The organism is Barnesiella sp. An22, assembly GCF_002159975.1.
Taxonomy (GTDB): Bacteria; Bacteroidota; Bacteroidia; order Bacteroidales; family Barnesiellaceae; genus Barnesiella; species Barnesiella merdigallinarum.
Genome location: NZ_NFJR01000001.1, coordinates 1 through 115,343, shown reverse-complemented (window position 1 = coordinate 115,343; position 115,343 = coordinate 1). Strand labels below are relative to the sequence as shown.

The following is a 115,343-nucleotide window of genomic DNA, read 5'->3' as shown; positions in this document are numbered from 1 at the left end:
ACCGTACCTTTGGCCGTAGCCTTGAAGTTCAAATCGGAGATGGGCGTAGCCGCATAGAGTGTGGCCTGGAAGGGGTTGCCGGCCATATTGAGCCGGAAGTCCGACAGGTCGATAACTGTCTTGTCCAACACACCGCCGGGGTTGCTCACGGTGGCGGCTATCTGTATGCCGTTGATTGAAGCGGGCATCCCCTCGTAGCTGAAGGTAGCGTCGTTTACACCCAGCGTAAGGCCGAACTGCGGCATGGTGTCACCCTCCATACGCCCCTTGGCAAAGGCCGTGAGCGACATGTTGCCCGTGGTGCGCAACTTGTCGAAATTGTTTTGATAGATGGCCGGTATCAGCGACAATATCTCTTTGAAGTTGATTTCGGGCGTGTTTACCTTCAGGTCCATATCCATGGCTCCGTTGTCGAGCATGGCCACCCAACCGTCGAGATTCAGCGTAATGGCGTTGAGACTCAACGAATTTTCCTTCAAGGTAAACTTGTTGTTCTTCAAATCGGCCGATACTGTCAGTTTGGCTTCGGTCCGGGCCTGTTTCAGGTAAGAGGCTCCGCCCATGGCAAAATAGATATTCTCGCACGAGAGCTTGCTGTCTATATCGGTCACGTCGGCACTCATGTCGCCCGAGAGTTTCAGATTCAACTTGTCGGTATAGAACTGCATCTGGGTCGAATCGTCCAGATAGACAAGGGTGGCATCGATAATCTTGAAGTGTTTCAGTTTCAGCCTGAAAGCCGACGAGCTCTCCTCCTCGACCGTATCCTCCTCGGCCACGGTATCGGGTTTCATGATATCCCAGTTTACCCGCCCGTCGGCCAGCTTCACAGCCTTGACGGCCGGCCGGTCGAGCACGATGTAGTTCACATCGAAACCCTCGTCACCGAAAAGGCTCATCACATTGACAGCCACATCGATAGAGCGAGCCGATACCAACGTATCGCCCTCGAAGTCGCCCACGCCCGAGAGGGAGAGCCCATTCAACTCGATCGAGGCACTGGGGAAATGCGAGAAGAGGCTGATGTGAAGCGACTCGAAGTCGAGCCGGGCATTCAACATCTCGTTGGCCTCCTTCTTTACAATGTTCATCACTTTGTCTTGGAAAGCAAAGGGCAAGACAAACATCAATACCAAAATTGCCGCCAGGGTTATGCCGGTAATTTTCAAACCTTTTTTCAGACTTTTGTTCATCATGGTCGCTATTATTGGTTGTTCTGTTGTCGTTTCTCACGCAGCTCCTCGGCTATGGCCCAGTGGCGGGCAGCCATGTCGGGCATATCGAGTTTGATAAAGGTATCGCCCAGGCGGTCGTGTGCCGTGGCATGGCCCGGTTTCTGCTTCACGGCCTTGGCAAAATCGGAGAGTGCCGAGTCGTAATCGCCCTGCTTGTAGCGCAACTTGCCCCGGTTGTAGAGGGCCTTGAAGTTGAGCGGGCTCAACCGCACGGCCTCGTTGTAACAGGCCATGGCCTCGTGCTCGTCGCCGCTATCCTCGAGCGTAATGCCCTTACGCACCCAGGCATCGACCATCGTCGGGTCGAGCGACAACGCCTTGTCGAAGTTGGCCAAAGCCGCCCGCACATCTTTGGCCTTGGTGATGCACTCGTTGCCCAGCAAATAATACTCCCGGGCATATTGGCGCAGCACCGCATCCTTATCGGCCAAAGCCTGTTGCAATTCGCGATTCCGGGCCCTCAACTGATTTATCACATTCAGTTTGCGACGGATATAGCGCTGGATTACCGGCTTCTCAATGTCGTACCGGGTGTGAATGGCTTTGAAAAACGATTGCAGCATGAGGTCGAAATCGCCTTCGTCGAAGGCTTTCACCGTATCGGCATACAGGCGGTCGGCCTGGGCCAGCTTGAGCGACTGCTCGATGAGCGCCGGGTTGTTGAACTCCCGGCTGAACCGCACAATATCGGAGTTGACAAAGATGTCGCGGTGCATGATAGGCTTCTTCAGGACAATCCCCTCCAACGACTTGCAGCGGCTCAACGCCACATAAGTCTGCCCGCCGGCAAAGGCTCCGCCGGTAAAGTCGACAACCACCTTGTTGAAGGTCAACCCCTGGCTCTTGTGCACCGTAATGGCCCAGGCCAGCCGGATGGGAAACTGCACGAAAGTACCCAGCACATTCTCCTCGATACTCTTCTCTTTCTCGTTATAGGTATACTTGATATTCTCCCACACACAACGCTCCAACTCATACAGTTCGCCCGACTCGAGCACGACCTCGATTTTCTCGTCGGGGGTAATGTCCGACACGATGCCTATCGTGCCATTCACCCACCGGCGTTCGGGATCGTTTTTGATAAACATGACCTGAGCCCCCTTCTTGAGGACCAAATCGAGCAGCGTGGGCAAACTTCCTTCCGGGAAATCGCCTTTGATTTCACCGTGAAAAGTATGCTCCTCGCCCGGCAGACGAGCCAGCCGGTTTTCGTTGATATAGTCGACCTGGTCGCGACGGGTTGCCAGGGTAATCGAGAAATCATCCTGATTGCCATCGTATTGCGGTATATAGCGACTGTTCAGGATCGTGAGCTCTTCGCGAGTAGCCGTGTTGTTGCGTATCTTGTCCAGAATCTCGACAAAGCGGCTGTCCTGCTGGCGGTAGACCGTCTGCAACTCGATAGGCACCAGGGCCATCTCGTGGAACACCCGGGCCGAAAAGAAATAGGCATTGGGATAGAAGCGGCCCAGAATATCGCGCATGTCGGCCGTCACCACCGGCTCCAACTGATAGACGTCGCCCACCAGCAGCAACTGCTTGCCACCGAACGGCAGGCGCATGTTGCCCGAATAGACGCGCAATACCCGGTCGATGAAATCGATCATATCGGCCCGCACCATCGAAATTTCATCGATGATAATCAGCTCGACCTCACGCAAGAGCTGGCGTTGCTTTTTGTTGTACTTGAGCAGGTCGTAGATGCGACCGCCGGTCAGACTCAAGTCGGGATCGTCGGGCAGCATGGGCCGGAACGGCATCTTGAAAAACGAATGGATGGTGCTGCCGCCCACATTGATGGCGGCCACTCCCGTAGGAGCCAGCACAACATGCTTCTTCTTCACATGCTCGCACACATACTTCAAAAAGGTAGACTTGCCTGTGCCGGCTTTTCCGGTAAGGAATACCGACTGATGCGTATAGCGAATAAGGCTCAAGGCATCTTGAAACTCTTTATTCGTTGTATCTATGGTGGGCTGCTTGTCCATGAAGGCTTTTCTTATTTTCGACAATTTGCAAAGGTAGCGTACGACAAGCCAGACGGCACTGTAAGCAAAGCTACTTTCCTGCTCGAGCCCAACCGACCGCTACCCTATCCAAAGGTAGCGATTTCTTTTTATATAAAAAAATTATTGCTGTCCGATAAAGCAAAACTGCACAGACCTTCAAAAGCAAAGAGAAAGTAGAGTATATGCTACTTCATTGAAGAGTAAAAGAAAAAGGGAGAACCTTTCGGCATCGAGTCGATAGATTTTTCCTTTTTATATTCTCTCTGTTCTTTTTTATTGTTGTAGTTAGAGAGCAAGGCTGAGAATTGGATATTACAGATTTGCAGATGGTTTAAGCAATGCTCAACGGAATAAATTATATATTCCTTTGCTTATAACTAAATAGGACATAATCCGTATATTTGCGATAAACAAAAGAAAACATAATATGAACATGAATACACACGCATTTGGACTTCTTCTGCTGATCACTTTCTTTGCCACAAGTTGTAGTCATCAAGGCACGGGCCATCATCGTGAAAACGGCTGGTATCGCATTATAGACGGACAAACAGACAGTATCGCTTCCACTCCTATCATTACGGTAAAAGAATTTACCGATTTGAGATTGGACGAAGATTATTTTGGGAAAAGCGTGATAATAGGAAATGTAAGTAAACATAAATTGCAAGCGTGGTCCGATTCGACAGAACAGCTGGTAGACAAGCGAATGGGATTTGTATTCAATGATTCCGTAATTACCGCGCCTCGTATAAATATGAGATTGGAAAGTGGCACATTCCAAATAGCGACAAATAAGAATTATGATATGAAGTCACTATACAGAAGTCTTTTAAACGAGAAGAAAGATTCTTTGGATGCTCTGTTCAAAAACAAAGGCTGGGAAATAGACACCCTTTTTTACAACCGCCTGGGACAGGTTGAACAGGATTCAATCATAAACTCTTTGGATTATAATGATGCTTGTGCCATCATAGTGGGCTTTGAAAGATAATTGGTCAGTAAGTTTCTGGAACTTAACTTATTTGTGCTGACATTTAGCGTATGCAACGCATTGTTCCCGTCTGGACGGGCCGTTGAAGAATATAGACTTCTGTTTAAGAATACAATAAAGGGAGAATCTTTCGGTATCGGACCGGAGGGTTCTCCCTTTAATCAATTTGAAATATTTAGAGGGAATATTTCAGCTCTTCTATTCTTTACAGTCTATATTCATCCATATTGAAATCTCGGGCGCATCATATTCTACATCTTTCTCTTTACCTCCGAAGTTTAATAGCAATTGGTCTCATGTAACGTATAACAACCACACGGATTTCTATTACTCATTAAAGAAAAAGGGATATATTATGATGGTTAATAAATAATATATAGCCTCTTCAGGTCCTGAATTTTAGTTGATTTTCGACTATTGATTCGTATAAACACTTATTACTGGTCCCCCAAAAAGCGAAAGGACGCTTCAAAACGAAACGTCCTTTCAAAAACTGTTTTTCTGCCGGTCAGAACTTCACTCCCATCGTCAAGGCAAACGAATTGTTGTGGTCGGTTAGCGTTGATATTTGAGGCGAAATAGCCAACGCCTGATTGATGACACCGGGATCGAAGAGGTCGTCGGAACCCGAAGGCAGCGGAGAGAAGGGGAAAAGCTCGCTGCGACGATAACGGTGCATATAGGCAACATCGACATAGACATTGGCAAAACGGTACCCAAGCCCTACGGTAAAGTAGTTGGTCTCCCGGTCGAGGGTAAACATGGTCAGGGTCCCGGCAGTAGGAATCTCATGTCCCGACCTGTACTCCGATTTCACAGGAGACGTTTGGTAGGCATAGCCCAACCGAGCACTAAACTGCGGAGTAATGCGATATTCGCCACCCACCTTGAAAGTATGCACGGGAGAGAGCATCTCGGAAATTTCGTTGTTTGTATTGTAAAACATGTCAATTGTATAGGGATCGTCGAACGACATGTTGTTATTGGCCGTATACTCGTAGTCGAAACTCAGAATACCACCCTGCCCAAACACGTAGGCGGCACTGGCAATCATGCGCCAAGGCGACTCAAACTCGTAGCTGTAACTTCCGTTAGGCGTCTCGGCCAAATCGTTATACGAGGTCCCGCTACGGTCGAAATTATATTTTACGGCAGCCGAATAGGTACGGTCATTTTGTAATAGTTGGGGGTATGGAAAGCAAAACCCAACCGGAAGTTATTGGTTGCCCGCATAATCACACCCAAGTTGGCCTTGATACCCGAGCCGTTGGTGTGCAAGGCATTCTGCATGAGATACCAGCCATTGGTATTGGCGCTGCTCACCGAGCCGTTATCGTCGGGCAGATAACCCCCGGTAAAGTTCTCGCCATATCCGCTCTGTATGTCATACGAAAAGTCGGTAACTGCAACGCCGATACCCCAGTAGAAGACATCGTAGATATTACCGCCGATGTTGAAGTTGTACTCGTCAATCGAGCCTTTCTCCCGCACATACAGGTCGCCGGTAGCCGAAGTCCCGCTACCCACGACACTGCTCCAGGTATTTGAGCTCTTTGGGTTAATCAGGTACGACTGATAGCCCAGCACATTGAGCCAGGGGCTGCTGTCGTAAGGGTCGAAACTGGAATTGTTGCTCGACGCCAGATTGTCGACCGAGATTCCATCGGAGAGTTTGGCGATATACCCCGATAGCGAATTGGCACCCGAGATATTGGCATAGCTGGTTTTGTATGAGCGGTCGAACGACTTCTGCTTGTTGTAGGCAAAGCCGAAATTCAGATTCTTCAGGGCCTCCTGATTGAAACGAACGGTCCAGACAAAACCGAAATTGTTGCACGAGAATTTGAACTTACTGTCGGAGTAGTTATTACCGGCAGTATTCACCGTGCTCACCTGATTCGAAAAGTCGATGGTGGCGGCAATGTCGGAGTTTCTATAGACACCTATACCAGCCGGATTCTGGCCCAAGGTCGTTATATCGCCGCCTAATGCGCCGAAGGCTCCGGCCATGCCCATATACCGGGCCGTACCTCGTATATCTTGTTGTGAATATTTCAAGGCATCGACCACGCCTTGACCAAAGAGCATGGAGCTGCTACAAAGAGCAACTCCAGCCAAAGCATATTTTACCGTTTTCATATTGTTCTTACTTGATGATTCACGTCTTGCTTATCTACGACCTCCACGGCCTCCTCCACTGGATCCCCGCGAAGAGGTACCGCTGCTTCTTCCCGACGAAGAGGATGGCGCCGAATAGCTACCCGAAGAGCGACGGCTCGACGATCCGCTCGAGAAGCTCGAGGAACGCCCCGAAGTCGAGGAGTTGCGATTGAACGAAGAGCTTGAGCTCGAGCTGCTGCCCCGTCGACTGGTACCGACAGTACCACTGTTGTAACCCCTGTTATAGCTGTTGCTCGAGGAGCTCGGACGGGTATTGATTGTCGTCTGTCTGCGACTTTGAGTCGTCGACGGAACCGATACCGAGCTCGACGACGAACTGGTGCCTCGGCGAGAAGTATTGGCAGAGCCGAAACTATACCCACGATTCGAATTGGAGCTGGAGCTATTGCTGATGACCGTTCCCCGGTTGGTGCGAACACCATTTACAGAACTGCTGCCATTCGACGATGAAGAAACACTGGTCGTTGCTCGGCGACTGGTCGTAGTCGACGCCGAAGTCGAAGCGGTACCCACCGTTGCCCGACGTCCGGTAGTCGTCACCCCATTGCCCGACGATACGATATTACCGCCATAGCGATTGGGCTGACGCCCGTTGGGAGTATATTGCGGACGTGCCGGAGCATTCCACCCGTAGTAGGGACGATGGTAGTAGTAGGGCGAATAGTAGTGATGGTGATGGAAATAGGGACTGTACCACGAGTTCCATCCCCAATAGCCACCCCAGTAGCCGCCCCAACCGTAGTAGTAGGGATCATATCCCCAACCAAACCGCCACGGGCCCACACTCCAGCGCCACGACCAACTGGTATAGGAATAGGGTGTCCACATGTAATCCCAGTACCAGGGATTCGTCCAGGTGGGAGTTACCCAAGCATAGTTGTCCGAAATGTAGACATTCCAGTCGTTATTGTCGAGGAAATAAATATCGGAATAGAAGGGATCGCTTACCGACACCACAAACTTGGGGTTGTGGAACCGACGAATACGCAGGGCATACTCATAGTCCGAAGCCGATCCGTTGAAACCATTCAGGTAGTAACCGTCATCGCCATTCTCGTCGACAATATTATACTCGACATAATTTTCCTGCTGATTGGCTGCCAACTGATCGAGGGTCACCTCCGGAGCCGAACTGCCTCGACGATTGTACTCGTCGACATCGAAGAACTGTTTGTCGGCAGTCATCACCAACGTCTTCTTCACAACCGTATCCGAAGCTGCCCTGACGGCGGCAGCCTGCGCAGCTTTCTCCTTTGCCTTTTGCTCTACAATCGGATTCTTATCATTCGGATTATAATAAATATCATCTTCGATTACATACGAGCTTGCCCTGGCAAAGCTCACCCCAAGCATCGGCAATATAATCAACAGGGCAAATCTTCTTGTTTTCATAACCACTTCTCCTTAGTTTAATTACTCTATTGATTGATTCTATAATTTATCCATTAGACTTTTCTTTCAAAAAATAGTTTAACGGCCTTTCTACTAAAAGAAACTAAAAAGCCGATATATACTGCATACAGTTCTCTTAATTTTCTACAAATATACTCTTTTCCTGCTTATAAGAAACACCCACAAAAGGATTTAACGCACTTAAACAAAAAGCGCTCACCTCCGATAGAGACGAGCGCTCGATGCAAAACAGCCTGTCGGGAACCGTCATTGAGCCTTAGGCCGTAACGAATAGCCGAAAAGGATAAGTGTGATACCCCAGTAGAGGAAGGCTGCGGCACATAAAAAGACAATCGAGAAGGTGGCCATGAAAGGCATCGACAAAAACAGGAATCCAAGAACGAGCAGCAACAGACCGTTGATGAGATAGACCCACCAGTACCGGTGCGTAGAGGTCATGGCAAATGCCGAAGCCAGATTGGAAATACCCTTGTACAGGAATATGAATGCAAAGAAGAAAGGTAACACCGTTTCGCTGAACGAAAGATTCCCCACCAAAATGAAACCAATGAGTATGTCGATGACACCCCCGGCCAACCACCAGCCCCAGCCGCGCACCTTACGCTTTACATTGTTCGATACAATGAGCTGCACAACACCAAACAAAATCAGCATCCATCCCAACAGCATGGAGAGCACTTCATAGCCCAGTGTCGGCTGCGACCAAAGCCACAAGCCGCAAGGTATCATCAATAACCCGACTACAATCAGGGCCCACCAATACTTGGTTTTGCCCCAGAAATACATGGTTGAAATATCCATCATAGCAAATAGTTGTAATTAAAATTATAGATTCACACAAACTACAACTATAACAGTCGGGATACCGCATTTGTTCCGGGTTTTACATTTTCAGATAAAAATCACGGGTAAGCGACACATAGTCTGTTGTGTAGCCCGCACCCCGCTGTTCGATAGCCATGGCATGGGTCTGCAAAGGCCGGCGTGCCCTGCCCCACTCCGACAGCAACCGTTTGGGTGCTCGCCCCGCGATACCCGACACATAAGTGAACCGGGCCGGATAGAAGCCGTGCAACAAGGCCACAAAGGTGAGATGCTCCTCCAAATCGGCCGGTGAGATAAGCGACACACGTCCGCCCGGCAACAGCAGCGCAGCTGCCCCCTCGAACAGAGTCTCGTAGTCGAGCGTACCAGTGTGCCGGGCCCTCTCCCGACGGCTGTCGGGCGGCAACAACGACTGCACGAAATAGGGCGGATTGGAGAGAATATGGTCGTACCGCGGCCGGGTGTATCGGCCGAACCAATCGCCGAAATCGGCCTTATAGATTGTGACACGGTCGCTCCAGGGCGACAGTCCCGCATTCAGAGCCGCATCGCAGGCAGCCCCGAAATCCAGCTCGACGGCGTCGATACAAGCCGCCGAGCGTTGAGCCGCCATGAGAGCTATCAGCCCGGTGCCGGTCCCCACGTCGAGAATGCGCTTGCCCTCTCCGATGCGACACCAGGCCCCGAGCAACACCCCATCGGTACCTACCCGCATGGCGGCACGCTCCTGATAAATCGTAAACTGCTTGAATTTGAAAAAAGAATTTGCCATATTGCTTTGCTTTGGGCATGCAAAATAAACAAAAAAACATAATAATTTCGACAATGCCCTCTTATTTGCGTAACTTTGGCACGCCTGTTGCAGGATAACATAAAATAAGAGACAGGGGAAGACTATGCTTGCAACAGAAGTATGGCTACCTGCCAAAATGTCAATATGGAACCAAACACCTAAGAATAAGAACAAGTTTATGATCTGCGAAAACGACGAAAATACACCTTCGATTATGCCACTGTTTACCGAAATATCCGGACAAAACGATTCGGAATGCAAGACGTTAGACACCAAAGGATTGCCTATTCTCGCCTTGCGCAACATGGTATTGTTCCCGGGAGTAGCCATCCCGGTGAACGTAGGCCGCCCCAAGTCGCTGCAACTGGTCAAGGATGCTCAGAACAACCATACCCCCATCGGCGTGGTATGTCAGCGCAATGCAGCCGTTGAAGACCCGGGGCGCGACGACCTGTACGAGGTGGGTGTAATCGGCGAAATCATCAAGATACTGGAGATGCCCGACGACAGCACGACCGTGATTCTGCAGGGTAAGATGAAGCGCTTCAAAATCGACGAAGTGACCGAGACCTTCCCCTACATGCGTGCCAATGTGTCGCTACTCGACGAAATCATGCCCGAACCCGACGACAAGGAGTTTGAAGCGTTGGTATCGGCCATGAAAGACCTGACCTTCGACTTGCTGAAAAACATCGGCGAGCAGGCCAAAGAGTTGATTTTTGCCATTCGAAATATCGACAATGCCCACTACCTCATCAACTTCCTGGGAGCCAATATCCCGCTGACAGCTGCTCAAAAACAGGAACTGCTGGGTATCGACAACATGAAGGCCCGCCTCTTCAAGCTCTACGAGATGCTCACCCAAGAGGCGCAACTGCTGCAAATCAAGGCCGACATCCAGTCCAAAACCCGCGAGGACCTGAACCAGCAACAACGGGAACACTTCCTGCAACAGCAGATACGTACTATCCAGGAGGAGCTGGGCGGCAACATGCAGGACCAGGACATACAGGAGTTGCGCGAACGGGCCGAAAAGAAGAAATGGGATGCCAAGACGGCCGAGATTTTCGAGAAAGAGATGCGCAAGCTCGAGCGGCTGCACCCGCAATCGCCCGACTTCTCGGTGCAGTATACCTACCTCGACACGCTGCTCGAGTTGCCGTGGAACGAGTACACGCAAGACAACTTCAACCTGAACCACGTGCAGAAACAGCTCGACAAGGACCACTACGGTCTCGACAAGGTGAAAGAGCGCATCATCGAACATCTGGCCGTGCTGAAGCTGCGGGGCGACATGAAATCGCCCATCATCTGCCTCTACGGACCTCCGGGCGTGGGCAAGACCTCGCTGGGTAAATCCATAGCCGAGGCACTGAACCGCAAGTATATACGCATCTCGTTGGGCGGTCTGCACGACGAGGCCGAGATACGGGGTCACCGGCGCACCTACATCGGGGCCATGCCGGGCCGTATTATCCAGGGACTCATCAAGGCGAAGAGCTCCAACCCGGTATTCGTGCTCGACGAAATCGACAAGATAGGCAACGACTTTAAGGGCGACCCGGCTTCGGCTCTGCTCGAGGTACTCGACCCCGAACAGAACAACGCCTTCCACGACAACTACATCGACATCGACTACGACCTGTCGAAGATTCTGTTCATCGCTACGGCCAACAATCTCAACACCATATCGCAGCCCCTGCTCGACCGTATGGAGCTGATCGACATCAGCGGATACATACTCGAGGAGAAGGTCGAAATCGGCCGCCGGCACCTGGTACCCAAGCAACTCGAGAACCACGGGTTGAAAGAGGGCGACGTAGTCATCCCCAAAAAGGTGATGGCTGCCATCGTCGACCAGTACACCCGCGAGTCGGGCGTGCGCGAGCTCGACAAGAAAATAGCCCGCATCATGCGGAAAATCGCCCGCATGAAGGCCTCGGGCAAGGAGTACAACCACACCCTCTCGCTCGACGACCTGCACGAGTATCTGGGAGCTCAGGAGTACAACCGCGACAAATACGAAAACAACGACTACGCCGGTGTCGTAACCGGGCTGGCCTGGACGGCGGTAGGCGGCGAAATACTCTTCGTCGAATCGAGCCTAAGCAAATCGAAGGGCGAGAAACTCACCCTCACCGGCAACCTGGGCGACGTGATGAAGGAGTCGGCCGTCATTGCCCTGCAATACATCAAGTCGCACGCCTCGCTGCTGGATATCGACGAAGATGTATTCGACAAGTGGGCCGTGCACATCCACGTACCCGAAGGTGCCATTCCCAAAGACGGCCCCTCGGCCGGTATCACCATGGTCACCTCGCTGGCCTCGACCTTCACGCAACGCAAGGTGAAAGACCACTTGGCCATGACGGGCGAGATTACCCTGCGGGGCAAAGTGCTGCCCGTGGGCGGTATCAAGGAGAAGATTCTGGCGGCCAAACGAGCCGGCATACGCGACATTATCCTCTCGGAGGAGAACCGCAAAGACATCGAAGAAATCAAGGATACCTACCTGAAAGGGCTCACCTTCCACTACGTGAAGAATATCGAAGAGGTGTTGAAGATTGCCCTCACCGACGAAAAGGTAAAAAATGCCATAGAGATTAAATAAGAATAGTGCATTATGAAAGAGTGGAAAATAACCGAAGGATATAAAGTAAAAGAGGGAGAAGTCTCCTGGAACGAACTGAAACGTACAACCGAAAAGACCGCCGAAGAGCGTCGCCCGGCACACCGCATCGTGGCGCTCGACGGCTACGGACTGAACCCCGGCGACCTGTCGTGGGAGAAGATCGAAGCGCTGGGCGACTTCACCGTCTACGACCGCACCGCAGTCGACGAGATTGTGGAACGGGCCGCCGAAGCCGACATCGTACTCACCAACAAGACTCCGCTCAGTGCCGCTACGCTGGACAAGTTGCCCCGGCTGCGCTACATCGGGGTATTGGCTACGGGATACAACATCGTCGACATCGAAGCCGCCAAAGAGCGCGGCATCGTAGTCACCAACATACCGTCGTACAGCACCGACTCGGTGGCTCAAATGGTATTTGCCCACATCCTCAACATAGCCAGTGACGTGGCCACCCACTCGCAGAGCGTGAAAGCCGGCGACTGGGCACGCTGCAAAGACTTCTGCTATCTGAAGAGCCCGGTATTCGAGCTGGCCGGCAAGACCATCGGCATCGTCGGGTTCGGACACATTGGCAGTGCCGTGGCCCGCATCGCCCACGCATTCGGCATGAAGGTACTGGCCAAGACCTCCAAGAGCCGCGAAACCCTGCCCGACTACGTCACCCCCGTCGACTGGGAAACCCTGTTGGCCGAGAGCGACGTCATCACGCTGCACTGCCCTCTCACCGACTCGACCCGCAACCTCGTCAATGCCGACGCCATTGCCCGCATGAAACCGACGGCTATCGTCATCAACACGGGACGCGGCCCGCTGGTCAACGAGCACGACCTGGCCGAGGCGCTGAACTGCGGCCGCATCAAGGCCGCCGGAGTCGACGTTCTGTCGCAGGAGCCGCCGCGGCCCGACAACCCGCTCGTCGCTGCCCGCAACTGCTACATCACCCCGCACATTGCCTGGGCCACCCTCGAGGCCCGCGAGCGGTTGATGCAGATTGCTGCCGATAACATACGCCAATACATCGCCGGGAACATCGTCAACCAGGTAAACCGCTAATCGGTCCGAACAAGATAAAAGGCCCGCTACTCACCCCCATGTGAGCCGCGGGCTTTTTGCATACCTGCTTGTCCGTACACACGAGCCAACAGGACCAAACCGCCACACACTCACAAGACTACCGCTGTTCGACTCTTGTACAATTTGAAAGCATCCAAACCGGGGCAACAAGAAAATTCAAGAAAAATTCGAGACAATTTATCGTCCTTTACAAAAGAATATATAAATTTGTAAGGTACAAACGCTGTTGACCTGATACCTATGAGATATATCGCCCTGCCGGACCAAACAGTGCGCCGCCTGTCGTTCTACCTGGCTATGGAAGAATACATAGCCCGTACGCGAAGCGGCGAAGATTGCTTCTTCATGTGGCAGGTAAACCCTACCGTTATTTTTGGACGCAACCAGTTGATGGAGAATGAAATAAACATGGACTACGTTCGCTCGCACGGCATCCAGTACTATCGCCGCAAATCGGGCGGAGGCTGCGTCTATGCCGACTTCAGCAACATCATGTTCTCCTACATCACCGACGACTTCAACGTCAGTTTCACCTTCGACCGCTACCTGCAACTCATCGCCCGCACCCTGAACAAACTGGGCGTGCAGGCCTTGGCTTCGGGACGCAACGACATCACCGTCGACGGCAAGAAGGTGTCGGGAAACGCGTTCTACCGTGTGGGAGGCCGCAGCATCGTACACGGCACCATGCTCTTCGACACCAACCTCGAAGACCTGGTTCTCTCCATTACCCCCAGCAACGAGAAGCTCATCACCAAGGGGGTGGAGTCGGTGCGCAAACGGGTGACCAACCTCAAGGAGTATCTCGACATCGACATCGAGGAGTTCAAGCGCTTCATGCGCACGTCGCTCTGCGACAGCGAGGAGTGCCTTACCCCCGACGACATCACCCGCATCGGCGAAATCGAAAAGGAGTACCTGAAAGAGGAGTGGATTCTGGGTAACAACCCGCGCTATACGCTGGTGCGCCGCGGCTACGGCTCGGCCGGTGAGATAGAGGCCCGTATCGAAATCAAAAACGGCATCGTCAAGGCGCTGAACCTCATGGGCGACTACTTCCCGATAGGCGAAATCGACGAGTTCCTCGACCGCTTCCGCGAGGTGCCCTTCACCCGCGAAGCCTTCGACCGGGTACTCGACGATACCCCCATCGAGCGCTACATACACCGGCTCGACCGGGCGGTCTTTACCCATATTTTATTCAACGAGCAGAAATAGATTTTATCATAAAAAACACCTGTTGACTATGGAAGATATTTTAAAAACGTGCCTGCATCAGAAACACCTCGATCTGGGTGCCAAGATGATGCCTTTCGGCGGATTTGACATGCCTATTGAATACACCTCGATTATCGAGGAGCACAATGCCGTACGCCACGCCGCCGGCATATTCGATGTGTCGCACATGGGCGAGATACTCATTACCGGCCCCGACAGCGAGCGCTACATCAACTACATTTTCACCAACAACATACGGGGTGCCGAGCCCGGGAAAATCTTCTACGGCATGCTGCTCTACCCCGACGGCGGTACCGTCGACGACCTGCTGGTCTACAAGATGGGCGACGAGCGCTTCTTCCTCGTGGTAAACGCCTCGAACATTGCCAAGGATTACCAGTGGATTGTCGAGCACAGCGCCGGCTACAACCTGAATATCGAAAACCTGTCGGACTACTACGGCGAAGTGGCCGTGCAGGGTCCCAAGGCCGAAGCCTGCATCGAAGAGCTGCTGCACCTCGAGGTAAAGGATCTGCAGTTCTACACCTGCAAGGAGATTGAGTGCGACGGCGAAACCATCATCGTTTCGCGCACGGGCTATACCGGCGAAGACGGTTTCGAGATTTACGGCAGCCACGCCTTCATCAACAAGGTATGGGATGTGCTGGTAGGTTCGAAACAGGTACTGCCCTGCGGACTGGGTTGCCGCGACACGCTGCGCTTCGAGGTAGGACTGCCGCTCTACGGTCACGAACTCGAAAAAGACATTACCCCCATCGAGGCCGGCCTGGGCATGTTTGTCAAACTCGACAAGGACGATTTCATCGGCAAAGAGGCTATCGCCCGCCAGAAGGCCGAAGGTGCCAAACGCAAAATCGTGGGCATCGAACTGGCCGACAAGGCTATCCCCCGCAGCGGCTACGAAGTCTATGCCGACGGCAAGGTGATAGGCCACGTCACAACCGGCTACAACTCCATATCTACCGGCAAGAGCGTGTGCATGGCCCTTATCGACAGCGCCTACGCCGCCCTGGGTACCGAGGTAGAGATTCACATCCGCAAGAAATTCTTCAAGGGAACGGTCGTCAAGAAACGCTTCTACGAAAAGAACTATAAAAAATGATTTATTGACAAACCTAAAAATAACAAGATTATGAGTACAGTATTGGACGGACTTTATTATTCCGAATCACACGAGTGGTTAAAAGTTGAAGGCGAATTCGGCTACATCGGTATCACCGACTATGCCCAACACCAACTGGGTAGCGTAGTATACGTAGACCTGCCCGAGGTAGACGATGAGCTGAACCAGGGCGAAGAGTTCGGAGCCGTCGAGAGTGTGAAAGCTGCCAGCGACCTGCTGTCGCCCATCAGCGGAACCGTCGTTGAGATTAACGAAGCGCTGGAAGACAAGCCCGAACTGTTGAACGAAGATGCTTTCAACAACTGGATCTGCAAGGTAACGATAAGCGACCCCGAAGAGTTGAAGAACCTGATGGACGCCGAGGCCTACAAAGCTATTTGCGAATAATCGACGGAGGAGGATAAGTACATGTACAAATATTTCCCGCATACCGAATCGGATATTGCCGAAATGCTGGAGCGGATAGGCGTCGCGTCGCTCGACGATCTCTACGCCGAAATCCCCGAAAGCATTCGCTTCGACAAAGACTACAACCTGAAGAAGTCGATGTCGGAAGACGAGGTACGTAACTATTTCAAGGAGCTGGGCAACCTGAACCACCCGCTCACCGTCTTTGCCGGCGGCGGAGCCTATGACCACTACTCTCCCTCGGTCATCGGACAGCTCATCGCCCGCTCGGAGTACCTCACGGCCTACACCCCCTACCAGCCCGAGATTTCGCAGGGAACCCTGCAATACATCTTCGAGTTCCAAAGCATGATGTGCGAACTCACCGGCATGGAGTGCTGCAACGCCTCGATGTACGACGGCGCCACCGCTACGGCCGAGGCCATGCTCATGGCCATCGCCCATGCCAAGAAACGCAACAAGGTGATTATCTCGCGCACGGTGAGCGAACGGGTGATTGCCGTCGTAGAGACCTACGCCCGTTTCCACGGCGTGACGCTCGACTATATTCCCGAGAATGATGGCGTGACCGACAAGGCCGCCATGGAACAGATGCTCGAGGCCAACGACGTGGCCGGTGTCATCGTGAGCACCCCCAACCGCTACGGCATCATCGAGGACTTCACCGGCTTTGCCGAGAGCACGCACGCCCACAAGACTCTCTTTATCGTCAACGCCGACCCCTCGGCCATGGCCGTGTTGAAGACGCCCGGCGAATGGGGTGCCGATATTGCCTGCGGCGACGGTCAGTCGCTGGGCATGCCGTTGAACTTCGGCGGTCCCTACGTGGGTTATCTGGCCGCCTCGCGCGACCTGGTGCGCAAGTTGCCGGGCCGTATCGTAGGCGCTACGAAGGATGTCGACGGCAAACGGGCCTTTGTGCTCACCCTGCAGGCTCGCGAGCAGCACATCCGCCGGCAGAAGGCCAACAGCAACATCTGCTCCAACCAGTCGCTCATGGCGCTGTATGTCACCATCTACATGGCTCTCATGGGCAAACGCGGTTTGCAGGAGGTCAACGAGAAATCCTATGCCGGGGCACACTACCTGTGCGACAAACTGCTGGCTACGGGCAAATTCTCGCTCTGCTTCGACAAGCCCTTCCTGAAAGAGTTCGCCGTACGCACCACCCTGAACCGGGAGACGCTGATGAAACATCTCGAAGAGAAAGGCTTCCTGGCCGGTATCCCCGTCGAAGGAACCGACGACACGATACTCTTCTGCGTAACCGAAAAACGCACCCGCGAAGAGATTGACAATTTGGTTTCACTAATCGAACAGGAGGGATAAGCCATGAAGTATTACAACAAACTGATATTCGAAATTTCAAAACCGGGACGCGTAGGCTACTCCCTGCCCCAATCCGATTTCGGCAACTATTCGCTGGCCGACCTGCCCCAGACACTGCGGAGAGAGACTCCGGCCGAATTGCCCGAAGTGAGCGAACTCGACGTAGTGCGCCACTATACCAACGTATCGAACAAGAACTTCGGTGTCGAGACCGGCTTCTATCCGCTGGGCTCCTGCACCATGAAGTACAACCCCAAGATAAACGAAGAGATGGCTGCGATGCCGGCCTTCACCACGCTGCACCCGCGGCAGAGCGAAGAGTCGGTACAGGGTGCCCTGCGGCTCTACTACGAGTTGGCCCAGGCATTGGCCGAGATTTCGGGTCTGGCCGAATTCACGCTCAACCCCTTTGCCGGTGCTCACGGCGAGCTGACCGGTCTGATGCTCATGCGTCAGTACCACATCAAACGGGGCGACCTGAAACGTACCAAGGTCATCGTACCCGACAGTGCCCACGGCACCAACCCGGCCAGTGCGGCCGTGTGCGGCCTGGAGATTGTCGAGGTGCCCTCGACCCCCGAAGGAACCATCGACGTGGCCAAGCTCGAACCGCTGCTCGACGACACGATTGCCGGTATCATGATGACCAACCCCAACACGCTGGGTATCTTCGAGAAAGAGATTCCCCAGATTGCCAAGCTGGTACACGGATGCGGCGGTCTGCTCTACTACGACGGAGCCAACCTCAACCCGCTGCTGGGCCGTTGCCGTCCCGGCGACATGGGCTTCGACATCATGCACATCAACCTGCACAAGACCTTCTCTACCCCGCACGGCGGTGGTGGTCCCGGTAGCGGCCCCGTAGGTGTGGCTGCCGCTCTGGTCGACTATCTGCCCCGTCCCCGCGTGGTGAAACACGGCGACCGCTACGCCGTCGAAGGGGGTGCCGACAGCCTGGGCAGCGTATCGGGTTTCTTCGGCAACTTCGGGGTGATGATGCGGGCCTACGCCTATATCCTTTCGCTGGGCAAGGAGCAAATCAAACATGTGGGCGAACTGGCCACACTCAACGCCAACTACGTGAAAGAGTCGTTGAAAGATTGCTACTACCTCCCCATCGAGGGCATCTGCAAGCACGAGTTCGTATTCGACGGCCTGCTCGACAAGTCGACCGGCGTCACTACACTCGACGTGGCCAAACGGCTGCTCGACTATGGATACCATGCGCCTACCATCTACTTCCCGCTGCTGTTCCATCAGTCGATTATGATCGAGCCTACCGAGACGGAGTCGAAAGAGACGCTCGACGAATTTATCGAAGCCATGCGCACCGTGGCCCGCGAAGCCATCGACGACCCCGAAATGGTGAAGAGCGCTCCGCACGTGACACCCGTACGCCGACTCGACGAGACGACCGCAGCCAAGAACCCCATCTTGCGCTTCAAAGATTTGAATTATTAAAACCTCACCTTTACGGAGACCGGGAAGGCGCCCTGCGCTTTCCCCTCTCCGTTTTTTATTTCTTACATGCACATGAACAGCGATATTATCATCATCGGAGCCGGCCCCGGCGGATACGAGACGGCCCTGTATGCTGCCAAGAAGGGACTGAGCGTCACCCTGTTTGAAGAGCGCCGGGTCGGAGGCACCTGTCTGCAAGAGGGGTGTATCCCCACCAAATGCTTCTGCCGCAGCGCCGAGGTGGCCGACACCATTGCCCACTGCGAGGCGATGGGTATCGGGGCGACGGCTCCTACCGTAGATATGGCACGTGTCGTAGCCCGCAAAAACGAGGTGGTGGCCCAACTCACCGCCGGCATCGAGTTCCTGTTGAAAAACAAACTCATCACCTGCATACCCGAACGGGCCGAACTGCTCGACGCCCACACCGTGAAGAGCGCCTCGGGCGAGACCTATACGGCCCGGCACATACTCATAGCCACCGGCTCTACGGCCAAGATTCCGCCCATCGCGGGGAGTGACCTGCCCGGGGTAGTCACCTCGACCCAACTGCTCGACATCGACCACATACCCTCGCGGCTCTGCATCGTGGGGGCCGGTGTCATCGGGCTCGAGTTCGCCTCCATCTTCCGCAGCTTCGGCAGCGAAGTCACCATGCTCGAGTTTGCTAAAGAGATTCTGCCCAACTTCGACACCGACATCAGCAAACGGCTGAAACAGGTTCTCTCCAAGCGGGGCATCGAGTTCTTCAACCAGGCCGGTGTAAACGCCATCGAGTCGACCGGCTCGGGGCTGACCGTCCGCTACACCTGGAAAAACCAGGAGCACACGGTCGAGGCCGACACGGTATTGATTGCTACCGGCCGGGCCCCTCGCGTCGAAGGGCTGGGACTCGACACCGTGGGCATACACTACTCACCCAAAGGCATCGAGACCGACGACAACCTGCAGACCAACGTGCCCGACGTCTATGCCATAGGCGACGTGAACGGCCGCTGTCTGCTGGCCCATGCCGCCTCGTTCCAAGGCCGCAAGGTCATCGACCACCTGCTGGGCCAGGAGAGCGGCATCGACCTCAGTATCATTCCCTCGGCCGTATTTACCCACCCCGAAGCCGGCATGGTGGGACTCACCGAAGAGGAGTGCAAACAGCAGGGCATCGCCTTCACGGCCAAGAAATCGCTCTTCCGGGCCAACGGTAAGGCGGTGAGCATGGGCGAGCCCGACGGGCTGTGCAAACTCATTGCCGACGAAAACGGCCGCATCATCGGCGGCCATATCTTCGGGGCCCACGCTGCCGATCTGATACAGGAGATTTCGGCCCTGATGAACCGCGCTACCACCGTAGCCCAACTGAAAGAGATGGTACATGCACACCCCACCCTCTCGGAGGTGCTGCAAGAGTGTGCCCGGGAATTTTAGGGAATCCCCCTACTCCACAGGATAACGAAAGAGGCTGTATCTATCTTGGATGCAGCCTCTTTCCTTATAAACGTACATAATCGTTCCACCCGAGAAAAGCATGGGTCTAGATTGTTTCTTTCAATAATTTTTTGCTACTTTGTAACTGATATAATATGTAAAGCCTTAATCTGAAAAAGAACACACTTATGGAAGCGACAAATTGTGAAAACATCGGTATAAAAATACAGATAAGAGAGAATCTGACCGATCCGAGAATAACAAAATTTCTCGAAGAAAAAGATTGGAATTTCTCATTAAAAGACTTTCATACATTTCTGGATTCCTTGGAACGACCGTTCTACAATGAACGGGCTCGACAAATTGTAGAATTTTTTGTCAACTATCGCGACGGGCTTATATGTCCCGATCGGTACAACAGTTGTGACCCGATAAAATATCCCTTTGACAAGAACGATATATCAGACCCGATTGCCGAGCTAAGTTTTCCGGCAGGAGACTTGTATATGAAGAAACTGCGTAAATATCTTGTTCTTATATACAATAAGTCATATGCTATTATCGGAGATGGAGGAGTGGAAAAAGTCTTACGTCCCAAACGTGTCTTACCGGAATATATGGGTGTCATCACCTTTGTTTTTCACAAACAATGGAAGATTGACAGGAGTTTTGTGGAACAACTTCTGCGGGACTTTTGCGAATACCTGAAAGCCGACTACGGCATCATGTATGACGATAAAACGGGCGAAGTCCTGCTCGATCTCTTCGGCAATGCCGAGAAAAACATCTACGAAGAGAAATGGAAATCACAAAAAGAGACCGAAGAATACTTCAACAACCTCATGCAAAAGGCCTTGGCCAATCAGCAGAGCCAGGGACAGGAAATCGCCGACCCACAAAACCAGGAGCAGAAACCCGCGATACGGCAACAGGAACCCGGCAAACAGCCACCGATTTTATGCTTATGTATACAGGTCAAGCCCAACCTGACCGACCCGCGATTTGTAGAGTTCATGCAGAACTGGGACTTTGATAGGGCCAAATTAAATACCTTTTTACACGACCTGTGGGAGAAAAGTCATAACGAGTATGCCGAGAAGATAATCCGTTTCTTCTGCACTTATAAAGATGGATTTATTTGCCCCGACAAATATGGCTACTACGCCACCATGGGAAAAGAGTTTGATGCCGACCATATAGAGATACCCGTGGCCTGGTTGAGTTATCCCGGCGTGCGCCTGCACCTGTCGAAGAAGCGCATGTATCATGGCTCTATCATCAGCGATTACTGGTACACCATTACCAATGGCTGCGACATAAAAAATCCCAAGAAGGTAACTCCCCAATATGTAGGGATATTGACCAACGAACTGGTGAAGTCGAGAGCGCAGATTTTTGGCCAGTTTCCCGACCACATGGGCACCATATTGATTTGGACCATGAAGAGGAGCAAGCTGGATATGGAACGATGCAAAGAGCTGCTGGTCGATTTGTGTACCTATATGGATACCGACAGCGGGGCGATAATCGACGAAGAGACCGACCAAATCATCTTCAATGTCGAAGAGGTTCTGGAGAAAAAGCCAGTACCTCGCAAGAACTGGCTGTCGTGGCTTCTGAATCCCTTTAAGAAAAAAGACGACCTGAAGTCATAGACTCATAAGAACAGAAAGAAAAAACAAGAGGGGCTGCATCGGTTGCGATGCAGCCCCTTGTCTTATCAGTCTGTGATAAAATTATTTCATCACTTTGGCAACCGTGTTACCGGCTTTTACAATATAGGCACCGGCAGCGGGCAAGGCGATTTCGTTCTCACCTTCCACACCCTCGACACTCATAACCAGTACACCGGCCATGTTGTAGACGGCAATTGTAGCCGGTTTCTCAAGAACAACGTGCAGATTGTCGTGTACGAAAATCTTGTCGTTGCTAACTTGTACACCTTCTACACCGCTTTGGCCATCTACATCAATCAAATTTGAAATATTGGAAGCATCGGTAACTTGACCGGTGGCCATATTGACATTCAAGGCAAATACACCATAGAAGAAATTATCAGTTACCCCTTCGGACATTACATCTCTCTCCATCGTAAATACCTGAACCGATGTACCCGTGGTCGTGGCATAATCATGGAAAGCCATAAACTCAAGACCGGGAGCAAGAGTTTGTGATACAACGAATTCATTAACCTTTATATCACCTGTATTCTCCGAAGCCATCGTATATAAGAAAAGTCCCGATTCTTCAGTCAACGGAAGATCTGGAACCGAATAACTTCCTTTCAACCCGCCATCTTCCAAAGTCAGGTCACCCAAAGCATAAGCTTTGCTTTCACCATTTTCATCATAATAATACCCTATATAAACCTTATCACCGGTATTACCCTCTAGACTGAGACTGAAATGGATATTCCCGGTTTCACCACCAGCCGTCAAATCCAACGGGGGAGTATCCAACTCGCAACCCTCTGCAGCTGCGGCAGGGAGAATAACAGACTGATCGCCCAACTTACCATCGATCAATACCCACTGAGAACGGTAGGTACTACCATTAAGATAGTTGGTAATCGACTCATCACTTGCCTCTGCGAAATAGAAATCTTCATACAAAGCACAATATTCAACAGAATCGGCAGCCGTAGTAAATATTCTATATGTATCTACTTCGTAATAATTAGCTCCCGACACAGCATTCCAGTTAGCTACAAAATAAGAAGGTGTTACATTTGTAGCAGGGAGAGCTTCAGGTGCCGTCAAAGCAGCAACTTGTGCCGGTTTTTTGGCAATACGTTTTTGATTCTCCTTAATAAAATCAAATTTGGTTTCAGCAGTACCCGGTAAAGTTCTGCTCAACGAGGACTTTTCAATCTTCTCGAGGGCTACTTGTTTAACCGGAGTCAAGCGATTCATCGGTTCAAATGTTTGGGCAAAGCCAACATTTACACACAAGGCCGTAGCGGCCAACACAAAAGTAAATTTTTTCATACCACTTTTTTTAAGTTACTACTTTGGGGTCAAAAAATATGTACACAAATGTAATAATATTTTGATAAATAAAGTCATTTTTCTAATAAAAATCTATTAAAAATTTCATTTTGAAAATGATTACACCCCTGCAAATTTTAATCTCAAAGCAGATGATATTTCCACAACAATCTGTTTAACAGAAAAATACAAATAAAACAAACCTGCTTACAACTGAAACGAACAAACTAAATCGTACCGACCATGCAATCTACCGGCCCGAAAACAGATAGTTGCCACACTTGTATGAAAAGAGAAGGAAAGCCCCGGATGGAAGAATTTGCGAGGGGTTTAAAAAAGGAAAGGTTGTCTCACGACAACCAATCTTCATTAACCTTAAATCTAATACTATGAAAAACACATTGCAAATGTATGAATTTTTCGAGTCGACGGCAAGAAATTCAACTTGAAAATACGACTATACAACATTATTTATTATTTAAACACAACATTTTAGCAAAATAGAATCAAAAACAACCAACTCTAACCTATTTTTGCAGCATTGAAAAAAGTAAGAGCTCGACGAACCATTATCGTCAAGAAATCGCTATCTTCGTGCACCCAAACGAAAAGAGATGATAGACCAGGCAACCATCGATAAAATTATGGCCGCGACCGACATCGTCGATGTCGTATCCGACTTCGTCAGCTTGCGCCGGCGCGGAGCCAACTATTGGGGGTTATGCCCGTTTCACGACGACCGGTCGCCCTCGTTCAGCGTATCGCCGTCGAAGGGGGTTTGCAAATGTTTCAGTTGCGGCAAGGGGGGCAGCGCCATACACTTCATCATGGAGCACGAGCAGCTCTCCTACTACGAAGCGCTGAAATACCTGGCCAAGAAATACAACATCGAGGTTCACGAGAAGGAGCTGACCGACGAAGAGCGTCAGAAACGGAGCGAACGCGAAAACATGTTTGTCATCAACACCTTCGCTCAAGAGTTCTTCAGCAAGTCGCTGCTCGAGACCGACGAAGGCCGTTCGGTGGGTCTGGCCTATTTCAAGGAGCGGGGCTTCAACGAAGACATCATCCGCAAGTTCGGGCTGGGATATTCGCCCGAAAAGCGCGACGCCCTGGCCGTGGAGGCCCAGAAACGGGGCTATAAGATCGACTATCTGCTCAAGACGGGGCTCTGCCGCGAGACACAGGAAGGCCGCATCTACGACCTCTTTTCGGGCAGGGTCATGTTCCCGGTCTACAGCGTATCGGGCAAGGTGGTCGCCTTTGGCGGACGCATCTTGAAGTCGGGGGTGAAGATAAGCAAATACTTCAACTCCCCCGAATCGGATATTTACCACAAGAGCGACGAGCTCTACGGCATCTACCAGGCCAAGCGGGCCATCGAGAAAGAGCGGCGCTGCTATCTGGTCGAGGGGTATACCGACGTGCTGTCGATGCACCAGTCGGGTATCGAAAATGTCGTAGCTTCGTCGGGTACGGCACTTACCCACGGACAGATACGACTCATTCACCGCTTCACCGACAACATCACGGTGCTCTACGACGGCGATGCTCCGGGCATCAAAGCCTCGTTGCGAGGTATCGACCTGCTGCTGCAGGAGGGGCTCAACATCAAAGTAGTGTTGCTGCCCGACGGCGAAGACCCCGACTCTTTCTCCAAGAGTCAGAGTGCCGAGTCGTTCACCCGTTATATCAAGGGACACGAGACCGATTTCATTCGGTTCAAGACCCAACTGCTGCTCGAAGATGCTGGCGAAGACCCTATCAAACGGGCTGACATCATCTCGAATATCGTCGAGAGCATCTCTCTCATTCCCGATGCCATTGTCCGCTCGGTCTACGTGCAAGAGTGCAGCCGCCTGTTGCAAATCGACGAACAGGTACTGCTGTCGGAACTGAATAAACGCCGCCAGAAACGGGCCGAACAGCAGTTCTCGCGCGAGCGCTACAATCAGGAGAGGCAATCGGCCGCCACGACGAACGCCCCGAAATCGGGAAACACAACTACCGCCGCACCGGCCAACGGCAACGAAACTCCCCCACCCCCTTCGCTGGCCGATATGCCGGCACCGGCCGAAACACCCGAAGCCGTCCCCGTCACCGACCACACGCTGTCGCAACGGATGGTACAGCAATCGCCCCTCGAAAAATACGAGCGGGAGATTATCCGCTATATCGTGCGCTATGGCTACCGCAACCTGTTCGAATTGCCCGACGGGTCGTGGCAAAAGGTGTGGGAATACATCGTCGAAGAGCTCTCGATCGACAATATCGAACTGTGCAATCCGCTGTACAAGCATATCGTAGAACTGACAGCCGAACAGCGGGAATACGAAGCTCAACAAGTAGCCGCCTTGCGGACCGAACTGCAGGTGAAGGAACAAAAACTGGTCGACGAAGCCATCGAACAGATACGCCTCGAAAGCGGCGATATTGCCGACAAACAACGGAAAGAGGCCGAAGCTCAAACACGTATCGCCCGCGAGATGGAAGAAGAGTTGCAAACCTTCGAAACCAATTTTCTCGAACGCTATTTCACGACCCATCCCGACTCCTCGATCAGCATGCTTGCCGTCGACCTGGTGAGCGAGAAATACCAGCTCAGCAAAGTACACACCAAATTCCAGAAGGTAGAACTGGAGGCCGATCGTCTGTGGGAGCTTATTCCACGGGCCATCTACGAGCTGAAAAACGCCATTCTCGAGCAGTCGATCAAGCAGATACAGGAGCAAATCAAAGAGGCCTCGCGCAACAAGGACGAGCAACGGATAATCGAGCTCATCGAGCAGAACGTCGAGCTCAACCGGGTGAGAACAGCGTTGGCCAAGCAGATAGGCGACCGTATCGTATCGCCGAGATAAAAAAGATATTCAATATTTATTTATCGAAAAACAATAAAATTTTATCATTTTACTTGTTTAATTCAAAAAATATACGTTCCTTTGTCTCATCAATCATATACCTATTGTCAAAACACTATGTACTATCTCGAAGCCAATCACATTGTCAAACAATATGCTTCACACCGAGCACTCGACGATGTCACCGTGCGCGTACCCCGCAACGGCATCTATGGCCTGCTGGGGCCCAACGGAGCCGGTAAAACGACCCTGATTCGTATCATCAACCAGATTACCGCCCCCGACGAAGGCGAAGTTCTCATCGACGGCCGCCCGCTACACCCCTCGGATGTCGAGCACATAGGCTATCTGCCCGAAGAGCGAGGCCTCTATAAAAAGATGAAGGTGGGCGAACAGATTCTCTACCTGGCCCAATTGAAAGGCATGTCGCGACAAGCTGCCAAAGAGAGCATGAACTATTGGCTGGGCAAATTCGACATCCGCGGTTGGGAAAAGAAGAAAATAGAAGAGCTCTCCAAAGGCATGCAACAAAAGATACAGTTCATCACCACGGTGATGCACAACCCGCAACTGCTCATCTTCGACGAGCCCTTCAGCGGATTCGACCCCGTGAATGCCAATCTGCTCAAACGCGAGATTCTCGAAATGCGCGACAAGGGTGCCACCATCATCTTCTCGACTCACAACATGGGTTCGGTCGAGGAGTTGTGCGACGAGATTACCCTCATCAACCGCTCGCACGCCGTGCTGCAAGGCAAGGTCAACGACATCCGCGAACAGCACAAGAAGCATCTCTTTCAGGTCGAAGTACAACAGGGCGAGTTGCAAAGCAACGACCTCTACGAAATTACCGAGGCACGGACCATCGCCCGCGGCCACGCCTATACCCTGCGCAAGCGCGACCCGCACATGAGCAACAACGAGCTCATCGGGCTGCTCACGCAACAATGCCAGATAGCCGGATTTGAAGAGATACTGCCCACGATGAACGAAATCTTTATCGATACCGTTGGCGAGTCGGCTCTGGAAGAAAAACAAAACGCTTAGCTAAACACACTGCATCATGAGTAAAATATCGCTTATCATAGAACGCGAGTACCTCACCCGAGTTCAAAAGAAATCGTTCATCCTGATGACGATTCTCTCCCCCATCATCATGGTGGCCCTCGTCTTTGCACCCATCTGGCTCTCCAAGCTCTCGAGCGACGAGACCCGCCTCATCGCTATCATCGACCAGACCGGCCTGTACAAGGATATTTATCACGATACCGACGAGTATCACTACACGTATACCCAAGGGACCTTATCGCCCGACCAGATGCGGGTCGACGGCGACGAAAGCGCCATGCCCTATGCCTATGTCATCATCAAGGACAACCTGCTCGACAATCCTCAGGGCATGACCATCTATTCGCAGAAACAGATTACCTCCAGTTGCGAGCTGAACATCATCTCGCAGATGGAAGATTACCTCAAGGACGAGAAACTGCTCTCGTACAATATCCCCGACATCAAGCGCATCATCGACGAGTCGGACATCAATCTCCAGGTCGACACCATCCGGCTCGAAGAGGATGGGGCCGAGACCCAGACCTCGACCGAGTTCGTGACGATTATCGGCATGGCCATGACCCTTATCATCTACATGTTCCTCATGCTCTATGGCGGACAGGTGATGTCGAGCGTCATGCAGGAGAAGACCAACCGCATCGTCGAGGTGATGGTATCGTCGGTCAAACCGTTTGAACTGATGATTGGCAAAATCGTCAGCATCGGGCTGGTAGGGCTCACCCAGTTGGGCATCTGGATTATCTTCCTGGTGGGCATATTCCTCTCGGCCGGTGCCTACTTCTCGTTCAACGGAGGTGTTGATCCCGCCCAAATGAGCGACATGGCCGCCATGACCACTACGATGAACGGTGTCGACGCCACTCAACTGGCCGGCGACATGGGCGCCATGGCCGAAGTACAGCAAATGCTGGGGAGCATCAACATCACCCAGTTGCTCGTCAGCTTCGTGTTCTTCTTCATCGGCGGGTATATCCTCTATGCCTCGCTCTTCGCCGCCATCGGGTCGGCCGTCGACAACGAGTCGGACACTCAACAATTCATGGTACCCATCACCTTCATCATCATCTTTGCCCTCTATGCCGGCATCTTCAGTGCCGAGAATCCCGACGGACCGCTGGCCATGTGGTGCTCGATGATACCCTTTACCTCGCCCATCGTCATGATGGTGCGTATCCCCTTCGGGGTATCGACCTGGGAGCTGGCCCTCTCGATGGTTATCCTCTACGGCTCGGCTATCGGGCTGGCCTGGGTAGCCGGCCGCATCTACCGTGTGGGCATACTCATGTACGGCAAGAAACCCAGCTATAAAGAGATGATTAAATGGATACGTTATAAAGCCTGAGCAGTATGAAAACGGTACGAAATTTCATAACTCTGCTATGCGCCGGTCTGCTGATGCTCTCCTCTTGCGCCGGTAGTAAATATGTAGTGGAGAAGAATCCCGCAAAGCACAACCCCGTCGATGAAATCGAGTGGTTGAAGGAGCGGAAGAAAACTCTTTCGCAGACCGAATGCCGCATCACCCTCTACGAGAAAGAGGGAGCGCTCTACTACGTCGTCTATATGCCTACTCCCGGAGCCTTCGACAAAAATACCACTACGGTCTACGACAGTGAGGGCAAGATGTGCCTCAAATACGGAGGCCTCATGCCCCCGGCCCGTCGGGAAGCAATCCGTCAGTTTTTCGAAGGTGCCGTCGACAAAGGGGTTATCTGGGAATGCCGCCTGCGCGAACAGGCTGCTGCAACCAATCCCCAGCCCTGACAAATACGACTTTTACAGATTACACACAATAACAAGCGTGGCAGAGGCCCGAGAGGGTCGCTGCCACTTTCTTTTTTTTTAATATCCTAAAAAACCACTCCGGTAAAGACTACCGCAATTCAAAATCGTCGGCATCCTTCCACACGGGGAACTTTTCCCGAAACCGGCGCACCTTCGACAAGTCGAGTTCGACCTCGAGCACCTGCTCGGCAAAGGGTTCGGCCTCGGCCAGAATCTCGCCCTTCACCCCTACGGCCATCGTATCGCCCCGATAGACCATTGCGGTAGCATCGTTGCCGGTACGGTTCACCCCGCACACATAGGCGGCATTCTCGATAGCACGAGCCACCAGCAGACTGCGCCAGGCATAGGCCCGCGACTGCGGCCAGTTGGCCACCACCAGCATCAGGTCGTACTCGTTGTTCACATTGCGGCACCACACCGGGAAACGCAAATCGTAGCACACCTGCAAGGCGATATTCCACCCCCGATAATTCACCACGAGTTTGTGGTCGCCAGCTGCAAAATGACGCCCCTCCTCGCCCATGCGGAAGAGGTGACGCTTGTCGTAGTAGTGCGGGGTGCCATCAGGGGTAACCAGGAATCCGCGGTTATAGCACACCTCGCCCTCCCGGGCCATGAAACTGCCCGCCACCGCCAGGTTGTACTGCCGGGCCCACGACGTCAAAGCCTCGACCGTCGGACCCGAAACCGGCTCGGCCAACGCTTCGGCCCGCATCGAAAAGCCCGTGGTAAACATCTCGGGGAGCACCACCAGATCACAATGCCCGGCAAGACGCTCCAGCATCGCAGCACAACGCGCCCGATTCTGTACCTTATCCTCCCACACAATATCGGTCTGCACCAAGGCGACCCTCAACAATTCGTCCATCTCAATCGTGTTTATACAAAAAAGTCGAGCAGACCCAACCAGCCCGCTCGGCTCATACAAAATTTACTTACAATCCGGTTATGAAATTCTCGGGCTTACGAGCATGGAAATCCTTGTAATACGACTTGATGGCCCGCATATCGGCCTCAACATCGCCCGTAGGGGTAAAGGTGCGCTCGATACCCACCCGCTTCTCCTTGTAGTCGATATAGGCCAGCACGATAGGAACACCCGCCCCCTGAGCAATGTAGTAAAAGCCCTTCTTCCAATCGGCATTAGGCTTGCGGGTAGCCTCGGGGGTAATGGCAATCGCAAAGCGTTCGCGCTCGTTGAATATCGCCACCAGTTGCGACACCATATCGGTACGTCTGTCGCGCGACACGGGCACCCCGCCCATCGAGCGGAACAAGGCACCGAGAGGCGGGAAAAACCACTCTTTCTTCATCATGAATCCGGCAAAGCGCCCTATCGACAGATAGGCCAACTTGCCGATGATGAAATCCCAGTTGCTCGTATGAGGCGCCACGCAGATGACACACTTGGGATAATCGGGCAGCGTGACTACCACCCGCCACCCCAGCGCCTTCAGCAAGAAGGAACTCAGGGCCCGCTTCATCTTACCCATTAGCCGTTAAGGGCAGCCAAATCTTCGAATACACCGTCGATGGCCTTATCGAAGTCGGCACGCAGTTTCTTGTAATAGACTTTCACCTTTTTGGGGTCTTTGTCGCCATTGGCACTTACACGGCACAGGAAATCGTCTTGAATACTAACGATTTTACCCATCAGCTCATCGAGCTTGTCGGCATCGACACCGGGCACATAATATTTATTGAACAGACACTCGGCCAGCAATTCACCGGCGATGTAGTTAATCTCTTTTTTCAATGTTCTTTTGTTAGCCATAGCTTTTCTATTTTTTTAGGTTTGGTCAAAGATACGAAAAGGTGAGTGCAGAGGCAAACAGGAAAGTTTGACTATGCCGAACCGCATCCTATTTTCGTGTAACAAAGATAAGGAAAGGAGTGCGGAAAGGCAAACGAAAGGCGCAGTTTTTTCAGGTAAATTGAATTTCGAAGATTACGAAAACCTTTCTTTCCTCCTTTTATAAGACATCATCAACGAATGATATGGAATAACGCATACCCTCGATAAATACAATAGACATAGAATTGAGAATCGGGCTCTTGTTTTTTATATCCTTTATAGAACAGATACAACTTTTGCAATACAAAAGATTTCCTTTCCCGATCAGAGAGCACAACCGATTTTTACTCCACGGGTCATCGTTTTATCGTGATAAGAATTTGCAAAAAATTTTTTTTATCGCTGTGTTACAAAATATTTTCTCTAAATTTGCACTCTCCATTTCCCAAGAAACAACCGGGAATGATTTTTACAGTAATGGAAAAACAACTCGTACCTGATTATATTTTTGAAGTTAGCTGGGAGGTTTGCAACAAGGTAGGCGGTATCTATACGGTACTTTCGACCAAAGCAAAGACTCTGCAAAAACAATATAAGGATAAAGTCATCTTTATAGGCCCCGATGTTTGGGGCGATAAACCCTCACCCTATTTCACACGCTCGAAAACACTATTGAAAGAGTGGCAACGCGAGGCATGTCTGCCGCAGAACATGAAGGTAAAGGTGGGCCGCTGGAATGTACCGGGTCGCCCTATCGTGATTCTGGTAGACTTCAAACCGCTCTATGCCTACAAAAACGACCTCTACGGCGAAATGTGGAACCGCTATGGCGTAAACTCGCTGCCGGCCTATGGCGACTACGACGAGTCGTGTGCCTTTGCCTACGCCTCGGCGCTGGTTATCGAGAGCTACTACAAGTTTATCCATGGCGAGAAATACAACGTCGTGGCCCACTTCGACGAGTGGATGACCGGCATGGGGTTGTTGCATATCAAATACACCTTGCCGCAGGTGGCTACCCTCTTTACCACACACGCCACCTCGATAGGTCGCTCGATTGCCGGCAACGGGAAACCGCTGTACGATTATCTGGCCGGCTACAACGGCGACCAAATGGCCGAACAGTTGAACATCGTATCGAAGCACTCGCTGGAAAAAACAGCGGCTATCGAGGCCGACTGTTTCACAACGGTGAGCGAAATCACGGCCAAGGAGTGTACCCAACTGCTGGACCGCAAGCCCGACATCGTGACGCCTAATGGTTTCGAACGGAACTTCGTACCATCGGACGATGTTTACAAGGAACGCCGTAAGGTTGCCCGCCAACGCCTCTTCGACATCACCGAAGCGCTCACGGGCGAACGTCCCGACAAAAACGCATACCTGATTGCCACCTCGGGACGCTATGAATACAAGAATAAGGGTATCGACCTCTTTGTCGATGCGGTTGAACGCATAGCCAAGAGTCCCGACCTGGAGCGCGAAATCGTAGCCTTCGTACTGGTGCCGGCCTGGATCGATGTTCCCCGGGCCGACCTGCAAGACCGGTTGAATCGACAGGTCCACGAGACTACACCTCTGCCCGAACCCTTTATCACCCACACGCTGCACAACTACGACCAGGACAGCGTGGTGAACCAGATACACTATCTGCATCTCGACAACCATGCCGGCAGCCGGCTGAAGATTGTCTTCATCCCGTCGTACCTGACGGGCGACGACGGCATTGTAAACCTGTCGTACTACGACCTGCTTATCGGCCTCGATGCCACGGCATTCCCCTCGTACTACGAACCGTGGGGCTACACCCCGCTCGAGAGTATCGCCTTCGGGGTGCCCACCATTACGACCGACCTTTCGGGATTCGGCCAATGGATCAACAGCCGTCAGGAACAGGGGTTGAAGAAATCGGGCGTAAAGGTACTGCACAGGAGCGACTTCAACTTCGTGGAGGTTTCGGAAGAACTGGCCGATACCATCCTTGCCCTGAGCCATTGCGGAAAAGTGCAACGCGAAAAAATAGCCCAGGCTGCAACCGCCGTTTCGCTCGAAGCCGAATGGAAAAACTTTATTACCTACTACACGAAGGCCTTCCACATAGCGCTGAAAAAGTCGGCTCTGCGAAAGCCCTCGGACAACTCGGATAACTCGGATAATTTAATGTAGAAAAGACTTAATAATAAATTCAATATTCTATTATGAAAGTACAAGTAAGCAACACAAACACTCCTAACTGGCGTGATATTACTGTTAAATCGCAAGTTCCAGCAGAGTTGAACTGCCTGGCAGTCTTAGCAAAAAATCTATGGTGGTCATGGAATAGTGAGGCCAAAAACTTGTTTAAATCGATAGATAAGGATTTGTGGAAAGCGGTTCACGAGAACCCCGTTCTATTCTTGCAACGCATCGGGTACGAAAGACTCGAAGAAATCACTAAGGACAAACAGCTCATGCACGACATCAAAGAGGTGTATGATCATTTCGAAAAATATCTTCAGGTAGAGAAGCGGAAGGATGTACCGTCGATTTCCTACTTCAGCATGGAATATGGCTTGAGCCACGTGCTGAAAATCTATTCGGGAGGTCTCGGTATTCTGGCCGGCGACTATCTGAAAGAGGCCAGCGACAGCAACGTCGATATGACGGCCGTTGGCTTCCTCTACCGTTATGGCTACTTCACGCAGACCCTCTCGATGGACGGTCAGCAGATTGCCAACTACGAGGCCCAGAACTTCAACCAGCTCCCCATCGAGCAGATGACCGAAAAAGACGGCCGTCCTATGGTACTCGAGGTTCCCTACCCCGGCCGCATTGTCTATGCCCACATCTGGCGCGTGAATGTAGGCCGCATCAAACTCTATCTGCTCGACACCGACCTCGACTCGAACAGCGAATGGGACCGCTCCATCACCTACCAGCTCTACGGCGGTGACTGGGAAAACCGTATGAAACAGGAGTATCTGCTGGGTATCGGCGGTATCTTGATGCTGAACAAGCTGGGTATCAAGACCGATCTCTACCACTGCAACGAGGGCCATGCTGCCCTGCTGAATGTACAACGGTTGGTAGACTATGTACAAAACGAACATCTGAAATTCGGCGAAGCCCTCGAGGTAGTGCGTGCTTCGTCGCTCTATACGGTACACACGCCGGTACCTGCCGGTCACGACTACTTCGACGAGTCGCTCTTCGGCAAGTACATGGGTGAGTTCCCCGCCAAACTGGGCATCGAATGGAAAGACCTGATGAACATGGGTCGCGAAAACCCCGACACCAACGAGAAGTTCTCGATGAGTGTGTTTGCCTGCAACACCTGCCAGGAGGTGAACGGTGTAAGCTGGCTCCACGGCAAGGTATCGCAAAAGATGTTCCAACCCATCTGGAAAGGATACAGCCCCGACGAACTGCACGTAGGCTACGTAACCAACGGTGTACACATGCCTACCTGGGCCGCTTCGGAGTGGAAAGAGTTCTATGTAAAGACCTTCGGTCCCGACTTCATGGATCACCAGTCCGACCCCAAGATGTGGGAGAAGATTTACGACGTAGACGACGAAATCATCTGGAATATCCGTCAGACGTTGAAAAACAAATTCGTGAAATTCGTGAAAGACGACTTCCGCGAAACCTGGCTGAAAAACCAGGGCGACCCCTCACGCATCGTTTCGGTTCTCGAGAAAATCAACCCCAACGCCCTGCTCATCGGCTTCGCCCGTCGTTTTGCCACCTATAAACGTGCACACCTGCTCTTTACCGACCTCGACCGTCTCTCCAAGATTGTCAACAACCCCAACTACCCGGTACAGTTCATCTTCTCGGGTAAGGCTCACCCCGCCGACGGTGCCGGCCAGGGTCTGATTAAACGGATTGTCGAAATCTCGCGCATGCCTGAGTTCCTGGGCAAGATCATCTTCCTCGAGAACTACGACATGAAGGTTGCCAAACGGCTTATCTCGGGTGTGGATATTTGGTTGAACACGCCTACCCGTCCGCTCGAGGCATCGGGTACGTCGGGCGAAAAAGCCGAAATGAACGGCGTGCTCAACTTCTCGGTACTCGATGGCTGGTGGTACGAAGGTTACAAAGAGGGTGCCGGCTGGGCGCTGACCGACAAACGCACCTTCCAGGACCAAGGACAGCAAGACAAACTCGATGCCGCTACCATCTACTCGATGCTCGAGAACCAAATCGTTCCTCTTTACTTCGCCAAGAACAGCAAAGGCTACTCTCCCGAGTGGATTCAATACATCAAGAACTCGATTGCCAAGATTGCTCCCCACTTCACCATGGAGCGCATGTTGCACGACTACATCGACCGCTTCTACCTGAAAGAGGGCAAGCGTACTCACCTGCTCAAGGCCGACAACTATGCCAAAGCCAAAGAGATTGCCGCCTGGAAAGAGGAGTTCGTATCGAAATGGAACGACATCGAAATCTGCTCGGTATCGATTCCCGACGGTCTGCTCTACAACCCCCACGTAGGCGAAGAGTATGAGATGACAGTCGTTCTCGACAACAAGGGCTTGGGCAACTGCTTGGGTGTAGAACTCGTCATCGCCAATGCCGAAGAGGGCAATACCGAACCGTACAAGACTCTCGAAATGAAACCGGTACAGACCGATGGCACCAAGGTGACTTACAAGTTGCGCTACCTGCTCAACGACTCGGGTGTATTCCGCTACTCGTTCCGCATGTTCCCCCAGAACCCCGACCTGCCCCATCGTCAAGATTTGGCATACGTCCGCTGGTTCTAATCGGAGTCGTCGTGGAGAGAGGGACCACACTCTGCTTCGCATGAGGGCGGCTCCCGACCAACATTCTCCCGACCCTATACCATCTATCGCCAGATTCCCGCACGGGAGTCTGGCGATCTGTTTTTGTTAAAGCTCGTTAAGTTTTTCGTCTCGACAAACATTATTTCCACACATGCGTTTTATCCCCAAACTACTACTCTGTATATCAAGATGACCCGGCGTCGAGACGACAGGCAATGCCCCGTCCCTGCACCGAGTCATCTTTTCCCTCTTACCGTTAAAATAAATCGTGCGAATTTCGTATCTTTGCACAAAGCAAATATCGCAAAGCAAACATAAACCTCATGAGCGAACAAAATTCACTACTGGAAAAATTAGAGGGATTGCTTATCCGATTTCAAGAAATAGGGACTCTCATCACCGACCCTGCCGTCATAGGCGATATGAAACGGTATGTAAAACTCACCAAAGAATACCGGGAACTCGAAAAAATATCGGAAGCAGCCAAACGCTATAAACAACTGCTGAACGGAATAAACGAATCGAGACAGATACTCGACAGCGAAAACGACCCCGAAATGCGCGAGATGGCCAAGGACGAGCTCGAATCGTGCACGGCCCAACTGCCGCAACTCGAGGAGGAGATAAAGCTGCTGCTCGTACCGGCCGACCCCGAAGACAGCAAAAACGCCATCGTCGAGATACGTGGCGGAACGGGCGGCGACGAGGCTGCCATCTTTGCCGGCGACCTCTTCCGCATGTATACCAAGTATTGCGAGACCAAGGGGTGGAAGACCGAGGTAAGCAGTTACAGCGAAGGTGCCTCGGGCGGTTTCAAAGAAATTATCTTCACCGTGACAGGCGACAACGTGTACGGCACCCTCAAGTATGAGTCGGGCGTACACCGCGTGCAACGTGTACCGGCCACCGAAACCCAGGGGCGCGTACACACCTCGGCCGCCACGGTAGCCGTGCTGCCCGAAGCCGAAGAGTTCGACGTAGAAATCAACGAGGGCGAAATCAAGTGGGATACCTTCCGCTCGAGCGGTGCCGGCGGCCAGAACGTGAACAAGGTAGAATCGGGTGTGCGGCTGCGCTACAACTGGAAGAACCCCATTACCGGCGTGACGGAAGAGATACTCATCGAGTGTACCGAAACGCGCGACCAGCCCAAGAACAAGGAACGGGCCCTCTCGCGGTTGCGCTCGTTCATCTACGACAAGGAGCACCAGAAATATATCGACGACATCGCCAGCCGGCGCAAGACCATGGTATCGACGGGCGACCGGTCGGCCAAGATTCGCACCTACAACTACCCGCAGGGACGCATCACCGACCACCGCATCAACTACACCATCTACAATCTGGCAGCCTTCATGGACGGCGACATACAGGACTGCATCGACCACCTCATCGTGGCCGAAAACGCCGAGCGACTCAAAGAGAGTGAATTATAATCTGCATATAATCATGAACAAGAAACAGCTATTCGAGAATATCAAGCGGAAAAAATCTTTCCTCTGTGTGGGACTGGATACCGACATCCAGAAGATTCCCGAACACCTGAAGTCAGACGAAGACCCCATCTTCGCCTTCAACAAGGCGATTATCGACGCCACGGCCGACCTCTGCGTAGCCTACAAACCCAACCTGGCTTTCTACGAGAGCCTGGGCGTGATGGGTTGGACGGCCTTCGAGAAAACCGTCAGCTACCTGCGCGAGAACTACCCCGACCAGTTTATCATTGCCGACGCCAAGCGAGGCGACATCGGCAACACCTCGGAACTCTATGCCCGCAGCTTCTTCTGCCACCTCGACCTCGACGCCGTGACCGTGGCCCCCTACATGGGCGAAGACAGCGTGAAGCCCTTCCTCGGCTACCCCGACAAGTGGGTCATCCTGCTCGGCCTCACCTCGAACAAAGGGTCGCACGACTTCCAGCTGACGACCGATGCCAACGGCGAACGCCTGTTCGAGAAGGTGCTGCGCACGGCCCAAACCTGGGCTACCGACGAGCAACTGATGTTTGTCGTGGGTGCCACACAAGGCCAACTGTTTGAGGATGTGCGCCGCATTGCCCCCAACAACTTTCTGCTGGTGCCCGGCGTAGGCGCCCAGGGCGGCAGTCTCGAAGAGGTTGCCAAGTACGGAATGAACAGCGAGTGCGGCCTGCTTGTTAACTCATCGCGCAAAATCATCTACGCGGCCAACGACGAAACCTTCGCCCAAGCTGCCCGCGAAGAGGCCCTGAAGGTACAATACGAGATGGAACATCTGTTGCACAGCAAGGGATTACTCTGATTTTTAAAGAAAATAGCATTTAATAGTAAAAAGATAATCGATTTTTACCTAAATTTGCCAAACGGAAACGAGTTACATACTAAATATTAAACGATATGCAAACTATTGACAATTACAATTTTGCCGGTAAAAAGGCATTTGTACGCGTAGATTTTAATGTTCCCCTCGACGAGAACTTTAACATCACCGACGACACTCGTATGGTAAAGGCTTTGCCTACGTTGAAAAAGATTCTGGCCGATGGTGGCAGCCTCATTATCGGTTCGCACCTGGGCCGTCCCAAAAAAGGTCCCGAAGATAAATTCTCTCTGCGTCACATCGTAGCTCACCTGAGCGAACTGCTGGGCACCGAGGTTAAATTTGTCGACGACTGCGTAGGCGACAAGGTAAAAGCTGCTGCCGCTGCCTTGAAACCGGGCGAAGTGCTGCTGCTCGAGAACCTCCGCTTCCACGCCGAAGAAGAGGGCAAACCCAGAGGCTTGGCCGAAGATGCCAGCGACGAAGAAAAAGCTGCTGCCAAGAAAGCTATCAAAGCCAGCCAGAAAGAGTTTACCAAAGACCTCGCCAGCCTGGCCGACGTTTATGTAAACGACGCCTTCGGTACGGCTCACCGTGCTCACGCCTCCACGGCTCTGATGGCCGAATACTTCACCCCCGAAAACAAAATGTTCGGTTATCTGATGGGTAAAGAAGTTGCTGCCGTAAACAAAGTGATGAAAGAGATGGTTCGCCCCTTCACCGCCATCATGGGTGGTTCGAAAGTTTCGTCGAAGATCGAAATCATCGAAAACCTGTTGACCAAAGTCGACAACCTCATCATCGCCGGTGGTATGACCTACACCTTCACCAAAGCTCTGGGTGGCAAAATCGGTAACTCTATCTGCGAGGACGACAAACTCGACCTGGCTCTCGAACTGATTGAAAAAGCCAAAGCCAACCACGTGAACCTCGTGCTGGCCGTCGATGCCAAAATCGCCGACGACTTCTCGAACGACGCTCACACCGACTTCTGCGACGTAGACAAAATTCCCGACGGTTGGGAAGGTATGGACATCGGTCCCAAATCGGAAGCTCTGTTTGCCGACGTAATCAAGAAATCGAAAACCATCCTCTGGAACGGTCCGACGGGCGTATTCGAATTTGAGAACTTCACCTCGGGTTCGCGCGCTGTTGCCGACGCTATCGTAGAGGCTACGAAGAACGGTGCCTTCTCGCTCGTTGGCGGTGGTGACTCGGTTGCTTGTATCAACAAGTTCGGTCTGGCCGACCAGGTTTCTTACGTTTCGACCGGTGGCGGTGCCCTGCTCGAAGCTATCGAAGGTAAAGTATTGCCCGGTATCGCCGCTATTCAAGGCTAATACCCTGCTTTATAAACTATACAGAAGCATCTGGAGAAGATTTTCTCCGGATGCTTTTTTTATGGGGTTATCCCATGCAAGCATAAGCATCAAACCCAATCTCACCCCAGCTCTGTACTCGAAGACAAAAGAGGAGAATCGGATACGGAATGCTATGTTTTCAGCAATTATCCTACATTTTTTCACGAAAACGATGGAAATCCTATAAATTTTCCATACCTTTAGCCACCGAGATATTATCATAGGGACTTATTCATTGTATCCGAGACTCAATCTGTTTATCGTCATACCCCCTCATTACGCATACCATGAACAAAATCGAACTGAAGAAAGAAGCATTAACATCGTTGAGCGCCAGCGGCACCCTGTATCAGGAGGGGCGCTATCACGAAGCCCTCGATATGGCCGAACGGGCTTGGAACTGCTACTTCGAATTGCAGAAGTTGCGCGATCTCAACGAAGACTATACCGACCTCATCTATACTGCCCGTACCCAATACGAACGATGTAAAGAGGCTATCGACCCATCGGACGACAGCACTCCCACCCCCAACCTCGAAGAGGAGTATGCGACAGTCCTGGGATGGCAAAGGGAGGGCGAAGCCGGCGACTATCAATCGGCCTTGAATGCGGCCGACTGGTTTGCCAATCCCGACCACTGGAGTTTCCTGCACGAGAGTGGCATGACCGGCAGCGAATACCTCACCCGCGCCTCGCAACTGTACCAGTCGGTAGTCGACGACGAAAAAATCTGGCCCGAATACCGCGCTCTGGCCGCCTATCGCATAGGCAGGATGTACATGCTACCCTTGTACGGGAATGTCGATATGAGCCATGCGCTGCAATATCTGCGATGGGCCGCCGAGCAGATGCTCGACCTGGAGCACCGCACCGAACGGCTCTTATTGGCCATACTCCAGTCGATGGTCAATGCCGCCACCTACATGGGCCATATTCCGCAAGCATGCCGCTATGCCGCCATAGCCCGCGAGAATGGTGCCGACATGGGCATATTCGATGCCGTGGCCCGCTACGGTTTCCGACACAAGGAGAAGATGGCCGGCGAACTGCTCGAGCAGATGATTGCCGACGGTACGTGGGAGGGATTGCTCATCAAGGGACAGAACCTGCTCAACGACTGGCTGGCCGATATGGACGACCCCGACAAGGATGCCCGGATGGCCGAGTATGCCGACTTGCTGTCGAAATATTACGACGAGCATTCCGATGCCGAAGAGAGCTACGAGATTCTCGGGTTGGTATTGATGAACTACTTCCTCAGGAACGGCATGAGCTTCTTCGACGACAACCTGGTAGACTACATGCAGAGGGGTCTCGACGCCGGCTCGCTGTGGTGCCGCTACTACATGGGATGGATTTGCGACATAGCCTCGGAAATCGTGAGCAAGGAGGGTGACCACGAACGCGCCGACAATTTCCACAAGACAGCCCTCTCGCAATATTGCCTGGCGGCCAACCGAGGGCACCGACTATCGATTATCGCCTATCTGAACATGCTCAAGGACGACCAGGCCGACCCCGAACTCATCGCCAGCTACGAGGCCGTTGCCCGTCAATACGATTGTGAAATATAATTTGCTAACTCCCTAACTACACTCAACCATGGCTCAAGAAATAGACGGCAAAATTTACCAGGTTGCCGATTTGGAAGAGATACGACGCCAACAACTCGACGTGTTGCAGAAAGATGCCGGCAATGCCGATGCCATCGTCGAACTGGTTTGTGCCGATGCGCTGCTGTGCGAAGAATACATCATGGATTTCGGCCCCTCTTGGAAAAACGCCGCTTTGTGCCGGGAGATTGCCAAATACATCCCGGCAATTATCGAGGACGAAGAAAAGTGGGTAATGGCCGGGAACGTATGCCACCGGGCCCGAATGGCCCTATATGACCACCCGCGCCTCAGCCTGCGGCTGATGGAACTCGAGCGCGAGGCCATCGAAGGAGTCGGCGACGACCGGGCCGAAGACCTGGAGATGGGCATCGACCCACTCAATGCCGAAATCACACGCTACGCGCTCAACATCATGGCGGCCGACCAGAAACGCTTCGACGATATTGAGGAGGACGGCCACCTGCGCAAAGACCCCATAGAATGGACGGCCGAATATGAAGAGGTCATTGCGGAAGCCGACGAGAAAGCTCACGCCCTGCTGGCCGACGAACCTCGCGGCATGGGATTCTGCTTTGTCTATTGGCCCACGCTTCAACGCATTCTCTTCCAAGACTACGGCATCCGCTGGCGCTCACCGGCCGAGATGAACCCCGGTGTCATATTCGATTGACCGGCAAACCGGATAGAAACAGGACTCTCTTCGTGGTAAGGGGTAAAGCCGAGATTCCTTATCGACAACAACCGGGAACAGGCCACTCGGGAAACCAAGATTCAGGTATGAAATACCGTAAATCGTATACAACCCAAGCGGGAAATACCCTCTATTTTTGTACTCGAGAAAAGGGACTCGAACCCACCCTTCACTCATGGAGAGACAATGAATACGAAAAATTTTATCATTACCCTGTTTTTAATTCTGTTTGCAATGACTACGATTCAAGCACAAGAGAACGACAAGACGTTTGCACCGAGCGACCGGGTAACGGTCGAGCGTGTAGAGTTCAAGAACCGGTTCGGCATCACACTGGCCGCCGATATGTATATCCCCAAAAACGCCGAGGGCAAGATGCCGGCCATCGCCATATCGGGCCCCTTCGGTGCCGTGAAGGAGCAGGCCTCGGGTCTCTATGCCCAGACTCTAGCCGAACGCGGATTCATCACCCTGGCATTCGACCCCTCCTACACGGGCGAGAGTAGCGGCGAGCCCCGGTATGTGGCTTCGCCCGACATCAATACCGAAGACTTCAGCGCCGCAGTCGACTTCCTGTCGATACGCGACGACGTGGACCCCGAGCGCATCGGTATCCTGGGCATTTGCGGCTGGGGCGGCATGGCCCTCAACGCTGCAGCCATCGATACCCGCATCAAGGCTACGGTCACCTCGACCATGTACGACATGAGCCGGGTCAATGCCAACGGCTATTTCGACTCGATGGATGCCGACCAACGCTACGCCCTGCGCCAGAAACTCAACGCCCAGCGCACCGAAGATGCCCGCAACGGCTCATATGCCTTGGCCGGTGGCGTGGTAGACCCGCTGCCCGACGATGCTCCGCAGTTTGTCAAAGACTACTATGCCTATTACAAAACTCCGCGGGGATACCACAAACGCTCGCTCAACTCCAACGGCGGCTGGAATGTCACCTCGGCCCTCTCGTTCATCAACACGCCCCTGCTGACGTACAGCAACGAGATTCGCAGTGCCGTGCTCATGATTCACGGCGAGAAGGCCCACTCGCTCTACTTCAGCCAGGATGCCTTCAAGAAACTGACCGGAGACAACAAGGAACTGCTGATTATCCCGGGCGCCTCGCACGTCGACCTGTACGACCGCACCGACATCATTCCCTTCGACAAAATCGAAGCATTCTTCCGTCAATACTTAAAATAAGGAGACAGCCATGACTCTCGAAGAATTTCTGAAACATACGGCCGAACGCAAACCGCTTTGCGGCCCCGAGATCGGACAGTTTATGAACGAGATGAGCGACGAGGCCCGGCGCATTACCTGCCAGATGAACGGCTCGTACCACACCCCCGACGAGATACGCGAACTGCTTGCCCAACTTACCGGCCAACCCATACCGGCAACGGTTCGGGTATTCCCACCGCTCTATGCCGACTTCGGCAAGAACATACACCTGGGCGAAGAGGTCTTTATCAACGACTGTTGCCACTTCCAGGACCACGGCGGCATCACCCTCGGCGACGGCTGCCAAATCGGGCACGGCGTCGTATTTGCCACACTCAACCATGGGCTCGCCCCCAAGGACCGCAAAACCACCTACCCCGCCCCTATCGTGTTGGGACGTAACGTGTGGGTAGGTGCCAACGCTACCATCCTGCAAGGGGTCACCATCGGCGACAATGCCGTAGTGGCAGCCGGTGCCGTTGTGACTAAAGACGTGGCAGCCAACACGGTTGTCGGCGGTGTTCCGGCCCGGTTAATCCATGTAATCGAAACCGAAGAGGAATCTAAAGCATAACGCGTATGAGACCGCTATTTTTGACATTGGCCCTGCTCTTTGCCGCAACCGCGTGCCCGGCCTTTACCGCGTGCGATCGCAACGACGACCCCACGACTACAATCAATACCCCGACGGGAGGCAGTAGCGACAGCAGCGACAATACCGGCAATACACCCGGTGATAACGAAGACAATGACGATAACAACGGCGACAGCCCCGAAACCACTCGAACCATGACACTGAAAATAGGAAACTCTACCTTCACGGCCACACTGGCCGATAACGCTACGGCCCAAGCCTTCGCCGCCATGCTGCCGATGAGCTTGTCGATGAGCGAACTGAACAACAACGAAAAGTATGTATACCTCGACCAGAGCCTGCCTGTTCAGGCCTCGTCGCCGGGTACCATACAGACGGGCGACATCATGCTCTACGGTTCGTCGTGCGTTGTGCTGTTCTACAAAACCTTCTCGACCTCATACAGCTACACCCGCATCGGACGGGTAGACAACCCGGACGGACTGGCATCTGCCGTAGGTTCGGGCTCGGTAACGGTACTGTTCGAACGCTAACCGAAGCCCCCGATACGCCACAAAAAAGATTGGCGGGAGAAGAGTTTCACACACTCGGTCTCCCGCCAATCTTTTTCTATTTTCATACCCACAACTACATCTGCTGTTGCAGGGTAGAGTTGTCGTTTCTCCGCTCGAGCAGTTGTCGCTTGTAATCTTTCAGCATGGCCACATCGGCTGTCTCGCCGTTCGCCCTCTTTTCAAAAAGCGAAATGGCCTTCTCTACCCACTCGATAGCAGCGTCGTAATGGTCGAACAGTTCGTTATAGACCGCCAGGTTGGCCGCAGCCATAGCCCGGTGAGTCGTGCTCTTCTGCTCCTCGTAGACATACTCCCACAGATACGAAGCCTCGGTGTATTTCTTCTGCTGCCAGAAGACATAGGCATCTTTCAAGGCCGGTTCGGTAGAGGTGTAGATATACCGCTCTACATTATCGACATGCGGGATGAAGAGATCGCGCACCCGCTTGGAAACGCGGTGCATGGCCTCTTGAATGAAGCCGGCCGTCTGAGGCAGCGAACTGTGGGCATCGTCGGGCGTATAGCCAAACGATTGCCAGTAGACCGTATCGCTCACCATCTGGGTAGTAGGCTCGGCCTTATCGGGCCAGTAGACCCGCACCCCCAACGTCGTAGCCACCGAGAGGTCGGTCACGAACACGGTTTCGCCCATGGCATCCACCACCGTCTGGTCCACCATGTTCACGGCCATATCGGTGTGGTCTAGCGATACGACCGCCGTCTGGTCGGCTCCACCCCGTATCACGGCCAACTGTTCGGCCGACAACAACGGATAGAGACTCTTGGGCAAGGTGATGGAGTCGTCGTAGAAAATCGTAATTTCGGGGAAGTAGTGCGCATCGGCCAAGTCGAGAGCTATGCACTCGGCCAACCGATAGGTGGTGCTGTCGTGGGGAACGACCAGCGTATACTCACGCCCCGACATATCGGTATATTTGTTCCCTACCTTTTCATTGGGCTCTGCCGAATTGTTCACGACCGTCACGCGCTGGATGGTCGGCGGGAAGGTAACTTTAGCCGGTCGCCACACATCGAACGAAAGGACCGATACCGATCGGCAACCCGTCAATAACAGGGAGACCGCAGCCATTAAAAACAAAAACTTTCTCATCATAAAATCTCCTTTCCACCACAGGTTTCTCTCTACAAATGTAATTCATAACCCCGTGTTCTCGGGGCGAATCAGATACATTTAAGCTATTTTAAATGATTGGCTCGCACCCGCCGCAGCAAGGCCCGCATGCCCGGCGAACGGTCCAGATCGTTCAAGACCACGAGTTGGGCTATCATATCGTCGGCCCACTCGACTTGCCGGGCCAACAGTCCGAGAACAGCGAGCGTCCATACGAGCGTCGACACCTTTACACCGGGCTCTATGCTCCAGCTACACACCACCTCGGCCAGATGCTCGGCGGCTTTGCAGTCGGGGCGATACTCACCCCGCTCCAACAAATGGTGCATGAGGCTGCCGTATATGCGCCGTACCCCGGGATGAGCCACGCGGTCGAAATCGGATACGAACCGCCTCTTGTATGGAGCAAAAAGAGCCCGGTCCCACTCGTAAACCCACGCCACACATCGCGACGCCCGAAAGGCTTCGGCCCCCTGCCCCAACGCCATATCCATCACGGCATCGAGACTCGGGTCCCGTTGCAACAACTCGGCCACAGCCGCAGCCATCGACTCCTTTCGGCTCGGCTTTGCCACAATCGCATGCCAATCGTTCTGCTCCATAGAGGTCTGTTTGTTTTCGATAAGTAAATATAGCGATTCATTTCCTTATCCCCAATAGCGCTAACAAAAATTAGAAAAGAGGGTTACAATATAAAATTCGAAATAAAATATACATAAATCGAAAATAAAACAGAAATACATTGTTTCGAATTTTTATCTTTTTTATATTTGTAGCACTTTTCAAACAAATCTAACACATGAAACGCTCGGAATTCTTAAAACTTATGGGACTTACTGCCGTTGGTGCGGCCTTTGCGCCTTCGATTCTGGCCAACGGGAAATCGGACAACGTACAACATATCGATGCCCAGATAAAAGATTTGAAAGCCTCGGTCGACCGACCGGTGACCTTTCTCGTACTCGGTGCCGGCAACCGCGGAAACGTCTACGCCGGCTATGCCAAACGCTACCCCGACTGTATGAAAATCGTGGGTGTGGCCGACATCAACCGGCTGCGGCTGGAGAACATGAGCGAAGACCACAACGTGCCTCAGGAGAACAGGTTCACCGATTGGAAAGAGGCCCTCGCCCGCCCCAAGATGGCCGATGCCATCGTGCTCAGCCTGCCCGACAACCTGCACTACGAGCCTTGCATGAAGGCTCTCGAAATGGGCTACCACATCCTGCTCGAAAAACCGATTGCCCCCACCGAAAAAGAGTGCACCGACATACGTGACCTGGCCCTGAAAAAGAAGGCCATCGTGGGGGTATGCCACGTGCTGCGCTATGCCCCTTACTTCATTGCCCTGAAACAGATTATCGACTCGGGCGAAATCGGGCAACTCATCAGCATACAGCACCTCGAGCCCATACAGTATGCCCACATGGCCCACTCGTTTGTGCGGGGCAACTGGCACAACTCGCGCGAGACGACCCCGATTATCCTGGCCAAGTCGTGCCACGACCTCGACATCATCCGGTGGCTGGTAGGCTCGCCCTGCAAGTCGATTGCCGCCTATGGCTCACTTACCTATTTCAAGCGCGAAAACATGCCCAAAGGGGCCGCCGAACGCTGTATCGACAACTGTCCTTACGAGAGTGAATGCCCCTACTCGGCTCTGGATATCTACATCAAGAAACGGCAACACATCTATGCCTTCGACCTGCCCAAGGAGCGCAGCCGGCAAGACGATGCCATCCGGCAGGTACTGCGCACCACCAACTACGGGCGCTGTGTATTCCAGATGGACAACGACCAGTGCGACCACTACGTGACCAGTATGGAGTTCCAGAATGGCGTCACGGCCAACTTCTCGATGGAGGCCTTCATGGCCAAGGGCGGACGGCGTACCCGAATCATGGCCACCCGGGGCGAAATCGAGGGCGACATGAGTGCCTTCACGGTGACCGATTTCCGCAGCGGGAAGAAGCGGGTATGGGATGCCAAGGTCGAAGAGGTCAAGACCTATGTGGGCCACGGTCACGGCGGCGGCGACCTGTGCCTGGTCCGCGACTTCATCAACGCCGTGGGCAACAACGACCCCAGCTACCTGTCGAGCCCCATCGAGGTTTCGGTCGAGAGCCATATCATGGGTTTCATGGCCGAGAAGAGCCGCCTGAGCAATCGCAAGGCAAGCATCTGAGTTCTCAATTCTACATAACCACAAAAAGAGAGAAGACCGAGGTCGTCGAACACAGACCCCGGTCTTCTTCATATAGAGACAATTCTTATCAGCGTACCATCACGCGGGTAGCCGCTGCACCGCAACGCACGATGTAAACCCCGGCTGCCGGTACCGGCACTACGGCCCGGCCGTTTACCTCGGTCGACGCAACCACCTGACCGGCCAGGTTGACAATCTCGACCGGTTGAGCAGATTCGCACTCAATCACGACACCACCCTCGGCGGCATAGATGCGGTGGTTGACCTCAAGAATATCGCAGATACCCGAACTCAAGTCGACCTTCACCACATTGGAGTAAGCCCCCTCTTCGTTCTCGGCCGTCACGGCCTTTACCTTATACGAATAGAGATAGCCCGGCTCGAGAGCGGTAAGCGTGTAGGAGGTCTCGGTAATTCCCGTTATCTCCAGGGGCCACTCGGCTGCAACCGCCGCCGGCTTGGCCATGGCTTCGGGCTGAACCTCGCCGCTGTACACCACGATATTGTCGATATAGGCCCGCTTCTTGCCGCTGTCGGCGGTCGACTCGAACACGATCTTGCTGCTGGCCGTGCCGCCGGTAAAGGTCAACGTATAGGTATTCATGGGGTCGAGCGGCAGCATCTCGGTGGTTTGGGCATGAGCCTCGTCGCCCTCGAGATAGACTTTCATCACCGTCTTCTCCTTATCGTTGTTGTAACGCGAAGCCGCAAATTGAACCGTGAAAGTCCCGCCGTTGGACGACAAGTCGATGGCCGGGGTACACAGGGCACCACCGTTCGACGAGTTGCCCATCTTCATCATACCCACCTCGGGATAGAGGTATTTGCCGCTCCAGCCCGAAGTCTGGAAATATTGGCCGTCTACGGTCTGGAAGGCATTGGTTCCGCCCAGGTTGGCCGTACCCGCAGTCGTACATTTGGCAAAATCTTCCGACAACAGAATCTCACCCCCGGCCGACGGCTGACGGCGGTCGACATAGAGGGTATAGCTGGCAGCCCCCTCGACCGGCGACCAGTTGGCCGTAAAGCCGGTAGCGGTTATGCCGGTAGCCTCGTTGGCTACGGGCGCATCGACAGGCGTGCCGCCCATGAAATCGAAGGTAATCACCCCGTCTGTCTGGGTAATGTTGGTTACCGGCTTACCCAGCAACAGCCCTGTATTGGTCACTGCCGCCGGTGTGCTCTGGTCGGTAAACGAGTTGTTATTCTTGTAGGGATAGAGGTCTCCCGTCTCGTCGTAGAAGCTACGATGGTTATCGGCCGGCATGATGGTCATGCGCTGGCGAGTAGGCTCGCAATTTATGATATTGTTATCCCAAATCATCCGGTCGTAATCGACCTTCAGAATCATCAAGCCCGAAGAGGCCATGTAGGTATCCCACCCCGTTTGCTGACGATTCTCGAGAGTGAAGTATTGATTTTGGTCGCTCGATACAATCTTGTAGGCTTTCTTGCTATCGGCCAGATTTTCGAGCGTGAGGGTAGCCGGCTCGGTCAGCTCTTCGATGGTGAGCCAGCCGCAAAATTCGCGTTCATACGCGGTATAGCCTACGGGTACAGAACCGTCGCTATGGCCGTCGCCGTTCATATCGGGACCGTTGTAGCAACCGTAATCCATCAGGCTCCACGAACTCATTCCATAGTTGGAACCGCTGGTATCGTAGAAGTCGGGCAAACCCAACGTGTGACTGTACTCGTGGCAGAACGAACCGATACCATCACGATAGGTCCCGGTATTACCCTGCAACTCGGCCGAACAGGCGTATGCGTCGAGCAGTTTGCCATCGACCGAAACCTCTTTCCCGGCACCCTGGTAGATATACCAGGCGTGGGGCCAGATGGTGTCGTCGAGCGAACCGGCGTTATCGTTGGCCGACTCGCCGTAACCGGCATAAATGACATAGACCAAATCGACAAAACCGTCGTTGTCGCGGTCGTAGATGGAAAAATCGACCGTCGACTCTACCTTGCGGCAAGCGTCGATAACCATCTCTTCGGGACGGCTGTCGTTACCCGTATACTTGTCGTTGCCCCCGTAGTAGGCCATCGTCTTGTCGAGCGTAATGGGGCCTACCACGTCGAAGGTGGGACGGAACTGTCCGCCCGACTGTGCGATGAAATAATCGCGTGCACTGCCTATGGCCCCTTGATAGTTGTACCCCTCTTTGTTCATCATCTCCTTGAAGTCTTCGAGGGTATTTGCCGCATTAAATTTCTGGTCGCTAAACTCGACCAGCAACACCAGACCATGTACATCGTCGCCCGTAGTGGCCTGCATGGCCCGGCGGGTAACCGAGCGCAGCTTCTGTTGCCGCTTCAACTGACGTTGGGCAACCATCCCTTGCGACACCTGCCGGGTGGCCAACTGCTCGAGATAGACCTTGTCCGAAGCCGTACGCAGGTGAGCATCGCGGGCTATCACTTGCCCGGCCACCACCGTACCGTCGGGGGTCAGTTCGGCATACCGATAAAAGCCATCGGCACCCCGAACGACCGGAATGCCATCGGCTGTCATTTGATAATGATAAAACTCATCGCCGACCACTCGAACGGTAACTACCGTCCCGTCGGGCTGGGTTACGGTCTCGGGGATAGACCTCGCCGGTAAGGCAAAAAGCGAGGATATCCCCAAAAAGGCACTCGCGCACAAAGTGATAAAGACTTTCTTCATATTATCAGGTTTAGAAAAGTGAGTAAATATACGAATAATATTTGAATAAAAAAGACAAGCGCCCCGACGATTGTGTCGAAGCGCCTGCACTTATGTGATTGTCGCGAGAGCTTACCACACCAGTTTTGCTACCCGAAAGCCGGTCTCAGTCTGTACACCAACCAGATAAACACCTCGAGAGAGTGTAGTCGGAAGCAACACCTCGCAGGTACCCGACGGCGAAACCGATGTCTCGAGCATAACCAGCCGACGCCCGTTCATGTCCGACAAGGTGACACTGGCACTCCCCTCGTATGTCGCAAGGCCTTCTATCATGAGGCTCCCGGGCGAACTCTTGAACACCGTAAGACCCGGCTCCCGAACGGGCGCCACAATGCCGTCGGTGGCTTCGTGCGGATAATAGGCCTTGAAATCGCGGAACGAAATCTTCCGGTCGGTCCCCTTCTGCTGGGTCGAGAGATAAATCTTGAGATTATCGAGCGTCACGGGGAAATCGCTCACGCCCCGGTCGGACAACGGTACTACATAGACCGAGTCGCTGTCGGCCTCGGGAGTAAGGGTATGTATCCACGAGCCGGTCGGGCAGGTAAACTCGCACGATATGGAGCTGATAATCGAATCCCAGTTTTTAATCTGCATCGATACCGAATCGGGCAAACCGAAGAAACGCATCGAGTGGTCAATCACGATATTGGGTGCCCGCCCCGTATTCAGGTCGAAGACGAGGGTATTGCCGTCGCTCCACCCGGCCGGTAGTATCGACGAATCGAAACGCATCTGGGCTACGGCCGAACTGGCGGTTACCGGCAGCGATGCAACGTCGGCAAAATCTTCGTGCACCATTTCGCCCGCCCCGATTTCGACCACCACGGGAAACTCGACGGTCGTACCTTCGTAGCTGCCTCGCAACATGGCCCGGCCGCTCTTCACGCCCTTGACAGCTCCTTCGACCACTTGGCAACAGTCGTCGCCGGTCACGCTCCACGTCAATATCTCGGGGTTCACCCGATAGGTCTCACCACTGGCTTCGGCCTCGAGTTCGATGGGATACTCCCGGATGTCGTCGATATAAAGACTGTCGATACAGAGGCGAGGCTCGCCGGTAGTGCCACTCATCGTTACCCGCATCTTGCAGGTCGAGTCGCCCCGGCGGGCCGTTATCGTACCCGACATGGCCACCGGCCCGGCACAGAACTCGCCACGGCTGTTGACATAGCCCAGCTCCTCGGGCTCGCACGAGAACTCGACCTCGCGGCAGTCGTCGTCGATGACGATACCGTAGCGGTTATGAGCCAGCAATCGCAGTGGTGTTACCCCCAGGGGGTGAGTCTTTATCGAGGGTTTAGAGAAGGAGAGGAACGAAAAGACAGGGTCGTCGGGAGCCAGCGAGATGCCCTGGAACGAGTCCATCACGGCACGCTCCTTGCCATCGGTGGGCGAATTGACCACCTGGTCGTATACCACCATCGTGGCCGATCCGCCACCGTCGAAGTTGACCACATTCCAAGCCCCCTGCTCTACCAGATAGTAGGCATCCTCGACCATCGAGCCCTTGTCGGCCGTGATGATGAAGAGCTTCTTGCCGTCTTTGGTGATTCCCACCAGCGTGCAGGGATAGTCCTGAAACTCACGCCCCGGAGTCACGAAGTCGTTATACTCCTTGTCATGCAGCTCGCCGTTCAAGATGACGCTGGGCCAACCGTGGAAGGCCTGCAGCACCTGCTGGGCCGGCGGAACCGACAGTCCCGAATTGGGAAAGGTGGTATTGACAAAACGCTGGTCGATCTGCACCACATCGCCTACCTGCACCCGACTCTCGAACTGGGTAGCGGCATCGTTGCGCATGAAGAGAATATGGCTCTTCCCGTCGGGCTGTATGGGGGTGTGGCCTATCGAGACCACCCGGCAAGGGGTAGGCTCACCGTTGATAATCCACTCGCCCTGCGGCTCCAGCTTGGCATAGAGTCCCTCGGTCGTAAGGGTGAGGCTGCTGTATGTATTGAAGAGAACACAATTCCGATAAGACTGTATCCCGTAGGCCGACTCGTTGACGTTGTCGATTTTGATTTCGGTCTGGTCCGGGCAAATGACCTTGGCCTCGTAGCAGGGCGGAAATACCTCGGCCACCTTGTCCTTGTTGATTGAGAGGACCGACCGTCCGTAATCGCCGTAATGGCTGATGATTTCGCCATTGCGCACGTTGATTCCCGCCGCCGTAGTCTGGCCGCTGTAATGGAACAAATCGTGGTTCACACCGAAGAAGGCCCGGTGACCTTCGTACGAATTGCTACGACACTGCGACGAGGTGGTCTCACGCGTGGCATCGGGAGTCTTCCCGTTCGACGGATATACCTCCACGGCATTATACTCGTCGTTCAGGTCGAGTGTAACCTGAAAGAGCTGGATAGGTTTCTGAGTAAACTCGATGTGGGTATACACCGCCCCCGGTCCTATGGGATAGTGTGCTATCGTGTCGGGGGTACCCCACTGGGGTTTCTCGGCTTGAGCGACTAAGCCGAGCGAAAGGCAGGCTGCCAGTGCAATGCTATTTTTCATATATATCAATTAAGCGGTTATTCCATGGTGTAAATTTGGTTATTTTTCGAATTACATACAATTATTTTATATTATTTTTTCAAATAAAAAAGCAAGGCACTCCCATTGCGGGTGCGCCTTGCCCTGAAACAATATCTTCTGCAAAAGAATTATTCGTCGAGAAGAATTTCGAGAATCTGACAAGCAGCCTTGGCTACCGAAGTACCGGGACCGAAGATAGCTGCCACACCGGCCTTGTAAAGGAAGTCGTAATCCTGGGGAGGAATTACACCACCGGCAATGACTACAATATCTTCACGACCCAGTTTCTTCAACTCCTCGATTACCTGCGGAATCAAAGTCTTGTGACCGGCAGCCAGTGAAGAGACGCCCAGCACATGCACGTCGTTCTCGACAGCCTGGCGAGCAGCCTCGGCCGGAGTCTGGAACAACGGGCCCATATCTACGTCGAAGCCACAGTCGGCATATCCCGTAGCTACCACCTTGGCACCACGGTCGTGACCATCCTGTCCCATCTTCGCAATCATGATACGCGGTTGACGGCCCTCTTTCTTGGCAAATTTTTCGCACAATTCCGTTGCCCGAACGAAATCGGCATCTTTTTTGGTTTCTGAAGAATACACGCCTGAAATAGTTCTGATTACTGCTTTATAACGACCTACCACTTTTTCGCAAGCGTAGGAGATTTCGCCCAACGTAGCGCGCACCTTGGCGGCTTTCACGGCCAGGTCGAGCAAGTTGCCCTGTTTGGTCTTCACGCACTCGGTAATGGCATCGAGGGCAGCTTGTACGGCCTCGTTGTCGCGGTGCGACTTCAGGTATTGCAAGCGCTCAATCTGCTCTTTACGCACGGCGGTGTTGTCCACCTCGAGGATGTCGATGGGAGCCTCTTTCTCGAGACGATATTTGTTCACACCCACGATAGTCTGTTTGCCCGAGTCGATACGAGCCTGTGTACGAGCGGCAGCCTCCTCGATACGGAGTTTGGGGATACCGGTCTCGATAGCCTTGGCCATACCGCCCAGCTTCTCGATTTCCTGAATGTGTTCCCAAGCCTTGTGAGCGAGCTCGTTGGTCAGAGCCTCTACATAGTACGAACCGGCCCACGGGTCGATTTCTTTGGTAATGTAGGTCTCTTCCTGAATATAAATCTGAGTATTACGGGCGATACGGGCCGAGAAGTCGGTAGGCAATGCGATGGCCTCGTCGAGGGCGTTGGTGTGCAACGACTGGGTGTGACCCAGAGCGGCGCCCATGGCCTCGATACAGGTACGGCCTACGTTGTTGAAGGGGTCTTGCTCGGTGAGCGACCAACCCGAAGTTTGCGAGTGCGTACGCAGAGCCAGCGATTTGGGGTTCTTGGGATTGAACTGTTTTACAATCTTGGCCCACAACATACGGGCGGCACGCATCTTGGCAATCTCCATGAAGAAGTTCATACCGATAGCCCAGAAGAACGACAAACGCGGTGCAAACGAGTCGATGTCCATACCGGCATTGATACCGGCGCGCAGGTACTCGAGACCGTCGGCCAACGTGTAGGCCAGCTCGATGTCGGCCGTGGCACCGGCCTCTTGCATGTGGTAACCCGAAATTGAAATCGAGTTGAACTTGGGCATGTATTGCGACGTGAACTCGAAGATATCGGCAATGATTCGCATCGAAAATTCGGGCGGATAGATATAGGTGTTACGCACCATGAACTCCTTGAGGATATCGTTCTGGATGGTACCGGCCATCTCTTCGAGTTTGGCACCCTGCTCCAGACCGGCGTTGATGTAGAAGGCCAGAATGGGCAACACGGCACCGTTCATGGTCATCGACACCGACATCTTGTTCAAGGGGATACCGTCGAAGAGCACCTTCATATCCTCGAGCGAGCAGATGGAAACACCGGCTTTACCTACGTCGCCTACTACACGCTCGTGATCGGCATCGTATCCGCGGTGTGTAGGGAGGTCGAATGCTACCGAAAGACCTTTCTGACCCGAAGCCAGGTTACGACGATAGAATGCGTTGGATTCTTCGGCGGTGGAGAAACCGGCATACTGACGGATAGTCCAGGGACGAATCGCATACATGCCGCTGTACGGGCCACGCAGGAAGGGCGGAATACCGGCTACGTAGTTGAGGTGTTCAAGACCCTCGAGGTCTTCTTTGGTATAAATGGGTTTTACGGGGATCTGTTCCGGGGTTATCCAGTTTTCACCCTCGCTGGCTACTTTCCCTGCCGAGTGAGCGAAAGCATCCTTTGTAATATCTATGTTCTTGAAATTAGGTCTCATAGTTTTCTGTTTTTCTTTGAGTGATACAAAATTGTACGACTTTTAAATCGAGAGTTTCTCGTTAAACGATCTCAACGTATCAAGCACGTTGGAACGTACGTGGATAAACTCGGTAATACCCTGAGCTTTCAAATCGTCCATACAAGCGGGGGCACCGGCTACGACGAAGAGCGCACGGCCGTCGAGCAGCTTGAAGGCTTCGGGGGCATATTGGGCATATTCGTCGTCGCTCGAGCAAAGTACCACTATATCGGCTTTAGCTTCGAGGGCGGCATCGATACCGGCTTGTACAGTTTCGAAACCGAGGTTGTCGATAATCTTGTATCCGGCACAAGCAAAGAAGTTGGCCGAGAATTGCGAACGGGCCAGACGCATGGCCAAGTTGCCGATGGTAAGCATGAATACCGACGGACGCTTGCCCGAGTGCTCGGTAGCCAGGCGCAAGGCTTCGAAATCGCTGGCGGCACGTTTGGTATTCAGTACCGGGAATTCGGGTTCGCAATGGTGCTCGCCTTCGTGTTTGCTGCAACCGCAGCCACAAGCCTCGCCTTTGGCAATCTTGTCGCCGGCTACCTCGTTGAAGTTGGGATATTGGTTGGTACCCAACAGAATCTCTTTGCGGCGAGCCACATTGGTGTGACGGGTCTCGGCCGAAGCGTTGACCTGATTTTGAACAAAGCCCTCTTTCACGGCTTTGTAGAAACCGCCCTTCTCCTCTACTTCGAGGAAGAGTTTCCAAGCCTGCTCGGCAATCGACACGGTGAGGGTCTCTACATAGTACGAGCCGGCTCCCGGGTCGGCAATGCGGTTGATATGCGACTCCTCCTTGAGCAACAGTTGCTGGTTGCGGGCGATACGCTCCGAAAATTCATCGGGCTCCTTGTAGGCTTTATCGAAGGGAGTGGTCGTAATCGAATCTACACCAGCCAAAGCAGCCGACATGGTCTCGGTTTGCGAGCGGAGCAGATTGACATAAGCATCGAATACGGTTTGGTTGAATTCCGAAGTCTGAGCATGAGCCTTCATCTTGCAGGCACAGTCGCAAGCGGGATTGTATTGTTTTACAATCTGAGCCCACAACATGCGGGCGGCACGGAACTTGGCCAACTCCATGAAGTAGTTGGACGAGATGCCGAAGTTGAATTTGATTCGATTGGCAACCTCATCGACCGAGAGACCTTTCTCGGTAAGAGCGGCCAACCATTCGTTACCCCAAGCCAGGGCGAAACCCAGCTCCTGCGAAATGAACGAACCGGCATTGTTCAGCATCACGGCATCGACAGCCAGCACTCTGAAGAGCGGCAACTCTTTCACGGCTTCGATTACGGCAACGGCCTCATCGGCATAGTCGGCAAAGTCGCGGCCTTTGGTCAACATGCGCTTAAACGGATTGAATCGGATAGAACCCGAAACTTTCGAAAGGTCGGCTCCACTCTTTTTCAAATAGGCGGCTACCGTTTCGGCAAGTTTCACTGTGCTTTTCATGCAAGAGGAGAAGTTCAACTCGACTTTCTCCAACTCGATACCATGCAGCAAAGTTTCCATATTCTCTACCGAAATCAAATCTTTCGGGAGCTCAAAGCCCAGCGACTCGACACCCTTCGTCAGGATGTCCAGAGCCTTGGCGTTGGCCTCTTTGACATCGGTCACTTTGATGTCCTGACGTACCAGCCAGTTGTTGTCGGTACGAGTGCCACGCACGTAAGGATATTCACCGGGAAGCGAATCGGTCGTGTGCAGGTTCGCAATGTCTTCGGCACGATACATGGGGTTTACGTTAAACCCTTCGTTTGTCCTCCATACGAGCTTTTTGTCAAAATCAGCTCCTTTCAGGTCGGCGATAACCTTGTCTTTCCATTCTTGTGTGGAGACCGGAGGGAACTGGTCAAACAGTTTTTCTTTACTTTCTGCCATAGTTGTTATTAGTTAAGTTGTTTAAGCCAAACTATTGGATTGGATTATTCACAAAATAGGCCCGGCACAAAATACTTGCACCAGACATCTGAGAACAAAAGTAGTACAAATAGTTTGAAATAAAGAATTTTTTCTGTAATTTTTATGAACGCCCCTACCTTTGGGACAAACCGGCTTCGTATTGCGGTCTCACCCCCTGGTTACCCGCCAGAACTACCGTCACCACGCAGTTGTCGATTTTTTTTGTATATTAGTAGAATACAAACCAACATAATAGGTTCGAATAGGATTTAACTGTTTACACTCCGTGTCCATATGAAAGAGGGTAAGAAACTTGTTTATACTGGAGATCTGCTGCGAAAATTCTTGCACCAGAAAGGGATTACCTACAAAGAGGCCGCTAAAGAACTGGGGCTGGACAAGAATACCATAGGCAAAGCCGTAAGAGGTGGCAACATGAACATCAATGTATTGCTCACCATTGCCAATCATTGGAATCTACCCATCACCGATTTCTTTACTTTTATCAATTGCGACGAGAGCCGGGAGGCCTATTTTATTAGTCCTAACCAGTATGTCTTCGACGAGGGGAACGGGGCTGCAACCGCCGACGAACCCCTTAAATTATATAAAAACATCACAAAATCAGTAAACAAAAAGAGTGCTATTTACGAATCGAAACAGCAAGAGATCGAACTGCTGCAAAACCTTATCAACAATTACCGGAAAAGAATCGAAATACTGCAACAAGAGTTGGAACAAAACCATTCCTATTAGCCCCCCCATCCAATCCACTTATAACTTGCAAAACGATTTTTGCTTCTACCGATTTTAGTGTGTAAAATCGACAGGTGCTATCTTCCCCATCAACGACACGATTTGTGCCTGCCGGCGCAACATATACCCCGACGGCGCAGCCGAATTGAACCGCCGCGGATTGGGCAACGTAGCGGCAATCAGTGCACATTGCGACCGAGTGAGCCGAGCAGCCGTTTTGTGGAAATGCTGCTGCGCGACCGCCTCTACCCCATAAATGCCCTTGCCGGTCTCTATGGAGTTGAGATAGACTTCCATGATACGCTCCTTCCCCCAGAAGAGCTCGATAAGTACGGTGAAATAAGCTTCAAACCCTTTGCGCACATAGGAGTGACCGGGCCAGAGGAACACATTCTTGGCTGTCTGCTGCGTGATGGTGCTGGCTCCCCGCGGACGCTTGCGGTGCTTGTTCTCCTCGATAACTTTTCGCAGCTCCTCGAAGTCGAATCCGTGATGGGTCATAAAGCGATTGTCTTCCGAGGCAATCACCGCCATGGGCATATAGCGCGACATCTTCTCGATAGGTACCCACCGGTGGTGCCACTCGACCTTCTTCCCATCGACCAGTTGCTCGACCGTGCGGATAACCATCAAAGGGGTTACATACACGGGGACAAACCGATACAGCAGCACGACAATGATGGTCGAGAGAAAGAAAAACAACACAAGCCGTTTTGTCCAACGCCAAATCTTACGCATCATCGCTCGTCAATCTTTCACACATTCGACCCGGGCCCACCGGTTTTTCTCGGCATGACCTGCAAACCGCAGCCCCAGACGCTCGGCCTCGGACCGGATGGCCGGAATATCTTCAACATAAAATCCACTCATAAAGAGATGCGACCCACTCTTCATTCGTTCTGCATAGGCATGCATGTCGGACAGCAGAATGTTGCGGTTGATGTTGGCAAAGATAAAGTCGAAGGTCTCTTGCTTCAGTACCTCGATACCACCCAGACGCACCTCGATGTCGGGCTCTCCGTTCAAGCGCACATTCTCCTGGGCATTTTCAGTGGCAAACTCGTCGATGTCGACAGCGACCACCGGCGAAGCCCCCTTCATGCCGGCCAGGATAGCCAACACGGCGGTTCCACACCCCATATCGAGCACCGAGCAACCGGTAAAGTCGGTAGCCAATATGGCCTGCAACATGAGGGTCGTAGTCTCGTGATGCCCCGTGCCGAATGCCATTTTCGGGTCGATGAGCACATCGTAGCGAGCCTGGGGCACATCTTTGTGAAAAGTGCTGTGTATCACACACTCGTCGCCCACGACAATGGGTTTGAAGTAGTGTTTCTCCCACTCTTCGTTCCAGTCTTGACCCGGCACAAAGGTTGTCTGCCGAGTCACCTTTACCCCCTCGAGCGGGAACTGGGCCAGCACCGCTTCGAGCTGTGGCTCGTCGTAGGTACCCTGCGGAACAAAAGCCGTCACACCCGTCTCGTCGGGAACAAAACTCTCGTAACCAATCTCGCCCAACATGGCGGCCAGCACATCGGTAGCCACCTCGCTACACGGCTCTACCTCGAGCCGCACCTGCATATAATCGTTCATAGCCTATTTTTTCTCCCGCATAGCTTTCTGTGCACGCGGATAGAGGACATCGCGCACAAAGGCATAATTGGGGTATTTGTTCATGATGTTCTTATACATGGCCAACGCCTGCTCGTAATGTTCGTTCTTCTCGTTGACGACACCGATAGTCACCAGCAGTTGCACATAGAGCCAGTTGTGAGAGTTGGCCGAGAGATTCTTCTCCATCCCCTGGCGGGCGTGCTGATAGCAACTCAACCCCTGCGCCTTGTCGCCACCAAACATGCCCGGCATATAAAAAAGAATATTACCGTATAATATGGAGACCCAACTGTCGTCGGGAGCCATCTTGTAGGCCTCACGGGCCGACGATAACATATCGGAAGCCAAAGTGGTAGCCTTCAAGGGCGAAAGCGCTATCTTAAGGCCCAGCAGATTGGCATACAATGCCTTGAAACGGGCATCGTGCGGGTAGAGTTTCTGATACTTCTCGGCCAGAGCCAAGGCCGTTTTCAGATTCGATTGGGCTTCGGTCTTGCGTTTCTTGTCGACCAGATGGCCTACCAGACCGTAATATCCGCACAAGATTTCGTGCCGCCCGTCAAGGGTCTCGCACGATTTGTCGGCACTCATTTGCGACAACACCCCACTCCACTGCGGAATCTTCTGCTCGATAAACAGGTTGTACAATTTTTCACGATAGTCGGTGAGCGACGCTCCCCACATGGGCAGATGCGAAAGGGCAGCCCAGAAAAGCAACAAACATACAATTCGTTTCATATCCATTTATTCTCTTCTGTACAAGGGCGCAAAGATAGTAAAAGGTGAGAGCAGAGACAAAAAGAAAACAAAGTTTTCATCTTTTGGCTATGCCGAACCGCCCCTATCTTATTCAAAGATAGGAAAAGGTGAGAGCAGAGACAAATGAAAACGGACTTTTCACACTCCATCTTCTCTCAAGCTATACATCAAAAAGAGAATACTCTACAATCTGAGATACCGGCAGCATTCCCCAGCTCTTTCTACCCGACAACCTTTAATGGGTATCGGTAATGCCATACATCAGCTGGTCGAGCAAAATGGGTATATCACTCGCGGCAATGCCCGAGGCTACGAGATCGGGCACATCCTGCTTGAAGTTGGCCATAAACTTGGCGGTATCGCCCCCGTCGAGCTCGATGCTGCGGCGATAGTAATCGATGGCCTGCCGGATATGACCCAGCGAAAACTCCACATGCCCGGCATTGAGATAGTCGAGTGCCGTGGGCTTCCCGGCCAGAATCTTCTCGTAATAGCGGCGCGCCTGATCCTTCTTCCCCACCAGGAACGAGCACCAGGCAATGGGTTGCCAGGCCTTCCCGCCGTCGGGGTCGAGATAGTCGACCTTGAAGTAATACTTCAGAGCCTCCTCATAATCTTTCTGCTCGACATAGCAATGGCCTATGTTCATCTGCACCGACAGATTGTCGGGCTGTATCTTTTCGGCCCGATGGTAATACGAGAGGGCCATCTCGGGCTTCTTCAGATTACGGTAGCAGGTAGCAATGCGCCGGATGGTCCAGAAGTTGTCGGGGGCGATAATCTCGGCCTTGAGGAAGGCCTCGAGCGCCTCGGCATAGTCGCCCTGCTTCTGGTAGCAGAACCCTATCTTCTGGTATATCTCGGCATCGGAGTGATAGGTAGCCGAGAGCCGTTCGAAGAGTTCGAGCGCATCGTCGTAATACCCGCGACGGAAATAATATTCGCCGATGAGCCGCAGGCTCTCCTGCCCGCTCAACAGCGACTCGAGCGTAGAGACATGCAGCAGGTTGATGTGTCCGGCAAAGGGGTCGGTAAACTCCGACCGACGGATATAGAGTTTGAAGAAGCGATACAAATCCTGAATGTACCGGTTCGAGATATTCTCGCGACTCAGTTCCTTCTTCATCAGCTCCTGGTTGGCCATCTCCTGCACGGCGGCGTTCTCGGCCCCAAACTGCCCCATCATCAACTGACGTTGCGACTCGGGCACTTGCGACAGACTGAGGCAGAACGAATACTTGTCGGAGTTGCACAAGAGCGACGAAGCCGAAAGCATCTTCTTGAACATGGCGCCCCCCTGCCCCTCGAGCAGACCCGAGAGAGCCGTGTGGTCGGGATTGAAGGGCATGAACCAGTTTTGTATCGACTGGAAGAAGGGGAAGCTCTTCAAATGCGAGAAGGTGCTCATAAAGACATCGGCCCCCTCCATCTGCAGGTCGGTCAACTCTTTCAGTTTGTCGGCAATGCCCGTCTTGTCGAGCATATCCTGCCACTCGGGATTCTCCTCGAGCGCATTGATGTCGTTCATCAAGTCCTCCTGTTTGATTTTCTTATAGAGCGACGGGCCCAATTTCATCATCTCGGGGAGCAGCTCCTCGGTCATCTTGCGGGTAATCTTCTCGGTCTCCTGGGTTTTAATCAGTTGCAGAAAGACCGTGCGCACGTCGTTCTTGAAACGAGGCTCCTCGCTCAAGGCGTCGATGCGATGCTGCACACTCGGAAAGAGCGGCAACCGCTCGCGATAGATATACATCACCATGAGGGCGGCACAGAGTGAACGCAACTGTATCTCGGGCGAGATGTGCCGATAACCGTCGAGGAGAAGAAGCAGTTTCTCCTCGTCGAACCGATGCAGCAGATTCAGCAACAGGGCCGAAATCAGCAGCGACACCAGGTCGTCGGGGAAACGATTGGCATAAAGCGCCTCGCGCAAGGTGGAATAATCCTCCTCTCGTGCCGGATAGTTGGTCCACACATCCATAAAGAGCGTGCCGGCTTCATCCTCGACCCGATGCTTCAACGATTTGATTTTGGCGGCATCGCGTTCCTGCTCGCTCAGCAGCGAGGCCAGCGACAGGTCGTTGAGCGCCTGGTCACATCGGTCGCACTGCGAGGCCAGAGTCTCGTTGGCCCTACTGGCTTTCACATAGCGGCGCCAACCGTAATACTGGGACGGAGAGACCCGGGCAACCAGTTCGTCGGACACGCGGTCGGTGAGCATATAGGCCGACACCACCAGGTGGTCGTAGATACGTTTGCGCTCAGGATCTTCCACTCCGTCGAGCATGTACTGTATCATATACTTGTACGACATCTCCATCTCGTTGAGTTTGTCACGGCTGATCCAATCTTGCAATTCGTTCACCAGAACGGCCAGCTTGCCAAAGGCATCCTTCAAACGGCGCTCGGCCAACAGTCCATATATTTCGTGTCGCTGTTTTTCAATCTCGGTCGTAATCATCTGTTCTATTCTAAATCCGTAGTAAAATTAAGGAGCTTTCTCCAATATAACAAACTTAACTTGCAAATAGTGTGCCGGGAAAAATCATTTTCCTATTGCCCTTACCTTGCGGCACATACCCGCATGCTCGAATACACTTTCCTCCTTAAAGAGAGTTATCTGCAAAATCTCAATCTTTCAAAATTTGTTTCTACAATGGCTTTACACTATCTTTGTAGAAGATAAGATATGGTTCAGCATAAAGTTCAAGTAAACTTGACTTTCTGCGTTCACCTTTTTTTATCTTTGGATAAGATAGGAGTCGGTTCGGCATAGACAAATGTTGAAAACTTCGTTTTCCATTTGCCTCTGCGCTCACCTTTCATTATCTTTGCATAAAGATAGAGAAAGTCGGAAACCGAAAAACGAGCTCGCTTGATTTTCATACCGAGACGCATCCTGTCTTCTACAAATAACAAAACATATAAACAAGCTATGATACAACGTATTCAAACTATTTACCTGCTGCTGGCCGCCGCCCTGATGGCCACGTTCCTTTTCTGTCCCATCGCTCAGTTCGATACCCCCGACGGACTTTACAGCTTCACCTCGCAAGGGGTATCTACCGTAATGGCCGAACCGGCTACGGACGGGTCCGAAGCTACAATTGCCCAAACCTCGGTATTCACGGCCACGTGGGGTGTATTGGCATTGGGTGCTGTCATTACCGTACTGTCGCTCGTCGCCATCTTCCTGTACAAGAACCGGCCCAACCAGGCTCGCGTCTGCATGATCAACGCCTTCTTTATGGTGACCTTCTACATCATCATTTTCTTGAGCGGTTACACCTTCCAGAACGACCTTGCCGCTACGCACACGTCGTGGTCGGCCTATCTTGTGATGCCGTTCGTAGCACTCGTGCTCGACATTCTGGCCTATCGCGCCATCAACAAAGACGAGCAACTGGTGCGCAGCATGGACCGCATCCGCTAAAGCGCCAACTTCTCTTTCAGGAATCTGCCCGTATAGGAGGCCTCGCAACGGGCCACCTCTTCGGGTGTGCCTGTACATACCACGTAGCCACCGGCCTTGCCCCCTTCGGGGCCCAGGTCGATAATGTGGTCGGCACACTTGATGACGTCCATGTTGTGCTCGATAATCACCACGGTGTGCCCCCGCTCAATCAGTTGGTTGAACGACTTCAGCAGCGTGTTGATGTCGTGGAAATGGAGCCCCGTAGTGGGCTCGTCGAAGATGAAGAGCGTGGGCTCCTGCCGTTCGTTGCTGAGGAAGAAAGCCAACTTCACACGCTGGTTCTCACCGCCCGAGAGGGTCGATGACGATTGCCCCAGCTTGATATACCCCAGCCCCACATCCTGCAACGGTTTCAGCCGTTTGACGATACGCTTCTCCTGACTGCCGTCGACCTCGGAGAAGAACTCGATGGCCTGGTTGATGGTCATGTCGAGCACATCGCTTATGTTTTTGCCCCGATACTCGATTTCAAGTACATCTTGTTTATAGCGTTTGCCATGGCAAGCCTCGCACTCCAGCACGATGTCGGCCATGAACTGCATCTCGACCGTGATGGTACCCTCGCCCTTGCACTCTTCGCAGCGGCCACCCTCGGAGTTGAACGAGAAGTACGACGGCGAAAAGCCCATCTGCTTAGCCCCCTGCTGGTCGGCAAAGAGCTTGCGTATCTCGTCGAACGCCTTCAAATAGGTGGCGGGATTGGAACGGGTCGATTTGCCGATAGGATTCTGGTCGACAAACTCAACCGCCTTGATGCGGTCCATATCGCCCGTGAAGCGGGAGTAGGTTCCCGGCATCTCGCCCCCCTCGCCATAATAGCGCAAGAGTCCACGATAGAATACATCGCGCACGAGCGACGACTTGCCCGAGCCGCTCACGCCGGTAACCACGGTCATTACATGGAGCGGGAACCGCACATTGACCGACTTCAGGTTGTTCTGGGCAGCCCCTTCGACCTCGATATACTGGTTCCACTTGCGACGTACGGCCGGTACCTCTATCTTGCACTCGCCCGTCAGGTAGCGCATGGTGTAGCTGCGGGTCGCCTTGGGCAGACGCGAAAGGTCGCCCTGATAGACCACCTCGCCGCCCAACCGACCGGCCAACGGACCGATGTCGATAATGTAGTCGGCCGCCCGGATAATCTCCTCGTCGTGTTCGACCACAACCACCGTGTTGCCCAGCTCCTGCAACTCGCGGAGCACCTTGATGAGCAGGTGCGTGTCGCGCGAATGGAGGCCGATGCTGGGCTCGTCGAGGATATAGAGCGAGCCTACCAGACTGCTGCCCAGCGAAGTAGCCAGATTGATGCGTTGGCTTTCACCACCCGAGAGAGTCGACGACAACCGATTGAGAGTGAGGTAGTCGAGCCCCACCTCCTGCAAGAAACGGATACGGTTCTTGATTTCGGTGAGCAATCGCTTGGCAATAGCCGTGTCGTGCTCGTCGAGCTGCAGGTTGTCGAAGAAGGCTTTCAGTTCGCCTACCGGCAGATTCACCAGCTCGGTAATGGAGCGGCCACCCACCTTCACATATTCGGCCTCGGGTTTCAACCGGCTGCCCTTGCACACCGGACAGATGGTTTTGCCCCGATAGCGGGCGAGCATCACCCGGTATTGTATCTTGTACTGATTGGCCTCGAGCATGGCAAAGAAACCGTCGATGCCCTCGAAGTCGCCCGAGCCGTGCCACAATATATCTTTCTCGCGATCGGTCAGTTTGTAGTAGGGCCGATGTATCGGGAAGTGCAACGAATCGGCCCGACGGATAAGGTCGTTTTTCCACTCGCTCATCTTCTCGCCCCGCCAGCACATCACCGCATCGTCGTAGACCGAGAGGGTCTTGTTGGGCACCACCAGATCTTCGTCGATACCGATTACCCGCCCGAAGCCTTCGCACTCGGGACAAGCGCCCACGGGGTTGTTGAAGTTGAACATCAGGTCGCTCGGCTCGTTGAAGGTGATGCCGTCGGCCTCGAACCGTTTCGAAAAATGGAACTCTTTCACCCCTTCGGCCGTGTGCATCTGTACGACGCACTCCCCACCCCCTTCGAAGAAGGCGGTCTCGACCGAGTCGGCCAGTCGGCTCACGGTATCGTTCTCGTGCGACACGCTCAAGCGGTCGATTACCAGGCGCACCTTCGACGCATCGGGCAGCGTATCGCCGGCCAGCAAATCTTCTATCGCCACGAAGCGGCCCTCGACCTCGACACGCGGAAAACCCTCCTTCTGCCATATCTGCAACTGGGTTTTCAGGTCGCGCCCCTCGGGGAGAATCAGGTTGGTAAGCAAGGCAAAGCGGGTACCGTCGGGGAAACCGAGGGCACAGTTCACCACATCGTCGACCTGGTGCTTCTTGACCAGTTCGCCCGAGATGGGCGAATAGGTCTTGCCGATGCGGGCATAGAGCAACCGCAGGTAGTCGTATATCTCGGTCGAGGTGCCCACCGTCGAGCGCGGATTGCGGGTGTTGACCTTCTGCTCGATAGCGATGGCTGGCGGTATGCCCTTGATGTAGTCACACTCGGGCTTGCTCATCCGACCCAGAAACTGGCGGGCGTAGGCCGAGAGACTCTCGACATAGCGCCGCTGCCCCTCGGCATAGAGCGTATCGAACGCCAGCGACGACTTGCCCGAGCCCGACAGGCCCGTAATGACGATAAAGCGGTTGCGAGGTATCTCTATATCGATATTCTTCAGATTGTTGACGCGTGCCCCTTTGATAAAGATTGACTGTTCAGACATAGTTCCCGGAAATAACTTTTGGTTCCTTTGTTGCTTTTTCGACATGCCTCCCGATGCGTTGCCCCATGAGGTCGCGCCCGGCCCGGCAAAGTGAGTGCAAAGATAGTGAAAGGCGAGAGCAAAAAAGCCAAACTTGTTTGAGTTTTTTTGCCGAGCCACATCCTATCTTCTGGAAAGATAGTGAAAGGCGAGAGACAAGCAAAGATGCTTGCACAATTTGCTTGGCCGAGCCGCATCCTATCTTCTGGAAAGATAGTGAAAGGCGAGAGACAAGCAAAGATGCTTGCACAATTTGCTTGGCCGAGCCGTATCGTATCTTCGCATCAAGCAAAGATACGAACTTTCGCCATTCGTGATTCGGCCCGCTTCTATCCTTTATACTTTTTTGTAAAACAATTCATAAAAGCGAAAATCTTTGGCGCGCAGACTAACAAAAATCCAAATACTTTGTTATCTTTGTATAGTCACATTAAAAACGATAAAGATTATGAAAGGTCTTAATTTACTGTTTGCATTCCTCGGCGGAGCCGCCGTGGGTGCTGTGGCCGGCATCTTGTTTGCCCCCGAAAAGGGCTCGGACATGAGAGCTCGCATCTGTAAAATGCTTCACGACAAGGGTATCCACCTGAAGAAAGAAGAGATGGAGCAACTCGTCGACCAGATTGCCGAAGAAGTGAAAGGCGTAAAATAGACTGCGCCCGTTACCACAATGGGAATATCAAGACAGACCTTCGGTAGTCTTGATACTCTCATTGTGTATCTATACCTTATGTATCTCCTCTAACCCTGCTATATTATGCCCGATACCCCCGACAACTCATTCAAGCGACTATTCGACGAAGGTAAAAAATACCTCACCCTGCAAATCGACTATGCCAAACTGACGGCCACCGAAAAGATTTCGGTCATTCTGGGCATGTCGGTACTCTTTATCATCATTCTGGTTCTGGCCGTAGGGGCCGGCATATACCTGTCGTTTGCCCTGGTCTATCTGCTGGAACCGCTCGTGGGCATCGTGGGCAGCTATGCCCTGCTCGGTGCGCTGTTCCTGGTGCTCATTGCCATTGTAGTCATCTTCAAACGGCAACTCATCCTCGCCCCCATCACCCGATTCATTTCGCGCGTACTATTAGATAACGACAAAACTCCTCAATAACATGGATACACCGAAAACCCCATCCAAAGGTCTTACCCTCGAAGAGATTGCCGCTCGACGACAAGCCCTGAAAACGGCTATTGCCGAACAACGAAAGTGTGTCGACGAGGCTTATCGACAGGTCATCTCGCCCTTTACCGAAGCTCGATCAATTACCAAATACATCGGCAGCAACCTGCTCGGCGGTGTCACCCTGCTCGAGAGCGCCATGTGGGGATTCCGACTGGTATCACGAATATTCCGTCTGTTCAAACGGTTTCGCTAATCCTCCCTTATCTCCTTCGAGACCATTATGCACCAAGACTGGCCTCCACATACAATCCTCATCACCGAAACCCCTCGCCCCGACACCCCGCAGAAGTCGAGCCTGACCGATAATTGTTAATCCCCGACGTCGGCTAAACCTTGTTGATTATCTTCTGTTTATAGATAAACGGAAATATGAAACGACCATGAAATTAGTACGACTGATCGGATATATCGCCATCGGGGTAAGCCTGGCCAACTGCAACGGGAAATACGAAATAGAGGGACACACCCAACTGCTCCCCGACGGAACTACGCTCTTTCTGCAAAAGCTGACCGGACAACAATTCGAAATCATCGACAGCGCCGTAGTCCGAAACGGCGCCTTTACGTTCGAAGGAGACCAGACAGAACCAGCTATTGCCATACTGGTACCCCGCGACGAGCGGGCGTCACAATATCCCCCGCTGCTGCTCGCCCTCGAACCCGGCACCATCGAGGTGACATTCGACTCGGTCACCCACCTGTCGGGCACTCCGCTCAACGACCGGCTGCAAGTCTACGAGGAGCAACGTCAGACCTTCGACAGCCACATACAGGAGATTACCCGACTTTACCTGAAGGACTATCTCGCCGGACAACTCACCGACAGCACCTTCAACACCCTGAAACAGGCTTTCGAAAAAGAGCAGCAGGGGCTCGAACGGCTGACCCGCAAATACATCGCGGCCAATACCGACAACGTGACCTCGGTCTACCTGTTTCTGCAAAACAGCTTTCTCTTCTCGCCCGACGAGCAACGTAGCCTCATCGCCAATGCCGCCACCTCGTTCAAAAAGAATCCGGCCATCCAGAAGCTGTCGCACATGCTCTCGCGCCTGAAAAACGTGGCCCCCGACATGCCCTACACCGACCTGACCCTGCAAACGCCCGAGGGAACAATGGCCTCGCTCTCGCAATACGTAGGGCACGGCCGGTATGTGCTGCTCGACTTCTGGGCCTCGTGGTGTCCGCCCTGCCAGCGACAGACTCCCTATCTGAAACAGTTGTACAGCCGATACGGCAACGGACAACTCTCGATAGTGAGCATCTCGCTCGATACCGATCGCGAAGCCTGGCTCACCTATGTGCGCGAAAACCAGATGACGTGGCCGCAACTGGGCGACCCCAAGGGGTGGGACTCCGACGCCATCCTGTCGTATGTGATTCAAGGCATCCCCCACTTCGTCCTCATCGCCCCCGACGGCACCATCGTGGCCAATAACCCTTCGGAAGAGGAGCTGAATACTCTGCTGGCCTCCCGGCTGAAACGGCAATAAATGTAAAATTTGGTTCTTTTTCCCTTATCAGCCCTGCCAAATAGCTACTATTCTGTGTATAAAAATTTACAAGTGATAATATTTTTGTTGTAAAAATAATAGGAAGAGAAAAAAATTTCTATATTTGCCCGCCTAATGATAAAAAATTTATCACCATGTGGAGATTTATATGCACAGCGATGGCAATCATCGCCCTGGCAGGATGCCACACCAACAAGAATATGTCGAAGACTGAAAACACGGTCGTGACGACCGACTACACCCTGCCGCAGGAGTTACCCGTATCTGCATCGTTCCGTATGTTTTGGGAAGCCTGGCAAGCCGACCTCGCACAATCGGGCAAGACTATCGACGACTATACCCCCTCGTCGTTGCTGACACAACGCTTCTCCCTGCGCAACCAGAACGGCCAATACCTCGCCACCGGATTTCTGCACGCCGATGCCGAATTCGATGCCGACGCCCTCACCCAACTGGGCGGCTATTGCGTGAAGTACAACGAGACGATGTACAGTTTTGCCGTACCCTTGCGAAGCCTTACCCGCTTCGTTACCCTGCCGGGCATTACCTATATCGAGGCATCGTCGCCTGCACGTCCCCGATAACTAAACCTTTACGAATTATCTATTGTTTTAATAACTAAATCGATGAAAAAAGTATTACTATCAGTTTATCTCTTAGCGCTTGCCTGTCAATTTGGCGCAACCGCTGAAGAGAAGATGTCGCCATCGACTCAAAATTTTCTGCGCAGTTACGAATCGACCCCTACGATGCAACGCGCCAAACTGAAATCGACCTATGCCGTAGACCAGGAGAATAGCCAGACCATCGTCTCGGCATTCCTCCACCTTAACGATGAAAACGACCTCGAAGGCCTGGCCGACAACGGTGTAACCGTCAATGCCCAATACGGTACCATCCTCTCGATACGCATTCCGGCCGACAAACTCGAGGCGGTATCGCAACTGCCGTCGGTCGAGTATATCGAGATCGGACGTCCGGTACATAAACTCATGAACACGGTACGCAGCGCCGCCTTCGCCAATGTCGACGCCCTGCACGCCGGTACGGGCCTCACCCAGGCCTACACGGGTAAAGATGTCGTGGTGGGTATCATCGACGGCGGTTTCCAATACAACCACATCAACTTCTACGATACGGCCGGAGAAAACCTGCGCGTGAAGAGGGTATGGAACCAAAACGCTACGGGTACGCCTCCCTCGGGTTACTACTACGGTCGGGAATATACGACCTCCGAGTCGATCGTATCGGCCAAACAGGATATGGCCGACTGCCACGCCACTCACGTGGCCGGTATCGCAGCCGGAGCCTATCACGGCAACAGTTACTACGGCGTGGCTCCCGACGCCGACCTGGTGTTTGTAAGCTACAACCTCTACGATACCAGCAGCAGCAACACGAGCATCAGCGACGGTATCAAGTACATCTACGACTATGCCGAATCGGTAGGCAAACCGTGTGTTATCAACATGAGTCTCGGTTACCACATCGGGCCGCACGACGGAACCTCGACCTTCGACCGCATCTGCGACTCGCTGCAAGGCGAAGGCCGCTTGCTGGTAGGTGCCGCCGGTAACGAAGCCGAGACCAACATACACGTAAAAAAGACGCTGACTGCCGACGACTCTTCGATGAAAACGCTGGTCGACCTGGGTCAGAATCAAAATACGACCGTCGACATTTGGGGCGATGCCAACAAGACCTTATCGCTCAAAGTTATCGTTTACGATACCCGCAACCAGACAGAGGTCTATACCTCCACCGAATTTTCGACAGCGACCAGCACCAGCAAACGGATATCCAGCCCCACCGGTACCTACGGCGAAGTCTATGTCTCCACGGCTACCGACCCCAATAACCAGAAGGGCAACATTACAATCGATATGAACGTAATCCCGATGAGCAGCTATTACCATGTGGGCTTCGAGGTATCGGCAACCGAAGAGTGTACCGTCAATGCCTGGACCAACACGCCGTATACCGCGTTCTCCAACTTCGGGATAAGCGGATTTACCAACGGCGACAACGACTCCAGCATGGGCGAAATCGGTGGAACAGGCTCACGAATCATCTCGGTAGGTGCCTACACCAGCAGCAACTATATCGAACACAGAAACAGCTCGATGTACAACCAATCCTACCAGACGGTAGACCAACTGGCCACCTTCTCGAGCCACGGACCGACGGCCGACGGCCGTATGAAACCCGATATAGCCGCACCGGGTACAATGATCGTATCGTCGTATAACAGTTCGACCTGCAGCACCAGCCGCAGCGACTATTACGCAACCGTGGTAGGCCAATACAACGTAAACGGTACCAATTATTACTACGGTTCGATGGAGGGCACCTCGATGGCTGCACCGGTAGTAACGGGCGTATTGGCCACCTGGTTGCAGGCCCGGCCTACCCTCACCCCCGAGCAGGTGCGCGAAGTATTCGCCAAATCGGCCAAGACCGACAGCTACACGGGCAGCATTGCCGGTGTAGGCAACAACCAGTGGGGTTATGGCAAAATCGATGCCTACAACGGTCTGGTCTATTGCCTCAACGAATTCTCGGGTATTGAAGAGACCGGAGCTCCTACCCGCTCGATGGTCTATCCAAACCCGGCTGCAGAGAGCTGCTACTTCGTGTTGCCCAGCGACGACCAGCAGGTAACCGTAGCCCTCTACTCGCTCAACGGTGCCCAGGTGCTCAACCTTTATGCTGGCGATGTCGTGGCCGGCGAACAGAGGGCCGTATCGCTGAACGGTATTGCCCCGGGTATCTACCTCATGCGCATTACCAGCGAAAAGAACCAAATCACGACCAAACTGACCGTCAAGTAACCACAACCGACAGGTCTCACCCATACAGAGAGGGGGCGGAAAAAATTCCGCCCCCTCTCTTTTTTTATTACAGGTCTAGTCCTAAAATAGCGTTACAACAAAAAGAGCAACGAAATGGATAAGACAGGAAGAGAGTACATTAAGCGAACGCAAAAGGACTACAGCATGTCCTTTAAATTGGCGGTTGTTCAAGAGTATGAGAACACCGGAATAAGCCAGATGGCGCTCCAGCGCAAATATGGCATACAGGGCAACAACACACTGAAGCGCTGGATTGAAAAATACAGTAACTTTGACGTCTCGAACAAATCCCGCAAGCCAATGGAAAAGAGTAAGGACCAGGAGCTTCTAGAGCTGCGGCAAAAGGTGAGGCTGCTGGAACGCAAGAACGCCCGCCTGGAGAAGGAGCTGGAGCAGAAGGACATGAAGGCCGAGTTTTTCGATCTGATGATAGACATCGCCGAAAAGGAATACAACATCGACATAAGAAAAAACTCCTTTCCCGAACAGTCATGCGATACAGAGAGATGAAGTCCGTGAGTATAAGCGGAGTCTGCCGACTGCTCGGGATAAGCAGGCAGAAATATTACCGGCAGCAGTGGAGTATATGCAGGAGCCGACAGAAGGCTACGGAAGTCGTGGAGATGGTGCAGGACATCCGGCTGGAGATGCCTCGCATAGGCACCCGGAAGCTATATCACATCCTGCGGTCAGACCTGAGGGAAAGGCATGTCGGCCGCGACAGGCTCTTCGACATACTGCGTGCCAACCACATGCTCATAAAGCCCGTCCGCTCATATCATGTCACAACCAACTCGCATCACCGTTTCAGGAAGCACAAGAATCTTGTGGAGAATATGGAGGCGACACGCCCGGAGGAAATATGGGTGTCGGACATCACCTACATAGGCAACAGGAGCAGGCATATGTATCTCTCACTGGTGACGGACGCATATTCGAAGAAAATCATGGGATATTGCCTCTCCGGTTCATTGGACACGCAGGGGCCCCTGAACGCATTGAAAATGGCAAACAGGAACCGTCTGTATAAGGGAGATCCATTGATTCATCACTCGGACCGCGGCATACAATACTGCTCCGACGCATACCAGAAAATGCTGAGCCGGTATCGCATAACGCCCAGTATGACAGAATCCTATGACCCTTATTCCAATGCTGTGGCAGAGCGTGTGAACGGAATACTCAAGCAGGAGTTCCTGCTTGAGAAACTTGATCTGCCTTTACAGGACATGAGGTGCATCATAAAGGATGCTGTCTATAAGTATAACAATCTTAGGCCTCACTACTCCTGTGGATACAAAACGCCCGAGTATATGCATCATCAGAATCAGATCAAAATTAGAAATTACAGAAACAAACAGTCCAGCAAGACTCTTGCTGGACTGTGATAAATGATTTATTTTTGTCTAAAATAACTGTAACGGTTATTCAGGACTAGACAACAAGCTATCGAAGAAATTCCCGCTGAAAGGCGATGCGCTCGTCGCCGTTGGCCAGATAGATGATGCCGCACCGGCTGAAGCCGTGGCGCACGAGCAACTCCTGCATCACCCGGTTGTCGCGATGGGTATCGATGCGGATATTGTCGACATGGCCCCAACAGTAATCCAGAGCCGCGGCAAAGATACCGCCCACCCGACCGGCCGAGGCGATGCGGTGTATCACGCCGTAGGGCTTGTCGTTGAGCCAGGCCCCGTCGTAGATGGTGGCATAGGTGGGCTCGGGCGCCACACCGTAGCGGAAACAGAAGGTTCCCACAATCGCCCCCTCGTCGTCGAGGCAGACGAAGCTGCTGGCAGCCTCCATATCGGCCTGGATGATTTCGCGCGAGGGGTAGCCACCCGTCCATTGGTGGAGGTTTCCGTGCTGCCGCATGAACCGTTTGGCCTGCTCAAACACGGGCATCACCTGTTCCAAATCGTCGATTGTCGTGGGTCTTATTTCCATTTCGTGTCGGTTTTATCGCGAAGCCAAGTCGTCGTAGAGTTTTTGCAAATAGGCTTTCCCCCGCTTCAACCGTAAGGCGTTGCTGTCGTTCTGCTCGACGAGCACCGACTGTGCGGCACAGTCGTAGACGGCAGCGCCATCGCGGTCGACATATCCGAACCCGTCGGGGAAGGTATAGTAGGCAAAACGCTCCCGCGTGGGGTCGGCCAGATTCTTGCTGAAGGTAAAGTCGTCGTAAGGGATATGTAACTGGGCCAGCAACGTAGCCGCCAGGTCAATCTGCGACATGTAGTCGTCGACTACCCGCGGCGAGCGTACGGCTCCACCGGCCCACACCAGCGGTATGTGGTGATAGTCGATGTCGTGATTCTGCACGTTGTAGGGGTAACGGAAGGCATGATCGGCCACGAACACCAGCAGGGTGTTCTTCCACACGGGGAGCTGCTTGAGTCGCGATACAAACGCACCGAGGCAACTGTCGGTATAGGCGACCGAGTTCAGATACTTGTCCTCGAGGCGGTGCATGGGCACATCGAACGGCTCGTGGCTGCTGAGGGTGAGAAACATCTTCATAAAGGGTTTATCGGCCGGCTGCTCGGCTATGAGACGATAGAGCTCGTCGAACGTCACATGGTCGGGCACACCCCATTTGCTCAGCCGCTGGCTCAGCGGGAAGTCGCTGTCGCACACGATACGGTTCATGCCCATCGAGATGAAGTAGGAGCGCATGTTGGTAAAGTCGGCATCGCCGCCATAGATAAACTGGGTGTCGTACCCCTCATTGCGCAACGACTTGGAGATGGCCGGGAGCGATTGCGACTTGGCGGGATATTTCATAATCGAGGCCGTAGGCTGGGCCGGGTAGCCGCTCAAAATCGAGGTGAGCCCCCGGTCGGTACGGAAACTGTTGGCATAGCAGTGGGTGAAGAGGATACCCTCCGAGGCAATCTGCTCGAGATTGGGCATCACCCCCGACAGACCGCCCAGGCTCTCCATGGCCGCTCCCGAGAAACTCTCGAGCACCACCAGCACCACGTTGGCACCGGGCTCGACCCATTGAGCCGAGTCGGCCGGGAATACCGACGGTCCGCCACCCCGCAACGGTGCGAACAGAGCATCGGCCTCGGCCGGTTCGAAGAAACGGTATTGTGTCGAGAAATCCTCCGACTTGGAGAGCGACGACATCAGACTGAATACCGGGTTGATGGCAGCATGGTTCAACTCCATACGCTCGCTGAAATAGGCCTTGCCCACATTCATGGTCGAGACCGTGAAGCCGCCTCGTATGGGGATGAACAACGACGCCGTGAGCAACAGCAAGACCGCAAACGAAAGGTGTGGACGACGGGGTTTCTCCCATTGGGCCTCCCTACCCGACCAGCGCCACAACGGCCACACGAGCAGCGCGGCATAGGCCACGATAAGAAGCAGAATCACCACCGTTTGCCACACCGGGATACTGGCCACGGCATCGGCCGGCGAGGCCAAATAGAAGAGCGGCGTAGCATCGATGCGGAATCCCCAGAAGCTGTAGAGCACCGCATCGCTCAAGGTGATGGCCGAGACCACTGCGGCTATCAGCACGAAGTAGGCCCGGAACACCGGTTTCCACCACGCGCCCCGCAAATAGACGGTAACGGCAGTGAGCAGAGCAGGCAAAGCCGTAATATAGGCAGCCATCGAGGCGTCGAGTCCCCGGCCGTGCCATATCACCGCCAGCCACTGCGACAGAGGCTCGTCGCCGTAAAGATTCCAATGATACAGCATGAAGAGGGGCTTTTGCACGGCAAACATGATGAGAAACCAGCAATATATCCACACCAAAAAATAGAATCGTCGTTTCATATTCGGCACTGTTTATAAGCTGCAAAGCTAATATAAAAATGGCCTTCGGGGCGAAATTAAACCGGTGAAACGATTTGTTTAATATTTATTAAGGGTCGAAGATTAGTTAGAATGATTATAAATCGTGAACTTTGTTACAATTACCATTTGTATCACCTAACACAGTAGTAATGAAAAAAATTTTATTATTATCAGCCTTAACTGTTTTTGCAATCATGGCACAAGCTGCTAACCCCTTTTTCGGGCCCTACAAGACGCCCCATCAAACAGTTCCGTTCGACAAGATAAAACTGTCGCACTACGAACCGGCTTTCAAGAAAGCCATTGAAGAGAATCAAAAGGAGATCGACGCCATCGTGAACCAGCGCTCGACCCCCACATTCGAGAACACCATCGAGGCACTCGACCGCAGCGGCCGTATGCTCAACCGCGTGGCCAACGTCTTTTTTGCCGTATTGAGCGCCGAGGGCAACGACGAGATGATGGAAATCTCGCAACGCGTACAACCCATGCTGTCGGAGCACAGCAACAACATCAGCCTGAACGAGAAGCTCTTCGAACGCATCAAGTTCGTGTATGACCGTCGCGACCAGCTCGACCTCACCCCCGAGCAACAGATGCTGCTCAAGGAGACCTACGAGTCGTTTGCCCTGAGCGGAGCCGAATTGCAAGGCGAAGACCGCGAAAAATACCGCAAACTCTCGTCGGAGTTGAGCCAACTCACCCTCGACTTCGGACAGAACGTATTGAAGGATACCAACCTCTTCTCGATGATGCTCACCGAGGATGAGCTCGAAGGTCTGCCCCAAAGCGCCCGCGACGCTGCTGCCGCTCTGGCCAAGAGCAAAGGCAAAGAGGGTTACATGGTCAACCTCTCCTACCCCAGTTACAGCGCCTTTATGAAATATTCGTCGCGTCGCGACCTGCGCGAGAAACTCTATCGCGCCTACAACACGCGCAACCAATCGGGCGAATACAACAACATCCCCATCCTGAAACGTATCGCCGAGGTACGCCTCGAGATTGCCAAGCTCTTCGGTAAACCCAACTTCGCCGAATACAACCTGCAAACCACCATGGCCGGCAACAGCGCCAACGTGTACAATCTGCTGAACCAACTGCTCGACGCCTACAAGCCGGCCGCCCTGCAAGAGGTGAAAGAGATTCAGGGTTTCGCCATTGGTAAAGAGGGCAAAGACATGACGCTCATGCCCTGGGACTTCAGCTACTACTCCGAGCAACTCAAGCACATCAAATACGACCTCAACGACGAGATGCTGCGCCCCTACTTCGAGGTGAACAACACCATCAAGGGAGTATTCGGTCTGGCTACCCGCCTCTACGGCCTGCACTTCACGAAAAATCCCAAAATCCCCGTATACCACCCCGAGGTCGAGGCTTTCGAGGTAACCGACAACGACGGTAACTATGTGGGTGTAATCTACACCGACTTCTTCCCCCGCGAGACCAAACGTGCCGGTGCCTGGATGACCGAATTCAAAGGGCAATGGAAAGAGGAAGACGGAACCGACAGCCGTCCGCAGGTAACGATCGTGATGAACTTCTCGCGCCCCACGGCCGATGCTCCCGCCCTGCTCACCTACGACGAGGTGGAGACCTTCCTGCACGAGTTTGGCCACGCCCTGCACGGCCTGCTCTCCGACGTTACCTACTCGACCCTCTCGGGTACCAACGTATACCGCGACTTCGTAGAGCTGCCCTCGCAGTTCAACGAGAACTTCCTCGCCGAGAAAGAGTTCCTCGACAGTTTTGCCGTTCACTACAAGACAGGCGAAAAGATGCCGGTCGAACTGGTTGAGAAAATCAAGGAGTCGAGCCAATACCTGGCCGCCTACCTGTGCGTACGTCAGCTCACCTTCGGCTTCCTCGACATGGCCTACCACACCATCGAAGCTCCTGTCGACGACGCTGTAGCCTTCGAGAAACAGGCCATCGCCAAAACCCTCGTGTTGCCCGACGTGGAGGGAACCCTCATCGCTCCTCAATTCGGTCACATCTTCTCGGGCGGTTATGCTGCCGGATACTACGGATACAAATGGGCCGAGGTGCTCGACGCCGATGCCTTTGCCGTGTTCAAGGCCCACGGTATCTTCGACCCGGCTACCGCAGCTTCGTTCCGCGACAACATCCTGAAACGCGGCGGTGCCGAGAACCCCATGACCCTCTACAAACGCTTCAAAGGCAGCGAGCCTACCATCGAGGCCCTCATGCGCCGCGACGGTATCATCAAATAATATCGCTCCTCACGCATCACATGACGGAGTCCGCCACACTGCGGGCTCCGTTATTTTTTTACCTGTATCAGACCCTTGTTCGGCCAAGGGATTGATGCCAACTGCCTCCCCCCCCGCTGGACTACTCACACCGAATGCATAGGCGCCATAAAGTCGATTATCCCACGATACGACTCGGAATCCAGTCGACACAGAAGTAGTAAAAGGAGATACCAACAAGGGCCGCCTTGCTCACGGCAAAGCAGCCCTTTCGTATAGATTTGAGATAATCGAAATATCCTTCTGTACCCCCGGCGACTCCCGGTTTAGAACGAGAAGTGGAGCGAAATGCGCACGCCGCTCTTGCTCACGTTGGGGCTGTCGCGATAGGTCAACCGCCACACGTAATCGACCCGCAAGATGGTAAAGATGTTGTCGAGACCCACGCCGCACTCCATGTAGGGCATCTTGTCCATCTCGGTACTGCCCTTGGGGAATACGAAGAGGTCTTGATTGTAGAGCGGGTTGTTCTTCTTGCTGAGCGAACCGTAGAGACCGCGGAACGAGAAGACCTCGCGCAGCTTCATGTACTTGAGCAGCGGAATGCGGTTGAACAGGGCGCCGTTGGCGTTGTAGGTGAAGTCCCACGACACGTACTGGTCGTTGATAAACTCGAGGGCATTCATCAAGGCATACGACTCGGGTTGTATCGTGTACGAGAGGTTGGCGTTGGGGAGCAACAGCATGGGGAAAGGCACCTTGTCCCACACCTTGCCGGCCTTGACGATACCGTCGAAGTAGCCGAAGGCCGAGAACCAGAACCGTTTCTGGATACCGAACTCGGTGCGGTTGTAGGAGTAGCGGCTGCCCAGCACATCCTTGAAGGCAAAGCTGTGCGAGAGGGTGAGCACCGGGGCGTCGAGGTTGATGGGATAGCGGTTGCTGCGGGTCTGGTAGAACTTCTCGTTGGGGGCAAACCGCAACTTCACATCGAAATAGGTCTGCATGTAATCTTTTGTCTCGTTACCGAAACCGTCGATAAAGGCGATGCGGTCGGTTGCCATCTGCTGAATCTCGTTGCGGATACCCAACCCGAACGAAAAACCGCCCTTGCGCTCCTGCAGGTACGAGAGCTCGGTCTTGCGCAGATAGGTAGCCTTGTTGTCCGACTTGCGCTTGAGCGAGAGGAATACATTATCCTTGTTGGTATACATGTACTGCTGTCCCAACTGGTCGATGTCGTAGGTGTGGTTCAGCTTGATGGAGTGGATGGGGAACTCCCGCGAGTGGAACTTCTTCTTGTTGAACGAATATTCCACCTCGCCCGAATATTTCATCTTCTCGTCCTTCGTACCATAGGCCACGTATCCGCGGGCAAACCAGTGCGGATTGAGCTGTGCGGTAGTGACACCGCCTACTCTGAAACGGGCCCCTTCCACCTCGTTGGCACTGATGGTGGTATTCATGGGACCAAAGTCGAACTTGCTCTCCTCGCTGGTCTCGATATACCCGGCTATGAGTATACCCAACACCTTCTCGGTATAGTAAAAGGCAGGCACCTCGCGCAACCGGGCCAGGAGCTTGTCGACCGCCCCCTCCTTCTTCTTCACCGGCACATGGCGGTTATCGACCCAGAACTCCTCGGGCTTGGCCTGTGCATCGACCTCGACCCGCTCGCGCCCCTCGAAATTGTAGACCGACAGGTCGTCGGGCGGCGTGAACGAAAACTTGTCGTATGTGGTCATACGGCGGGCATACAACCCCTGCGTGGCCGGCATCACCTTGAACTCGATGATGGCATCGTCCTTTGTCTTGATGCGGGTTCCGTCGTCCAGCTGCTTGTAATCCTGCTCGAGGTACATGTTCTCCACATAGTTGAGGTTGATGTCGCGGGGGACGTTCAGCTTCACCTTCTTGATGAAATAGGTCGAGTCGCCCTCGGGCACATAGATGTGGCCCGTAAAACCGAACGACTCGGAGTTGAAGGGCACAAACGCCAGGTCGATGCAACGCACCCCGTCTACGGGAATGGTGTCGAGCAGATAGTATTTGTAAAACGAAGTACCAATGCTCGACAACGGGCTCACAAACCGGTTGTTCAGCAGCGTGATGTCGTTTCTGAAAATATCGATTTCGCGGAACAGGTCGTCGCACAGCATCTGCACGCTCTCCTCGTTGAATATCTCGTCGATACCGGCCCGCTTGATACCCGTCACAATCGACTTCTCGGTCTCGGGGCTACGGCGGTAGTAGTTCTCGGCAATCTTCTCCTTGATCGAAACCGTCAGGATAGGCTTTCCCGACACCTCCGACGTATCTACATAGTCGAATATAAACTGGAATTTCTTGAAAAGCCACTTCTTCTTTTGCTCCTCCGAAAAGTCGTTGAGGGCAAAAGTCATCTTCTCGTATTTCTCGTAATTGAAAAAGTCGTGACGCTTGGGGTCGCCCACGTCGCGCCGCTCAATCAGCTTCTTGACAAACTCTACCGCGGGGTTATTCTTCTTGCTGTACTTCTCCTTCTTGGGCTTTACCACCACCTCCTGCAGCGTATAGTCCGACGGCACCAAATCGACCTCCAGATTGTTCTCGGCACCCTTCTTGACGAAAACCGTCTTCTCACGGTAACCCAGCGTAGCAATACGCACATTCAGGAAGTTATCGCGCACGGCCACAGCAAATTTGCCATCATCATCGGTCATGACACCTTTGTCACTTCCCACAAAAAAAACCGAAGCATAGGATATGGGTTCATGGGTTATAGAGTCCCTTACGATTCCCTTCACCACCGTCGTCTGTTGTGCCTTAACCGAAACAGGAAGCCCTACACACAACAAGCAAAGGGCCAATACCACATATATCTTTTTTGCCATAAAAGTCTCAAATACTGTACAAAGTAACCGGTACCACCATTCGATTCACTCGAATATCCGGGTGACAAAAGTACAAAAAAACTGCCGCTCACCGGGCTTTTATCTCCAACAGTTCACGGGTTTAACAATGTTTAATAATGCCCGCATCTTTATTCCATCTCTTAAACCAAATAAATGTATTATATTCGGTTCACTATTTATTTTTGTTAATTCATGAATATAGAGATCGAACGCAAATATCGGGTGACCGATACCTCGTATCGCGCCCAAGCCACCCGCTGCACCTACTACAAACAGGGATACCTGTCGGCAGCCCCTGCGGCCACCGTGCGCATACGCATCGCCGGCGACCAGGCCTTCATCACCATCAAGGGTACCACTACCGGCTGCTCCCGGCAGGAGTACGAATACCCCATACCCGTAGCCGACGCTACCCGAATGCTCGACTCGTTGTGCCAGTCGGGCCTCATCGAAAAGAGGCGGTACCTCTACCCCTATGCCGGGCACACATGGGAGATTGACGAATTTATGGGCGACAACGAAGGGCTGATTGTGGCCGAAGTTGAATTGCAATCGGAGTCGGAAGCGGTACAGTTGCCCCCGTTCATCGGCCGCGAAGTGACCGGCGACCCGCGTTACTACAACTCTTGCCTGGCCCAAAATCCCTATAAAAACTGGGAGGAGAAAGAATAATTTCCGCATTTAGCTTTTTTTTACAATTAAAGCCATTGCATATCGAATCTTTTCCGTACCTTTGCCCCCGTCAAAAACGACAGACCATTGGAAAGATGCCGGAGTGGTCGATCGGGACGGTCTCGAAAACCGTTGTACCCTTACGGGTACCGAGGGTTCGAATCCCTCTCTTTCCGCAGAAAAAGAGCAAATCGCGCAGGTTGATTTGCTCTTTTTTTATACCCCTTTTTCAGATGGATACCCCAAGAAGACAACGGTCCCCCCTCTCGAGAAATCCATAAATTCAGACATAAACTTCACGAAACAAGACACAGGTCCACCACCCTACTTCGGCAGACTTACCCGCAGACGGAGGGCCGAAGAGAGCGCGCCGCACAAGGTGAGGATACCGGCCAGAAGCATGGCATCGTGCGGTGCGGTATCGCCATGGATGTGGAAGAGCAGAGCGACCAGAGCGGCTCCGATAGTCTGCCCCGTGAGTCGGGCGGTAGCGAGCATGCCGCTGGCGCTGCCGGTACGTTGCGGGGGTGCCGAGGTGAGCAGCATGTGGTTGTTGGGCGACTGGAAAAAGCCGAAGCCCATACCGCAGAGCATCAACCGCCACACGAGGCCGAAATGGTTGGTATCGACGGGTACGAACGAAAGACTGAAACAACCGATACTCATGATAATCAACCCCACTCCACCCAGGATTCCGGGGTGAATCTTACCAATGAGCACACCGGCCAGCGGTGCTACAAAGACAATGACCAGCGGCCACGAGGTCATCAACAACCCGGTGCCCACGGCATCGTAGTGGAAAGTATTGACCAGCAGGAAGGGCATGGCCACCAGACTCATCATCTGTGCCGTAAAGGAGAGAATACTCGTCATCACCGACATCGAGAAGATGGGTATTTTGAGCAGGTCGAAGGGAAGCATGGGATAGCGCTCACCCAACTGCATGCGCACATAGAAGGCAGCCACCACGGCCAATAACACGACACCGCACAACACCCAGCGCACCGGCACATCGTGCGAATAGGCCTCGACACACCCGATGAAGAGCCCGAAGGTGGCCGCATTGAGCAGTGCCTCTTTCCAGTTGAAGCGATGCCCCAGACGCCGCACGGCATTGTCGGGCAGATATTTGCGTCCCAGGATAAAGGTGGCGATACCTACCGGCACATTGATGGCAAAGAGCCACGGCCACGAAGCGAACGACAGAATGGCGGCCGCCAATGTAGGCCCGGTGACCGAAGCGATGGCCACCACCGTAGCATTGAGTCCTACCCCCTCGCCCAACCGGTGTTTGGGATAGATGAGCTTGATGAGCGAGGTATTCACACTCATAATCATGGAGGCTCCGAAACCCTGGAACACCCGCGAGACCACCAGCAGCGGCAGGTTGTGCGACAGGGCACAGAGCAGAGACCCGATGGTGAAGACCACGACTCCGCGCAGATAGACCTGCTTGTAGCCCCAACGCTCGCCCATCGACGAGAAGGGAAGCAGGGTCATCATAATGATCAGCTGGAAAGAGTTGACGATCCAGATGGAATCGGACGACGATACGTGCAGCTGCTGGGCTATGCTGGGCAACGCCACGTTGCAGATAGAACCGTCGAGCACCGACAGGAACAACCCGCAAAAGGTCGTCGCCATGGCGTAGTAAATACGCGGGCGATGCAGACCGTCCCAATTCAAATCTCCTACAATCTTGTCTTCCTCTTCCTGTTTCATCTTTTTACCTTTCTTGAAAACCATGCTCACGCATATCGGCCGCAAAGGTAGTGAAAATGGACATAGAGGCAAACGAAAAACTCCGTTTTTCCCGTTTGCTCAATCTCTGCTCACCTCAAAGGTAAAAAACAAAAAAAGCAGGAAATACACACCCCGTCTGCAAGTATACCGAACTTTCCTCAAGATTTATTCTCGAGATGGCTTACGTCTGCTGCTCCACTTGGCACAGAGCCTTTTACACCCCTTCACCACCATAGGGGCAAAGATTCCACCCAATAGCCCGGGAATGAGGATACAGATCAGGATAAATTCCAGTGTAGTCATAGCTATAAGCGTTTAGATTCTGATTAAAGTCACCCGTGTAAAGAAACGAAAATAATTTTACCAAACCAAAGAAATCGACTATATTTGTCTACCTGTCAAAACAAGATGTGCCACATGAAAACACCCTACCTAACCCCCTCTAATTTCTGTCGCAAATACGTTGTCGGACTGTTGTTGCTTTGCCTGGTCGCCATCCCGGCACGGGCCCAATGGAGTGTAGGCGGTAAAGCGGGTATCAACTGGTCGACGGTGAGATACCCCAAAAACGTACTCAACGACAAGGCCAGCTATATCGTGGGCGGTCAAGCGGGAGTAGTAGCGACCTACACATGCAATACCTATTTCGACCTGCAACTCGAGCTGCTCTACGCCACACACGGCTACAAAGACAAGACGCTTATCTTCAACGACGAGCGAGGCGACACGATGTACAAGGGGTATTCGTACCGCATCCACTACATCGATATTCCGCTGCTGGTCAAGTTTTTCCCCATAGCCGGTTTCAACATTCAGGCCGGTCCGCAACTGAGTATCGGGTGTGCCGCTACCGATTCGTGGAAAGGGGTGGAGGCTTTTCAGCAACCGGCAGGAGCCGAACTGGGCGTGGTCGCCGGGCTGGGATACGAATTTGGTTCCGGTCTCTTTGTCGATGCCCGCTATACCTGGGGGCTCACCCACTCCATTCGCGACGCAGAGAGTGCCTTCGAGAGTCGCCACATAGGCATCTCGGTGGGGTATCGCTTCTTTTTGTAAACCCGTGAAGAGGCTGACCTCAACTCTATAAAGAGAGATCAAAGCAGCCCCGCTCCACACCGGTTCAGTCGAGCATGAGACTCATATAGGGAGGCATGGCCGGGAAATCGACGAGCGAATCCTGACGGGAATCGCCAAATACCAGAAGTGCCAACTCGGCCACGTCGACATCGAAGTCGCACGTATCGGCCTCTACACGACCACACGCACCATCGGCAATTCGATAAACGCCGTTATTCGCAGGCAACAGCGGGTCGGACACCCGCACGACCACCTGCAGCGAAGGATGGTTCTGCGCTACAGTCGAGAGCATGGCCGGCACATCCACGATGCGCATCATGCCCATGCGCTGCAACACCCCCTCCCCGCTATCGGGTGGCAGCGCCACCGTAACCGGCAGGCCGGGGAACGTGCGTTCGACCTCGTGCAGGGCCGCTTCGCGAGCCTGGTCGTCGACTGCCAAGAGCTCTTTTACCCGTGTGCCATCGTCGTATGGCACGGCAAAAGCCAGCGCCGAAAGCTCACCCGCCTCATCGGCCAAGGCAATCACCTCGCCCCCGTCGAGACGGTTGTCGCCGCAAATCACCTCAAAGTCGTTCCGCGCATGCAACATGCAGCAAGGCCGGCGGCGCATCTGGGCATCAAAAAAGGAGTAAAGCCGATCGAGCGACGGAACCACCCGCCGATACCCGGCACCCTCGAAACGATGCACGGCCGTGAAGTGACTCTCGCGCCGAAAGAATACCGGGGCATACCCCTTGGTGGCATAATAGCCATACAACCACGGCTCGGCCGGGATGAGCGCCGACAGCGGAATGGCACGCGACCGCATCGTCTCGAACGACTCCCGCAACAACCGGCCCATCAATCCCCGGTTGCGATACTCGGGACGAGTAGCCGCTCCCGAAATATAACTTACCTCCAACACCGACTCCCCATAAGTCATGCGGTAAGGGAGCATTTGCAAGGCCGACGTCAACACGCCCCGCTCCTCGAAACAAAGGGCATTTTCATCGCGATACAAGTGGCCGAACAAGAGGTCGACAAATTGCTCGTCGTCGTGAAAACAGAGTTGCCACAACTCCCGAATACGGGCTTTCTTCTCCGAAATCTCCATGATTACTTTATCTTTCATGTGCTAAACATACCCCACACGACAAAAGTTTTCCATTTGCAAGGTTTTATAGCTGTATAAATTATAATCAACTGGTTTATAGTACTATTATGAATGATACTTATATCTCCACTTGAATAAAAATCGGTAAAACCTACAACGCACTGATTACAAGACACTTATAAACATCCATATCCATACGATAAACCTCTATGTAACGCGAATGGCGTTTGCTACATAACAAACGCCATATATTCGCTACTTATATATCCAAATAAAAAAGTATTTGATTTACAAACTATTTACAAATAAATCTAAAGCCATAGTCTACAAAATCACATTCGTTATGCCTCCTGGCTCGGTGAGTTGTTACCGCCATTGCCGTTATTACCCGAGCGAGGCTTGCGCCGGCGATGATTGCGACGACGCGACGACGAACCACTCTGATTCTGCGAAGCGGCATTCTCGCTCTTCTCCTTAACCGGTTTCTCCGAAGCCGGAGCCGACTTGTCTCCCTTCGGGGCGGTATTCTTGGCAGCATTGTCTTTGGGGGTACCCTTGTCGCCCCGACGGCGATTGCGCGAGCGGCCACGCCCCTCGCCTCCCCGGTTTCCACCCCGGCCGTGACGGCCACCCTTCTCTTGCTTGGGAGCATATACCGGCCCTTCACCTACCCCCTCTGGCATCTCGCGCTTGGCAATTTCATAACCCAGAAAAGTCTCGATGCGGTTGAACTTGCCCTGCTCCTTCTCCGACACGAAGGTAATGGCGGTACCCTCGGCATTGGCACGAGCCGTACGACCGATGCGGTGAATGTAATCCTCGGGGTCGTGAGGCACGTCGTAGTTGATGACCAACCCGATCTGATCGATGTCGATGCCTCGCGAAATGACATCGGTAGCCACCAGAATATCTATCTTGTTGTTTTTGAAATCGAGCATCACTGCCTCACGCTCGGGCTGCTCCAGGTCGGAGTGCATGGCGGCCACTCTGTATTTTTTCCGTTTCAAGGCAAAAGCCAGCTCCTTGACCTTCTGCTTCGACGACGAGAAGATGATGGTCTTCGTTCCGGTCGGCTCTCTGAAGAGGTAATCTATAATCCCCATCTTCTGATTTTCGTAGCAGACATAGGCCGACTGGTCGATGGCTTCGTTGGGTTTCGAAATAGCCACGTTCACCTCCACAGGATTGTCCATGATATTCTTGGCCAGCTGGCGAATCTTGGGCGGCATGGTAGCCGAGAACATAATCGTCTGTCGCTTGGCCGGCAGGCTCTTGCCTATCTTCATAATATCGTCGTAGAATCCCATATCGAGCATGCGGTCGGCCTCGTCGAGGATAAAATACTCGACTCCCGAAAAGTCGATGTTCGAGATATTCAGATGCGAGATGAGCCGGCCCGGCGTGGCTATAATCACATCGGCACCCATGGTCAGGCCCCGCTTCTGCTGCTCCCACGACGAACCGTCGCCACCCCCCGAAACTACGGCCGTAGAGATGGGCAAGAAATAGGAGAAGCCGGCAAACTGCATGTCAATCTGCTGGGCCAACTCGCGCGTAGGCGCCACAATCACCGCGCGCACCTTGTCGCCGCTGCCGGGAAACTCGGTAAGCAAGTTCAACAAAGGCAATATATAGGCAGCTGTTTTACCCGTACCCGTCTGGGCACAAGCAATCAAATCTTTTTTCTGCAATATCACGGGAATGGTCTGTTCCTGAACCGGGGTCGCCTCTTGAAAATTCATGGCGTCGAGTCCTTGCATGACCTCTTCCGACAATCCGAATTCTTCAAATGTCATATCTTTTTTCCTTAAATTTTTCTTTTCGTCTATCTAACTCTTGCAGGAAATTACAAGCCCTCGAGGCTTCCATTTTCCCGAGTAATAATTTTTCGGTGACAAAGTTATAAAAAAAAGGCGATATGCCGCAGCATATCGCCCTCTATTCGTTATTAAGCCGTTACATAGCTTACTGATGTTGAGGCCGCAACAGGTCGTTCACGGTCTTCACCGGGTTGAAGGTCTCGGCGGGAACCTCGACAAACACGGTGTTCCAGTCGCTCATGGCGCCATTCCACAAGCCCGGCAACTCGAGAGCTTTCAGCTCGCGGCCATTTTTCGACTTATGCGAAATGAATCCGGTATTTTTGTCGACATAGCGAGGCAAATCGTACTTGACACCCTGACCGTCGCGCACGGCACAAACCAGATCGACCGGGTTGAAGTGTGTACCGGCCTCGAATTGCCGCTTGGCTTCGGGGTTGGCCATATCGATTTGCGAACTCTCCAGAATCTGCAACGAGGTAGTACCGTCGGGATTGTATGCCACAAACGGACCACCACCCGGCTCGCCCGAATTGCGCACCATACCGCACACCCGGATAGGACGGTCGAACTTGCGCAACAGATAGAGCGCCAACTCGGCATCCTCGAGATTCTTGGTCTCTTCGTTTCGCACAAAGAGCTTCTGTTGCAGGAACTTCACCATTTCGCGCAAGTCGTCGATGGTGTACTTGCCGCTCTTCAGCATGGCCGTGTAGCGATTGACCTCGGCCTGCAAGGCCACCAGCACACCGCCTATCACTTTCTTGTAGCGCACGGTGGGCTCTTTGAGGCGATCGGGCACCACATTGTCGATATTCTTCACGAAAATTACCTCGGCATCGATGTCGTTGAGGTTTTCAATCAGGGCACCGTGACCACCGGGACGGAACAGGATTTTACCGTTCTCTTCGCGGAACGGCTCGTCGTTCATATCCACGGCAATGGTATCGGTCGAGGGTTTCTGCTCCGAGAAACTGATGTTGTAGCGCACCCCGTAGCGTTTCTCGTAATCGGCCTTCTTCGAGGCGACCAGCTCTTTGAAGTGAGGCAGATGCTCGTGCGAAACCGTGAAGTGAATATTCACCTCGCCATCGGAGCTGGCAGCATAGAGAGCCCCCTCGGTGAGGTGCTCCTCCATGGCCGTGCGATTGGTCGTGGCATAGTGGTGGAACTTGAGCAGCCCCTTGGGCAACGAGCCGTAGTTGAGCCCCTTGGCCTCGAGCAGATTCGACACGACAGCCTTGTAGCGCCCGGCAGCCACCAGGTCGGCAATGCCCATACCCTCGTTTTTCAGACAGGCGGCATCGAGATCGGCATAGAAGGCAAAGTGCTCGATCGAGTCGAAAAATTTCTTTTCAAAATCGGTTTTCGGTTCGGTGTACTCGGCCGACAGAAAAGCGAACAAATCCTTGAACATGCGGCTGGCCGCTCCCGATGCGGGAATAAACTTCACCACTTTGTGATTGTCTTTCAAGTATCCTTCCCAAAGATCCAGGTAATATTGCGTCTGTTGCTCATCGAGCGACAAAATGCCATTCCCTACCGATGCCGAGGAGGCGATTTTCAGGAACGGGAATCCCCTTTTGAAAGATGCCAACTGGTCCTCGACTACCCGCAGGTCGAGACCTTTTTCGGTAAACAAGTTTAAATCCTCTGTTGTAAACATATCTATAATGAATAATGAATTTTAATTCTGTTCCCAAAACTACAAAAAGCTCTAAAAAAAAGTGCACTTTTAACTATAAAAATATATATTTGAGACATAATTTTCCGATAACAGTCACAACTTATGCCCGAAAAAAGCTATTTCACCCCCGAGGAAAGAGGAAATGTCCTATCGGTTTATCGGCAACTTCTGCGCAACAGCCGGCCGGTGATGTCGCTCAACGACTTCACCCGCATGCGCAAACTCATCACCGAAGCGGTAGAAACAGGACATTACCAGCGCAACAAACAGGGCATCAATCCGGTCGTTCGCAACTTGAATACGGCGCTTATCCTGTGCGACCGGGTGGGACTGGAGCGCAGCATGCTCATCTCGGTATTGCTTTTCAATCTGGTAGTGAGCGAATTTCTCACTATCGAAACTGTACAGAAAGAGTTTGGCGACGACATTGCCCAACTCATTCGGGGACTTATCAAATCGAACAGCCTCTATGCCAAGCAGGCGGCTGTCGAGAGCGAGAACTTCCGCAAGCTGTTGCTCTCTTTTGCCGAAGACATACGGGTGATTATCATCATGATTGCCGACCGTCTGTGCGTGATGAAGATGATCAACCACCACCCCAACGAGAAGTATCGCTACGACGTAGCCTGCGAGGCGTCGTACCTCTACGCACCGCTGGCCCACCGGCTGGGCCTCTACTCCATCAAATCGGAGCTCGAGGACCTCTCGCTCAAATATACCAATCGCGAAATCTACGACCAGATAGCCCACAAGCTCAACGAAACGAAGCGCAACCGCGACAAGTACATCACCGAGTTTATCGAGCCGGTCAAACAGAAACTCGAGGCCGAGGGGCTCAACTTCGAAATCAAGGGTCGCACGAAGTCGATCTTCTCCATCTGGAACAAGATGAAGAAACAGAAGGCCGACCTCGAAGACATCTACGACCTGTTTGCCATACGGGTGATTCTGGAGACTCCGCTCGACCAGGAGAAGGCCGACTGCTGGAAAGTCTACTCGATTGTGACCGACATGTACCAGCCCAACCCCAAGCGTATGAAAGACTGGCTGTCGATACCCAAGTCGAACGGGTACGAGTCGCTGCACATCACCGTGCTGGGGCCCGGACAACGATGGGTCGAGGTGCAGATACGTACCCGACGCATGGACGAAATCGCCGAACGCGGACTGGCAGCCCACTGGAAATACAAGGGTATCAAGAGCGAATCGGGGCTCGACGACTGGATGAACAACGTGCGCGAAGTGCTCGAAGCGGCCGAACATGGCGGTGCTCTGGAACTGATGCGCGACTTCAAGATGGACCTCTACGACAAAGAGGTGTTTGTCTTTACTCCCAAGGGCGACCTCTACAAGCTGCCACTGGGGGCTACCCTGCTCGACTTTGCCTTTCTCATCCACACGGGACTGGGGTGCAAATGCGTGGGCGGCCGAGTGAACGGAAAGATAGAGACCATCAAATACAAGCTCAAAAGCGGCGATACCATCGAGGTACTCACCTCGCCCAACCAGACCCCCAAGCAAGACTGGCTTAACATTGCCTCCACTTCGAAAGGGCGCGTCAAGATAAAACAGGCCCTCAACGAACAGCAGAACAAAGATGCCGAGTATGGCAAGGAGCTGCTGCAACGCCGGTTCAAGAATCGCAAGATGGAGATGGAAGACGGCATCATGATGAAGCTCATCAAAAAGATGGGCTACAAGACCGTGACCGACTTCTACAACGAGCTGGCCGCCGAGCGCATCGACGTGAACCGAGTCATCGACCTCTACCTCGAAATCGAACACAAAGAGAACAACGAGCAATACGAAGCCCGCACGGCCGAAGAGTTCACGCTGCAACCCAGCGAGCACGACGACTCGAAAGAGGACGAGCTCATCATCGGCGGCGACGTGAAGGGTATCGACTACAAGCTGGCCAAGTGTTGCAACCCCATTTTCGGCGACGACATCTTCGGGTTCGTATCAACCGAGGGGACCATCAAGATACACCGCAAGGACTGCCCCAATGCCCGCCACATCTACAGCCGCTACCGCTATCGGGTGGTCAATGCCCGATGGTCGGGAAAGATGGGCTCAAAATATGTCTGTGTGCTGCGTGTCGTGGGCAACGACGACATCGGCATCGTCACCAACATTACCTCAATCATCTCGAAAGAGAAAAACATCTACATGCGCAACATCTCGATCGACTCGAACGACGGACTCTTCCAGGGACACATCACCGTCATGGTCGACGACACCTCGAGCCTCAACAGCCTCATCAAGAAGCTCAAGACCGTGAAAGGGGTAAAAGATGTACAACGGAGTTCGATAAACTGTTAATGACCCATTAAAAACACAATATGAATATGACAAAATACCTCTACCTTTGGATATGCTCCTGTATTCTTCTGTTTCCGGCCTGCGGCGACGGTAGCCACGAAGCCGGCGAGCAATACGAAAAAGCCTTGAAACTCTTCGAGGCGGGACAGTACGAAAGCGCCCGAAATGCGATAGACAGTATCGAGCAGCTATACCCCAAAGCCTTCAAACAGATCAGAGAGGGCATGTTGCTCATGTGCCGGGTCAAGCAGAAAGAGAGCGAGCGAAACCTGCTCTATATCGACAGCGTACTCAAGGTAAGACAGGCCGAACTCGAGGCAGCCAAAAAGAAATTCCGCTTCGAGAAAGATGCCAAATATCAGACCGAAGGCAACTACGTGTACAACAAACTGCCCAAACAAAACGCCATCACCCGCAGCCAGCTGAAGGTGCAGGTTACCGAAAACGGTCAGATGCAGCTGGCCAGCGTATACTACGGCAGCACCCCGCTGAAGCATAGTTCGATACGGGTCACCCTACCCGACAAGAGCAAGGCCGAGACCCTGGCTATCGGATACGACGGAGCCAATAACTACCGGTTTACCGACAACGGCAAGTATACCGAAATCGTCACCTACAAGGATGGACAATGTTCGGCCGTCGCTTCGCTTATTGCCGACAACACCGACAAGGCCATCACTCTCACCTATCTGGGCGGAAACCGTTACACGCTCGCTCTCGACCGGACGACTCGCGAAGCGGTGAAAGAGACCCGCAACCTCTACACTCTGATGCGTAATGTCGATGACCTCACCCGGGAATATCAGCTCAACATCCGTACCCTCGAACTGGCCGACAAGCAGGTAATGCAACTGGAGAAACAACAGAAATCAAAGAAACAATAACAGTCGTATCACGACGAAAAGAAGAACGGCCGGGGCAAACACCTCCGGCCGTTCTTCTTATAATAAGTTTTTATTTCCTGCAGTTCAACGCTCCAACCCGTTGCTGCGCAACCACCGGAATATCTCGGCATAGACCGATGCCCGTGCAGCCGGCTTCGACAACACGAGGTCGTGCAACCCCTCCTTCACCTCAAACTCGGTGACATGCGGCCCCAGCGTACGCCCGTAGCGGGCTATATCTTTCACATCGAGCACCGCGTCGCCCGACTGGTGCTGCGGGGTCCACTCGTCGCCCTGCACCGACTGGCTCGAATACATCAACAGGATGGGACACGGTATGTGCAACCCCTTGTGCACCTGGTTATGCCCCCGATGTATGGCCCGTACCCAGGCCGCGGTGACCGGCCGCGAGGCCATAAACTTCAGGTTGGTGTCGTAGTCCCACTCGCCGTGATACTGTTTCAACAGACTCTCGGCATAGGCAGTGGAGTTGCCTTGGCTGATTTTCGTATTCTTGAAACAACCGCCCCAGGCCGAAACCAAAGGCACCAATACCTTTTCGTAAAAGCCGCTCATGTTCATGTCGAGGAACGGGCTGTTGAGGATAAGCCCCTGCACCGGCAGGGAGTCGCGATGCGCCTCGCAATAGAGCGAGGTGATGAGCCCTCCGGTCGAGTGCCCCATCAGCACAACCTCGGTATTGCCCTCCTGCCGGACAAGTGTCAACGCCGTGTCGAGATCGGCAAAATACTCGCTCAAGTCGCGCACCTCGAAAGGGGTTTGCTCCGGCAGAAGCGAACGCCCATACTTGCGCAGGTCCACGGCGTAGAAGTTGAAACACGAGTCGGTAAAGGTCCGGGCCATCTCCTTTTGGAAAAAATAGTCGTTATACCCGTGTACGTAGAGCACGGCCCGATGCACATCGGGGCAAGGCGACAGACTGCGCACGAGCGTAGTCACCACCCGACCGCTGTAATCGTCGGGCATGACGAGTGTTTTCGATTCGAACCCCTCGCCCAGGCGATCGGGTTGGTACTGTGCAAAGGTGAATGATGTGGTTGCGGCCAGCCCACACAGCAAAACCGCCACAAACAGTTTGGCATACTTGATCATCGCTATCGTCTTTTTAGAGATTAGTCGTTCAACGAGTTTTTCAAATTGCCGAAGACCTTGGCCAGCATCGCACCGGCCATCTCGACCTCGCTGTCGGAAAATCCCTCGAGAGCGGTACGCATGATGGCCGTTACCAACGGCTTGGTAGCAACCTCGAGTTCACGTCCCTTGTCCGTGAGATGAATGAGGTTGATACGGCGATCTTTCACACCCGGCGAACGAACCACCAGCTGCTGTTTCTCCAGATTGTCAATCAACCGGGTCATACTCGGCTTGTCTTTGAAAGTGACATTACACAACTCTTGCTGAGTTACCCCGTCGCGCGACCACAAATAGTAGAGCACCGTCCATTGCTCGGGCGTAATGTCGATTGACAACTTGCGAAAACTGCGGTGCAACTTCCGATTGATGGCTGCCGACAACTTACCGCTCATCAGAGCAAAGAGCATCTCTATATTTAATTCCGAAAAGTTCATATACGAATCATTGCTTAAACAACTACAAAAGTAACTCAACTTTGCTACAAAAACAAATTTAGCCTCCTTTTTGCTCACTATCGGCGAAAAAGAGGCTATTATTTTTTTCCATCAAACCATCGCCACCGGCCCCATCTACCCGAATCAATCGGATAAAGACAGTTGCCGAGCGCGGCCCTCCCGGTGCTACATCTGCTCGTAATCCTTGGCCAAGCCACCTTCGCCCGTCTCCTTGTAGAGCGACGGCAGGTCGTGCCCGGTCTGCTTCATTACCGCCACCACCTTGTCGAACGAAACCCGGTGGTTGCCATCGGTAAAGGCCGAATAGATATTGGCATCGAGAGCCCGGGCCGCGGCATAGGCATTCCGCTCGATGCAGGGAATCTGCACCAGGCCGCACACCGGGTCACACGTCATGCCCAGGTGATGCTCGAGACCCATCTCGGCGGCATACTCGATCTGTGCCGGGCTGCCCCCGAACAGTTGGCTGGCTGCCGCCGAAGCCATGGCACACGCCACGCCTACCTCGCCCTGGCAGCCCACCTCGGCCCCCGAAATCGAGGCATTCTGTTTCACGATATTACCCACCAAACCGGCCGTAGCCAACGCCCGCAGGATGCGCATGTCGCTGAAGTCGCGGCTCTTCTGCAAATGATACAGCACGGCAGGTACCACCCCGCACGAGCCGCAGGTAGGTGCCGTGACAATACGGCCACCCGAGGCATTCTCTTCGCTCACGGCCAGGGCATAGGCAAAGACCAGCCCACGGCTCTTCAAGCTATCCTTATACCCCTTGGCCTTTATATAGTAGGAAGAGGCTTTGCGCCGCAGGTTCAACGGCCCCGGCAACACGCCCTCCTGGTCGAGACCCCGCTCGATGGCCTGGCGCATTACCGCCCACACCTCGGCCAGGTAGTTCCAGAGGTCATCGTCCTCGCACTCCTGCACATACTCCCAATAGCTGCGCCCCGTGCGCTCGCACCAGTTGAGTATCTCGGTCATGTGATTCATTTCATACAGCTCGGGCGACTCGTCGAGAGCCTTCCCCTCTTCGGCCAAAGCACCGCCTCCGATGCTGAAGACCGTCCATTCGTCGGTCACCTCGCCCCGGCTGTTCTTCGAGCGGAAGGTCATGCCATTGGGGTGAAAAGGCAGAAATACCGAAGGCTTCCACACAATCTCGACCGGCGCATGGGGACGCAGCGTGTCGAGGATAGCCACGTCGGTCAAGTGGCCCCGCCCCGTAGCGGCCAGACTGCCGTATAACGTCACTTCGAATGCCGCCGCATCGCGATGGCGTTCCAAAAACATTTCCGAAGCCTTGCGCGGCCCCATCGTATGGCTGCTCGAAGGGCCATACCCTATGCGATATATTTCCCGTATGGTTTTCATCTCATTTATGTATAATGTAAATACAAAGATAGTGAAAGGCGAGAGCAGTGGCAAATGAAAACTTTGTTTTCAAATTTGACCATGCCGAGCCGCCTCCTGTCTTCGTGTAACAAAGATAGCGAAAGAAGATTGCAAAGGCAAATGAAAACCACGTTTTCAAATTTGACTATGCCAAACCGCCTCCTGTCTTAGTAAAAGATACTGAAAGGTGAATGCAGAGAAACAAGCTCGCCCGGACTTTTTCCGGCCCCGGTCGCTCACGGCTTGCCCAACCGCTCGCGGTATTCCAGAGGCGACATACCCGTCATTCGACGAAAGAAACGGCACAAATACGAGGCATCCTCGTAGTTAAGTTCGTTGGCAATATTCTTGACCGACAGGTCGGTACTACTCAAATAGGTCTTGATAGCCATAATACACTGCCGGTTGATATACTCCTTGGGGGTCATCAAGATATATTTGAGCGACAGTTTATTGAGGTAATCGGGACTGACACAAAGGCGGGTGGCATAATAGGCCACGTCGCGGTGCTTGACATAGTGGCGACCCACCAGCACCATAAAGTCATTGGCGACCACCCAGGCATGACTTCGTTTCTCGCTCTTGCCCGAAGCCAGCGACAGCCTCTCCATTTCGCAGCAGAGCGAGAGCATGAGCTGATAGAATACACTTTGCAACAGTTCGGTGCGGTAGGTATCCTCCGTGTGTCGGGCAATCCACTTCACCTGCAACAGCCAAGACTCGACCAGCCGTGGATGCTCAGGCTCCAGACGGCAAACCGGGTAGAAATAGAAGCGGTCCCAAAACTTTACCGAAGAGATTTTATAGAAGGTATCGTTGCAAACCGAAAGCGACAGCGATACCCATTCGACCCGGAATCCGGCCGAGACCTTGAGCGGGATTACCGTGCGGTCATACATGACCACCAGCAAATCGCCCCGACGGAAGGTGTAGTTGTGAAAGTCGATGGAGAAAAGCGCTACCCCCTCGGTACACATCAGCACCACACACCCCTCGACCTCGATAGGACACCCCAGACAGGGGCGAAGGTCGGTTGTGCCGTAGCTGCATTCGCTGCCCTCGGGCGAGAGCCTGTACTTGAACGACTTCATATATTGAAAAATACCTTTCTGAGATGCAAAAATAGGGTATTTCCCCAACTTACGCCCCATTTTGTTCGGAAAAGTACCCTACTTGTCGGGGTTCTGCTCCCCTCCGGGAAGATACATCTCACTACCTTTGCCCCTCGTAAAAGACCCACAAACACAACTCTGCTTGTATGAACCGAGACGCTATCGACTTTCAGAAAGAGCCTGTCGCCACACTCTTCCGCAAACTACTGATTCCCACCCTGCTGGGTTCGTTCGCCATGTCGGCTGTATGTACTATCGACGGTATCTTTGTAGGGCACGGCACCGGTGCCGACGGGGTTGCCGCCGTAAACCTGGTCGTTCCCATCTACCAATTCGTAGCCGGCCTGGGGCTCATGATCGGCTCCGGCTGCTCGGTAGTATCGTCCATTCACCTCTCTTATAAAAAGGTGAAGACTGCCCGGCTCAACATTTCCCAAGCCCTGCTGGCGACTACCTTGTTTATAACCGTACTCACGGTGCTGGTACTGATATTCCCGGCCGAGACGGCCCGGCTGCTGGGCTCGTCGGAGAGCCTGATGCCGCAAGTTCTCGACTACCTGCAATGGATTATGCCGGCCTTTGTCTTCCAGACCTGGATGCTGATAGGGCTCTTCATTATCCGCCTCGATGGCTCACCCCGCTTTGCCATGTGGTGCAACATTGTGCCGGCCCTGCTGAATATCGTGCTCGACTGGCTCTTCATCTTCCCCCTTGGCATGGGAGTAAAAGGGGCGGCAATAGCCACTACCCTCAGCATTATGGCCGGCGGTGTCATGGCCTTGTACTATCTGCTATTCATGGGCCGGTCGCTACGCATAATCGCCTTGAAAACAAGCGTCAAGAGCCTCTGCCTGGCCGGCCGAAACCTCGGCTACCAGTGCAAGATAGGCTTGTCGTCGCTGCTGGGCGAACTGACAATGGCCATCTTTATCTACATAGGCAACTGGCAGTTTATGCACTATCTGGGCGATTCGGGCGTGGGCGCTTTTGGCATTGCCTGCTACTATGCCCCCTTCTTCTTCATGATCGGAAATGCCATAGCCCAGTCGGCCCAACCCATCATCAGCTACAACTACGGCACCGGCCTCTGGCACAAAGTGAGAGAGACCCGCCGCCTGCTGTTGCGCACGGCAACCCTGTTCGGCGTGTGCCTGTCGCTGCTGTTTATTCTGTTTCCACGAGAACTGGTAGGGCTGTTTGTCGACACCCAGAGCCAAGCCGGAAGAATAGCTACGGCGGGATTTCCCTACCTGGGTACAGGCACCGTCTTTTTCATTGCCAACGTGGCTGTCATCGGCTACTTCCAGAGTCTGGAACGGATAAGAGAGTCGATTCTGTTTGTGCTGATGCGCGGTGTAATCCTCCTCATTCCATGCTTCTACCTGCTCCCCGCCGTGTGGGGAACCACTGGTATGTGGCTGGCCATGCCGGTGACCGAAGCACTTACCTCGACAATCATCTACGGCATGTGCCTGTATCGCCGGAGAAGGCGGTGAGACTCTGCCGTCCGAGGCCTCGCACCCGAACCTTACGAGCCTCGCACCCGATGTGACAAATAGGCCACTTCGGCGCAAGTCTGTCCACTTCGGCGCACTCTTGTCACCACATCCGGGGCAAAACAGGTGCCAAAGGGTATTGGCACACCCTTTGCAAGTAGATAGGTGATTTCGGTAATCGAAAGAGAGCCGAAAGCAAAACAGATAATAAACAACTTAAAGATAGGAGATTATAATTATGGTACCCATGAGAAAAAACCAAGGTTGGTTGCCCGACATTTTCAATGATTTCTTTGATAATGAATGGATGGAAAAAGCCAATGCTACAGCACCTGCCATCAATGTGATCGAACATGAAAACGACTACTGCGTAGAAGTGGCTGCTCCGGGTATGACGAAAGACGATTTCCAAGTTCACGTCGATGAGAACGACAACCTCGTAATCACGATGGAGAAGAAAATCGAAAACAAAGACGAAAAGAAGAAAGAGCACTATCTGCGTCGCGAATTCTCTTATTCGAAATTCCAGCAGACCATGATTCTGCCCGACGATGTCGACAAAAACAAAATTTCGGCTCATGTCGAACATGGCGTTTTGTCGGTCGAACTTCCCAAACTGCCTGTTGAAAACAATGCCGGTGTAAGAAAATCGATCGAAGTTAAGTAAACAATTTCGGGAGCAATCCCCAGCAAGGCCGCTACCTTTTGCACAAAAAGGCAGCGGTTTTTTTATGCCTGTTCCCCTGGCAAAAAAAAGAGACACAAAGTTTGTACAACCCGCAAGATTTTGCGTCCTTTGCACCCGATTTTCAGGGAGGGTCTGCCCGGGCAGGTTGCTCCCTGCGTTCAATAGGTTATTAAGGTATCGTATGAAAAAGAGTCTTATTGCATTGGCGTTCGGCACATTGGGGCTTGGAATCGCCGAGTTTGTCATGATGGCTATCCTCCCCTACATAGCCGCCGATCTACACATCACTATTCCTACGGCCGGCCATTTGATTTCGGCCTACGCTCTGGGCGTATGTGCCGGAGCTCCCCTTCTGACCATGGCCCGCAAACTGCCGTTGAAAAATATCCTGCTCGGTCTGGTAGCCGTGATGATGGCCGGCAACCTGTTTGCCTCGCTGGCCCCCAACTACTGGACCATGATGATGGCCCGGTTCATCTCGGGGCTCCCCCACGGAGCCTACTTCGGGGTAGCGTCGATTGTGGCCGAGAAGCTGGCCGATAAAGGGAAGGGCTCGGAGGCGGTCTCGATTATGATTGCCGGCATGACCATCGCCAACCTCTTCGGGGTACCGCTGGGCACCTCGCTCAGCACGCTGCTCTCGTGGCGGCTCACCTTCCTGCTGGTGGGTGTGTGGGGCCTCATCGTGCTCTACTACATCTGGAAGTGGGTACCTCAGGTCGAGGGATTGCCCGACACGGGATTCAAAGGACAGTTCCGTTTCTTGAAGACCAAAGCCCCCTGGCTCATCCTGGGAGCCACCATGCTGGGCAACGGCGGCGTGTTCTGCTGGTACAGCTACATCAACCCGCTGCTCACCCAAGTCTCGGGCTTCCCGACCGAAAGTGTCACCCTGCTGATGGTGCTGGCCGGATTCGGCATGGTGGTAGGCAATCTGTTGGGCGGACGCCTGTCGGATATCTACACCCCCGGCCGCGTGGCTGCCTACACCCAACTGCTGCTCTTCATGGCCCTGCTCGCCATCTTTTTCGCGGCTCCTGTCGGATGGCTCACCGTACTGCTCATGTGCCTGTGCACCGCCGGACTCTTTGCCGTGTCGAGCCCTCAGCAAATCTCAATCATTCACTTTGCCAAGGGTGGCGAGCTGCTGGGTGCCGCCTGCGTGCAGGTAGCCTTCAACCTGGGGAATGCCATCGGAGCCTTCCTGGGAGGCCTGCCGCTCGAGGCTGGTCTCGACTACCGCTACCCCGCCCTCATCGGGGCACCGCTCGCCCTGGTCGGTTTTGTACTGCTCACCCTCTTTTACAAAAAATACGAGTCGACCAAAGCCTGAATTTTGTCCCGATTGAACGAGCACCGGCAGAAAAAAGAGAAAAAACCGTCGCAAAGGGTTGTATAATTGCAAGATAATCTCTACCTTTGCCCCGCTAATAAAAACTATTAACCAAATACGTTAAACTAAACGAGTATGAATCATTACGAAACCGTTTTCATTTTAACTCCCGTTTTGTCTGATGTACAGATGAAGGAAGCGGTAGACAAATTCAAAACGATTCTCACCGAGCAAGGTGCCGTAATCGTGAATGAGGAAAACTGGGGATTGCGCAAGCTCGCCTATCCTATTCAAAAGAAAACCACCGGTTTTTACAACCTGCTGGAATTTGACGCCGACCCTTCTGTCATCGCCAAACTGGAAATTCAATTCCGTCGTGACGAACGTGTAATCCGTTTCTTGACGTTCAGAATGGACAAATTTGCTGCCGAATACGCTGCAAAGAGAAGAAGTGTTAAATCGTCTAACAAAGTAGAAGAAGTAAAGGAGAACTAAAAAATGGCACAAGCACAATCCGAAATCAGATATTTGACCCCTCCGTCGGTTGACATCAAAAAGAAAAAATACTGCCGTTTCAAGAAAAACGGTATCAAGTATATCGACTACAAAGATCCTGAATTCCTGAAAAAATTCTTGAACGAACAAGGCAAAATCCTGCCCCGTCGTATCACAGGAACTTCGTTGAAATTTCAACGTCGTATTGCACAAGCTGTGAAAAGAGCCCGTCACCTGGCGCTGCTCCCTTATGTAACTGATTTGATGAAATAATTAAACGAAGGAGGAATTTTAGCATGCAAGTAATATTGAAAGAAGACATCGCCAACCTCGGTTACAAAGACGATGTCGTTACGGTAAAAAGCGGATACGGTCGTAACTACCTCATCCCCCAAGGAAAAGCTGTTATCGCTTCGCCCATGGCTCTGAAAATGCGTGAAGAGGACCTGAAACAACGTGCTCACAAACTCGAGAAAATCAAAGCTGACGCTCAAGCTCTGGCTGCTGCCCTCGAAGGTGTATCGCTCACCATCGGTGCAAAAACCAGCTCGACGGGTACCATCTTCGGTTCGGTTAACAACATCCAAATCGCCGAGGCTCTCGAGAAACTGGGCCACAACGTAGACCGCAAACAAATCATTATCAAAGACCCTGTAAAAGAAGTGGGCCACTACAAAGCTACTATCAAACTCCACAAAGAGGTTAGCGTAGAAATCCCCTTCGAAGTCGTTGCTGAATAATCGACGAATCTATAATAAGGAAAGCGCCCGACACTGTCGAGCGCTTTTTTTATGCAGTCATATAATGCTTCACTAAATTTCAAGAGTGTCGCCGCAAGCGATATAGTGCATATTATCCATGTGCCGGGCCAAATAGTCGAATGCCGGCTTTCCCGTGCAGTGGCACGTATAGAACAGGGTATCCGCGTATTTGCCACGCAACTCGGCGGCTATGTCGTCGAGCAGACTCTCGGGTACCGATTTCCGGGTAACGGGATTGAACAGATGGAAACCGCCCACACACAAGGAGGGGCGATACTTTGCCGCAACGTCCATAATATTCACGACGCCCGAGTGGCCGCAGCCCATAATCAAGACCATCTTGTTTTCGGCGATAATCAGGTTCTGCTCGTGCCCGAAAGCGTCCTGCCCCCGTTCATCATAGAGGACACGGTTGGCCGGAGAGTAAAATCTATCGCTCCGGCTCTTCACGGTAAACAGCCGCAGCTCATCATCAATTGTACAATCGCCCTCCAGCAACACCAGTTGCCGGTGCGACATCAGACTCCGATCGAGCCCGATTGGCACCTTGCAAAACCAGACCTTGCTGTAATGGGGTTCAAAAGCCTCTCTCTGCACATAAACGGCAGCCCGGGAGTTTATCTCCAGAAACTTCTTCAAAGCTCCCCCATGGTCTGCGTGCCCGTGAGAAATGACGACCGTATCGACCGTTGAAATATCGATGCCTCGCTTGGCGGCATTCTCAAACAAGGTATTATCGGGACCCAAGTCGAACAAAATCCTGTGCCGACGAGTCTCTATATACAACGAGAGGCCATGTTTAGCCGTCAGCTCCGAGTTTGTAGTATTCTCTACCAGCGATACGATGCGCATACGCCTATATTTTCTTTTTCGCCAAACTGTCCGACTTGGCCGACACCGTATCGCGACGCATCCGATAGGGCAACAGCTCCTGCAACTTGCTGCCCAACTGCTCGAGCGTGAGATTGCGGGAATTTATGGTCCCGTCGGGATTGATGATTATAAACGCAGGGACCGCGGCCAGCGCATAGCGCGACTCCACCTCGTCGGGGTTGGCGGCGATACACTGGTGGGCCGGCAACTTCGAAGCCTGCACCTGCTCGCGCCACAACTCGGCATCGCTGTCGAGCGAGACCGACAGGAAGATTGCACCTCGGTAGCCATACTCACGATACAGTTCACCCAACTTGACCATGGCCCGGCATGAAGGGTCGCTGCCGGCTTGCCAGAACCCCACGACCACATACCGAGCATACCCCACATAGCCCGACAGCGAGGTGCTTCGCCCCCACATATCGACCAACGGTACATCTACGTACGGGCTGCCCGGCTCTATCTTATCGGCACTGCGCAGCCGCTGAGCTATATCGGTCAGCACCTGTGCACTCTTGTTGCGGCTACCCAGCTCCGACAGAAGCTGCTCCAACTGGGCTTCGCTGAAACGGCTCTGCATCGACTCGAGCAACCAGAGTGCTGCCGGCGAATTACGGTTCTTGCGGATAAACCGGTAGGCCCGATCGGTTGCCTCGTCGTCGAGACGACCATATTGTCCATACATCGACGACTCGAGCTCGGCTGTCATCTGGCTGTCGGCCACCTGCTCGAGATAACGCTCATGCAACCGGTTGCGCAGCGAGTCGAGCCGATGGGCCTCTACCCTGTACGCCTCGAAAGCCTCGTTTTGCTCGGTACCCGTCACGGTCGAAAACAGGGTGTCCATCGTGGCCTCCATCGAACCGTTCTCCAGAATAAACAGCACCGGCACGGCCAGCGAGTCGAGCGAACGGTTGAATCGCAAATAAGCCATGATAGGCACCTCTTGCTCACCGCGAAACGAAAAGAGCCCGTCGTCGACAATCGCACTGTCGAGATTAACCAGCTCGTCGCCATTGCTATGAGAGAGATAGATAATATTTCCATTGGCGTCGGCATTGTTTACATGCCCGTCGATTACATACGAAGTCTCTACGCCGCCCTGGCAACCAGCACACAGCAACAGCGGCACTATCCAATAATAAACTCGGTTCATACACATCGATTTCTCGTGAACAAAGATAAAGAAGATTTTTGTTCATTCCCTCTCGATTGCCCCACGATCCTCTATTTTTCTACGTTCAAAGCCCGTAGAAAATCGTACAACAGTCCCTCTTCATGGTTGGGCAAACGCACTCATTTGCCCGGATGACTATCTCTCATCGTGATCATCGAGACTATCCCATACCGAATCTTGCTGTTCGAGATACTCTTCATAATAGTAAGCAAAACCCTTTCGTCCCGAGACTCCCATCGTATCGCACCACTCTTGATAATCGGCTTCCAACTGCTTATCGTCCTCCATCATCGACCGAAACATCTCTTCCGCCAAATCCAAAGTGCGATATTGCTTAATAATATCATCAAATATGATTGTAATATCATTACTCATGGCATTCCTATTTATCAAATGAACACATTATTGCATATCTTGGTTTACAAATATAGAAAATCTTTTATAAAAAGTGATTGAAAACTTGTAAAAAAGCGAAAACAAATTAGACCTTTACGCATCATCTTTTCACATTCCGTGTTTCCCATTTGCCTCTGCTCTCACCTTTCGCTATCTTTGAAGAAGACAGGATGCGGCTCGGCCCAGGCAAAGTTGAAAACTGCGTTTTCCATTTGCCTCTGCTCTCACCTTTTATTATCTTTGTATCAAATAAAGAAGACAACATGATTTACAACGAACGTGATACTCGTAAAGAGGTTGTATGCAAAGCTGCCAAACAGATTATGATGGCGGCACGTACCGCACCCAAAGGCAAGGGGGTGGATATTATCGAGATTGCTACCGTCACCGGCGACGACCTGCTGGCGCTGGCCCGCCGGATGAGAGAGGAGAGCGAGAAGCGCGACATGAAGTTTTTCCTGCGCGATGCCGGCAACATCGAACAGTCCGACGCCGTTATCCTCATCGGTACCCGCCGCCAGGTACAGGGCCTCAACTGTGCCTATTGCGGCTACAAGACCTGTGCCGAGAACCCGCAGGAGAATCCCTGTGCCATCAATTCGATCGACGTGGGCATTGCCATCGGCTCGGCCTGCTCCAAAGCGGCCGACCTGCGCATCGACACCCGGGTGATGTTCTCGGCCGGAGCCGCAGCTCAAGAGATGAATCTGTTGCCCGGCTGCCGACAGGTGATTGCGCTGGCACTGAGTGTATCGTCGAAGAGTCCCTACTTCGACCGTAAATCGCAAACCCCGAAAGCATGACCCCCACGATACTCTTCCCGGCCGAGTGGTACCCGCAATCGGGTATCCAGCTCACCTGGCCCCACGAAGCGACCGACTGGGCCTACATGCTCGACGAAGTGACGGCCTGCTACATCGACCTCGCCCGTGAGATTGCCAAACGCGAGCATCTGTTGATTGTCACCCCTCACCCCGAGCAGGTAAAGCAACTGTTGCAAGGGGTGGTCGACCCCGATGCGGAGACCTTCGCCGAGTGCCCCACCAACGACACGTGGGCTCGCGACCACGGTGGCATTACCCTCCTGCGCAACGGCGAGCCCTGCATCTACGACTTCAAGTTCAACGGGTGGGGACTCAAGTTTGCCGCCAACTACGACAACCTCATCACCTCGACGCTCTATCGGCAGCAGCGATTCCAGGCCCGGTACGAAAACCGGCTCAACTTCGTAGTCGAGGGGGGAGCCCTCGAAAGCGACGGCGCCGGCACCCTGCTCACCACAAGCGAATGCCTGCTCTCGCCCAACCGCAACGGCGAGTGGTCGAAGGAACGCATCGAAGAGTATCTGAAAGAGACCTTCGGACTGCAACGCGTCTTGTGGCTCGACCACGGTTATCTGGCCGGCGACGACACCGACAGCCACATCGACACCCTGGCCCGGTTCGCCCCCGACGATACCATTGTCTACGTACGGTGTACCGATACCACCGACGAGCACTACGAGGCGCTGCGCCGCATGGAGGAACAACTGCGCACCTTCACCACCCTCGATGGCTCGCCCTACCGGCTGCTGCCCCTGCCCATGGCCGATGCGGTACATGACGAGAATGGCGAGCGGCTGCCTGCCACCTACGCCAACTTCCTCATCATGAACGATGCCGTGCTATACCCCACCTACCGGCAACCGGCCAACGACCGGGCTGCCGCCGAGGTTCTGCAAGCCGCCTTCCCCGGCCGGGAGATGGTGGGTATCGACTGCTCGCCGCTCATCCGGCAACACGGGTCGCTGCACTGCGTTACCATGCAATACCCCGAGAATGTATTACGATAAAATGCTATATAACATGACCGAAAAGAAAATCAAAGTCGGACTCGTCCAACAACATAACAGCGGCGATAGGGCCGACAACATGAACCGGCTGAAACAGCGCATCGAACAGTGTGCCGCCCAGGGGGCCCAACTCGTGGTGCTGCAAGAGCTGCACAACAGCCTCTACTTCTGCCAAACCGAATCGACCGACAACTTCGACCTGGCCGAACCCATACCAGGCCCGTCGACCGAATTCTTCGGCCGCCTGGCCGGCGACCTGCACATCGTGCTGGTCACCTCGCTCTTCGAACGCCGCGCCCCCGGGCTCTATCACAACACGGCCGTCGTCTTCGACACCGACGGCTCCATGGCCGGGAAATACCGCAAGATGCACATCCCCGACGACCCCGCCTATTACGAGAAGTTCTACTTTACCCCCGGCGACCTGGGCTTCAAGCCTATCCAGACCTCGATAGGTACACTGGGCGTGCTGGTGTGCTGGGACCAGTGGTACCCCGAGGCTGCCCGCCTCATGGCCCTGCAGGGAGCCGACCTGCTCATCTACCCCACCGCCATCGGTTGGGAAAGCTCCGATACCCCCGAGGAGCAAAAGCGCCAGCAGGATGCCTGGATTATCTCGCAACGGGGACACGCCGTAGCCAACGGTCTGCCGGTCATCGCCGTCAACCGGGTGGGACACGAGCCCGACCCCTCGCAACAGACCCGGGGCATCCAGTTCTGGGGCCACAGTTTCGTGTGTGGTCCTCAGGGTGAGATATTGGCCGCAGCACCCAGCGACAACGAATGGAGCCAGGTAGTCGAGGTCGACCTCGGCCGCAGCGAGAATGTGCGCCGCTGGTGGCCCTTCCTGCGCGACCGCCGCATCGATGCCTACGACAACATATTACGCCGCTTTATCGACTGATTACACGGGGTGTCGGAGGCTATCCGACACCCCGTTTTACTATGCGGCCCGATGCCCGGCTCATTTTTCTTGCCGGTGCACCGTTATTATTTGATAAAAAAAGAGGATAAATAACCGCAAAACAGCTATTTTTGTAAATCATTATCGCAGGATATATGGATACGAAATTAAATAGCACCGACAAACAACTGAACCTGGACAAGCGCTACATACGCATGGCGCAAATCTGGGCCGAAAACTCCTATTGCCAAAGGCGTAAGGTCGGAGCCTTGATTGTCAAAGACAAGATGATTATCTCCGACGGATACAACGGTACGCCGGCCGGATTTGAAAACTGCTGCGAAGACGAGAGCGGACACACCTTCCCCTTCGTGCTGCATGCCGAGGCCAACGCCATTACCAAAGTGGCCCGCAGCAACAATAGCAGCGACGGAGCCACCCTGTATGTCACCTCATCGCCTTGTATCGAATGTGCCAAACTGATTATTCAGGCAGGCATCAAGCGTGTGGTATTCTCGGAGTATTACCGGCTGCAAGACGGTATCGACCTCTTGCGGAATGCTCATGTCAAGGTCGACTTCATCGACCCGCAAGCCGACGAGCACAAACCGCAGGAGTCGGGACAGTAACCCCACGGAGACAATCGCGCCGCAAGCGATTTGTCAATCGGGAGTCAATACCGCCCGAACCATCGAAAAAGATAGATACCAAGACGAGAGGCTCCAGAGAGAAACTGGGAAAAGCCCGTCACCCGTGTGAGCAATCTCGCCGATAATATGTTTTTCTTCTATAACAACAGAACGCGTTTAAATTATCCGCATCGATTATGAACAATAACAAAGCCCGCTTCGTCTGGATTCCCCTGCTCGTAGCCGTAGCTATCGTGGGGGGCATCTTAATCGGACGATTCTTCTCCATTCAAAATCCCTTCGGCGGCAGCGCGCAATACGACAAAATCGAAAGCCTGCTGCAATGTATCGAACAACAGTATGTCGATACCGTAAACCGAGACGACCTTATCGAAAACGTCATGCCCAAGATTCTGGGCGAGCTCGACCCCCACTCGGCCTATATTCCGGCCCAAGACCTGGAGAGTGTCAATGAAGAGTTGGAAGGCTCGTTCAGCGGCATCGGCATTCAGTTCAATATCCTCAACGACACCATCAACGTAGTGAGTGTAATCCCGGGCGGTCCCTCCGAAAAGGTGGGCATTCTGGCCGGCGACCGCATCGTCGCCATCAACGACTCGGCCTTCGTGGGCGAAGGCATCAGCAACGAGAGCGTGATAAAAAATCTGAAAGGTCCCAAAGACTCGGTAGTCAAACTCACCATCGTGCGCAAGACGGCCAAGAAGCCCCTCACCTACGAGGTAACCCGGGGCGACATTCCCGTGAACAGCATCGACGTCGCCTTCATGCTCGACGACCAGGCTGGCTACATCAAGGTAAGCAAATTTGGACGCACCACCTACGACGAGTTCATCAATGCCCTCTCCAAGCTGAACAACGAGGGAGCCCGGAGCTTTATCATCGACCTGCGCGGCAACAGCGGTGGTCTGATGGATATTCCCATCAACATGGCCAACGAACTGCTCCCGGCCAACCGGCTGATTGTCTATGCCGAAGGCCGGGCCTTCGAGCGTGAGGATGCCGTCTCGAACGGGACCGGCACCTTCCAGGATGCTCCGCTTATCGTCCTCACCGACGAATGGTCGGCCTCGTCGAGCGAAATCTTTGCCGGGGCCATACAAGACAACGACCGAGGTCTGATTGTAGGCCGCCGTACCTTCGGCAAGGGGTTGGTACAACAGCAGATTCCCTTCCGCGACGGCTCGGCCATACGCCTTACGGTAGCCCGCTACTACACCCCTTCGGGCCGCTGCATCCAGAAACAGTATGAGCTGGGCAAGGCCGACGATTACAGCATGGATATTGTCAACCGCTATAAACACGGCGAGTTCTTCAACGCCGACAGCATCAAACAGAACAAAGAACTGGTATACCACACAGTCAACGGACGCGAGGTATACGGTGGAGGCGGCATCATGCCCGACATCTTCGTACCGCGCGATACGACCGGATACACCTCGTACTTCAACAACGTAATCAACGAGGGTACCCTCTACCAGTATGCCTTCGACTTCACCGACAAGAACCGCGACCGCCTGTCGAAAGCCAAAGACCTCGACGACCTGATGCCGATGATCGAGGGCAACAGTCTGCTGAACAGCTTCGTGCAATATGCGGCACAAAAAGGCATACGCCCGCGCCCCGTCTACATCAACATCTCGCGCCGACTCATCATCAACACCTTGCAGGCCTACATTGCCCGCAACATCCTGGGTGAAGAGGCTTTCTACAAACTGCTGCTGCGTGACGACGAGACGCTGCGCAAAGCCCAGGAGGTACTGGCCGACGAGCAGAACTACAACCGGCTGTTGAGCGGGACCTCGACCGCAAGCACGGGCACGAAATAGGAGCGACACGTCATGCACGACAAACACCAGCTCAGGCAAACAATCAAGCAGTTGAAGCGGGCCCTCACTTCTGCCGAGCGGGAGGAGCTCTCGCGACGCATCTGCGCGGCCATAGAGTCGCTGCCCGGCTTCGACCGGGTGAGCCGCCTCATGCTCTATCACGCTCTGCCCGACGAGGTAGACACTCGACCGCTGCTCTCGAGATGGAGCACGGCCAAACAGCTCTATCTGCCCATTGTCGCCGGCGACGACCTGGTGGTGGCCGCCTATGACGAAGGGGCCGTGAAACAGGGAGCCTTCGGCATCTGGGAGCCGGCCGACGACACGGCCGTAGACCCCTCGCTGCTCGAGTGGATTGTCGTGCCGGGGGTAGCTTTTGACCGCCGCATGAACCGGTTGGGCCGCGGCAAAGGCTACTACGACCGCCTGTTGCGGCAGACCTCGGCCCGAAAGATAGGCATCTGCTACGGGCTGCAACTGGTCGACGAAATTCCGGCCGAGCCTCACGACATACAGATGGACCTGATTATTACCGAAAACGACATCATCTATAAAAACAACGAACCATGGCACTGATAAACGCCGATTGTAAACTTTGCGACGTCATCCTGAACGAGCCCTCGATTATCCCGGTCATCAACCGATTCGGGATTATTCTGGGTGTCGGCGACAAGAGCATACGCACCGTATGCGAAGAGAAAAACCTCGACTGCGAGTTTTTCGTGACGATTCTCAACACCTTCATCAACGAAGACTATTTCCCCGAGAACCGCCTCAAATCGTTCTGTGCCACCCAGATCGTCGACTACCTCACTCTCACCAACAGCTACTACCAGCAATTCCAGATACCCAATATCGAGCGGCACTTCAACTCACTCATCTCGCAGAGCGACAGCGACAACAACAACCTCGAGCTGATGAAGCAGTTTTTCGAGGAGCTGAAGAAAGAGCTGCTCTCGCGCATCGAGCGCGACCGCACCAGCTGGTTCCCCGCCATCAGGGCCGCGGCCGAGCAGCTGCAAGGCGAATATTATGGCGAGCACATACGCTACGACCACGACGAGCCCGACTCGCTCGAAGAGAAGCTCGACGACCTCAAGAGCCTCTTCGTCATTCATCTGCGGGGCGAGTACGACCTCAACCTGTGCCACGGTGTTATCTTCGCCCTGTACAGCCTCGAGAAAGACATCAAGCAGCACAACCGCATACGCAACCGCATCCTGCGCCCCATTGCCGATGCCATGCTCAAAGCCTGCCACGATAAAGAATAACCCAAGAAACTGCTCATGCGTATCGCCGTCGTCACCCCGCATACCCTGCTGAACTTAGGTCTGAAGCATCTGTTCCAACGATACTTCGACGTGACCCCTGCACTCTACAACCGAGCAGAAGATTTCTTCGACGACACCCCCGAACAGTTCGACGCCTACCTGCTCTTCGCCGACACGGTATTGAAATACAGCGACTTCTTCCTACCCCGCAAGAGCCGCATCATGCTGCTTACGGCTCACGGCGACCAATCGTCCGAATCGTTTGCCCCCACACTCCCCATCGACGAAGAGAAGGAGAGCCTGCTCGAACGCCTCGAACGCTTTGTCGAACAGCTCGGCCGACAAGCCGAAAGCCTGCCCCAAGAGCTTTCGCCTCGCGAGACCGAGGTGTTGAAACTGGTGGCCAAGGGATTTATGAACAAAGAGATTGCCGACCAACTCAACATCAGCATCAACACCGTGCTCAGCCACCGCAAGAACCTCACCGCCAAACTGGGCATCAAAACCGTATCGGGACTCAGTTTCTATGCCATGATGAACGGCTATATCTCGGACATCGACAACAAATAATCGGCTTCCTCCACACCCCGCACGGAATCAAATTTTATCGTTTTTCGATAAAAATATACTGTTTTTCTTGTTTTTCTCAAAAACATTGCTTTCCTTTGTCTTACCAATACAACACAGCTTATATGTTTTACGACAAGCAGACAAAACGGAAAATACAATTACTCAACCTGTTAATTGCATTGCTTATACTCATTCCCATCGTACTCGACTTCTCCAAGGGATTCACGATTGGGTTCAACTCTTCGTTTATCGGATTTGAAAACGGACTGGGAAAATCGTCGTTACAGATAAGCACCATCAAGCCCGACAACCTGCAACTGAGCGAGTTCGGTTCGATACCGGGCCTCACGCTATCGACCGGCGGGATCCTCTACATACCCGACTCGATGGTACCGCAAGGGCTGAGAATCTGTGCTGCAATCTTTACTCTGCTCTCACTGGCCTCGTTCATAGCCATGATTGTGATGCTGGTCAAGCTCATCCGTTCGGTAGCGGCCGACGGTTTGATGAACCACAAGAACATCCGACGCCTGCGGCTCCTCTCCTACTACATGATTGCCTTCTACTTCATCAGCTATATCGACCTGTTCATTGCAACCGGATACTACCGTTCGCACCTCGACCTGGGCGGTTACACCCTTTGCTACCCCGAGATGAGCCCGGCAGTCACCATCCCCTTTATCTTGCTGCTGCTGGCCGAGATACTGAACATTGCCCACAAACAACGCGAAGAGTTGGACCTCACCATATAAATCATTGCCTATGCCGATTATTGTGAACCTTGATGTCATGATGGCGAAACGGAAAATTTCGCTCAACGAACTTTCGGGCAAGATAGAGATTACTCCCGCCAACCTCTCTATACTCAAGACCGGGAAGGCCAAAGCCATACGCTTCTCGACCCTCGAGGCCATCTGCAAGGAGTTGAACTGCCAGCCCGGCGACATACTCGAATATCAGGGAGATAACGAAGAGACAACAAAATAACACAAACACCAATATTTATCATTAAATCAAAACACAATGAATTTACGAATGGTAAAATCGGGATTAGTGCTTGCTTTCCTGGCCGTAGCCCAATGGGTATCGGCACAGCAAGCTCCTCAGATGGAAGCATTGCCCATCGATCCCAACGTGCGCTACGGTGTGCTTGACAACGGTCTCACCTACTATGTACGTCACAACGAAACCCCCAAGAACCGTGCCGAGTTCCACATTGCCCAAAAGGTAGGCTCGATTCTCGAGAACGAAGACCAACGCGGTTTGGCCCACTTCCTCGAGCACATGGCTTTCAACGGTACCGAGCACTTCCCCGGGAAGACGATGCTCAACTACCTCGAGAACAACGGTATCAAATTCGGTGTCGACCTCAATGCTTATACCGGTTTCGACGAAACGGTATACCGCATCTCCAACGTCCCCACGCAGAATCAGAATCTGGTAGACTCGTGTCTGCTCGTGCTCTACGACTGGGCCTGCGCCATCTCGCTCAACGATAAGGATATCGACGAAGAGCGCGGCGTTATCCACGAAGAGTGGCGTACGCGTGCCGATGCCAACTGGCGTACCTGGGAGGCTACGGTGCCCGTCATGTTTGCAGGCAGCCAGTATGCCAACCGCATGCCTATCGGTACCATGGAGGTAGTGATGAACTTCCCCTACCAGGCTCTGCGCGACTACTACCACAAATGGTATCGCCCCGACCAACAGGGTATCATCGTAATCGGTGACTTCGACGCCGACAAGATGGAGGCTCAAATCAAAGAGCTCTTCGGCAAAATCAAAATGCCCGAGAACGCTGCCGAGCGCGTATACTATCCCGTACCCGACAACAAAGAGCCCATCTTTGCCTTCCACAAGGACAAAGAGGCCGCCTACACTCGTGTAGACATCTACATGAAACACGACCCCATGCCCCGTGAAATGCGCGGTACCATCAACGGGGCCATCACCGACTACATGAACGGCGTGATTGGTATCATGTTCAACGACCGCATCACCGAGATTACCCAGAAACCCGATGCTCCCTTCATTGCCGGTGCCATCTTCGACGGCGACTTCTTCGTATCGAAGACCAAAAGCGCCTTCACCCTCATTGCCGTGGGTAAAGACAACGGTGCCATCGACGCCATCAAGGGTATCATCCGCGAGGCCGAGCGTATAGACCGCTTCGGGTTCACCGCTTCGGAGTACGACCGGGCACGCGCCACGATGCTCTCGAACTACGAGAACCTCTACAACGAACGTAACAACCGCAAGAACGTCGACTATGCCGAAGAATATATCCGTCACTTCATCGACGGCGGCTACATCCCCGGCATCGAAATGGAGTATAACCTCATCAAGCAGATGTCGCCCGCTATCACGGTCGATATGGTGAACCAATATGTAAAATCGCTCATCAGCGAAGAGAACATGGTCATCTCGCTTACCGGTCCCGACAAAGAGGGTGTTACCTACCCCGACAAAGACCAGGTACTGGCTGCCATCAAAGAGGTAGAGGCCGAAGAGGTTGCCCCCTATGTCGACAAGGTATCGAACGAGCCCCTCATCTCGAAAGAGCCCGCTGCCGGCAAAGTGACCAAGAGCGCTGCCGGTAAGAAATTCGGCACGACCGAGTGGACCCTCTCCAACGGTGCCAAAGTGGTGCTCAAACCCACCGACTTCAAGGGCGACGAAATCACCATGCTGGCTGTCAGCAAAGGTGGATATTCGCTCTACAACACCAACGACCCGGCTCTGGCCCGCGACCTGAAATCGCTCAACGAAATCGTTGAACTGGGTGGCCTCGGCCAATTCGGCAAGACCGACCTGATGAAAGCCCTGGCCGGCAAGAAGGTATCGTCAAGCTTCTCGATGGGCGGGGCTCAGGAATCGGTATTCGCTTCGTGTGCCACGAAAGACCTCGAGACGATGATGCAACTCGTATACCTCACCTTCACCGACCTGCACCGCGACGACGAGGCATTTGCCGCCTGGAAAGAGCAATCGAAAGCAGCTCTCGTCAACTATGCCAACACGCCGCAATACATCTTCAGCGATTCGCTCTCGGCTACCCTCTACGACCACAACCCCTTGCGCCGTCAGTTGAAAGCCGAAGACATCGACCAGATCAGCTACGACCGCATTCTCCAAATCGCCAAGGAGCGCCTGGCCAATGCCGCCGACTATACCTTCATCTTCGTAGGTAACTTCGACACCGACTCGCTCAAACCCTATGTAGAGAAATACATCGCTTCGCTCCCGGCCAGCAAGAGCCGCGACAAAGTGGGCAAACTGATCGGAACTCAAAAGGGTATCGTCACGAACCACTACAACCAACCGATGGAAACGGCCAAATCGACCGTCTATGCCATCTACTCGGGCGACGAGAAATACAACCTGCGCAACAACCTTATGCTCAGCATTCTCAACCAGGTAATGGACATTGTATATACCGAGACCATCCGTGAAGAAGAGGGTGGAACCTACGGCGTAGGTACCATGGCCAACTTCTCGTCAATCGACAACGAGTGGTTGTTCCTCTTCGGCTTCGACACCAACCCGCAAGACGAGAAACGTCTCACCGACCGCGCTCATGCCGAGTTGATGAAGGTTGTGAAAGAGGGTCCTCGCGAAAAAGATTTCACCAAGGTGAAAGAGTATATGCTCAAGAAACATGCTCAAAACCTGCGTGAGAACTCCTATTGGAGAGATGTGATTTCTGACTTCGAGTTGGGCTACGGCGACAACGAGAGCAACTACGAAGAGACCCTCAACAGCATCACCATCGACGACATGAAGGCCTTCACCAAGAAGATCTTCAACGGCAAAAACCTCATCGAGGTAATTATGACCGGCGTCGTAGAAGAGGAGGCTAAATAAAGACTCTACCGTACGGTAAGGCACATCCTTGCCGACGACACCCATAGCGGGGGCATACACGATGTATGTCCCCGCTTCTGTTTTAAACCACCGTGGCGCAAGCGAGCTGCGAGCACGAAGCAAACACCGCCTTTATCGGGCCGGGAGGAGACTAGCCGACCGAGGAAGAAGGGCGAGGACTGTTTGAGCACAGCAAGTTCCGCAGCCCCCGAGGGCGGTGACAGACTCCGAGCGAGAATGCCCGATAACAGCGGCGGCACTTCTTGGTTCGTTCTTCTTGCTGCTGAGAAGAATGAACACACCGGGTCACCCCGCACAGCGATGCGGGGTCCAGCGAGGGAGTGCGGAATGACGGGACGGCGAGGTCCGGGAAAAGAGCTCGACAACAACGGCGATACCTCTGACTTCGTTCCTCTCGACGATAAAAAAAACGGACATATTCCCTCCAAAAAAGAGCAAAAAACAGGGGCTCGAAACAAAAAAATAGCGATGTTCAACATTTCAAATGTTAAAAATCAGGGCCGAAAAATTTGCTCTATCAACAATTTCTTTGCTCTATCAACAATTTTGGTTAAATTTTAACAGTGCAACGCCTTGATTGTTAAATCCTTTAACAATCACCATTTGCATATTTCTCCTCCGAATATTATCTTTGAAATACAATCCTTCCCGATAATACCAAATCCTATATAACGACATGTTCAAAAAATTGTTGATGACCCTCGTGCTATGGGCTGTTGTATACCCGCTCGTGGCACAGACACAGGGCGACACCATCTACCACTTTCGGTTCGAGCCGGGGAACGACGGCCTCTATACCGCTTACCGAAACAACGGCACCGAGCTGACCCGTCTGCTCTCGTGCGTAGTACAGAACAAAGAGGCGATACTCGCCGGCACCATCCCCATCCTGGTCGACGGCTACTGCAGCTCGCTCCGCGACGAAGCGGCCGCCCGGGCCATCGCCCGCATCCGATCCAACCGGGTGAAGAGCGAACTCATCACTCGCGAGGGGCTCTCCGAAGCCTGCTTCACCACAAGCAACCACACCTCCGGCGGCGACTATGTAACGGTGCGAATCGCCATCCCCGTCCAGCCCTCCGAGAGCGGGCCGGAGCAACAGGCCGAGGCCGAACGGCTGGAGGCTGAACAGCAACGCCTGAAAGCTGAACAACAACGCCTGGAGGCCGAGCAACAACGTCTGGAGGCAGAGAAGCAACGCCTGGAGGCCGAACGGCAGCGGGCCGAGGCCGGGCACCCGGAGCACGACTCCTACCACCTCTCCCTGCGGGCCAACCTGCTGCGCTGGGCTACCCTCACCCCCGACCTGGGTATCGAATGGCGCATCGCTCCCGCCTGGGGCCTGATGGTCAACGGCTCGTGGACCTCGTG

General features: G+C 53.3%; 96 protein-coding genes and 1 tRNA gene (1 of these 97 running past the window's edge). 61 read left to right on the top strand and 36 right to left on the bottom strand.

What is annotated here, in order from left to right:
• Positions 1 to 1,196: the start of an AsmA-like C-terminal region-containing protein gene (locus tag B5F38_RS00500; RefSeq protein ID WP_241147779.1), read on the bottom strand. 1,453 nt of this gene lie to the left of the window's left edge; only the first 1,196 of its 2,649 coding nucleotides appear in the window; its start codon is at positions 1,194 to 1,196; its stop codon lies beyond the left edge, outside the window.
• Between the two features lie 8 nt (positions 1,197 to 1,204).
• Positions 1,205 to 3,223, bottom strand: a complete 2,019-nt coding sequence (locus B5F38_RS00495; protein ID WP_087407360.1) for a tetratricopeptide repeat protein — start codon at positions 3,221 to 3,223, stop codon at positions 1,205 to 1,207.
• A gap of 448 nt (positions 3,224 to 3,671) precedes the next feature.
• Between B5F38_RS00495 and B5F38_RS14435 the strand changes: the two genes are divergently transcribed.
• A complete protein-coding gene (locus B5F38_RS14435; protein ID WP_206422463.1) occupies positions 3,672 to 4,238 on the top strand; it encodes a hypothetical protein in 567 nt (188 codons plus the stop codon).
• A 508-nt stretch (positions 4,239 to 4,746) separates the two neighbouring features.
• On the opposite strand, the gene B5F38_RS00480 is transcribed toward B5F38_RS14435, so the two are convergent.
• From B5F38_RS00480 to B5F38_RS00460, 5 genes are all read right to left on the bottom strand, one after another.
• Complete coding sequence (locus B5F38_RS00480) at positions 4,747 to 5,346, bottom strand: hypothetical protein (RefSeq protein WP_087407358.1); 600 nt, start codon at positions 5,344 to 5,346, stop codon at positions 4,747 to 4,749.
• 38 nt (positions 5,347 to 5,384) lie between these two features.
• Entirely contained in the window at positions 5,385 to 6,377 is a 993-nt protein-coding gene (locus B5F38_RS00475) for a hypothetical protein (RefSeq protein WP_143240875.1), read from the bottom strand.
• Positions 6,378 to 6,407: 30 nt separating this feature from the next.
• On the bottom strand, positions 6,408 to 7,811 hold the full coding sequence (locus tag B5F38_RS00470; RefSeq protein ID WP_143240874.1) for a hypothetical protein: 1,404 nt from the start codon (positions 7,809 to 7,811) through the stop codon (positions 6,408 to 6,410).
• Positions 7,812 to 8,078: 267 nt separating this feature from the next.
• On the bottom strand, positions 8,079 to 8,636 hold the full coding sequence (locus B5F38_RS00465; protein ID WP_241147778.1) for a DUF308 domain-containing protein: 558 nt from the start codon (positions 8,634 to 8,636) through the stop codon (positions 8,079 to 8,081).
• 79 nt (positions 8,637 to 8,715) lie between these two features.
• Complete coding sequence (locus tag B5F38_RS00460; RefSeq protein WP_087407354.1) at positions 8,716 to 9,429, bottom strand: methyltransferase; 714 nt, start codon at positions 9,427 to 9,429, stop codon at positions 8,716 to 8,718.
• 235 nt (positions 9,430 to 9,664) lie between these two features.
• On the opposite strand from B5F38_RS00460, the gene lon reads away from it, so the two are divergent.
• The 9 genes from lon to B5F38_RS00415 all read left to right on the top strand — a co-directional run bounded on the left by lon (position 9,665) and on the right by B5F38_RS00415 (position 21,796).
• A complete protein-coding gene (lon, locus tag B5F38_RS00455; protein WP_241147777.1) occupies positions 9,665 to 12,061 on the top strand; it encodes an endopeptidase La in 2,397 nt (798 codons plus the stop codon).
• A 12-nt stretch (positions 12,062 to 12,073) separates the two neighbouring features.
• Positions 12,074 to 13,138, top strand: a complete 1,065-nt coding sequence (locus B5F38_RS00450; protein ID WP_087407352.1) for a D-2-hydroxyacid dehydrogenase — start codon at positions 12,074 to 12,076, stop codon at positions 13,136 to 13,138.
• Positions 13,139 to 13,399: 261 nt separating this feature from the next.
• Positions 13,400 to 14,377 (top strand): lipoate--protein ligase, encoded by a 978-nt coding sequence (locus tag B5F38_RS00445; protein WP_087407351.1) that lies wholly within the window; start codon positions 13,400 to 13,402, stop codon positions 14,375 to 14,377.
• Between the two features lie 28 nt (positions 14,378 to 14,405).
• The gene (gene gcvT, locus B5F38_RS00440; RefSeq protein ID WP_087407350.1) at positions 14,406 to 15,500 is read left to right on the top strand and encodes a glycine cleavage system aminomethyltransferase GcvT; all 1,095 of its coding nucleotides are present in this window, start codon (positions 14,406 to 14,408) and stop codon (positions 15,498 to 15,500) included.
• A 30-nt stretch (positions 15,501 to 15,530) separates the two neighbouring features.
• Positions 15,531 to 15,908, top strand: a complete 378-nt coding sequence (gcvH, locus tag B5F38_RS00435; RefSeq protein ID WP_087407349.1) for a glycine cleavage system protein GcvH — start codon at positions 15,531 to 15,533, stop codon at positions 15,906 to 15,908.
• Between the two features lie 21 nt (positions 15,909 to 15,929).
• Complete coding sequence (gene gcvPA, locus B5F38_RS00430) at positions 15,930 to 17,258, top strand: aminomethyl-transferring glycine dehydrogenase subunit GcvPA (RefSeq protein WP_087407348.1); 1,329 nt, start codon at positions 15,930 to 15,932, stop codon at positions 17,256 to 17,258.
• Positions 17,259 to 17,261: 3 nt separating this feature from the next.
• Positions 17,262 to 18,719 (top strand): aminomethyl-transferring glycine dehydrogenase subunit GcvPB, encoded by a 1,458-nt coding sequence (gcvPB, locus tag B5F38_RS00425; RefSeq protein WP_087407347.1) that lies wholly within the window; start codon positions 17,262 to 17,264, stop codon positions 18,717 to 18,719.
• A 72-nt stretch (positions 18,720 to 18,791) separates the two neighbouring features.
• A complete protein-coding gene (gene lpdA, locus B5F38_RS00420; protein ID WP_087407346.1) occupies positions 18,792 to 20,141 on the top strand; it encodes a dihydrolipoyl dehydrogenase in 1,350 nt (449 codons plus the stop codon).
• A 671-nt stretch (positions 20,142 to 20,812) separates the two neighbouring features.
• Positions 20,813 to 21,796 carry a hypothetical protein gene (locus B5F38_RS00415; RefSeq protein WP_143240873.1) on the top strand — a complete coding sequence of 328 codons (984 nt, stop codon included), beginning with the start codon at positions 20,813 to 20,815 and terminating at the stop codon, positions 21,794 to 21,796.
• An 81-nt stretch (positions 21,797 to 21,877) separates the two neighbouring features.
• Here the strand turns inward: B5F38_RS00415 and B5F38_RS00410 are convergent, their stop codons facing one another.
• On the bottom strand, positions 21,878 to 23,128 hold the full coding sequence (locus B5F38_RS00410) for a hypothetical protein (protein WP_087407344.1): 1,251 nt from the start codon (positions 23,126 to 23,128) through the stop codon (positions 21,878 to 21,880).
• A 614-nt stretch (positions 23,129 to 23,742) separates the two neighbouring features.
• Here B5F38_RS00410 and dnaG point away from each other — a divergent pair.
• From dnaG to B5F38_RS00390, 4 genes are all read left to right on the top strand, one after another.
• On the top strand, positions 23,743 to 25,989 hold the full coding sequence (gene dnaG, locus B5F38_RS00405; protein ID WP_087407343.1) for a DNA primase: 2,247 nt from the start codon (positions 23,743 to 23,745) through the stop codon (positions 25,987 to 25,989).
• 117 nt (positions 25,990 to 26,106) lie between these two features.
• Complete coding sequence (locus tag B5F38_RS00400; protein ID WP_087407342.1) at positions 26,107 to 27,036, top strand: ABC transporter ATP-binding protein; 930 nt, start codon at positions 26,107 to 26,109, stop codon at positions 27,034 to 27,036.
• Positions 27,037 to 27,052: 16 nt separating this feature from the next.
• Positions 27,053 to 28,402 carry an ABC transporter permease gene (locus tag B5F38_RS00395; RefSeq protein WP_087407341.1) on the top strand — a complete coding sequence of 450 codons (1,350 nt, stop codon included), beginning with the start codon at positions 27,053 to 27,055 and terminating at the stop codon, positions 28,400 to 28,402.
• Between the two features lie 5 nt (positions 28,403 to 28,407).
• Positions 28,408 to 28,824: a hypothetical protein gene (locus B5F38_RS00390; RefSeq protein ID WP_143240872.1), complete on the top strand. Its 417-nt coding sequence runs from the start codon at positions 28,408 to 28,410 to the stop codon at positions 28,822 to 28,824.
• A gap of 109 nt (positions 28,825 to 28,933) precedes the next feature.
• Here the strand turns inward: B5F38_RS00390 and B5F38_RS00385 are convergent, their stop codons facing one another.
• The 3 genes from B5F38_RS00385 to B5F38_RS00375 form a co-directional block, all read right to left on the bottom strand.
• Entirely contained in the window at positions 28,934 to 29,716 is a 783-nt protein-coding gene (locus B5F38_RS00385; RefSeq protein WP_087407339.1) for an amidohydrolase, read from the bottom strand.
• Positions 29,717 to 29,783: 67 nt separating this feature from the next.
• A complete protein-coding gene (locus tag B5F38_RS00380) occupies positions 29,784 to 30,332 on the bottom strand; it encodes a lysophospholipid acyltransferase family protein (RefSeq protein WP_087407751.1) in 549 nt (182 codons plus the stop codon).
• A gap of 8 nt (positions 30,333 to 30,340) precedes the next feature.
• A complete protein-coding gene (locus B5F38_RS00375; RefSeq protein WP_087407338.1) occupies positions 30,341 to 30,622 on the bottom strand; it encodes a hypothetical protein in 282 nt (93 codons plus the stop codon).
• Between the two features lie 483 nt (positions 30,623 to 31,105).
• On the opposite strand from B5F38_RS00375, the gene B5F38_RS00370 reads away from it, so the two are divergent.
• From B5F38_RS00370 to B5F38_RS00320, 10 genes are all read left to right on the top strand, one after another.
• On the top strand, positions 31,106 to 32,809 hold the full coding sequence (locus tag B5F38_RS00370) for a glycogen/starch synthase (RefSeq protein ID WP_241147776.1): 1,704 nt from the start codon (positions 31,106 to 31,108) through the stop codon (positions 32,807 to 32,809).
• Between the two features lie 32 nt (positions 32,810 to 32,841).
• On the top strand, positions 32,842 to 35,397 hold the full coding sequence (gene glgP, locus B5F38_RS00365) for an alpha-glucan family phosphorylase (RefSeq protein WP_087407336.1): 2,556 nt from the start codon (positions 32,842 to 32,844) through the stop codon (positions 35,395 to 35,397).
• Between the two features lie 344 nt (positions 35,398 to 35,741).
• Positions 35,742 to 36,854 (top strand): peptide chain release factor 1, encoded by a 1,113-nt coding sequence (gene prfA / locus B5F38_RS00360; RefSeq protein ID WP_087407335.1) that lies wholly within the window; start codon positions 35,742 to 35,744, stop codon positions 36,852 to 36,854.
• Between the two features lie 13 nt (positions 36,855 to 36,867).
• On the top strand, positions 36,868 to 37,698 hold the full coding sequence (gene pyrF, locus B5F38_RS00355) for an orotidine-5'-phosphate decarboxylase (protein WP_087407750.1): 831 nt from the start codon (positions 36,868 to 36,870) through the stop codon (positions 37,696 to 37,698).
• A gap of 95 nt (positions 37,699 to 37,793) precedes the next feature.
• Positions 37,794 to 39,056 carry a phosphoglycerate kinase gene (locus tag B5F38_RS00350; protein WP_087407334.1) on the top strand — a complete coding sequence of 421 codons (1,263 nt, stop codon included), beginning with the start codon at positions 37,794 to 37,796 and terminating at the stop codon, positions 39,054 to 39,056.
• 308 nt (positions 39,057 to 39,364) lie between these two features.
• A complete protein-coding gene (locus B5F38_RS00340; protein ID WP_143240871.1) occupies positions 39,365 to 40,651 on the top strand; it encodes a hypothetical protein in 1,287 nt (428 codons plus the stop codon).
• Between the two features lie 28 nt (positions 40,652 to 40,679).
• Positions 40,680 to 41,363 (top strand): hypothetical protein, encoded by a 684-nt coding sequence (locus tag B5F38_RS00335; protein ID WP_087407331.1) that lies wholly within the window; start codon positions 40,680 to 40,682, stop codon positions 41,361 to 41,363.
• A 255-nt stretch (positions 41,364 to 41,618) separates the two neighbouring features.
• The gene (locus B5F38_RS00330; protein WP_241147775.1) at positions 41,619 to 42,584 is read left to right on the top strand and encodes an alpha/beta hydrolase; all 966 of its coding nucleotides are present in this window, start codon (positions 41,619 to 41,621) and stop codon (positions 42,582 to 42,584) included.
• 10 nt (positions 42,585 to 42,594) lie between these two features.
• Positions 42,595 to 43,179 carry a DapH/DapD/GlmU-related protein gene (locus B5F38_RS00325; protein ID WP_087407329.1) on the top strand — a complete coding sequence of 195 codons (585 nt, stop codon included), beginning with the start codon at positions 42,595 to 42,597 and terminating at the stop codon, positions 43,177 to 43,179.
• Positions 43,180 to 43,184: 5 nt separating this feature from the next.
• Entirely contained in the window at positions 43,185 to 43,733 is a 549-nt protein-coding gene (locus tag B5F38_RS00320) for a cyclophilin-like fold protein (protein ID WP_087407328.1), read from the top strand.
• 94 nt (positions 43,734 to 43,827) lie between these two features.
• Here B5F38_RS00320 and B5F38_RS00315 read toward each other — a convergent pair whose 3' ends face one another.
• Positions 43,828 to 44,868, bottom strand: coding sequence for a DUF6340 family protein (locus B5F38_RS00315; RefSeq protein WP_143240870.1), 1,041 nt, complete (start codon positions 44,866 to 44,868; stop codon positions 43,828 to 43,830).
• An 83-nt stretch (positions 44,869 to 44,951) separates the two neighbouring features.
• Complete coding sequence (locus B5F38_RS00310; protein ID WP_087407326.1) at positions 44,952 to 45,488, bottom strand: hypothetical protein; 537 nt, start codon at positions 45,486 to 45,488, stop codon at positions 44,952 to 44,954.
• A gap of 197 nt (positions 45,489 to 45,685) precedes the next feature.
• Between B5F38_RS00310 and B5F38_RS00305 the strand changes: the two genes are divergently transcribed.
• Positions 45,686 to 47,071, top strand: coding sequence for a Gfo/Idh/MocA family oxidoreductase (locus B5F38_RS00305; RefSeq protein ID WP_087407325.1), 1,386 nt, complete (start codon positions 45,686 to 45,688; stop codon positions 47,069 to 47,071).
• A gap of 88 nt (positions 47,072 to 47,159) precedes the next feature.
• Here B5F38_RS00305 and B5F38_RS00300 read toward each other — a convergent pair whose 3' ends face one another.
• The 4 genes from B5F38_RS00300 to mutA all read right to left on the bottom strand — a co-directional run bounded on the left by B5F38_RS00300 (position 47,160) and on the right by mutA (position 56,518).
• Positions 47,160 to 49,763, bottom strand: coding sequence for a M6 family metalloprotease domain-containing protein (locus tag B5F38_RS00300; RefSeq protein ID WP_087407324.1), 2,604 nt, complete (start codon positions 49,761 to 49,763; stop codon positions 47,160 to 47,162).
• Positions 49,764 to 49,874: 111 nt separating this feature from the next.
• Positions 49,875 to 52,319 (bottom strand): phosphodiester glycosidase family protein, encoded by a 2,445-nt coding sequence (locus tag B5F38_RS00295; RefSeq protein ID WP_143240869.1) that lies wholly within the window; start codon positions 52,317 to 52,319, stop codon positions 49,875 to 49,877.
• A 149-nt stretch (positions 52,320 to 52,468) separates the two neighbouring features.
• A complete protein-coding gene (gene scpA, locus B5F38_RS00290) occupies positions 52,469 to 54,604 on the bottom strand; it encodes a methylmalonyl-CoA mutase (protein ID WP_087407322.1) in 2,136 nt (711 codons plus the stop codon).
• A gap of 42 nt (positions 54,605 to 54,646) precedes the next feature.
• Entirely contained in the window at positions 54,647 to 56,518 is a 1,872-nt protein-coding gene (mutA, locus tag B5F38_RS00285) for a methylmalonyl-CoA mutase small subunit (protein ID WP_087407321.1), read from the bottom strand.
• A 315-nt stretch (positions 56,519 to 56,833) separates the two neighbouring features.
• Between mutA and B5F38_RS00280 the strand changes: the two genes are divergently transcribed.
• Entirely contained in the window at positions 56,834 to 57,295 is a 462-nt protein-coding gene (locus B5F38_RS00280) for a helix-turn-helix transcriptional regulator (RefSeq protein WP_087407320.1), read from the top strand.
• 54 nt (positions 57,296 to 57,349) lie between these two features.
• Here the strand turns inward: B5F38_RS00280 and mtgA are convergent, their stop codons facing one another.
• The 4 genes from mtgA to B5F38_RS00260 form a co-directional block, all read right to left on the bottom strand.
• On the bottom strand, positions 57,350 to 58,036 hold the full coding sequence (gene mtgA / locus B5F38_RS00275) for a monofunctional biosynthetic peptidoglycan transglycosylase (RefSeq protein ID WP_087407319.1): 687 nt from the start codon (positions 58,034 to 58,036) through the stop codon (positions 57,350 to 57,352).
• 6 nt (positions 58,037 to 58,042) lie between these two features.
• Positions 58,043 to 58,888 carry a 50S ribosomal protein L11 methyltransferase gene (prmA, locus tag B5F38_RS00270; protein WP_087407318.1) on the bottom strand — a complete coding sequence of 282 codons (846 nt, stop codon included), beginning with the start codon at positions 58,886 to 58,888 and terminating at the stop codon, positions 58,043 to 58,045.
• 3 nt (positions 58,889 to 58,891) lie between these two features.
• Positions 58,892 to 59,647: a hypothetical protein gene (locus tag B5F38_RS00265; RefSeq protein ID WP_162611663.1), complete on the bottom strand. Its 756-nt coding sequence runs from the start codon at positions 59,645 to 59,647 to the stop codon at positions 58,892 to 58,894.
• A 256-nt stretch (positions 59,648 to 59,903) separates the two neighbouring features.
• A complete protein-coding gene (locus B5F38_RS00260; RefSeq protein ID WP_087407316.1) occupies positions 59,904 to 62,129 on the bottom strand; it encodes a tetratricopeptide repeat protein in 2,226 nt (741 codons plus the stop codon).
• Between the two features lie 474 nt (positions 62,130 to 62,603).
• On the opposite strand from B5F38_RS00260, the gene B5F38_RS00255 reads away from it, so the two are divergent.
• Positions 62,604 to 63,101 carry a DUF4293 domain-containing protein gene (locus B5F38_RS00255; RefSeq protein WP_087407315.1) on the top strand — a complete coding sequence of 166 codons (498 nt, stop codon included), beginning with the start codon at positions 62,604 to 62,606 and terminating at the stop codon, positions 63,099 to 63,101.
• Here B5F38_RS00255 and uvrA read toward each other — a convergent pair.
• A complete protein-coding gene (uvrA, locus tag B5F38_RS00250; protein WP_087407314.1) occupies positions 63,098 to 65,887 on the bottom strand; it encodes an excinuclease ABC subunit UvrA in 2,790 nt (929 codons plus the stop codon). The two genes, B5F38_RS00255 and uvrA, sit on opposite strands and share 4 nt — an antisense overlap.
• A 204-nt stretch (positions 65,888 to 66,091) precedes the next feature.
• On the opposite strand from uvrA, the gene B5F38_RS00245 reads away from it, so the two are divergent.
• The 9 genes from B5F38_RS00245 (at position 66,092) to B5F38_RS00205 (ending at position 72,869) form a co-directional block, all read left to right on the top strand.
• Entirely contained in the window at positions 66,092 to 66,388 is a 297-nt protein-coding gene (locus tag B5F38_RS00245; protein ID WP_143240866.1) for a hypothetical protein, read from the top strand.
• A complete protein-coding gene (locus B5F38_RS00240) occupies positions 66,375 to 66,578 on the top strand; it encodes a YtxH domain-containing protein (RefSeq protein ID WP_087407312.1) in 204 nt (67 codons plus the stop codon). The genes B5F38_RS00245 and B5F38_RS00240 overlap by 14 nt, the downstream gene beginning before the upstream one ends.
• Positions 66,579 to 66,683: 105 nt before the next feature.
• Positions 66,684 to 67,043 (top strand): phage holin family protein, encoded by a 360-nt coding sequence (locus tag B5F38_RS00235; protein ID WP_087407311.1) that lies wholly within the window; start codon positions 66,684 to 66,686, stop codon positions 67,041 to 67,043.
• Position 67,044: 1 nt separating this feature from the next.
• Entirely contained in the window at positions 67,045 to 67,308 is a 264-nt protein-coding gene (locus B5F38_RS00230) for a hypothetical protein (RefSeq protein WP_087407310.1), read from the top strand.
• Between the two features lie 187 nt (positions 67,309 to 67,495).
• A complete protein-coding gene (locus B5F38_RS00225; RefSeq protein WP_087407309.1) occupies positions 67,496 to 68,608 on the top strand; it encodes a TlpA disulfide reductase family protein in 1,113 nt (370 codons plus the stop codon).
• A gap of 155 nt (positions 68,609 to 68,763) precedes the next feature.
• Positions 68,764 to 69,213, top strand: coding sequence for a hypothetical protein (locus tag B5F38_RS00220; RefSeq protein WP_143240865.1), 450 nt, complete (start codon positions 68,764 to 68,766; stop codon positions 69,211 to 69,213).
• Between the two features lie 42 nt (positions 69,214 to 69,255).
• Complete coding sequence (locus tag B5F38_RS00215; RefSeq protein WP_087407307.1) at positions 69,256 to 71,460, top strand: S8 family peptidase; 2,205 nt, start codon at positions 69,256 to 69,258, stop codon at positions 71,458 to 71,460.
• Between the two features lie 114 nt (positions 71,461 to 71,574).
• Complete coding sequence (locus B5F38_RS14470) at positions 71,575 to 71,991, top strand: transposase (protein ID WP_087407306.1); 417 nt, start codon at positions 71,575 to 71,577, stop codon at positions 71,989 to 71,991.
• Entirely contained in the window at positions 71,973 to 72,869 is an 897-nt protein-coding gene (locus B5F38_RS00205) for an IS3 family transposase (protein ID WP_087407305.1), read from the top strand. The genes B5F38_RS14470 and B5F38_RS00205 overlap by 19 nt, the downstream gene beginning before the upstream one ends.
• A gap of 58 nt (positions 72,870 to 72,927) precedes the next feature.
• On the opposite strand, the gene B5F38_RS00200 is transcribed toward B5F38_RS00205, so the two are convergent.
• Both B5F38_RS00200 and B5F38_RS00195 read right to left on the bottom strand, forming a co-directional pair.
• The gene (locus B5F38_RS00200; RefSeq protein ID WP_087407304.1) at positions 72,928 to 73,428 is read right to left on the bottom strand and encodes a GNAT family N-acetyltransferase; all 501 of its coding nucleotides are present in this window, start codon (positions 73,426 to 73,428) and stop codon (positions 72,928 to 72,930) included.
• A 12-nt stretch (positions 73,429 to 73,440) separates the two neighbouring features.
• On the bottom strand, positions 73,441 to 75,273 hold the full coding sequence (locus B5F38_RS00195; RefSeq protein WP_087407303.1) for an LTA synthase family protein: 1,833 nt from the start codon (positions 75,271 to 75,273) through the stop codon (positions 73,441 to 73,443).
• A gap of 170 nt (positions 75,274 to 75,443) precedes the next feature.
• Between B5F38_RS00195 and B5F38_RS00190 the strand changes: the two genes are divergently transcribed.
• The gene (locus B5F38_RS00190; RefSeq protein WP_087407302.1) at positions 75,444 to 77,528 is read left to right on the top strand and encodes a M3 family metallopeptidase; all 2,085 of its coding nucleotides are present in this window, start codon (positions 75,444 to 75,446) and stop codon (positions 77,526 to 77,528) included.
• 305 nt (positions 77,529 to 77,833) lie between these two features.
• Here the strand turns inward: B5F38_RS00190 and B5F38_RS00185 are convergent, their stop codons facing one another.
• A complete protein-coding gene (locus B5F38_RS00185; protein WP_087407301.1) occupies positions 77,834 to 80,380 on the bottom strand; it encodes a DUF5686 family protein in 2,547 nt (848 codons plus the stop codon).
• Between the two features lie 213 nt (positions 80,381 to 80,593).
• On the opposite strand from B5F38_RS00185, the gene B5F38_RS00180 reads away from it, so the two are divergent.
• Together B5F38_RS00180 and B5F38_RS00175 are read left to right on the top strand one after the other, a co-directional pair.
• A complete protein-coding gene (locus B5F38_RS00180; protein WP_087407300.1) occupies positions 80,594 to 81,073 on the top strand; it encodes a CYTH domain-containing protein in 480 nt (159 codons plus the stop codon).
• Positions 81,074 to 81,162: 89 nt separating this feature from the next.
• A tRNA-Ser gene (locus tag B5F38_RS00175) sits at positions 81,163 to 81,249 on the top strand.
• 148 nt (positions 81,250 to 81,397) lie between these two features.
• Here B5F38_RS00175 and B5F38_RS00170 read toward each other — a convergent pair.
• On the bottom strand, positions 81,398 to 82,795 hold the full coding sequence (locus tag B5F38_RS00170; protein ID WP_206422462.1) for an MFS transporter: 1,398 nt from the start codon (positions 82,793 to 82,795) through the stop codon (positions 81,398 to 81,400).
• Positions 82,796 to 83,233: 438 nt separating this feature from the next.
• On the opposite strand from B5F38_RS00170, the gene B5F38_RS00160 reads away from it, so the two are divergent.
• Positions 83,234 to 83,872, top strand: a complete 639-nt coding sequence (locus B5F38_RS00160) for a porin family protein (protein WP_158096815.1) — start codon at positions 83,234 to 83,236, stop codon at positions 83,870 to 83,872.
• 64 nt (positions 83,873 to 83,936) lie between these two features.
• On the opposite strand, the gene B5F38_RS00155 is transcribed toward B5F38_RS00160, so the two are convergent.
• The 3 genes from B5F38_RS00155 to B5F38_RS00145 form a co-directional block, all read right to left on the bottom strand.
• Positions 83,937 to 85,007 carry a GNAT family N-acetyltransferase gene (locus B5F38_RS00155; RefSeq protein WP_087407296.1) on the bottom strand — a complete coding sequence of 357 codons (1,071 nt, stop codon included), beginning with the start codon at positions 85,005 to 85,007 and terminating at the stop codon, positions 83,937 to 83,939.
• Positions 85,008 to 85,330: 323 nt separating this feature from the next.
• The gene (locus tag B5F38_RS00150) at positions 85,331 to 86,785 is read right to left on the bottom strand and encodes a DEAD/DEAH box helicase (protein ID WP_087407295.1); all 1,455 of its coding nucleotides are present in this window, start codon (positions 86,783 to 86,785) and stop codon (positions 85,331 to 85,333) included.
• A gap of 169 nt (positions 86,786 to 86,954) precedes the next feature.
• Positions 86,955 to 88,475, bottom strand: a complete 1,521-nt coding sequence (locus B5F38_RS00145; protein ID WP_087407294.1) for a DUF4301 family protein — start codon at positions 88,473 to 88,475, stop codon at positions 86,955 to 86,957.
• A 123-nt stretch (positions 88,476 to 88,598) separates the two neighbouring features.
• On the opposite strand from B5F38_RS00145, the gene B5F38_RS00140 reads away from it, so the two are divergent.
• Together B5F38_RS00140 and B5F38_RS00135 are read left to right on the top strand one after the other, a co-directional pair.
• Entirely contained in the window at positions 88,599 to 90,818 is a 2,220-nt protein-coding gene (locus B5F38_RS00140; protein WP_087407293.1) for a RelA/SpoT family protein, read from the top strand.
• Positions 90,819 to 90,838: 20 nt separating this feature from the next.
• Complete coding sequence (locus B5F38_RS00135) at positions 90,839 to 91,702, top strand: hypothetical protein (RefSeq protein WP_087407292.1); 864 nt, start codon at positions 90,839 to 90,841, stop codon at positions 91,700 to 91,702.
• Positions 91,703 to 91,786: 84 nt separating this feature from the next.
• Here B5F38_RS00135 and B5F38_RS00130 read toward each other — a convergent pair whose 3' ends face one another.
• The 4 genes from B5F38_RS00130 to B5F38_RS00115 all read right to left on the bottom strand — a co-directional run bounded on the left by B5F38_RS00130 (position 91,787) and on the right by B5F38_RS00115 (position 95,795).
• Positions 91,787 to 92,815, bottom strand: a complete 1,029-nt coding sequence (locus tag B5F38_RS00130; RefSeq protein WP_087407291.1) for an alpha/beta hydrolase — start codon at positions 92,813 to 92,815, stop codon at positions 91,787 to 91,789.
• A gap of 20 nt (positions 92,816 to 92,835) precedes the next feature.
• Positions 92,836 to 93,291, bottom strand: coding sequence for a MarR family transcriptional regulator (locus B5F38_RS00125; protein ID WP_087407290.1), 456 nt, complete (start codon positions 93,289 to 93,291; stop codon positions 92,836 to 92,838).
• A 186-nt stretch (positions 93,292 to 93,477) separates the two neighbouring features.
• Entirely contained in the window at positions 93,478 to 94,683 is a 1,206-nt protein-coding gene (locus tag B5F38_RS00120; protein WP_087407749.1) for an L-serine ammonia-lyase, read from the bottom strand.
• A gap of 257 nt (positions 94,684 to 94,940) precedes the next feature.
• Complete coding sequence (locus tag B5F38_RS00115) at positions 94,941 to 95,795, bottom strand: helix-turn-helix domain-containing protein (protein WP_158096814.1); 855 nt, start codon at positions 95,793 to 95,795, stop codon at positions 94,941 to 94,943.
• A gap of 167 nt (positions 95,796 to 95,962) precedes the next feature.
• Between B5F38_RS00115 and B5F38_RS00110 the strand changes: the two genes are divergently transcribed.
• The 6 genes from B5F38_RS00110 (at position 95,963) to rplI (ending at position 100,568) form a co-directional block, all read left to right on the top strand.
• Positions 95,963 to 97,312, top strand: a complete 1,350-nt coding sequence (locus tag B5F38_RS00110; protein ID WP_087407288.1) for an MATE family efflux transporter — start codon at positions 95,963 to 95,965, stop codon at positions 97,310 to 97,312.
• 238 nt (positions 97,313 to 97,550) lie between these two features.
• Entirely contained in the window at positions 97,551 to 97,979 is a 429-nt protein-coding gene (locus B5F38_RS00105) for an Hsp20/alpha crystallin family protein (protein WP_087407287.1), read from the top strand.
• Between the two features lie 202 nt (positions 97,980 to 98,181).
• Complete coding sequence (gene araJ / locus B5F38_RS00100; protein WP_087407286.1) at positions 98,182 to 99,333, top strand: MFS transporter AraJ; 1,152 nt, start codon at positions 98,182 to 98,184, stop codon at positions 99,331 to 99,333.
• 135 nt (positions 99,334 to 99,468) lie between these two features.
• On the top strand, positions 99,469 to 99,828 hold the full coding sequence (gene rpsF, locus B5F38_RS00095) for a 30S ribosomal protein S6 (RefSeq protein WP_087407285.1): 360 nt from the start codon (positions 99,469 to 99,471) through the stop codon (positions 99,826 to 99,828).
• Between the two features lie 3 nt (positions 99,829 to 99,831).
• A complete protein-coding gene (rpsR, locus tag B5F38_RS00090; RefSeq protein ID WP_087407284.1) occupies positions 99,832 to 100,101 on the top strand; it encodes a 30S ribosomal protein S18 in 270 nt (89 codons plus the stop codon).
• Between the two features lie 23 nt (positions 100,102 to 100,124).
• Positions 100,125 to 100,568 (top strand): 50S ribosomal protein L9, encoded by a 444-nt coding sequence (rplI, locus tag B5F38_RS00085; protein WP_087407283.1) that lies wholly within the window; start codon positions 100,125 to 100,127, stop codon positions 100,566 to 100,568.
• Between the two features lie 72 nt (positions 100,569 to 100,640).
• Here the strand turns inward: rplI and B5F38_RS00080 are convergent, their stop codons facing one another.
• The 3 genes from B5F38_RS00080 to B5F38_RS00070 all read right to left on the bottom strand — a co-directional run bounded on the left by B5F38_RS00080 (position 100,641) and on the right by B5F38_RS00070 (position 103,014).
• Positions 100,641 to 101,441, bottom strand: coding sequence for an MBL fold metallo-hydrolase (locus tag B5F38_RS00080; protein ID WP_087407282.1), 801 nt, complete (start codon positions 101,439 to 101,441; stop codon positions 100,641 to 100,643).
• Positions 101,442 to 101,445: 4 nt separating this feature from the next.
• Positions 101,446 to 102,618 carry a TlpA disulfide reductase family protein gene (locus B5F38_RS00075; RefSeq protein ID WP_158096813.1) on the bottom strand — a complete coding sequence of 391 codons (1,173 nt, stop codon included), beginning with the start codon at positions 102,616 to 102,618 and terminating at the stop codon, positions 101,446 to 101,448.
• Between the two features lie 156 nt (positions 102,619 to 102,774).
• On the bottom strand, positions 102,775 to 103,014 hold the full coding sequence (locus tag B5F38_RS00070; RefSeq protein WP_087407280.1) for a hypothetical protein: 240 nt from the start codon (positions 103,012 to 103,014) through the stop codon (positions 102,775 to 102,777).
• 284 nt (positions 103,015 to 103,298) lie between these two features.
• Here B5F38_RS00070 and B5F38_RS00065 point away from each other — a divergent pair, with 284 nt between their 5' ends.
• The 13 genes from B5F38_RS00065 to B5F38_RS00005 form a co-directional block, all read left to right on the top strand.
• The gene (locus tag B5F38_RS00065) at positions 103,299 to 103,838 is read left to right on the top strand and encodes a DUF2148 domain-containing protein (RefSeq protein ID WP_087407748.1); all 540 of its coding nucleotides are present in this window, start codon (positions 103,299 to 103,301) and stop codon (positions 103,836 to 103,838) included.
• Entirely contained in the window at positions 103,835 to 104,866 is a 1,032-nt protein-coding gene (locus tag B5F38_RS00060; protein ID WP_087407279.1) for an agmatine deiminase family protein, read from the top strand. The genes B5F38_RS00065 and B5F38_RS00060 overlap by 4 nt, the downstream gene beginning before the upstream one ends.
• 13 nt (positions 104,867 to 104,879) lie before the next feature.
• The gene (locus tag B5F38_RS00055) at positions 104,880 to 105,770 is read left to right on the top strand and encodes a carbon-nitrogen hydrolase (RefSeq protein ID WP_087407278.1); all 891 of its coding nucleotides are present in this window, start codon (positions 104,880 to 104,882) and stop codon (positions 105,768 to 105,770) included.
• A gap of 155 nt (positions 105,771 to 105,925) precedes the next feature.
• On the top strand, positions 105,926 to 106,399 hold the full coding sequence (locus tag B5F38_RS00050) for a dCMP deaminase family protein (protein WP_087407277.1): 474 nt from the start codon (positions 105,926 to 105,928) through the stop codon (positions 106,397 to 106,399).
• A 197-nt stretch (positions 106,400 to 106,596) separates the two neighbouring features.
• Positions 106,597 to 108,246, top strand: coding sequence for a S41 family peptidase (locus B5F38_RS00045; RefSeq protein ID WP_087407276.1), 1,650 nt, complete (start codon positions 106,597 to 106,599; stop codon positions 108,244 to 108,246).
• Positions 108,247 to 108,258: 12 nt separating this feature from the next.
• Positions 108,259 to 108,822, top strand: a complete 564-nt coding sequence (locus B5F38_RS00040; RefSeq protein WP_087407275.1) for a 5-formyltetrahydrofolate cyclo-ligase — start codon at positions 108,259 to 108,261, stop codon at positions 108,820 to 108,822.
• Complete coding sequence (locus B5F38_RS00035) at positions 108,813 to 109,517, top strand: helix-turn-helix transcriptional regulator (protein WP_087407274.1); 705 nt, start codon at positions 108,813 to 108,815, stop codon at positions 109,515 to 109,517. Before B5F38_RS00040 ends, B5F38_RS00035 begins: the two co-directional genes overlap by 10 nt.
• 15 nt (positions 109,518 to 109,532) lie before the next feature.
• Entirely contained in the window at positions 109,533 to 110,087 is a 555-nt protein-coding gene (locus B5F38_RS00030) for a LuxR C-terminal-related transcriptional regulator (protein WP_087407273.1), read from the top strand.
• A 122-nt stretch (positions 110,088 to 110,209) separates the two neighbouring features.
• Positions 110,210 to 110,839: a DUF2975 domain-containing protein gene (locus tag B5F38_RS00025; protein ID WP_143240863.1), complete on the top strand. Its 630-nt coding sequence runs from the start codon at positions 110,210 to 110,212 to the stop codon at positions 110,837 to 110,839.
• Positions 110,840 to 110,849: 10 nt separating this feature from the next.
• Positions 110,850 to 111,074, top strand: coding sequence for a helix-turn-helix transcriptional regulator (locus tag B5F38_RS00020; protein ID WP_087407271.1), 225 nt, complete (start codon positions 110,850 to 110,852; stop codon positions 111,072 to 111,074).
• 36 nt (positions 111,075 to 111,110) lie between these two features.
• A complete protein-coding gene (locus B5F38_RS00015; protein WP_087407270.1) occupies positions 111,111 to 113,951 on the top strand; it encodes a M16 family metallopeptidase in 2,841 nt (946 codons plus the stop codon).
• A gap of 237 nt (positions 113,952 to 114,188) precedes the next feature.
• Complete coding sequence (locus B5F38_RS00010; protein ID WP_143240862.1) at positions 114,189 to 114,533, top strand: hypothetical protein; 345 nt, start codon at positions 114,189 to 114,191, stop codon at positions 114,531 to 114,533.
• Between the two features lie 115 nt (positions 114,534 to 114,648).
• On the top strand, positions 114,649 to 115,343 hold a 695-nt coding region (locus B5F38_RS00005), incomplete at its 3' end, for a DUF3575 domain-containing protein (RefSeq protein WP_143240861.1).

Coding starts and splice junctions, on each gene's coding strand:
- lon (WP_241147777.1), top strand. CDS start 9,665: ATGCCACTGTTTACCGAAATATCCGGACAAAACGATTCGGAATGCAAG.
- B5F38_RS00245 (WP_143240866.1), top strand. CDS start 66,092: ATGCTTGCACAATTTGCTTGGCCGAGCCGCATCCTATCTTCTGGAAAG.
- B5F38_RS00320 (WP_087407328.1), top strand. CDS start 43,185: ATGAGACCGCTATTTTTGACATTGGCCCTGCTCTTTGCCGCAACCGCG.
- B5F38_RS00075 (WP_158096813.1), bottom strand. CDS start 102,618: ATGAACCGAGTTTATTATTGGATAGTGCCGCTGTTGCTGTGTGCTGGT.
- B5F38_RS00055 (WP_087407278.1), top strand. CDS start 104,880: ATGACCGAAAAGAAAATCAAAGTCGGACTCGTCCAACAACATAACAGC.
- B5F38_RS00070 (WP_087407280.1), bottom strand. CDS start 103,014: ATGAGTAATGATATTACAATCATATTTGATGATATTATTAAGCAATAT.
- gcvH (WP_087407349.1), top strand. CDS start 15,531: ATGAGTACAGTATTGGACGGACTTTATTATTCCGAATCACACGAGTGG.
- B5F38_RS00255 (WP_087407315.1), top strand. CDS start 62,604: ATGATACAACGTATTCAAACTATTTACCTGCTGCTGGCCGCCGCCCTG.
- B5F38_RS00325 (WP_087407329.1), top strand. CDS start 42,595: ATGACTCTCGAAGAATTTCTGAAACATACGGCCGAACGCAAACCGCTT.
- prfA (WP_087407335.1), top strand. CDS start 35,742: ATGAGCGAACAAAATTCACTACTGGAAAAATTAGAGGGATTGCTTATC.
- B5F38_RS00200 (WP_087407304.1), bottom strand. CDS start 73,428: ATGGAAATAAGACCCACGACAATCGACGATTTGGAACAGGTGATGCCC.
- B5F38_RS00145 (WP_087407294.1), bottom strand. CDS start 88,475: ATGTTTACAACAGAGGATTTAAACTTGTTTACCGAAAAAGGTCTCGAC.
- B5F38_RS00160 (WP_158096815.1), top strand. CDS start 83,234: ATGAAAACACCCTACCTAACCCCCTCTAATTTCTGTCGCAAATACGTT.
- B5F38_RS00330 (WP_241147775.1), top strand. CDS start 41,619: ATGACTACGATTCAAGCACAAGAGAACGACAAGACGTTTGCACCGAGC.
- B5F38_RS00125 (WP_087407290.1), bottom strand. CDS start 93,291: ATGAACTTTTCGGAATTAAATATAGAGATGCTCTTTGCTCTGATGAGC.
- B5F38_RS00235 (WP_087407311.1), top strand. CDS start 66,684: ATGCCCGATACCCCCGACAACTCATTCAAGCGACTATTCGACGAAGGT.
- B5F38_RS14435 (WP_206422463.1), top strand. CDS start 3,672: ATGAACATGAATACACACGCATTTGGACTTCTTCTGCTGATCACTTTC.
- B5F38_RS00385 (WP_087407339.1), bottom strand. CDS start 29,716: ATGGACGAATTGTTGAGGGTCGCCTTGGTGCAGACCGATATTGTGTGG.
- B5F38_RS00475 (WP_143240875.1), bottom strand. CDS start 6,377: ATGAAAACGGTAAAATATGCTTTGGCTGGAGTTGCTCTTTGTAGCAGC.
- B5F38_RS00045 (WP_087407276.1), top strand. CDS start 106,597: ATGAACAATAACAAAGCCCGCTTCGTCTGGATTCCCCTGCTCGTAGCC.
- prmA (WP_087407318.1), bottom strand. CDS start 58,888: ATGAACGATTATATGCAGGTGCGGCTCGAGGTAGAGCCGTGTAGCGAG.
- scpA (WP_087407322.1), bottom strand. CDS start 54,604: ATGAGACCTAATTTCAAGAACATAGATATTACAAAGGATGCTTTCGCT.
- B5F38_RS00190 (WP_087407302.1), top strand. CDS start 75,444: ATGAAAAAAATTTTATTATTATCAGCCTTAACTGTTTTTGCAATCATG.
- B5F38_RS00140 (WP_087407293.1), top strand. CDS start 88,599: ATGCCCGAAAAAAGCTATTTCACCCCCGAGGAAAGAGGAAATGTCCTA.
- B5F38_RS00395 (WP_087407341.1), top strand. CDS start 27,053: ATGAGTAAAATATCGCTTATCATAGAACGCGAGTACCTCACCCGAGTT.
- B5F38_RS00215 (WP_087407307.1), top strand. CDS start 69,256: ATGAAAAAAGTATTACTATCAGTTTATCTCTTAGCGCTTGCCTGTCAA.
- B5F38_RS00305 (WP_087407325.1), top strand. CDS start 45,686: ATGAAACGCTCGGAATTCTTAAAACTTATGGGACTTACTGCCGTTGGT.
- B5F38_RS00220 (WP_143240865.1), top strand. CDS start 68,764: ATGTGGAGATTTATATGCACAGCGATGGCAATCATCGCCCTGGCAGGA.
- gcvPA (WP_087407348.1), top strand. CDS start 15,930: ATGTACAAATATTTCCCGCATACCGAATCGGATATTGCCGAAATGCTG.
- B5F38_RS00340 (WP_143240871.1), top strand. CDS start 39,365: ATGAACAAAATCGAACTGAAGAAAGAAGCATTAACATCGTTGAGCGCC.
- B5F38_RS00460 (WP_087407354.1), bottom strand. CDS start 9,429: ATGGCAAATTCTTTTTTCAAATTCAAGCAGTTTACGATTTATCAGGAG.
- B5F38_RS00115 (WP_158096814.1), bottom strand. CDS start 95,795: ATGAAGTCGTTCAAGTACAGGCTCTCGCCCGAGGGCAGCGAATGCAGC.
- B5F38_RS00470 (WP_143240874.1), bottom strand. CDS start 7,811: ATGAAAACAAGAAGATTTGCCCTGTTGATTATATTGCCGATGCTTGGG.
- B5F38_RS00370 (WP_241147776.1), top strand. CDS start 31,106: ATGATTTTTACAGTAATGGAAAAACAACTCGTACCTGATTATATTTTT.
- B5F38_RS00465 (WP_241147778.1), bottom strand. CDS start 8,636: ATGATGGATATTTCAACCATGTATTTCTGGGGCAAAACCAAGTATTGG.
- gcvPB (WP_087407347.1), top strand. CDS start 17,262: ATGAAGTATTACAACAAACTGATATTCGAAATTTCAAAACCGGGACGC.
- B5F38_RS00195 (WP_087407303.1), bottom strand. CDS start 75,273: ATGAAACGACGATTCTATTTTTTGGTGTGGATATATTGCTGGTTTCTC.
- B5F38_RS00350 (WP_087407334.1), top strand. CDS start 37,794: ATGCAAACTATTGACAATTACAATTTTGCCGGTAAAAAGGCATTTGTA.
- B5F38_RS00130 (WP_087407291.1), bottom strand. CDS start 92,815: ATGATCAAGTATGCCAAACTGTTTGTGGCGGTTTTGCTGTGTGGGCTG.
- B5F38_RS00380 (WP_087407751.1), bottom strand. CDS start 30,332: ATGAAGCGGGCCCTGAGTTCCTTCTTGCTGAAGGCGCTGGGGTGGCGG.
- B5F38_RS00030 (WP_087407273.1), top strand. CDS start 109,533: ATGCGTATCGCCGTCGTCACCCCGCATACCCTGCTGAACTTAGGTCTG.
- B5F38_RS00295 (WP_143240869.1), bottom strand. CDS start 52,319: ATGAAAAATAGCATTGCACTGGCAGCCTGCCTTTCGCTCGGCTTAGTC.
- B5F38_RS00105 (WP_087407287.1), top strand. CDS start 97,551: ATGGTACCCATGAGAAAAAACCAAGGTTGGTTGCCCGACATTTTCAAT.
- araJ (WP_087407286.1), top strand. CDS start 98,182: ATGAAAAAGAGTCTTATTGCATTGGCGTTCGGCACATTGGGGCTTGGA.
- B5F38_RS00445 (WP_087407351.1), top strand. CDS start 13,400: ATGAGATATATCGCCCTGCCGGACCAAACAGTGCGCCGCCTGTCGTTC.
- B5F38_RS00450 (WP_087407352.1), top strand. CDS start 12,074: ATGAAAGAGTGGAAAATAACCGAAGGATATAAAGTAAAAGAGGGAGAA.
- B5F38_RS00225 (WP_087407309.1), top strand. CDS start 67,496: ATGAAATTAGTACGACTGATCGGATATATCGCCATCGGGGTAAGCCTG.
- B5F38_RS00180 (WP_087407300.1), top strand. CDS start 80,594: ATGAATATAGAGATCGAACGCAAATATCGGGTGACCGATACCTCGTAT.
- B5F38_RS00155 (WP_087407296.1), bottom strand. CDS start 85,007: ATGAAAGATAAAGTAATCATGGAGATTTCGGAGAAGAAAGCCCGTATT.
- B5F38_RS00310 (WP_087407326.1), bottom strand. CDS start 45,488: ATGGAGCAGAACGATTGGCATGCGATTGTGGCAAAGCCGAGCCGAAAG.
- B5F38_RS00050 (WP_087407277.1), top strand. CDS start 105,926: ATGGATACGAAATTAAATAGCACCGACAAACAACTGAACCTGGACAAG.
- mutA (WP_087407321.1), bottom strand. CDS start 56,518: ATGGCAGAAAGTAAAGAAAAACTGTTTGACCAGTTCCCTCCGGTCTCC.
- B5F38_RS00150 (WP_087407295.1), bottom strand. CDS start 86,785: ATGACATTTGAAGAATTCGGATTGTCGGAAGAGGTCATGCAAGGACTC.
- mtgA (WP_087407319.1), bottom strand. CDS start 58,036: ATGATGCGTAAGATTTGGCGTTGGACAAAACGGCTTGTGTTGTTTTTC.
- lpdA (WP_087407346.1), top strand. CDS start 18,792: ATGAACAGCGATATTATCATCATCGGAGCCGGCCCCGGCGGATACGAG.
- B5F38_RS00065 (WP_087407748.1), top strand. CDS start 103,299: ATGATTTACAACGAACGTGATACTCGTAAAGAGGTTGTATGCAAAGCT.
- B5F38_RS00110 (WP_087407288.1), top strand. CDS start 95,963: ATGAACCGAGACGCTATCGACTTTCAGAAAGAGCCTGTCGCCACACTC.
- B5F38_RS00120 (WP_087407749.1), bottom strand. CDS start 94,683: ATGAAAACCATACGGGAAATATATCGCATAGGGTATGGCCCTTCGAGC.
- rpsF (WP_087407285.1), top strand. CDS start 99,469: ATGAATCATTACGAAACCGTTTTCATTTTAACTCCCGTTTTGTCTGAT.
- B5F38_RS00410 (WP_087407344.1), bottom strand. CDS start 23,128: ATGAAAAAATTTACTTTTGTGTTGGCCGCTACGGCCTTGTGTGTAAAT.
- B5F38_RS00280 (WP_087407320.1), top strand. CDS start 56,834: ATGAAAGAGGGTAAGAAACTTGTTTATACTGGAGATCTGCTGCGAAAA.
- B5F38_RS00495 (WP_087407360.1), bottom strand. CDS start 3,223: ATGGACAAGCAGCCCACCATAGATACAACGAATAAAGAGTTTCAAGAT.
- B5F38_RS00135 (WP_087407292.1), top strand. CDS start 90,839: ATGAATATGACAAAATACCTCTACCTTTGGATATGCTCCTGTATTCTT.
- B5F38_RS00020 (WP_087407271.1), top strand. CDS start 110,850: ATGCCGATTATTGTGAACCTTGATGTCATGATGGCGAAACGGAAAATT.
- B5F38_RS00300 (WP_087407324.1), bottom strand. CDS start 49,763: ATGAAGAAAGTCTTTATCACTTTGTGCGCGAGTGCCTTTTTGGGGATA.
- rplI (WP_087407283.1), top strand. CDS start 100,125: ATGCAAGTAATATTGAAAGAAGACATCGCCAACCTCGGTTACAAAGAC.
- B5F38_RS00260 (WP_087407316.1), bottom strand. CDS start 62,129: ATGATTACGACCGAGATTGAAAAACAGCGACACGAAATATATGGACTG.
- uvrA (WP_087407314.1), bottom strand. CDS start 65,887: ATGTCTGAACAGTCAATCTTTATCAAAGGGGCACGCGTCAACAATCTG.
- glgP (WP_087407336.1), top strand. CDS start 32,842: ATGAAAGTACAAGTAAGCAACACAAACACTCCTAACTGGCGTGATATT.
- B5F38_RS00185 (WP_087407301.1), bottom strand. CDS start 80,380: ATGGCAAAAAAGATATATGTGGTATTGGCCCTTTGCTTGTTGTGTGTA.
- dnaG (WP_087407343.1), top strand. CDS start 23,743: ATGATAGACCAGGCAACCATCGATAAAATTATGGCCGCGACCGACATC.
- B5F38_RS00040 (WP_087407275.1), top strand. CDS start 108,259: ATGCACGACAAACACCAGCTCAGGCAAACAATCAAGCAGTTGAAGCGG.
- B5F38_RS00315 (WP_143240870.1), bottom strand. CDS start 44,868: ATGATGAGAAAGTTTTTGTTTTTAATGGCTGCGGTCTCCCTGTTATTG.
- B5F38_RS00015 (WP_087407270.1), top strand. CDS start 111,111: ATGAATTTACGAATGGTAAAATCGGGATTAGTGCTTGCTTTCCTGGCC.
- B5F38_RS00035 (WP_087407274.1), top strand. CDS start 108,813: ATGGCACTGATAAACGCCGATTGTAAACTTTGCGACGTCATCCTGAAC.
- B5F38_RS00400 (WP_087407342.1), top strand. CDS start 26,107: ATGTACTATCTCGAAGCCAATCACATTGTCAAACAATATGCTTCACAC.
- B5F38_RS00335 (WP_087407331.1), top strand. CDS start 40,680: ATGGCTCAAGAAATAGACGGCAAAATTTACCAGGTTGCCGATTTGGAA.
- rpsR (WP_087407284.1), top strand. CDS start 99,832: ATGGCACAAGCACAATCCGAAATCAGATATTTGACCCCTCCGTCGGTT.
- B5F38_RS00240 (WP_087407312.1), top strand. CDS start 66,375: ATGAAAGGTCTTAATTTACTGTTTGCATTCCTCGGCGGAGCCGCCGTG.
- B5F38_RS00080 (WP_087407282.1), bottom strand. CDS start 101,441: ATGCGCATCGTATCGCTGGTAGAGAATACTACAAACTCGGAGCTGACG.
- pyrF (WP_087407750.1), top strand. CDS start 36,868: ATGAACAAGAAACAGCTATTCGAGAATATCAAGCGGAAAAAATCTTTC.
- B5F38_RS00265 (WP_162611663.1), bottom strand. CDS start 59,647: ATGAAACGAATTGTATGTTTGTTGCTTTTCTGGGCTGCCCTTTCGCAT.
- B5F38_RS00205 (WP_087407305.1), top strand. CDS start 71,973: ATGCGATACAGAGAGATGAAGTCCGTGAGTATAAGCGGAGTCTGCCGA.
- B5F38_RS00230 (WP_087407310.1), top strand. CDS start 67,045: ATGGATACACCGAAAACCCCATCCAAAGGTCTTACCCTCGAAGAGATT.
- B5F38_RS00390 (WP_143240872.1), top strand. CDS start 28,408: ATGAAAACGGTACGAAATTTCATAACTCTGCTATGCGCCGGTCTGCTG.
- B5F38_RS00025 (WP_143240863.1), top strand. CDS start 110,210: ATGTTTTACGACAAGCAGACAAAACGGAAAATACAATTACTCAACCTG.
- B5F38_RS00010 (WP_143240862.1), top strand. CDS start 114,189: ATGCCCGATAACAGCGGCGGCACTTCTTGGTTCGTTCTTCTTGCTGCT.
- gcvT (WP_087407350.1), top strand. CDS start 14,406: ATGGAAGATATTTTAAAAACGTGCCTGCATCAGAAACACCTCGATCTG.
- B5F38_RS00170 (WP_206422462.1), bottom strand. CDS start 82,795: ATGAAACAGGAAGAGGAAGACAAGATTGTAGGAGATTTGAATTGGGAC.
- B5F38_RS14470 (WP_087407306.1), top strand. CDS start 71,575: ATGGATAAGACAGGAAGAGAGTACATTAAGCGAACGCAAAAGGACTAC.
- B5F38_RS00375 (WP_087407338.1), bottom strand. CDS start 30,622: ATGGCTAACAAAAGAACATTGAAAAAAGAGATTAACTACATCGCCGGT.
- B5F38_RS00060 (WP_087407279.1), top strand. CDS start 103,835: ATGACCCCCACGATACTCTTCCCGGCCGAGTGGTACCCGCAATCGGGT.